We start from the raw sequence: 107,733 nt of genomic DNA on the forward strand, positions 1-107,733 counted from the left end.
CACGGTGGTGGTGGGCCCGGGGGGGGCCCGGGGGGCCCGCCCCCCCCCCCCCCCCGCGGGGGGGGGGGGGGGCGGGTCCCCCCGCGGGGGGGGGCGGGGCCCGCCCCCCCGCGGCTCGCGGACATCGCGGCCCAGTCCGGGGTCAGCGAGGCCACCGTCAGCCGGGTCCTCAACGGCAAGGCGGGGGTCGCGGGCGCGACCCGGCACAAGGTCCTCGCGGCCCTGGACGTACTCGGCTACGAGCGTCCCGTACGGCTGAAACGGCGCAGCGCGGGCCTGGTCGGACTGGTGATCCCGGAACTGACCAACCCGATCTTCCCCGCCTTCGCGCAGGTCGTGGAGCAGGTCCTCGCCGGGCACGGCTACACCCCGGTGCTCTGCACCCAGATGCCCGGCGGCGCCACCGAGGACGAGCTGGTCGAGCAGCTGGTGGAGCGCGGGGTGGCCGGGATCGTGTTCCTGTCCGGGCTGCACGCGGACGCCTCCGCCGATCCCTCGCGGTACGCCCGGCTGACCGCCCGGGGCGTCCCGTACGTCCTCATCAACGGCTACAACGAACGGATCGACGCCAACTTCGTCTCCCCCGACGACCGGGCGGCGGCCAGGATGGCCGTGCGGCACCTGGTCGAGCTGGGCCACGAGCGCATCGGGCTCGCCGTCGGACCCACCCGGTACGTGCCCTCGCGGCGCAAGGCCGAGGGCTTCACCGCCGAGCTGTACGAGTCGCTCGGCGTCGAGCGGGCGGAGGCCGAACGGTTCATCAGGCCCACCCTGTTCGGGGTGGAGGGCGGGCACGCCGCCGCCGAGATCCTGCTCGCCGAGGGCTGCACCGGCATCGTCTGCGGCTCCGACCTGATGGCGCTCGGGGTGGTCCGGGCGGTCCGGGCCCGTGGCCTCGACGTGCCCCGGGACGTCTCCGTGGTCGGCTTCGACGACTCGCCGCTGATCGCCTTCACCAGCCCGCCGCTGTCCACCGTGCGCCAGCCCGTGCAGGCCATGGCGACGGCGGCGGTGGGCGCGCTCCTGGAGGAGATCGAGGGGAACCCGGTGCAGCGCACGGAGTTCGTCTTCCAGCCGGAGCTGGTGGTCCGGGGATCGACCGCGCAGCCTCCCGTGCCCGCTTCCGCCGGGGCGCCGCAAGTCCTCCCGTAACAAGTCGCGTTCGGGCGTCCGGAGTATTGACCGGGCGCCGGGGCGCTCGTACGGTCACGGCTGAAAACAGTTGCTGATTCTTTCGGCAACTTCTTGCGACACCGACGTCGTACAGGAGGAACCATGGCCAGAAGAACCGTGGCAGCCGCACTCGCCCTCGTGGCGGGAGCCGCCGCCGTGACCGTCACGGGAAACGTTCCCGCGCAGGCCGTCCCGCCCGGCGAGAAGGACGTCACCGCGGTGATGTTCGAATGGAAGTTCGCCTCGGTCGCCCGTGAGTGCACCGAACGCCTCGGCCCCGCCGGATACGGATACGTCCAGGTCTCCCCGCCGCAGGAACACCTCCAGGGCCCCCAGTGGTGGACCTCGTACCAGCCGGTCAGCTACAAGATCGCCGGACGCCTCGGCGACCGCGCCGCCTTCAAGAACATGATCGACACCTGCCACGCGGCGGGCGTCAAGGTCGTCGCCGACGCCGTCGTCAACCACATGGCGAACGGCTCCGGCACGGGAACGGGCGGGACCCCGTTCTCCAAGTACGACTACCCGGGCCTCTACTCCGGCGCCGACATGGACGACTGCCGCGCCTCCATCACCAACTACCAGGACCGGGGCAACGTCCAGAACTGCGAACTGGTCCAGCTCCCCGACCTCGACACCGGCGAGCCCTACGTCCGCGCGAAGATAGCCGGCTACCTCGACGACCTGCTCTCCCTCGGCGTGGACGGCCTGCGCATCGACGCGGCCAAGCACATGCCCGCCGCCGACCTCGCCGACATCAAGGCACGGCTGGGCAACCCGAACGCCTACTGGAAGCAGGAGGCGATATTCGGCGCCGGAGAGGCCGTCTCCCCGAGCGAGTACCTCGGCACCGGCGACGTCCAGGAGTTCCGCTACGCCCGCGACCTCAAGCGCGTGTTCCAGAACGAGAAGCTCGCCCACCTCAAGAACTTCGGCGAGGCCTGGGGCTACATGTCCTCCGGCCGCTCCGGCGTCTTCGTCGACAACCACGACACCGAGCGCGGCGGCGACACCCTCTCCTACAAGGACGGCGCGAACTACACCCTCGCCTCCGTCTTCATGCTCGCCTGGCCCTACGGCTCCCCGGACGTCCACTCCGGCTACGAGTGGACCGACAAGGACGCGGGCCCGCCCAACGGCGGCCAGGTCAACGCCTGTTACACCGACGGCTGGAAGTGCCAGCACGCCTGGCGCGAGATCTCCTCCATGGTCGCCCTCCGCAACACCGCGCGCGGCCAGGCCGTCACCGGCTGGTGGGACAACGGCAACAACGCCATCGCGTTCGGCCGCGGCTCCAAGGCGTACGTGGCGATCAACCACGAGTCCTCGGCGCTCACCCGCTCCTTCCAGACCTCGCTGCCCGCGGGCACCTACTGCGACGTGCAGTCGAACAGGCCCGTGACGGTCGACGGCTCCGGCCAGTTCACCGCCACCCTCGGCGCGAACACCGCCCTCGCCCTGCACGTCGGCGCGGCCGGCTGCGGCGGCACCACACCCACGACCCCGCCGTCCGCCCCGGGCGCCTCCTTCAGCGCCACCGCCACCACCGTGCCCGGCCAGGACATCTACGTCACCGGCGACCGCGCCGAACTCGGCAACTGGTCCCCGGCCGCCGCCCTGAAGCTCGACCCCGCGACGTACCCCGTCTGGAAGCTGACCGTCGGCCTCCCCGCCGGCACCGCCTTCGCGTACAAGTACCTCCGCAAGGACGCCGCCGGGAACGTCACCTGGGAGTCCGGCGCCAACCGCACCGCGACCGTCCCCGCCACCGGCCGCGTCGACCTGAACGACACCTTCCGCGGCTGAACCCCCGCGCCCCCAGGGGCCGCCCCGGCCGGGGCGGCCCTCACTTTCCCGTACCTCCAGGGAGCACCCCCGTGACACGCAAGAGAACGGCGGTCGTACTCGCCGCCGCCCTGTGCGCCGCCCTCGTGCCCGCGATGCCCGCGACCGCCGCGCCCCGGCCCCCCGCCCCGCCCTCCGACCGGACCCTGGCCGCCGAACCGGCCCGCCAGGAACTCACCCGCGAACAGTTCTACTTCGTGCTGCCCGACCGCTTCGCCAACGGCGACCCCTCCAACGACCGGGGCGGACTCACCGGCAGCCGGACGCGGACCGGCTTCGACCCCGCCGACAAGGGCTTCTACCAGGGCGGCGACCTCAAGGGCCTGACCCGGCGCCTCGACTACATCAAGGGCCTCGGCACCACCGCCATCTGGATGGCGCCGATCTTCAAGAACCGGCCCGTGCAGGGCGAGGGCAAGGACGCCTCCGCCGGGTACCACGGCTACTGGATCACCGACTTCACCCAGGTCGACCCGCACTTCGGCACCAACGACGACCTGAAGAAGCTGATAGCCGCCGCCCACGCCAAGGGCATGAAGGTCTTCTTCGACGTCATCACCAACCACACCGCCGACACCGTCGACTACGCCGAGAAGGAGTACGGCTACCGCCCCAAGGGCGCCTACCCCTACCTCGACAAGGACGGCCGCCCCTTCGACGACCGCGCCACCGCCGGAAAGGTCGACGCGGACTCCTTCCCGTACACCCCCGTCGAGAAGGCGAACACCAAGGTCCCCGCCTGGCTCAACGACCCCACCATGTACCACAACCGGGGCGACTCCACCTGGGCCGGGGAGTCCACCGAGTACGGCGACTTCGTCGGCCTCGACGACCTGTGGACCGAACGCCCCGAGGTCGTCGAGGGCATGAAGCGGATCTACGAGAAGTGGGTCCGCGACTTCGAGATCGACGGCTTCCGCGTCGACACCGTCAAACACGTCGACCTGGACTTCTGGACCCAGTGGGCCACCGCCCTCGACGCCTACGCGAAGAAGCGGGGCCGCGAGGACTTCTTCATGTTCGGCGAGGTCTACTCCGCCGACACCGCCGTCACCGCGCCCTACGTCACCCGGGGCCGCCTCGACGCCACCCTCGACTTCCCCTTCCAGGACGCCGCCCGCGCCTTCGCCTCCCAGGGCGCCGGAGCCGACCGCCTCGCCAAGGTCTTCGCCGAGGACTACCGGTACACCACCGACAAGGCCAACGCCTACGAACAGGTCACCTTCCTCGGCAACCACGACATGGGCCGCTTCGGGAGCTTCCTCAAGCAGGACAACCCAGACGCCTCCGACGCCGAACTCCTCGACCGCGACCGCCTCGCCAACGAGCTGATGTTCCTCTCCCGGGGCAACCCGGTGATCTACTCCGGCGACGAACAGGGCTACACCGGCGCGGGCGGCGACAAGGACGCCCGCCAGCCCCTCTTCGCCTCCCGGGCCGCCGACTACCTCGACGACGACCAGATCGGCACCGACCGCACCCACGCCACCGACGCCTACGACACCGGCCACCCGCTCTACCGCTCGATCGCCGCCCTGTCGAAGCTCACCCGCGAACACCCCGCCCTCCGCGACGGCATCCAGCGCGAACGGTACGCCGAGGGCTCCGTCTACGCCTTCTCCCGTACGGACGCCGGGGACAGGACCGAATACCTCGTCGCCGCCAACGGCGGCACCACCCCCAGGACCGTCACCGTCCCCGTCGACTCCACCGCCTTCCGCACCCTCTACGGCGGCCGGGGCACGGTCACCGCGACCGGCGGCGAAGTCACCCTCACCGTCCCCGCCCTCTCCTCCGTCGTCCTGAAGGCCGACAAGCCCCTGCCCGCCCCCGCGACCGCGCCCACCGTCACCCTCAGGGCGCCCGCCGCCGGAGCCACCGGCACCGTCGAACTCACCGCCGACGTCACCGGCGGACAGCTCAACCGGGTCGTCTTCGCCGCCCAGACCGGCAACGGCCGCTGGCAGACCCTCGGCACCGCCGACCACGCCCCCTACAAGGTCACCCAGCACCTCACCGCCCCCGCCGGCACCGCCCTGCGCTACAAGGCCGTCGTCGTCGACACCAAGGGCCGCACGGCGAGCGCCACCGCCACCGGCACCGCGGGCGCGCCCCCGGCCCCCGAGAAGCCGGTCGCCGTCCAGCGCCCCTACGCCGTCGTCCACTACCAGCGCGAGGACGGGAACTACGACGGCTGGAAGCTGAAGGCGGCGGGCCAGGAGACCGCCTTCACCGGCCGCGACTCCTACGGCGCCTTCGCCTGGGTCAAGGTCCCCGAGGGCGCCTCCACCGTCCCGTACACCGTCGAGAAGGACGGCGCCGCCGACGGCCCCCGCCGCACCGTCCTCCTCGGCCGCACCGGCGAGGTCTGGATCGCCCGGGGCAAGGACGGCCAGTCCGACACCCACCCCGCCCCGACCGCACCGGACCGCACCAAGGCCGTCCTGCACTACCAGCGCGCCGACGGCGACCACGAAGGCTGGGGCCTCCACACCTGGACCGGCGCCGCCCAGCCCACCGACTGGTCCAAGCCCCTCATGCCCGTGCGCTTCGACGCCTACGGCGCCGTCTACGAGGTCCCCCTCGCCGAAGGCGCCCGCTCCCTGTCGTACATCCTCCACAAGGGCGACCAGAAGGACCTGCCCACCGACCAGTCCCTCGACCTCGCCACCCACGGCAACGAGGTCTGGCTGCTCTCCGGACAGCCCGCCTACCTGCTGCCCACCTCCGGCGCCGCCCCCGAACTCGACCTCGGCAAGGCCGAGGCCCAGTGGATCGACCGGAACACCGTCGTCTGGAAGGTCAGGGCCACCGACGCCACCAGCCAGCAACTGGTGTACGCCCCGGACGGCGGGATCACCGTCACCGACGGCGCCCTGAACACCGAGGGCCAGTGGCTCCGGCTCAACCGGAGCACCCTCACCGACGCCCAGAAGGCCGCGTTCCCGCACCTCGGGGAGTACCCCGCCTTCACCGTCGACCCGCGCGACACCGACCGCGTCCGCGACTCCCTGCGCGGCCAGCTCATCGCCACCCAGCGCGCCGCCAACGGGGCCCTGCTCGCCGCCACCGGCGTCCAGACCGCCGGAGTCCTCGACGACCTCTACGCGAAGAAGGCCACCGGCGCCGCCCTCGGCCCCGTCTTCCACAAGGGCGGAGTCACCCTCTCCGTCTGGGCCCCCACCGCCCGGACCGTCGCCCTCGAACTCGACGGCCGGACCGTGCCCATGCGCCGCGACGACACCTCCGGCGTCTGGTCCGCCACCGGCCCGAGGTCCTGGACCGGCAAGCCCTACCGCTACGCCGTCGAGGTCTGGGCCCCCACCGTCCAGAAGACCGTCACCAACAAGGTCACCGACCCCTACTCCACCGCCCTCACCACCGACTCCGCCCGCAGCCTCGCCGTCGACCTCACCGACCCGAAGCTCGCCCCCCGGGGCTGGAACACCCTGCGCAAGCCCGCCGCCGTACCGCTGCGGGACGCCCAGATCCAGGAACTCCACATCCGTGACTTCTCCGTCGCGGACACCACCGCCCGCGCCGACCACCGGGGCACCTACCTCGCCTTCACCGACAAGGACAGCGAGGGCTCGAAGCACCTGCGCGCCCTCGCCGCCTCCGGCACCTCCTACGTCCACCTCCTGCCCGCCTTCGACCTCGGGACCGTCCCCGAGAAGAAGTCCGCGCAGACCACCCCCGCCTGCGACCTGAAGGCGTACGCCCCCGACTCCGGGGAACAGCAGGCCTGCGTCGCCGCCGCCGCGGCCACCGACGCCTACAACTGGGGCTACGACCCCCTGCACTACACCGTCCCCGAGGGCTCCTACGCCACCGACCCCGAAGGCACCCGCCGCACGGTCGAGTTCCGGCGGATGGTCCAGTCCCTCAACGGCGACGGACTGCGCACCGTCATGGACGTCGTCTACAACCACACCGTCGCCGCCGGACAGTCCGACAAGTCGGTCCTCGACCGCATCGTGCCCGGCTACTACCAGCGGCTCCAGGCCGACGGCACCGTCGCCACCTCCACCTGCTGCGCCAACACCGCGCCGGAGAACGCGATGATGGGCAAGCTCGTCGTCGACTCCGTCGTCACCTGGGCCAGGGAGTACAAGGTCGACGGCTTCCGCTTCGACCTCATGGGCCACCACCCGAAGGCGAACATCCTCGCCGTCCGCAAGGCCCTCGACGCCCTCACCGTCGCCGAGGACGGCGTCGACGGCAAGGCGATCGTCCTCTACGGCGAGGGCTGGAACTTCGGCGAGATCGCCGACGACGCCCGGTTCGTCCAGGCCACCCAGAAGAACATGGCCGGAACCGGCATCGCCACCTTCTCCGACCGGGCCCGCGACGCCGTCCGGGGCGGCGGCCCCTTCGACGAGGACCCCGGCGTCCAGGGCTTCGCCTCCGGCCTCTACACCGACCCCAACGCCTCCGCCGCCAACGGCACCCCCGAACAGCAGAAGGCCCGCCTCCTCCACTACCAGGACCTCATCAAGGTCGGCCTGACCGGCAACCTCGCCTCCTACACCTTCACCGACACCTCGGGCCGTACGGTCAAGGGCTCCGAGGTCGACTACAACGGCGCCCCCGCCGGATACGCCGCCGCCCCCGGCGACGCCCTCGCCTACGCCGACGCCCACGACAACGAGACCCTGTACGACGCGCTCGCCTTCAAGCTCCCGGCGGACACCACCCCCGCCGACCGGGCCCGCGCACAGGTCCTCGCCATGGCCACCGCCACCCTCTCCCAGGGCCCGGCGCTCTCCCAGGCGGGCTCCGACCTGCTCCGCTCCAAGTCCCTCGACCGCAACTCCTACGACAGCGGCGACTGGTTCAACGCCATCCACTGGGACTGCCGCGACGGCAACGGCTTCGGCCGGGGCCTGCCGCCCGCCGCCGACAACAAGGACAAGTGGTCCCACGGCAGGCCGCTCCTGGTGAACCCGGCCCTCACCGTCGGCTGCGCCCAGATCGACGGCGCCTCCGCCGCCTACCGGGACCTCCAGAAGATCCGCACCACCGAGCCGGTGTTCTCCCTCGCCACCACCGAGCGGGTCCAGAACACCCTGTCCTTCCCGCTCTCCGGCCGCGACGAGACCCCCGGCGTCCTCACCATGCGCCTCGGTGACCTGGTCGTCGTCCTCAACGCCACCCCGGGCGCCACCACCCAGAAGGTCGCCGCCCTGACGGGCCGGGGATACGCCCTCCACCCCGTCCAGGCGAAGGGCGCGGACACCGTCGTGAAGTCCGCCTCCTACGCGGCCGGTTCGGGCACCTTCACGGTCCCGGCCCGCACGGTCGCCGTCTTCAAGGCCACCGGCTGACCCACCCGCACCCCACACGGGGGCGCCCCGGCACCGGACTTCCGGTGCCGGGGCGCCCGTCGTTCCCGGTGCCCACGCCGCTACGGCACGGACGGCTCCACGGTCCCCGCCGACGGCACCAGCGCCACGAGCCGCGCCACCAGTTCCCCGAAGGGCCCGTCGGCGGGCTCGTCCGCGAGCAGGCCCACCAGGATGCCCGCCATCTCGCCGTCGTACGCGGCGCTCACCGCCGCGAGGGCCGCGAAGTCGTGCACCAGCTGCAGCTCCAGCTCCGCGCGCGGCACCCGCCGCCCGTCCAGCCAGATCAGCGCCGTCGACTCCGCGAGCGACACCCAGGAACGGACGACCAGTTCGAGCCGCGCCGAGGGCTTCTCGACCCCCAGATGCGCCAGGATCTGCACGTACGCGGCCTGCCGCACCTCGTCGATCATCGCGTTCGTCGTGGAGGAACCCACGGCGGGACCGCCCCGCATCAGCGCCGCGAACCCCGGCCCGTGATCGTCCACGAAGTCGAAGAAGCGGCCCATCACCCGCAGCAGCCGCGCCCCGAGGGGGCCCTGCGGAGGCTCCACGAACCGGGCCGCCAGCTCGTCGGCGGCCCGCCGCAGCGCCGCCTCGTAGAGGCTCTGCTTGCCGGGGAAGTAGTGGTAGACCAGCGGGCGGGAGATGCCCGCGGCGGCGGCGATCTCGTCGATGGAGACCTCGTCGGGAGAGCGGTGGCTGAAGAGTTCGAGGGCGACCCCGATCAGCTGCTGCTTGCGCTCCTCGACGCCCATCCTGCGGCGTACCCCGGTCGTCATACGAACAGCCTAACGGGGTCCGTTACGCTCCTGCCCCATGAGCGCTTCCGACCAGGACACCCAGGCCGCCGAGCCCCCGGAGGCCGATGAGGCCCCCGCGAGCGACGGGACCGGCGAGAAGACCGCCCCGGGAACCCCCCGGAAGTCTCCGGAGCCCACCGGCGCCCCCCGCTCCGAACGGGCCGAAGGGGCGGCGGAGTCGGAGAAGCCGCAGCAGTCGCGGCAGTCGGAGGGGTCGCAGAAGCCCGAGCGGCCCGAGCGGCCCGAGAAGCGCGAAGAGGCCGCCGGAGTGCACGAGCCCGCGCGGGAACACATGGACGATCTCCGGGCGGGGGCCGCGGAGTCCGACGCGGAGGAGGAGCCCGAGGAGGCGCCCGAGGAGGCGCCGGTCCCGGCGGCCGGGCTCACCCCGAAGCAGGCGCGGCGGCTGCGCGTCGCCGTCGCCTCCGTGCTCCTGGTGGCGACGGCCGTGGTCCTGGTGATCCGCCTGGCGAGCCGTACGTCCGTGCTGGTCGTCGGCGTGTACGGACTCGCCATGATCCTCTGCGGCGTCGTGATCGAACTGTCCCGCAACGGCCGCACCCGGCTCGGCACCTGGCTCCTGGTCGGCGGCCTCCTCGGCGCCCTCGCCCTGGACTGGCTGGTCCTGCCGTAGCGGGCGGGCCGGGTGCCGGGCGCGGGTCGGGGCGGGCACCGGCCAGGGACCGGGCACGGCTCGGGCGCCGGGCGCCGGTCCAGGGGCGGGCCCCGGTGAGTCAGAGGTCCAGGACCAGTCGTCCCCCCGCGCAGCGCGAGACGCAGATCAGTATCTGGTCGGTCCGTTCGGCGTCGGTGAGCAGGTCGTCCCGGTGGTCGACCTCCCCCTCCAGGACCCGCTGCCGGCAGGTGCCGCAGAACCCCTGCCGACAGGAGTACAGGAGCCCCGGCAGTTCCGCGTGGACCGCCGAGAGCAGCGACTGGTCGGCCGCGACCTCCAGGACGCGCCCGGAGCGCCGCAGTTCGACCTCGAAGGGCGCGCCACCGGCCGGTGCCGCCGCCGAGAAGCGTTCCAGGCGCGGCGCCCTGCCCTCCGGCAGCGCGGCCGTCACGGCGTCCATGAGGCCCTCGGGACCGCAGCAGTACACCGGTGTCCCGGCGGGCACCTCCGCGAGGAAGCCCAGGTCGGGGCGGCCCGACTCGTCCTCGGCGACCACGGTCGACCGGTCGGCCCCGCCCAGTCGTCCGAGCTCCGCGAGATACGGCATGGAGGCCCGGTCGCGCCCGCAGTAGACGAGCCGCCAGTCCGCACCGGCCGCCTCGGCGGCGCGGACCATCGGCAGGACGGGGGTGATGCCGATGCCGCCCGCGACGAAGACGTACGACGGGGCCGCCACCAGCGGGAAGCGGTTGCGGGGCCCCCGGATCTCGATCTCGACGCCCTCGTGGAGCCGTTCGTGGACCTCGCGGGAGCCGCCGCGCCCGCCCCGCTCCTCCTCGATCAGCCGGGTCGCCACGGTGTACGCGGCGGTGTCGGCCGGGTCGCCGCAGAGCGAGTAGGGGCGGACGAGCCCCGAGGGCAGGACGAGGTCGATGTGGGCGCCCGGCCGCCAGGCGGGCAACCCGGCCCCCTCCAGGCGCAGTTCGACGACGCCCTCGGCGGGTTCGGTACGACGGGCGACACGGACCCTGCGGGTGACGGTGCGGCCCCGGCCGCGTCCGGAGACGGGCTCGTCGAGCGCGGGCATCGGCCAGAGCGGGGCGGTGGACATCCGGCCGCGGACCGCGCGGCGGACCAGCAGCGCGGCCCCCGCGACCACGGCGACGGTGACGAACCGGGCCATCAGCGGCCTCCGTCGGCGCCGGGGGAGGCGGCCAGATAGGCCACGGCCTGTGCGGTGTCGCCCTCCTGGGAGGGGTGGTAGGCGCGGCTGAGGTAGCGGGGGACGGAGCGGAGGATGTCGGGGGTGGCGGGCAGCACGCCCTGACGGCCCTTGCGCATGAACTGGCCGAGGGACGCCTTCCCGTCGACGAGGGTGGGGTCGTTCTCCATGAAGAAGCGGATGCCGCGCTGCCAGAGGAAGACGAGCGTGGAGAAGGCGAGGGCCCAGGTGCGGGCGCGCCGCCGGTAGCCGCCGTCGAGGTGCATGAACAGTTCGAAGGCGACCGCACGGTGCTCGACCTCCTCGGCGCCGTGCCAGCGCAGCAGGTCGAGCATGGTGGGGTCGGCTCCGGCGCGGTCGAGCGCGTCCGCGTTGAGGACCCAGTCGCCGAGGAAGGCGGTGTAGTGCTCGATGGCGGCGATCATCGCGACCCGCTCCATCAGCCACCAGCGGCGCGCGCGGCCCGGCGGCAGCGTCCGGTCGCCGAGCAGCTTCTCGAAGAACCAGTCGACCTGCGCGGTGTACGGGGTGGGGTCGAGGCCCTGCGCGCGCAGATGGGGCAGGACGTCGTCATGGGCCTGGGAGTGGACGGCCTCCTGCCCGATGAAGCCGATGACGTCCTCGCGCAGCCGGTCGTCGGTGACGAACGGCAGGGCCTGCCGGTAGACGTGCACGAACCAGCGTTCGCCGGCCGGGAGCAGCAGGTGCAGCACATTGATGGTGTGCGTGGTGAAGGGGTCGCCGGGCACCCAGTGGAGCGGGGTCGCCTCCCAGTCGAAGGAGACCTTGCGGGCCTTGAGTTCGACGTGCTCCGACGCCACCGGCGCGGGCTGCTTATTAGACATACCGTCAATGTACTGAGGGGTATGACGGCGCGACAGGCTTGTGCGGCGTCTTTCTGCCGTACGGGAGGAGGCCCCGCCCGCCGGGGCCCGCCCCCGGTGGGTCACCGGAGCGCGCCCACCCGCCTCCCGTCCTCCAACGTACCGCGCAGTTCCGCCCGCGCCCCGGCCGAGGCCCGTACCGCGAGGACCGGACCGTCCGCACGGCCCGTCACCCCGCCCGAGCTCTCCAGGGACGCGAAGCCCCCGCCGCCCGCCGCCAGGACGTACCAGTCGCCGCCGGGTGCCTGCCACAGCACGCCCGCGAGCACCCGGGGGTCCCGCACCCCGCAGGCGGGCGAGCCCTCCGCCCGTGCCGCGAGCGCCGCGGGCACCCGGGGCGACGGCACCAGGAACTGGGCGAGGACCCTGCTCCCCGTGCCCCGCCAGGTCTCCGCGCGCGTACAGATCCAGGTGCCGCGCCCGGCGCCCTCCGGCAGCGCCTGCCGGGCGAACCGCCAGGCGTTCACCGACCGGACCCCGTGCGCCCGTACCGCCGCCAGCTGGCAGGCGGTCCGCGCCCACGCGGTCCGGGCCTCCGGGCCCGTCGCGTCCACCGGCGCGGCGGGCGGGCCCCACAGCAGCCGGACGGGGGCCAGTTCGCCCAGGTCGGTGAGGAGCCGGGACCCCGAACCGTCCCGCAGCTGGAGGGCGTTCCAGCGGACGCAGTCCCGCGCGAGGGCGGGGCTCGTCATCGGATCGGTCACCCCGTCGGCGTCCCGCGCCAGCGGGCGCGCCTCGGTCAGGGGCCTCAGGAGGTCCCGGGCGCCGGTCTCCTTCACCCAGGGGGCCGTCAGATAGCGGACGTTGCCCGCCGCGCGGGACACCACGAGCGCGGCGGCACCGGGTGTGTCGGCGCCGTCGGTCCTGGCGAAGTCGAGTGCCGTGCCCGCCGCGCCCTCGGCCGGTTCGGCGTACCGCACCGCCCGCAGCCCGTCGTGGAGGAGGACCACCCGGGCCCCGTCGACCAGCCCCGCGAAGAGGAGCTGCGGCGGTCCCATCGGCGGGCCCACCGGGGTGCCGGGCGTCGCGGACGACCGTACGGACGGCCCGGGGCGGGCCCAGACGGCGAGCGCCCGCCGCAGCAGCGCGCGGTCCCGCACGAGCCCGCCGCGCGCGGGCCACACGGAGAAGTCCTGCCGGGTCGAACCGGGCCAGACGGCCGGGTCCACCCGCTTGAGCGCCCCCGGGTCGAGGGCCGCCTCGGCGGCGGGGTTACGGGCGTACGAGGGAGCGGCGGCACCGTTCCTGCCCCAGCCGTCCCCGGGCAGCCCCAGCAGCGCGCCGCACACCAGCAGCGCGACGAGGGCGACGAGCGAGGCCCGCAGGTGCTGGCGCCGCCGCAGGAGGTCCGTGGGCCGCGCCTGGAGCGCGCAGGGGTCGAACTCGTCGGACTCCAGCAGGGCGCCGCCGCTGCGGCGCGGCCCGGGAACGAAGCCGCGGGGGCCGCCGCCGTCGGCGGGCACGGACCTGGGCACGGACCCCGGCGCGCCGGGGTGGTGGGCGGTGCGGTCGGCACCGACCGGCCCTCCGGGCTGCCCGTTCCCCGGGGCCGTACCCGGGCCGCCCGGACCGTCCGCGCCCGCCCGGCCCGGACCGTCCGCGCCCGCCCGGCCCGGACCGCCCTGCCCGCCGATCCGTTCCGCGCGACCGGGGGAGCGGGAGCCCGGCGGATCGGGGAACCCCGGCCCTGTCGCCCCCACCAGCCCCACGGGTTCCACAGGCCCCACCAGTTCAGGCCCCACCGGCCCTGAGCGTCCCACCGGCCCTGAGCGTCCCACCGGCCCCGGCTCCGACAGCCCCGAGCGTCCCGGCTGCCCCAAGTCGCTGGCAGGGGAGGCCCGTCGCCCCTCCAGCCCCTGCTCGGCCGCGTCCACCGCGTCCACCGCGTCCACCGCGTCCACCGCGTCCGCCTCCACCAGTGCCGCCGCCGGGTCCGGCACTCCGGCCGCCGCCAGGACCCGCAGGACCTCCGGGTCTCCCTGGCGTTCGAGGCCGCGCAGCACATAGGCCGCGCGGCCGGGCCCGGAGAGGCGGGACAGGCGCTGGTCCAGGGCGAGTTCGTCCGCGCCGCCCACCCGGGGGAAGAGCCGCAGCCCCCACACGTGCGGGAGCAGCGGCGGGAACTGCGCCCGGCGCGGCAGCGCGAACCGCCGCAGCGGGAGCCCGGCGACCAGCGCCTGCCGCAGCACCTCGCCCCGTACGTACGCGTATCCGGGATCGACCGCGTCCTCGGCGGGCCGGGGCGCGGGCACGGTGGGCCCGGGGACCCGGCGGCGGGGCAGCGAACGCTGCACGAGCGCGTGCGCGGTCAGCACCCGGCGGTTGCGGCCGAGCGACGGCGGCAGTACGAGGTAGGCGATGCGGACCAGACGCGGATAGCGCTCGACGAGCGCGGCCTCGGCCTGCTCGACGTCGACCGGGCCCACGGGCGAGGGAACGAGATCCTGGGTGCTCACGTTCAGCAGAACGAGCGATTCTTCCGATGGTCACCCCGGCCGGGCCCCGCCCGGACCGCGCCGGACCGTCAAGTCCCTCTCGTACGAGCGCAGTTCAGGCGCCCGGGGCGGTCAGGCGCTCACGGATGCGTGCCGTCGTCCCGTCGGGGACGCCGAGCCCCTCCCGTACGTACGCCTCCATCGACCCGTGCCGGACCGCCACCTCGTCCAGCGCCGCCTCCAGGTACTCCGGGAGGACACCGATCAGGTCCAGGGCCAGCTGCGGGTCACCGCCCTGCGCGGTGAACCCCTCGATCATCGGCGCGAACGCCTGTCGCACCGCCGGGTTGACGGCGAGGTACTCCGTCCGCACGGTCCGCTCGTCCGCGCCGAGCAGCGACAGCACGACCGTCGCGCCCCAGCCCGTCCGGTCCTTGCCCGCCGTGCAGTGGAAGAGCACGGGCCCCGCGTCCGGCCCGCCCAGCGCGGTGAGCAGCGTGCGGTACGCGGTGCGCGCGGCCTCGCCGGAGACGAAGGTCCGGTAGGTGCGGGCGAACGCCTCCCTGACCCGGCCCCCGCCGAGGTGCTCCTCGGCGAGCGCCGGGTTCGAGAGCAGCGTTCTCAGCTGGGCGGCGGGCGGCAGCCCGCTGATCGACAGCTGGTCGGCGAGCACGTCCGCGAGGACCGCCCGCGCCCCGGCGGGCAGCCGGTCGGGCCGTGCGGTGCGCTCGCTCTCGGTGCGCAGGTCCACGACGGTGCGGACGCCGAGGCGGGCCACCCCCGGTTCGGCCGGGTCGAGCCGGTCGAGCTGCGCGGACCGCAGGGCGAGCCCCGGACGGACGGTCCGGCCCCCGGCCAGCGGGAGACCGCCGAGGTCGCGCAGGTTGGCGACGGAGGTGGCGGGAATGGCGGGCATGGCGTCGGCTCCTCCGGCTCGTACGGGTCCGCGCCCGTGCGTACGTTCTCCTGCCGACCGTAAGGGATCACCCCGGTCCGGGCAGTCCCAGCGGACACCTGCCGTTTCGACCCGTACCGGCTCCTCAGGCCCCGGCGAGCGCGGCCAGCACCTCCGCCTCCCGCTGCGGGGTGAGGCCGGGCGCCGGGCGGTCCGGTCGCTGCGGCGCGATCCCACCGAGCGATTCCAGCCAGGCCCAGGTGTCGGCGACGGTCTCGGCGACGGGACGGCAGCGCAGCCCGGCGGCCAGCGCCTTGCCGACGTCGGCGGTGTGGATCATGTCGTACGTCTCGCCCGGCGGCAGCCACACCGGCAGCTCCGTCCAGGGCGCGGCACCGGCGGCGAGCAGCTCCTCGGGGCCGGTCCAGCGCAGCGAGGCACCGGAGCCGGTGACCCGTACACAGGCGTCGAGCAGCTCGCCCATGGTCGTCCGGCCGGGCGGGCAGACCAGGTCGTACGGGCCGTGCAGCCCGGCGGACACCGCGTCGAGGGTCCATCCGGCGAGGTCGCGGGCGTCGATGTACTGGACCGGCAGCGTCCGGGGGCCGGGGGCGAGGACCGGGCCGCCGCGCGCGATCCGGCCGAGCCACCAGGGCAGACGGCCCACGTTCTCGTACGGGCCGAGGACGAGCCCCGCCCGGACGGACAGCGTCCGGTCCGCGCCGAACGCCCCCTCGGCCGCCAGTTCGCCGCCCCGCTTGGCCTCCGCGTACGGCACGTCCCCGGCGTCCGGGGAGCCGTCCACGACCGGGTCCTCCTCGGCCCGCCCGGCGGGCTCCGGTCCCGCGTACACGGACCGGCTCGACACATACGCGTACCGGCCCGCCCGCCCGGCGAGCAGCCGGGCCGCGTCCCGCACCGCCGAGGGCGCGGCCGACCAGGTGTCCACGACGGCGTCCCAGGTCCCGTCGGCCAGCGCGGCCAGCCCCTCCGGCCCGGTCGTGCGGTCGCCGAGCAGGGCGGTCACCCCGGCGGGGGGCTCGTGCCGCCCGCGGTGGAAGACGGTCACGTCCCAGCCCCGGGCGAGCGCGGTCTCCACGACCGCGCGGCCCACGAACTCCGTGCCTCCGAGCATCAGCAGTCTCATGGGCCGAGCCTGCCGCGCCGCCCGGCCGGAGGCCAGGGGGTTCCGCTCGGGGAGGATTCCGCCACGGGAGGAACGGGCGAAGCGGAACGAACGAGGCGCCCGGGGAGAGGTGCCGGACGCCGGGCGGACGTCACAACCACATGAACGCCGTCACCAGAAGCGGAGGGGGACTCGTGCCACACCCGTTCGGGTGACAACATGTCCGGCGATGACGGATGCCCGGTCGCCCCTGCGCGCCTTGAGAGCCGCCTTGTTCGCGGTGGTCTGCGTGGCCTTGGCCGCCGCGGGGCATTCGTCCATGTCTGCGCATCGGCTCCCGGCCGTGACCCTGCTCGCCGCGTTCGCCGCGACGGCGGCCCTCGCCTGGGCCGCGGCGGGCCGCCGCCGGAGCGCGCCGACGGTCGCCGCCGCCATGGGCGTGCTCCAGGGCGCGCTCCACCTGACGTTCTCGACGGCGGGCGCCCACACGGGGCACACCGGCCGCCCGGCGACGGCGACCCCCGGCCCCACCGCGCCCGGCGCCCACGACATGACCGGCATGACCGGCCACCCCCTCGCGTCCCCCGCCGATCCCATGGACCTGGGCGTCGGCGCGGACACGGCCATGGGCGCCGCCACCGACCTGGTCTCCACCGGCGGTCTCGGCATGGCCGCCGTCCACCTCCTCGCCGCGCTCCTCTGCGGGCTCTGGCTCGCCCACGGCGAGGCCGCGTTCCTCACGCTGGCCGGCGCCGCCCTCGCGTACGCCTTCACCCCGGTCCGGCTGGCCCTCGCCCGGGTACGGGTCCCCGGACCTCCGTGCCGCACCCCCCGGCGGGCCCGCCGCGACGCCCGGCCGCCGGTCGCCGTCGTCCTCGCCCACAGCCTCTCCCGGCGCGGCCCGCCCCGGCCGCCCGCACCCCGCGCCACGACCCTCGGAGCACACGTCTGACCCGGGGGTCCCTTCCCCCTGTCCGTACCGTCCCCGAGGACACCCATGAGCATCGACGATCCCGCACGCCCGGAAACGCCCGAGGCGCCACCGTCGAAGACCCGCCGACCCACCACGACCGACCCCACGACCAACCCCACGACCGCATCCACCACGGCGACCGCCACCGACCCCACGGCCGCACCCGAGCCCGCCCCCACCGGACCGCCCGCCCGGCCCGGCACCTGGAGCGCGCTGCGCCCCCTCGTCCTCCGCGTCCACTTCTACGCGGGCGTCCTCGTCGCCCCGTTCCTCCTCGTCGCCGCCCTCAGCGGTCTGCTGTACGCGCTCTCCTTCCAGGCGGAGAAGATCGTGTACGCGCACGAACTGGAGGTCCCGGTCGGCGACACCGTCCTGCCGCTCTCCCAGCAGGTCGGCATCGCCCGCAAGGTCAACCCGAACGGCACCGTCACCGCCGTCTGGCCCGGCGCCGAACCCGGGGCGACCACCCGTGTCCTGATGGCCGACCCCGACGTCCCCGAAGGCACCTCGCTCGCCGTCTTCGTCGACCCGTACACCGGTGACGTACGCGGTCAGCTGCCCAGCTACGGCAGCTCCGGCGCCCTCCCGCTGCGCACCTGGACCGACGAGCTCCACCGCGACCTGCACCTCGGCGAGTTCGGCCGCAACTACAGCGAACTCGCCGCGAGCTGGCTGTGGGTCGTCGCGCTCGGCGGGCTGCTCCTCTGGCTCGGCAGGCGCCGCCGCACCCGCCGTGCCCTGTTCCTCCCCGAGGGCGGCCCCGCCTCCCGCCGCCGCACCCTGTCCTGGCACGGCTCGGTCGGCCTGTGGGCGGTGACCGGACTCGTCCTGCTGTCCGCGACCGGACTGACCTGGTCCCGGTACGCGGGCGAGAACATCGGCGTCGTCCAGGACGGTCTCGGCGGCGCGACCCCCACCCTCACCGCGACCCTCGGCGGCGCGCCCGGCGGCTCCTCGGAGCACGAGGGCCACGGCGGCGGCCACACCGGCACCGCCCCCACCGCCCAGGGCCCGGACATCGGCATCGACCGGGCCCTCGAAGCGGCCCGCGCGGCGGGCATCGACAGCCCCCGCCTGTCGGTGGCGCCGCCCGCCGACGGCAAGGGATACGTGATCAAGGAGACCGACACCCAGTTCCCGCTCCAGCTGGACTCGGTGGCGGTGGACCCGGCGGACGGCACGGTCCTCGACCGGCTGGCCTTCGCCGACTACCCGCTGCTCGCCAAGCTCACCCGGATCGGCATCGACGCGCACAGCGGCGTGTTCCTCGGCCTGTTCAACCAACTGGCCCTGGCCGCCCTGGCCCTCGCCCTGGTCCTGCTGATCCTCTGGGGCTACCGCATGTGGTGGCTGCGCCGTCCGGGCCGCCCGGCGGCGCGCGGGGCGTGGCGCAGGATCCCGGCGCAGCTGCTGCTCCCGCTGCTCGCGGGTACGGTCCTGGTGGCGTGGTTCGTCCCGCTGCTCGGCCTGAGCCTGCTGCTGTTCCTGGCGGTGGACCTCGCCCTGGCGCTGGTCGCCAGGATCAGGGCGAGGTCCACCCGGACCGGCTGATCAGGGGGTGTACTTGTAGCCGACCCGCCGCACGGTCTGGATCGTGTGGCGGTGCTCGGCGCCCAGCTTGCGGCGCAGCCGGGCCACGTGCACGTCGACCGTGCGTCCGTCGCCGACGTGCCCGTAGCCCCACACCGTGGTGACCAACTGGTCGCGGGTGTGGACCCGGTGGGGGTGCGCCACCAGATGGGCGAGGAGTTCGAACTCCAAGTACGTCAGGTCCAGGGCCTGTCCGTCGACGACGGCGAGCCGCTGGACCCCGTCGATCGTCACCGGACCCTGCTCCTCCGCCGGTGCGGACACCGGCGCGGGGGCCGGTGCGGGTGCGGCGACGGGCGGCCGCTGCTGGTCGGCCGGTACGAGGACGAGGTACCCGACCATCGGCGGGCGGCCCGGCAGCGTCGGCAGGGTGTGCGGCGGGGCGGGCAGCAGGGTCGCGCCGGGCGGCAGGAAGTCCGCGACCTGGGCGAGGTCCACGACCTCGTTGGGGTCGACGGCGCGGAGCCGGTGCCGTCCGGGACGGACGGCGGTGAGGGGGATACTCGGGGAGTGGGCCTGGGGATGCGCCATGGAAGTCAGCTCTTTCGCGCGGAGAAACGGACGGACAGGAGTCGTACGTCGTGCGCGTGGGCCGAAGGCCGGGGACCGGACCGTGCCGATCGGGGCTTTAGAGGGCCGACGCGTTCCTCGCGCGGCAACACACCCGGTCGAAGTCGTGGTGCTGCCGGGAAGGCCAGAACGGCTCCAGGTCGTGACGACCCTTCGCGGTGTCGTTCTCTGTGATGGCCATATCCCTATTGAAGCAGAAGGGAATGGCCCCGACGAGCCCCGGACCGGCCAAACCCCGTGTAGTCCTTCCCACATGCCGGGAGGGACCCCGCCGCGCGGGGCACACGGGACCGGCCCCCGTCACACCGGGAGGCGCCCACCGCGAACGGTGGACGCCTCCCGTGGGAAACCTTCGAAGCGGCCCAGAAGCGGCTCAGAAGCGGCTCCGTAGCGGCGCGGATCAGACCTGGCCGGCCTTCTCCAGGGCCTCGCAGCAGGTGTCCACGATGAGCCGGGTCACCACGTACGGGTCGACGTTCGCGTTCGGACGCCGGTCCTCGATGTAGCCCTTCCGGTCCTGCTCGACCTGCCACGGGATGCGGACCGAGGCGCCGCGGTCCGAGACGCCGTAGGAGTACTCGTCCCACGGGGCCGTCTCGTGCAGACCCGTCAGGCGCTCGTCGATGCCCGCGCCGTAGTTCTTGACGTGGTCCAGCGGCTTCGAGCCCTCGCCGAGGGACTCGCAGGCGGTGATGATCGCGTCGTAGCCCTCGCGCATCGCCCGGGTGGAGAAGTTGGTGTGCGCGCCCGCGCCGTTCCAGTCGCCCTTCACCGGCTTCGGTTCCAGCGTCGCCGTGACGTCGAAGTCCTCGGCCGTGCGGTACAGCAGCCAGCGGGCGATCCACAGCTGGTCCGAGACCTCCAGCGGGGCCAGCGGGCCGACCTGGAACTCCCACTGGCCGGGCATGACCTCGGCGTTGATGCCGGAGATGCCGAGACCGGCCGTGAGGCAGTTGTCCAGGTGCGCCTCGACGATCGGGCGGCCGTGGATCTCGTCCGCGCCGACACCGCAGTAGTAGCCGCCCTGCGGGGCGGGGAAGCCGTTGGCCGGGAAGCCCAGCGGACGGGTGCCCTCGAAGAAGGTGTACTCCTGCTCGATGCCGAAGATCGACTCCTGGGAGGCGTACCGGCCGGAGACCTCCGCCAACGCGGCGCGGGTGTTCGACTCGTGCGGCGTCATGTCCGTGTTGAGGACCTCGCACAGCACCAGGATGTCGTTGTCGCCGCCGCGGATCGGGTCCGGGCAGGAGAACACCGGGCGCAGCACGCGGTCCGAGGCGTGCCCCTTGGCCTGGTTCGTGCTGGAACCGTCGAAGCCCCAGAGCGGCAGTTCGTCGAGGGGGAGGACGTCACCCGCGATGATCTTCGTCTTGGAACGGAGCTTCGCGGTCGGCGCGGTGCCGTCGATCCAGATGTACTCAGCCTTGAAGGTCACGGGTCTCATCCTTTGGGCGTGCTGCTGCGGGTTCACGGCGGCTCGCGGCGCTGCGTGCTGCTGCGGTGTTCGGTTTCGCTGTCGCAGCTTCGCAACACGGGATTTCCCGTCCGTGACCCTCGTGTGAACCCCGTGTTACGCGCCCGGCCCTGGGCGGAGGGGCCGTGCACGGGGCGGTGAGCGGCCCCGTAAGGAGAGGTGAGTGGCGTCACACCGGGCGGCGGGGCTCGTCCGCGCGGTCCTCCGACAGCTCCTTCAGCCGCCGCCCGACCGTCCCGGCGTCCAGGAACGGCCCCAGCCCCGCCGCCCGCACCCGTCGCACCAGCTCCGCGTACGAGGTCCCCAGCGCCTCGGCCGTCCGCTCCAGGTGCCAGTCGCAGTCCGCGAGCCGCCGGAGCAGATACCCCTTGCGGATCTGCTTCTCCGACAATCGGAAGGTCTTCAGATAGGCCGTCCGTCCCTTCCGGTCGGTGATCACCTCACCGATGTGCTGCTCGCGCCCGCCCCGTTCGAACGGGGGCAGGAACCGGTACAGACGGAACGGCCCGGCCCGGTGCACGCGCTCGAAGGCGTACGGGGTCTCCAGGAGGTCCCGCGCCATCAGACCGTCGTGCGCCACCGCCCACGCCCGCTCCTGCTCCAGGGCCGCCGCCCGCAGATCGGCCAGGGTACGGATGCCCCCGGCCCCGTCCCTGATCCGCGCGGTGAACTCGGGCACCGCGCCGCCGTAGTACGCGTACTGGTGCACCAGCTCCCCGTACAGGTCCTCCACCAGCGTCGGGTGCAGCAGCCGGTAGTCGTCCGGGTGCGGCACCACGAAGGCCGCGGCCAGCGAGTCGGCCACGTACAGCAGCAGTCCGCACTGGCCCGGATGCACCTCGAAGACCCGCAGCGCCTCCGCCAGCCCCGGCACCGCCCACCCCGCGTACGCCGCCTCCGCGCGCGGCGACAGACCGTGCCGCAGGGCCTCACGCGACCACTCGTCCCAGACGATCGACGGCCCGCCGAAGTGCAGCGCGAGATACCCCTCCAGGGCCAGGTGCAGAGGCAGGAAGCGGAGCCGCCGCTCCACCCGCCCGTCCCTGTCGCGCCGCCGCTTCGCCATCCGGTGGATGCGGCGCACCGGCAGACAGGACGACGGCCCGGCGCCGCCTTCCCCCGCCCGTTCCCGTTCCCTGTCCCGTTCCCGGTCCCGGTCTTCCGCCTCCCCGCCGAGGAGCGTGCCGTACGCGGCTGCCTCGGCGCCCCGCCCGGTACCTGACCAGTCGGCGACGAAACCGTGCGGGACGTACGAGGTGTAGGTGGTCCGGTCGGGCAGCTCCACCGAGCCGAGGCCCCCGTACAGCTCCCGGCGCAGCCGCAGCCCGGCGACGGGCTCGGCCCGCACCAACGGCACCAGCCGCACCCCGCCCCACACCTGCGCGGGCCGCACGTCGAGCCCCGTCAGATCGATCCTGGTCACGTCCGCTCCTCCACCCCGCCGACGGCGCGGCCTCCCGGCCGGTCCGCCGCCCGGTTCCCCGTCCCGCCTTCCGGGGCGAGGTCCTGCCGGTCGTCGGGGGCGCTGCCCGACCGGTCGTCGGGCCCGTTCCCCGGGGCGCTGCCAGGCCGGACACCCGGTGCGCCGTCCCGGTTCCCCGGCCCGATCCCCGGGGCGCTCCCCGACCGGTGCCCCGATCCGTCCCCCGCCCCCGCCGCCGTGAGGAACAGCTCCACCCGGCGGTCCAGATACGCCCGCAGTTCCCCGAAGCCCGTCCGGCCCTCCGCGAACTGCGCGATCTCCACCAGGGCCGCCAGGTCCTCCGCGTCCCGGATGCCCGCCACCGGCACGCCCGGGGCCAGGGCGCGCACGTCGAAACCCTCCGCGTCGTACACGGGGTTCAGATGCACCACACTGGTCCGCCGCTCCGGATCGAGCCGCGTCCGCCACACCCGCAGCACCTCGCCCGCGAGCCCCGGCGGGGCGTTGTCCCAGCCGTCCGACACGATCACCAGCCGGTCGGGACCGGTCTCCAGCGCGTCCAGGACGCGCGAGCCCAGCGGAGTCGGCCCGTACGGCCGGACGAGCAGCGCGTCGTCGCCGCCCGACGTCCACAGCGGGACGTAGCCCCCCGGACCCGCGAGGGCCTCCAGGAGGAAGTGGCAGCCCAGCGCGACGGCCAGCGGACGGCGCCGCTTCACCGCCGAACCCGACGAGGAGAAACTGTCGTCGAGGACACCGGTGACCCGGCCCCAGCTCCCGGCGTACGGCCCCGCGGCCCGCCGCGCCGCCGCCCGCAGCGCCCCCGTCAGCTCGGCCCGCCGCGCCACCCGCTCGCCGAACGGCAACGCGAGCACGTACACGGCGAGCCGGGTCAGCGGCATGACGGACAGATCGGCCGCCCGCGCCGTCCGCAGCCGCTCAAGGCGTGTCATCCGGGGCGCGATCCGCTCCATGAACACCGCGCGGGGCACCCCGTGCGCGGCGGCGAAGCCCTCCGCGACCGTGAACGGCAGCTCGTACAGGGCTCCCTGCTCGTACCTGGCCCGGCGGAACGCGTCGAGCGTCGGGTTCTCGTACCGGACCCGGCGGCGCGGCGCGAACAGGAAGTCCCCGGTCTCGGCGTCGGGCAGCCGCCCGTGGACATGGCGCAGGGCCGCCTTGAGACCGGACCGGTACTTCACCGCGTCGTGCGCGGGATCGCGCCGGGCCGCGAGCCAGCCGCGGACGATCGCGCGCGTACGCCGGTTGTTGACCCCGGCCGCACGCAGCGCGCGGAACAGCCGGTAGACCCGCTGCGGCGGCAGCAGCGCGAGCCGCGCCGCGATCAACCGCCCCTCGGCCCGCTTCTCCTCGGGACCACCGGCCTCGTCGGCGGTGCGAAGGAGCCCCTCGACGACGAGGGCGGCGTTGTGGTGGTTGATGTCGAGCGCCAGGGAAGCGGCGTACACGGGGCGGTAGTTGACCCGCACGTACTCGTGGACGAACGCCAGCGAGAAACGCTGGGCGGCGGCCGAGGAGCGGAACTCGCGCTGCCCGGTGGCGGTCACGGCGGCATTGACGAAGAGGAGCACGTCCTCGGCGGCGACGAGCTCGGACAAGGCTCCCCCTCGGTTCTTCCCCCGGCCCGGACGCCGGCCGGGGAATGAGGGCACGAACAGCGAAGACGTTGCTTCAGAGGCAGGTTCCGGAAGTCGCACCGGAGTCCCGCGGCCGGCGGGGGAACGCTAACACCCGGAGGGGGGAGGGGCGCGAGTGGATTTCCTGGCTCGACGGAGAGGGAGACGGAGACGGAGGTGCGCCGGACGGGGAGGCAGAGGTGCGCCGGACGGGGAGGCGGAGGTGCGCCGGACGGGGAGGCGGAGGTGCGCCGGACGGTCAGGGCGGGTCCGGGCCGGGACCGGAGGGCCGGGGCCACCGGGTCCCGGAGCGCCCGTGGAACGGCCGGGATCCCGGTTGTCGGTGGCGACCGGCAGACTGGTCCCATGGTGAAGCACCTGGGCGGGAAGCCCCGTATCGGACTCCTCGGCACCGGCCCCTGGGCCGGACACACGCACGCGCCCGCGCTGGCCGGGCATCCGGGGATCGAGTTCAGCGGAGTGTGGGGCAGACGCCCCGAGGCGGCGGTCGACCTCGCCACCGCCTCGGGCACGCGCGCGTACGACGACGTGGACGCCCTGTTCGCCGCCAGCGACGCGGTGGCGCTCGCGCTCCCGCCGGACGTCCAGGCGCCCCTGGCCGTGCGGGCGGCCGAGGCGGGCTGTCACGTCCTGCTCGACAAGCCGGTCGCCACGACGGTGGCGGGGGCGCGCGCGGTGGCGGAGGCGGTGGAGAGGGCCGGGGTCGCGTCCGTGGTGTTCTGCACCCTGCGCTTCGCGGAGCCGACGGCCCGCTGGATCGCGGAACGGGCGGCGGAGGACGGCTGGTTCCTGGCCGAGGGGCACTGGCTCGGCTCGCTCTACGGCCCCGGTTCGGACAGCGCGTACGCGTCCTCGCCGTGGCGCCGGGAGAAGGGCGGCCTGTGGGACGTCGGCCCGCACGTGCTCTCCGTCCTGCTGCCGGTGCTCGGTGACGTCACGGGGATCACCGCGGTCCGGGGCGCGGCGGACGGCCACCACCTGGTGCTGCGGCACGCCTCAGGCGCGAGCAGCACGGCGACCCTCACCCTGAGCGCCCCGCCGGAGGCGTCGGAGGCGGCCCTCACGCTGTACGGCACCGGCGGCCGGGCCGGACTCCCGCGCTGGGACGGGGCGGTGGACGCGTTCGGCGCGGCGGTGGACGCCCTGACCGAAGCGGCCCGCACGGGCGACCCCCACCCGTGCGACGCCCGCTTCGGCCTGCGTCTCACGGAGATCCTGGCGGAGGCGGAGGAACTGGCGGGCTGAGCCCCGCCCGGCGGGAGCGAGAGGACGGGCATCGACGTTCCGGGAGGCCCGGGTGCAGGCCGTCGAACTCCTCGACCCGGCGGACGAGGACGAGCGGGACCGTGGCTCGGGCGCTGGACGGACGCGGGCCGCGCTCCTGGAAACGATCTTGCCTCTGCGGTGCCGCCCCGGTGATGCTGGACGGATGCCAGGACAGCGGAAGAGGAAGAGCGGACAGCGGGCCGTGGGGCACACCACCCCCCGAACGGGCCGCTGGGAGGTGCTCTTCGAGACGCGGGACGAGTCGGAGTGGAACGACCACCTCAGGCGCCTGCGCGCCGGGCCGGAGCGGATCGACTGGACGTCGACCCGGGTCGACGTCCTCTGCGGACGACTGGAGCGGGCGACCACCTACCGGCTGAGCCGGTTCGTGCCCGACTTCGCGCCCGACTTCGCGCCCGGCGGGGGACCCGGTTCCGCGCACGGCCGCTCCACCGAGCCGGAACACGGTTGAGCGCCACCGCGATCGCCCCGGACGGCCCCGCGCCAAGGCCACCCGCCACGGGGCCGGATCCCACCGCGCCCTCCCCTGCGGGAGGCTAGCGGGCCCGGTCCTCTTCCAGGGCCTCCCGCAGGGCCGCGCACAGGGCGTCCAGGGCGGGGCCGTACGACCGTTCCGGCGGGGTGGCGTATCCGACGACGAGGCCGTCGGGGAGACCTTCGGGCAGGGGTTCCGCGTCGGGATGCCGGTAGGGGGCGAGGCCCTCGACGGCGACCCCGTGCCGGGCGGCGGCGGCGAGCACCGCCCGTTCCGTGCCGGGCGGCAGTTCCACCACGGCGTGCAGCCCGGCGGCGATCCCCGTCACCCGCACCTCCGGAACCCGCTCGGCGAGCACCGCCACGAGCCGGTCGCGGCGGGCCCGGTGCCGCTGCCGCATCCGCCGGACGTGCCGGTCGTACCCGCCGGAGACGAGGAACTCCGCGAGGGTCAGCTGGTCCACGGCGGAGGTGTGCGGCTCGCGCAGCCCCTTCGCGGCGACGACCGGTTCCACCAGGGAACCCGGCAGGCACATCCAGCCGATCCGCAGCGCGGGGGAGAGGCTCTTGCTGACGGACCCGAGGAGGACGGCCCGGTCGGGATCGAGCGCCTGTACCGCGCCCACCGGCCGCCGGTCGTAGCGGAACTCCCCGTCGTAGTCGTCCTCGACGACCAGCCCGCCGGAGGCCCGTGCCCACTCCAGGGCGCCGGTCCGGCGCCCGGGGTGCAGAGGTCCGCCGGTGGGGAACTGGTGGGCCGGGGTGAGGAGCACCGCGCGGGCGTGACGGGGGAGGTCGGCGGTCCGCGCCCCCTCGGCGTCGACGGCGACGGGCACGGTGGCGACCCCGGCCCCGGCGAGGAGCCCCCGGTGGAAGGGGAGCCCGTAGGCCTCGACGGCCCACGGGCCCGCGCCCAGGACCCGCGCGAGCAGCCGCAGGGCGTGCGCGGCGCCCGAGCAGATCACGATCCGCTCCGGGGAGGTCCGGACGCCCCGGACGCGCGCGAGGTACTCGGCGAGCGCCCGCCGCAACTCGATCCGGCCGTACGGGTCACCGATCCCGAAGGCCTCGTCGGGCGCGTCGGTCAGCGCCCGCCGGGCGGCCGCGAGCCAGGCGGCGCGCGGGAAGGCGGCGGGATCGGGCTTGCCCTGCACGAGGTCGTACGGGAGGGGCGGCGGCACGGCGGGCCGTACGGGCCCGGGGGAGGGCGCGGCGACCCGCTCGGCGACCCGGGTGCCGGAGCCCTGACGGGAGGTGAGCCAGCCCTCGGCGACCAGTTCGGCGTAGGCGTCGGCGACGGTGTTGCGGGCGACGCCGAGATCGGCGGCGAGCGTCCGGTAGGGCGGCAGCGGGGTGCCGGGGGCGAGCCGCCCGTGGCGCACGGCCTCGCGCAGCGCCCCGATGAGCGCGGCCCGACGGCTCCCGGCCCCGCTCAGATCGAGATGCAGATCGCCCCCGAGCCCACCGGGCGGGTCCGCCGGGGCGGGAGAGGTCACGGGAGCCGACGGGAGAGGGCGTCCCTGACGGCCTCCTCGGACCGGCCGACGACGGCGGTGCCGTCCTCGGCGGTGATGATGGGCCGCTGGATCAGCCGGGGATGGGCGGACAGGGCGTCGATCCACCGGTCGCGGTGGGCGGCGTCGCGCCCCCACTCCTCCAGCCCGAGCTCCCCGGCGACGGACTCCTGGGTCCGGGCGATGTCCCACGGTTCGAGCCCGAGCCGGTCCAGCACGCCCCGGATCTCCTCGGAGGTGGGGACGTCCTCCAGATAGCGCCGGACGGTGTAGTCGACGCCCTCGGCGTCGAGCAGCGCGAGGGCTCCACGGCACTTGGAACAGGCGGGATTGATCCAGATCTCCATGACCCGTACGGTACCCCCCAAGACCTGCTCCACCACCCCCCAAACCCTGCCTGGCCAGGGGCGATTGTCAGTGGGGGGCACTAAAATGGGGGGTGAAGGTGAGGGTCCCGGGGAGGGCCCGCACCCCGCCGTTCGCCAGGAGGTAGCCCATGGCTCTCGCCGTGATCCGGACACCGTCCCTCGAACCCTGGAAGCCCCTGCGCAGACAGCCGCTCCCGGCGGGCCGCCCCCGCGAGTGGTACGTGTCGCACAACAGGCGCCTGAAGGCCATGCGCCTGGCCATCGCCCTCCTCGACGCGGGCGTCTACATCCCGTCGAAGGCGACGAACACGAAGATACGCACCACGGCCACCACCCTGGGCATCCACCCGCCCTCCGACACCACCTGCCGCATGGTCCGCACCCTGATCCGCTACGGCCGCTGAACCCGGGGCCGGTGAACGGCGAAGGCCGCCGCCCCCGGTGAGGGGCGGCGGCCTTCGTGGAGCGTGTGCGGCCTACAGGTCGTAGTACAGCTCGAACTCGTGCGGGTGCGGGCGGAGCTGGATCGGGGCGATCTCGTTGACGCGCTTGTAGTCGATCCAGGTCTCGATCAGGTCCGAGGTGAAGACGCCGCCGGCCTGGAGGTACTCGTTGTCCTCCTCCAGGGCGGTGAGGACGGCCTCCAGGTTGGTGGGGACCTGGGGGACGTTGGCGTGCTCCTCGGGAGCCAGCTCGTAGAGGTCCTTGTCGATCGGCTCCATCGGCTCGATCTTGTTCTTGACGCCGTCGAGGCCCGCGAGGAGCAGCGCCGAGAAGGCGAGGTACGGGTTCGAGGACGGGTCCGGCGCGCGGAACTCGACGCGCTTGGCCTTCGGGTTCGAGCCCGTGATCGGGATGCGCATGGCGGCGGAGCGGTTGCGCTGCGAGTACACCATGTTGACCGGGGCCTCGAAGCCCGGCACCAGGCGGTGGTACGAGTTCACCGTCGGGTTGGTGAAGGCGAGCAGCGACGGGGCGTGCTTGAGGATGCCGCCGATGTAGTAGCGGGCGGTGTCCGAGAGGCCCGCGTAGCCCGTCTCGTCGTAGAACAGCGGGTCGCCGTTGGCCCACAGCGACTGGTGGACGTGCATCCCCGAGCCGTTGTCGCCGAAGATCGGCTTCGGCATGAAGGTCGCGGTCTTGCCGTTGCGCCAGGCGACGTTCTTGATGATGTACTTGAACAGCATCAGGTCGTCGGCCGCGGCCAGCAGCGTGTTGAACTTGTAGTTGATCTCGGCCTGACCGGCGGTGCCGACCTCGTGGTGCTGGCGCTCGACCTGGAGGCCGACCCGCTCCAGCTCCAGGGACATCTCCGCGCGCAGGTCCGCGAAGTGGTCGACCGGCGGGGCCGGGAAGTAGCCGCCCTTGTAACGGACCTTGTAGCCGCGGTTGTTCTCCTCCGAACCGGTGTTCCAGGCTCCGGCCTCGGAGTCGATGTGGTAGAAGCCCTGGTTCGCCGAGGTCTCGAAGCGGACCGAGTCGAAGACGTAGAACTCGGCCTCGGGGCCGAAGTACGCGGTGTCGGCGATGCCGGTGGAGGCGAGGTACGCCTCGGCCTTCTTCGCGATGTTGCGCGGGTCGCGGCTGTACTGCTCGCCCGTGATCGGGTCGTGGATGAAGAAGTTGATGTTGAGCGTCTTGTCGCGGCGGAAGGGGTCCACACGGGCCGTCGACAGGTCGGCGCGGAGCGACATGTCGGACTCGTGGATGGCCTGGAAGCCGCGGATCGACGAACCGTCGAACGCGAGCTCCTCCGACGGGTCGAAGGCCGTGGCCGGGATCGAGAAGTGCTGCATCACGCCCGGGAGGTCACAGAACCGGACGTCGACCATCTTGACGTCGTTGTCCTTGATGAACTTGTTGACCTCGTCGGCGTTCTGGAACCCGTGCTTCTCGGACATCCAACTCCTCCTACTCCCGGCCCGGGGAGGGGCGGGGTTGCAGCTCGGTCGTGCGGCCGGTGCGGTGGCCCACGCTGGACCCGACCATAGGCAGACGGGATTTCTCAAGCATGACCCAATTGTTTCGTCGAAGTTAACCGGGGTGGGTGTCTCCCGGGGCCGTACCGTGCTCCGGCCCGCCCGCCGTCCCCGTACCGCCCGCTCGATCCGGGCTTCGCCCACCCGGGCCCAAGTGATCGAAAACGGGCACAGTACCGTGGTCGGGTGGACAACAGGCAAGCACTCGGATCTTGGCTCTCCGGCCCCCGCGCGGCGGCCGAGGACGCAGGCGTCGACTTCGGCTACCGCGGTCAGCAGCTGGGGCTGCCCGAGGAGGGCCCCGGTTCGATCGCCCGTCCCGGGCGGCGTCTCGGCGCCCTCGCCGTCGACTGGGCCCTCTGCACGCTGATCGCATACGGCCTGATCACCAACGGCTACAACCAGGCCACCGGCAACTGGGCCCTCGTCATCCTGCTCGTCCTGAGCGTCCTGACGGTCGGCACCGTGGGCTCGACGCCCGGCAAGCGCCTCTTCGGCCTGCGGGTCGTCTCGGCGCGCGGCGGGCGCCTCGGCCTCCCGCGCGTCGCGCTGCGCTCGCTGCTCGTCTGCCTGGCGATCCCGGCGCTCATCTGGGACCGCGACGGGCGGGGCCTCCACGACCGGCTCTCCGGCGCCGTCCAGGTCCGCATCTGATCCGTCGGCCCCCCGGTACGCACGCGGGCCCGTACGCAAGGCCACGCGTGCCGTACACGGATTCGTACGTACACCTGTCGACTCGTACGTACGCGGGCTCGTGCCCATGACGAAGGGCCCCGGACCGTCTCCACGGTCCGGGGCCCCTCGTGTGTCATGCCGGGAGCGCGTCAGCCCATCTTTCCGCCCCGAGGCATTCGCATGCCCTTCGGCATAGGCCCCTTCGGCAGGGGCATGTTGCTCATCAGGTCGCCCATCGCCCGCAGTCGGTCGTTGGCCGCCGTCACCTGCGGGCCGGTGAGTACCCGGGGCAGCTTGAGCATGGTGGTGCGGAGCTTCTTCAGCGGCACCTGACCCTCGTCGTTGCCGACGATGAGGTCGTGCACCGGTACGTCGAGCACGACGCGGTTCATCCGCTTCTTCTCGGCCGCCAGGAGCGTCTTGACCCGGTTCGGGTTGCCCTCGGCCACCAGCACGATGCCCGCCCGGCCGACGGCCCGGTGGACGACGTCCTGGCTGCGGTTCATCGCGACCGCGGGGGTCGTCGTCCAGCCGCGTCCGACGTTCTGCAGCACCGCCGCCGCAGCGCCCGGCTGGCCCTCCATCTGCCCGAAGGCCGCGCGCTCGGCACGTCGTCCGAAGACGATGGCCGCCGCCAGGAGCGCCAGGACGAAGCCCAGGATGCCCAGGTAGACCGGATGCCCGATGAGGAAGCCGATTCCGAGGAGGACACCGAGTACGACGATGCCCACGCCGGCGACGACAAGTCCGACCTTCGGGTCGGCCTTCCGGGTCATCTTGTACGTGAGGGCGATCTGCTTGAGCCGCCCCTGGTTCGCAGCGTCAGCGCTGCCCGTGTTTGCCTTCCTCGCCATGCTCTGAAGTTTACGTGGCCCGGGAGGTCCGGCCCGACGCGGCCTCCATCACGTGCTGGGCCTCGACCCGGTCCTTGGCGCGGCGGCGGTCCTCCAGGACCGAGTTCCAGGCGTTCCGCCGGGCGGTGCGCTGTCCGGCGCCGAGGAACAGCGCCTCCACGGCCTTCAGGGCGTCGGTGACGGACGGGATCGCGGTGACGCGCACGTGCGTCGATGCGGCCGGCATGTCGGGGTCCTTCCTCGATGACGGGTGAGGCGAGGCGGGGGACGTGAGCGGGTGGTCGCGGTGGGGTGGAACCAGGCTCACAGATCGGTGTTACCAGCACGTGACCCGGTGGTCAAACACTGATGAAACGTTGATGGGGCGGGTCGGGGGAACGGGCGCACAACGACGCGGCCCGTACGCCCCCGCTGAGCTGCGGGGTCGTACGGGCCGCGTCCGATCCGGGCCCTACTGGCCGGTAACCGCTTGTGCTCGGATTCACACGCCCTGCGTGGACGCCCGCTTCTCCATGGCCTGCAGGTACAGCCGCCCGGCCCGGTACGAGGAACGGACGAGCGGGCCCGACATCACGCCCGAGAAGCCGATCTCGTCGGCCTCCTCCTTCAGCTCCACGAACTCCTGCGGCTTCACCCAGCGCTCCACGGGGTGGTGCCGGACCGAGGGGCGCAGGTACTGCGTGATGGTGATCAGCTCGCAGCCCGCGTCGTGCAGCTGCTGGAGCGCCTCGCTGACCTCCTCGCGGGTCTCGCCCATGCCGAGGATCAGGTTCGACTTGGTGATCAGGCCGTAGTCGCGCGCGCGCGTGATGACGTCGAGCGAACGCTCGTAGCGGAAGCCGGGGCGGATCCGCTTGAAGATCCGCGGCACCGTCTCGACGTTGTGCGCGAAGACCTCGGGGCGCGAGTCGAAGACCTGCTCCAGCAGCTCCGGCACCGCGTTGAAGTCGGGGGCCAGCAGCTCGACCTTGGTGCGCCCGTCGGCCCGCTCGGCGGTCTGCTGGTGGATCTGGCGCACGGTCTCCGCGTACAGCCAGGCGCCGCCGTCCTCCAGGTCGTCGCGGGCGACGCCGGTGATGGTGGCGTAGTTCAGGTCCATCGTGACGACCGACTCGCCCACCCGGCGCGGTTCGTCCCGGTCCAGCGCCTCGGGCTTGCCCGTGTCGATCTGGCAGAAGTCGCAGCGCCGGGTGCACTGGTCACCGCCGATGAGGAAGGTGGCCTCGCGGTCCTCCCAGCACTCGAAGATGTTGGGACAGCCCGCCTCCTGGCAGACCGTGTGCAGGCCCTCGCTCTTCACGAGGCCCTGCATCTTCGTGTACTCGGGCCCCATCTTCGCCCGGGTCTTGATCCACTCGGGCTTGCGCTCGATGGGGGTCTGGGCGTTCCGGACCTCCAGGCGCAGCATCTTGCGTCCGTCGGGTGCGACTGCGGACACATCGGCTCCTGTAGCTTCGATTCTTCGGCGCACACCAGGGTACGCCGTTGCTTCCCATGTCTTATTACGTCTGGCCAACCTCTGGCCAGGGCCACGCATTCCTCAGGCCGGGACCGGGGCCGGGACCGGGGCCGGAGCGGAGGCCGGGGCCGGCTCCGGAGCGGGGTCCTCGGCGGGAGCCGGGGCCGCCGCCGCGACCGTCCCCGCCGGGCGCTCGATCGCGCGCGGCTTCGGCTCCGCGCCCCCCAGGACCTCCCGCAGGTGCTTCTCCACCACCGGCAGGACCTCCGCGATCGGCACGTCCCGGCCCAGCTCGTTCGCCAGCGAGGCCACGCCCGCGTCCCGGATGCCGCACGGGATGATCCGGTCGAACCAGGTGTTGTCCGGATTCACGTTGAGCGCGAAGCCGTGCATCGTGACGCCCTTGGCGACCCGGATGCCGATCGCGGCCAGCTTGCGGTCCTCGCGCCGCTGGCCCGCGTTGGACGGGGCGTACTCCGGGCCGTTCAGCCGGGGGTCGAACTCCTCGTCGGTCAGACGCGGGTCGAAGTCCAGCGACAGGCCGCCCGGCGACGGGCGCAGCTCGACCGGGTCGCCGAGCACCCAGACCCCGCTGCGCCCCTCGATCCGGCTCGTCTCCAGGCCGAACTCGGCGGCGGTGCGGATCAGCGCCTCCTCCAGACGGCGCACGTGCGCGACCACGTCCACCGGCCGGGGCAGCTTCATGATCGGGTAGCCGACCAGCTGGCCGGGGCCGTGCCAGGTGATCTTGCCACCTCGGTCCACGTCCACCACGGGCGTCCCGTCGAGGGGCCGCTCGCTCTGCGTGGTGCGCCGCCCGGCGGTGTAGACCGGGAGGTGTTCGAGGAGCAGACAGGTGTCGTCGATCTCGTCGGCGAACCGTGCGGCGTGCACCTCGCGCTGCTTGTCCCAGGCCTCCTGGTATTCGACGGCTTCCCCGCCGAATCCCAGGCGGACGAATCGCAGCTCACTCACGGCCATGCCTCCTCCTGGGGCGCCGCGGACCGGGGGCCGGGGATCGTCCCGGACCGGTGCGACACCCTGCGTCGTTCGCGCCCCTGCCACTGTACGGCGGCGGTGGGAACACCCCTCCGGCAGGTGGACGGGGGCATCGCGTCAGCGATGCCCCCAATCCTCACACGATCGGATGAATGTGGGGCGAAGCTGGCAGTACGGGCCGTGAGGACCGCTAAATTCGCGCCGTTCCATGAGGGTCCGACGGGTCTGCCGCCAGGACCCGGAAGGCAGGAGACCGCACAGCTGATGACGGAACGACCCCCGCAGCGCATCCCGAACCGCCAGCTCGCCGCGCTCATCGCCGAAGCCGGGTTCTCCCACGCCGGGCTCGCGAGACGGGTGGACCAGCTCGGGCTGGAGCACGGCCTCGATCTGCGGTACGACAAGACGTCCGTGACCCGCTGGCTGCGCGGCCAGCAGCCGCGCGGCACCACACCCGCGCTCATCGCGGAGGTCTTCACCCGCCGCCTCGGCCGCCGCCTCTCCGCCCAGGACCTCGGCCTCGACGCCTGCGCACCGGTGTACGCGGGCCTGGAGTTCGCCGCCACCCCCGAGGAGGCCGTCGACATCGTCAGCGGGCTCTGGCGCAAGGACTCCGGCAGCCACGCCGAGCTGCGCAAGATCGCCTTCACCCCTGCGGGCCTGGTCGTGCCCAGCCGCGACTGGCTCATCGGCCGCGCCGACGACCGGGTCGCCCGTGGCGAGCCGCAGCCCGCCGCGGTCCGCACGGGCGCCGCCGCGGCCCGCGCCGGACACGACACCCGTCTCCCGTACGACCCCCGGTTCCCGTCGGACCCCCGCACCCCGGGCGCCGGACACGACCTCAGGACCGCCGACGGCCGCGCCCCGCAGGACGGACGGCAGCCCTACGAGGGCCGGGCGGCGCACGACGGGCGGACACCGTACGACCCCGGCCGCGCGGGCCACGAGGGGCGCGCCCCGCAGGACCCCCGGGTGCCCCAGCAGGGCCGTTTCTCGGTGCCCCGGCAGCGCGGCACCGACCGGGGCCCCGGCCAGCGGGTCTCCGGCGGGGACATCGCCGCCCTCCGCTCGGTCGGCGAACTCTTCCGCACCCTCGACCACGCCTACGGCGGCGGCCACGCCCGGCAGGCCCTCGTCCGCTATCTGGAGCACGAGGCCGAGCCGATGCTGCGCGGCACGTACGGGGAGTCCACCGGCCGCAGGCTCTTCGGCGCCGTCGCGGACCTCACCCGGCTCGCCGGGTGGACCTCGTACGACATCGCAGCCCACGGTCTCGCCCAGCGCTACTTCGTACAGGCGCTGCGCCTGGCGCAGGCCGCAGGGGACCGGGCCTACGGCTCGTACGTGCTCCTCACCATGAGCTGCCAGGCCGTCTACCTGGGCCACGGGCGCGAGGCCGTGCAGCTGGCCCGGGTCGCCCAGCAGGGCGTCGGGCCCGCCGCGCCTCCCGTCGTCCAGGCGATGCTGCACGCCGTCGAGGCGCGCGGCCACGCGGTCCTCGGTGAGGCCCGCGCGTGCAGCGCCTCCCTGGTGCGGGCCGAGCGGGCCCTCGAAGCGGCGCGGCCGGGCGACGAGGTGCCGCACTGGGCCCGGACGTTCGACGAGGCCCAGCTCGCCGACGAGCTGGGGCACTGCCACCGGGACCTCCAGCAGTACCGGACCGCCGCCCAGCACGCCGAGCGGTCGCTCCAGCTCCGCGCCCCCGGCTTCGCCCGCAGCCGGCTCTTCTGCCGGGTGGTCCTGGCCACCTCCCGGCTGGCCCTCGGGGAACTCGACCAGGCGTGCGCGCTCGGCGCGGAGGCCGCCCAGCAGGCCTCCGAGATGCGCTCGGCCCGCGCGGTCGAGTACGTCCGCGACTTCGAGCGCCGCCTGGAGCCCTACCGGGACGCGGCGGCGGCCCGCACGTACCGCGACCGGGTCGCGGCGATCGGCTGACGGGGGCGCCGCGCGGCGCCGACGGAGAGGGACCTCGCCCGCACCGGGCCCGGCCCGGCCGTCCGGGCCCGGGGCCGGATGCTCCGGGCCTGTGCGCGGGCCCGCTCCGGTTCTCGGTAGAGGACGGCCGGGCCCTCTCCCCGTGTGCACGGGCCGGGACGTGCCCCCGACCCGTGAGGCCCCGACCCGGTCGCTTCACAGGGCCTGGGGCCGGGTCTTCGCCCTCCGCCGCGCGCGGCCAGCCCCGGCCCGGTCGGGGTCGTCTCCGGTCCCGGGACCGGCTTCTCCGCCGCGCGTGGCGGAACCCCGGGTCTCGGCTCCGTGAGGCCGTGGGCCGGGTGCTCCGGGTGCTTCGGGCCCTTCGGTGCCGAGCGTGAGGAGGCGGGGATCCCGGCTCCGTACGGACCGGGCTCGGCCGACTCCCTCCCCGGGACCGGAGCGCCCGGCCCGGTCGCTCACCGTGGGTCGCGCGCTCCGGCCCTTCCGTAACCCCGGGGGCCCGGCTCCGTACCGACCCGAGCGCGGTCGATTCCCCCGTGGCCGGATGCCCCGCCCCCTCGGCTCCGTGTGCGGGCGCTCCCGGGGCTCCGCCCCGTACGCCCCGCCCGGTCGTTCCGGGCCCTTGTCCACAAGGGCCCGGAACCCCGGACCGTACGGGTCCCCCCGTACGGTCCGGGCAGCCGCCCCCGCTGTCTCAGGCGGCCGTCTCCTCCCGCAGGGGTTCTCCCGGAGGGAGGCCCAGGTCCGCCAGGAGGGCTTCGGCGGCGCGGTGGCCCGAGGCCAGGGCGCCCCGGGGGGTGCTCGTGGCCCGGTGGTCGCCGCAGGCGTACAGGCCCGCGAGGAGCCTGACCGGGCGGCGGGGGTCGTGCGGCGGCGCCATCGCGGGGACCGCGTCAGGCGTGTGGCGCAGCGCCAGCAGCTCCCACTCGTCGGTCGAGGTGCCGTACAGCGTCGACAGGTGCTTGCGGACCCGCCGTTCCATGTCGTCCGGCGCCGTCCCGAGGACCGTCGAGGTGATCAGGGCCCGGCCCTCCGGCGCCCGGCTCGGGTCCACCGCGCTCATCACGGCGGTGTGGGACACCGGCCCGCCCGGGTCGGACTCCAGGAAGAGCGTCGGGTCACCCGTGGGCGCCGCCGGAGCCGTGTGATGGAGCACCGTCACCCCGTGGAAGGCCGGGGTCCGCAGTCCCGGCAGCAGCCTGGCGGCCGTCCGCGCCCCGGTGGCGATCACCACCGCCCGGCACCGGAACACCCCGTGCTCCGCCGTCCTGACCCGCGAGACCGACGCCTCCGTGACCCGGACACCGGTCCGTACCGTGTCCGCCGGGAGCGCCGCCGCCAGCCGTTCGGGCAGCGCCGCCGAACCGCCCTCGGGGACGGCCAGCCTGCCCCGGGCGAAGGCCCGCAGCGCCAGGTCCGCGCGGCGGCTCGACACCCCGAGGTCCGGGTCGCCGAGGAGCGCGGCGAGCAGCGGACGCAGCACTCCCTGCACGGTCCTGGCGGGCAGCCGGGCGGTCAGCGCCTCGCGCGCGGTCCGCTCGGGGCGGGCGAGGATCCGGGCGGTCGGGGTCGCCGCGAGCCGGACGAGCGAGGCGCCGAGGCGCGCCTGGTCGAGCGAGGCCGCCGGATGCCGGGGGGCGCTCGCCAGGGCGCGTGCCATGCTGAACGCTCCCCCCACGCTCCGGTGGCCCGTGCCCCGGGGCCCGGCCGCCGACCGGCGCGGGTGCGGGGCGCCCCACCGTGCGTACCGGCCGTCGCTGTGCACGAGCACCCCCGGGGTGAAGGGGCGCAGCGCGAGGCCGTCGAGCCCGGGGACGGCCCGGAGTTCCTCGTACGACTGGGTCAGCAGGGGGCCGACCCGGTCGAGCCGGAAGCCGTCGACGGTCTCGGTCGCCATCCGGCCCCCGATCCGGGGTTCCGCCTCCAGGACGGCGACGGAGAGCCCGGCGCGGGTGAGCCGGTGCGCGGCGGCGAGCCCCGCTACTCCGGCCCCCACGATGACGACGTCGACGTCCGTTCGCTGTGCGGTCCTTGCGCTGTGCGCGCTGTCTGCGCTGTTGAGCACGTGCCCCTCCCCAGGTCGGCCCGGCCAGTGGGGGGCCTATGCCCCCAACGGGCCGTCGGAATGCCCGAGTACGCCGTTCTCGTCGAGCGTAGGCAGCGCTCCCACGGGTGCCATCCGCGCGCGGCGGGGTACATGCGGCACGGGGGAGCGCAGGGGCGTCGGAGGAGGGGGAGGGAGGGGCGCGGTCAGCGCGCCGCGGCCCGGATCGCGTCGTCGATCGTGGGGAACGCGAACGTGAACCCGGTCTCCAGGAGGCGCCCCGGCAGTACCCGCTGACTGCCCAGCACGTCCTGCGCGAAGTCGCCGAGCACCAGCCTGAGGGCGGGCGCGGGGACGGTGAACAGGGTGGGGCGGTGCAGCACCCGGCCCATCGCGGCGGTGACCTCGCGGTTGGTGACGGGGTCGGGGGCGGTCAGGTTCACCGGGCCGGAGAGCCCGGGGGTGTCCATGAGGTGGCGCAGGGCGGCCACCTCGTCGTGCAGGGAGATGAACGACCAGTACTGGCGGCCGTCGCCCATCCGGCCGCCGAGCCCGGCGCGGAAGAGGGGGAAGAGGCGCCCCCAGGCGCCGCCCTCACGGGCGACGACCAGCCCGGTGCGGGCGTAGGTGACGCGGATGCCGGCCTCCTCGGCGGGGGCGGCGGCGCCCTCCCACTCGACGCAGACGGAGGGCAGGAAGCCGGTCCCGGCGGGGGCGCTCTCGTCGACGGGCCGGTCGCCGGTGTCGCCGTACCAGCCGAGCGCGGTGCCGCACACCAGGGACTCCGGCGGTTCGGCGAGGGAGGCGAGGGCCTGGGCGATCGCGGTGGTGCCGAGGACCCGGCTGTCCCGGATCTCCCGCTTGTACGCCTCGTTCCAGCGGCGTTCGCCGACGCCCGCGCCCGCGAGGTGCACGACGGAGTCGACGCCGACGAGCCCGGCGGCGTCGACGTACAGCCGTCTCGGGTCCCATTCGACCTCGTCGGCGGTACGGGCCGGGCGGCGCACGAGGCGGAGGACGTCGTGGCCGTCGGCGCGCAGGGAGCGGACCAGGGCCGAGCCGATGAGACCGGAGGCGCCGGTGACGGCGACGCGCTTGCGGGAGGCGGAACGCTGCATGGGGCCATCCTGCCTCCCCGGGCGGAGGGGCGTCCCGTCCGCCGGGGTCCAGCGAGCCGTCGTCAGTCACCTTCTTCGGCGGCCGGGGCGCCTCCCGGCCCGCCCTTCTCGGGGGCCGCGTGGCACAGTGGCCCTCATGATCGTGCCGGAGACGCTGATACGGGCGGCCGCCCCCGAGGACGACGACGCTCTCGCCGGGCTCGACCGGGTCACCTGGTCGCCGCTGCACGCGGTGCTGCCCGCGCCCGTTCCGCCGTACGGGCCGTTCTTCGACGAGCGGCACCGGCCGGAGGACTATCTGGTCGCGGAGCGCGCGGGTGTCGTGGTCGGGTACGTCCGGGCGGCGCCGCCGACCCCGCTCGCGGCGACGGCGCACGTGCGCCAGATCCAGGGGCTCGTCGTCGCCGGGTCCGCCCGGGGGCAGGGGGTCGCGCGGGCGCTGCTGCGGGCGGCGATGGACAGGGCGCGGGCCGACGGCGCCGTCCGGATGACGCTCCGGGTGCTCGGGCACAACGCCCCGGCGCGCGCGCTCTACGCCTCCGAGGGCTTCGCGGTCGAGGGGGTCCTGCCGGGTGAGCTGTTCGTCGGCGGGGCGTACGTGGACGACGTCCTGATGGGGCGGTCGCTCACCGGTTCCTGAGTTCCCCGCCCGGGGCCGACAGCGGCAGCCCGCCCATGAGTTCGCGCAGACAGCGGACGGCGAGCGAGGCGGGGGAGCCCTCGCCGTGGAGGGGGGCGTCGCCCTCGGCCCAGGTCTCCAGGGCGATCCGGATGGCGCCGGTGGCCGCCGCCGCCGCGAGCCGTACCTCCAGCGGGTCGGCGTCCGGGCCCGCGAGCCCGGCGACGACCTCGCGCAGCCGTTCCTCCGACTCCTGGTTGACCCGGTACCAGACGGCCCGCAGGGCGGGGTCCTCGGCCGCGGCGCGCAGCAGTCCACGGGTCCACCGGAGCCCCTCCGCCGCCTCGTCGTCGTCGGCGGCGAGCGAGGCGACGGCGGCGCTCTCCAGGGCGCCGGGGAGGTCCGCGCCGGGATCGGCGGCGGCGAGGAGCGCGCGCCAGCGGTCGGCGCCGCCCGCGAGGAGCGGGGCGACGGCGTCCTGCTTGGAGCGGAAGTAGCGGTAGAAGGTGCGCAGGGCGACGCCCGCCCGCAGGGCGATGTCCTCGGCGGTGGTGCCGTCGGGTCCGCGCTCGGTGAAGAGTTCGGCGGCGGCGCGCGCGATGTCCAGCTGGGTGGCGGCCTTGCGGCGTTCCGTCAGCGTCCTGGTGGGGGGCGTGGCGCCCGCGGGCTTGGTGCTCACCGTACGAAGCGTACGCCCACGACCGCTGAGCGTGCACGCCGTGCATCTCTGGCAAAACGTGCCACTTGGGCGTACGGTGGCCACATTCCCCGGAAAGTCGTTCCCCGGAATCTTGATATCGAGAGGTTGCGTAATGAACCAGCTGACCCGTTACGAAGGGCGCCGCGCCCTCATCACCGGCGGCGGCTCCGGCATCGGCCAGGCCACCGTCCTGCGGGTGCTCGCCGAGGGCGGCCGGGTCGTGGCCGCCGACATCAGCGAGGACGGCCTCAAGGACACCGCCGCCAAGGCGGGCGACACCGCGGACCGCCTCACCACCGTCGTCGTGGACGTCGCCGACGAGGACTCCGTACGCGCGGGCGTCGCCACCGCCGTGGAGGCCCTCGGCGGGCTGGACGTCCTGGTCAACGCCGCCGGGGTGCTGCGCTCCTCGCACACCCACGAGACCAGCCTCGACGCCTTCGAGCAGGTGCTCCGGATCAACCTCACCGGCACCTTCCTCATGATCCGCGAGGCGATCCCCGCCCTCCTCGCGGGCAACGGCTCCGCCGTCGTGAACTTCTCCTCCACCTCCGCGATGTTCGCCCACCCCTACATGGCGGCCTACGCGGCCAGCAAGGGCGGCATCCAGTCCATGACCCACGCCCTCGCCGCCGAGTACGCCAAGCAGGGCATCCGCTTCACCGCCGTCCAGCCCGGCTCCATCTCCTCCGGCATGACCGACGGCTCCGGCGCCAGCCGCCGGTCCTCCGGACCCGGCCTGCCCGCCGACGCCGACATGTCGCTCTTCACGAAGCTCGCCCCCGCCCTCGGCCAGGGCTTCGCGGGCCCCGAGACCGTCGCCGGAGTCGTCGCCATGCTCGCCTCCGACGACGGCCGCTTCATCACCGGCACCGAGGTCCGCGTCGACGGCGGGACCCACTTCTGATGAGCGCCTCCGAGGTCTTCCACGGCCGTACGGCCGTCATCACCGGCGCCTCCTCCGGGATCGGCGCGGGACTCGCCCGGCACGCCGCCGGGCTCGGGATGCGCCTGGTCCTCGCCGACATCGCCGCCGACCGGCTCACCGCCCTCGCCGAGGAACTGCGGGCCACCGGCGCCGAGGTGGAGCCGGTGGTGACCGACGTCGCCGACCCCGCCTCCGTGACGGCCCTCGCGGACCGCGCGCACGAGCGCTTCGGCGTCGTCGACCTGCTGGTCAACAACGCCGGGATCATGTCCATGGGCTGGTCCTGGGAGATCCCCGCCGAACGCTGGGACGCCATGCTCCGGATCAACATCGGCGGCTACGTCAACGGCATCCGCGCCTTCGTGCCGCGGATGCTGGAACGCGGCGAGAAGGCCTGGGTGGTGAACGTGTCCTCCGTCGGCGGGATGCTCCCCAGCCCGCTCATGGCCCCGTACAGCGTCACCAAGTTCGGCACCCTCGCGCTGACCGAGTCGCTCCACCACGAGATGCTGATGAAGGGCGCCCCCATCCAGGTCTCCGTGGTCACCCCCGGCTCCGTCAAGAGCGAGATCTTCCGGGCCGCCCGCCCCGGCGAGAGCCTCCCGCCCGAGGTCACCGCCTTCAACGGGCACCTCCAGGCCCTCGCCGACGAGCACGGCCTCACCCCGGAGGAGCACGCCGAGCGCGTCTTCGAGATGGTCGCCGAGGGGAAGTACTGGGCGATCCCGCAGCCCGAGCAGCTCTTCCCGGCGCTCCAGCCCCGCACGGACATGATCCTGCGCCAGGAGAACCCCCGGCCGCCGCGGGGCTGACCCCCCGAACGGTACGGGCCCGGCGCGGGACGGCGCCCGGGTCCGTACCTCCCCGGTCCCGTACCGGACCTCCTCCTACACTCCCTGCGCCGTCCCGAAACGCTCCCACAGACGCGGGAACCGGGCCGCGAGCACCTCGTCGTCCGCCAGGTCGAACGGGGTCCCCGAGGGCTCCGCGCCCGGCATCGGCAGCCCCAGGTCCGGGGTCTCCGCCCCGGTCAGCCGCTCGTACGCCTCGTCCGCCGCGAAACCGATCTCCTCACCGTCCCCGTCGATCTCCGCGTCGAAGTCGCCGAGCAGCTCCGCCAGCGCGTCCGGATCGTGCACCGCGCCCTCGTACACCTCCCGGCCCTGGCCGATGAGCCAGCAGCGGAACGAGTCGAACACCTCGTCGCCCGCCCCGTCGAACAGGACCGCCGCCGCGCCCCACAGGTCCCAGAGGAACGCGCGGTTGAACCGGGCCTCGAAATGGCGCGCGTAGTCGAGCACGGAGTCCGGATCCAGCCCGGTCAGCCGCTCCACGAGCAGGTCCGCCTGCTCCTCGGGGTCTCCCTCGGCGGCCTCGCGCCCGGCGTCGATGATCTCCCAGAACTCGGTCTCGTCCATCACGGGACCAGCATCACGGCTCGCCGCGCGCGACGCACCCGGAAAGCCCGAGGAATCCGGACAGAAGGTGTCGTGCATTCCTGCCACGCTGACCCCATGGAAACGAAGACGACGGAAACCAAGCCGCTGCGCGGACGGATCTGCCTGGTCGCCGGGGCCACCCGGGGCGCGGGCCGGGCCATCGCCGTCCAGCTCGGCGCCGCCGGAGCCACCGTGTACGTCACCGGCCGCACCACCCGGGAGAGGGTCAGCGAGGTCGGCCGGACCACCGAGACCATCGAGGAGACCGCCGAACTGGTGACGGCCGCGGGCGGCGAGGGGATCGCCGTCCCCACCGACCACCTCGACCCCGCACAGGTCCGGGCGCTGGTCGAACGGATCGACCGGGAACGGGGCCGCCTCGACGTCCTCGTCAACGACATCTGGGGCGGCGAGCACCTCATCGGCGAGACCTTCGACAGCAGGACCTGGGAGATCGACCTCACCGACGGCCTGCGGATGCTGGAACTCGGCGTCCGCTCCCACGTCATCACCTCCCACCTCGCGGTCCCCCTGCTGATCCGCCACCCCGGCGGACTCGTCGTCGAGGTCACCGACGGCACCGCCGACTACAACGGCACCCGCTTCCGCGGGAACCTCTTCTACGACCTCGCCAAGAGCGCCCCGGTCCGGATGGCCTTCGGCCTCGGCGGGGAACTGGCGGACCACGGCGGCACCGCCGTCTGCGTCACCCCCGGCTGGCTCCGCTCCGAGCAGATGCTCGCGGGCTTCGGGGTCACCGAGGAGAACTGGCGGGACGCCGTCGAGAAGGTCCCCGGCTTCGCGGTCTCCGAGTCCCCCGTCTACGTGGGCCGGGCCCTCGCCGCCCTCGCCGCCGACCCCGACCGGGCCCGCTGGAACGGCCGCTCCACCTCCAGCGGCGCCCTGGCGAAGGAGTACGGCTTCACCGACGCGGACGGCTCACGGCCCGACGCCTGGGCCTTCATCGTGGCGGGCGAGACCGGCGAACCGGACGTGAACGACTACCGGTAGGGAACCCGCACCCGGCGCGGCCGACGGACGGGCACGCGGCGCCGCCCACCGGGGCCGCGCCCCCGCCGTCGGCCGGAGCCGTGCGGGAAGCACCCCGGGCCGTGCCCGAGCCACCGGTCACGTCCGGCACCCGCACCGCACCGGAGGCGCGCCCCGCTACCCGTACAGCTCGGCCGTCCTCCGCGCCGCCTCGGCGCACCGCTCGCGCAGGGAGCCGGGCGCCACCACCTCCACCTCGGGGCCGAGCCCGAAGAGCTGGGCGAAGGCCACCTCCTCGCTCTCCACCCGCAGCGTCACCGTCACCCGGCCGTCCCCGGCGGTCCCCGCCGCCAGCGCCTCCTCGGCCGCCGCCCGGTCCGTCACGTGCGGCAGCCGCCGCGCGCCCTCCTCCGTGAGCCGCAGCACCACCTCGGCCCGCAGGATCGACCGCGCGAACCCGGCCGACCGCTCCGCCCAGAAGGCGGACAGATCGAAGTCCTCCTCCCGGACGAACCGCTCCCCGCCGACCTCCACCGACACGAACCGGTCCACCCGGTACGTGCGGAACGAGGAACCGGCCCTGGCGCACACGTACCAGACGCCCGCCTTCAGGACGAGCCCGTACGGATCGAGGGCCCGCTCCACCTCGGTCTCCCCGCGCCGGTACCGGGCCCGCACCGACCGGTCGTCCCAGACGGCCTCCGCGAGCGGCGCCAGCCACTCCGGCGTCTCCGGCTCCCGGTACCAGCCCGGGGCGTCCAGATGGAACCGCCGGGCCGCCGCGGCGGGCGCGTCCCGCAGCGAGGGCAGCAGGGCCGCGCTCACCTTCAGCCGCGCCGAGGAGGCCGCGTCCGCGAGCCCCATGTCCCGCAGCGCGCCCGGCAGACCGGACAGGAACAGCGCCTCCGCCTCACCCCGCTCCAGCCCCGTCAGCCGGGTGCGGTACCCGCCGACGAGCCGGTACCCGCCGGTCCTGCCCCGGTCCGCGTACACCGGAACCCCGGCCTCCGAGAGGGCGAGCGCGTCACGGGTCACGGTCCGCTCCGACACCTCCAGCTCGGCGGCCAGTTCGGCCGCCGTCATCGCGGGACGGGACTGCAGCAGAAGGACCATCTTGATCAGCCGGGCGGCACGCATGACCCCACCCTGCCATCCCTGCCGGCCCACCGGGGTCCCGGGCGCGGAGCCCGGCGGGAGCACGGGGGAGGACCGCGCCGAAGCCGTCCGCCCGAACGACGAGGGGCCGCGCCCGTACCGGAGGTACGGACACGGCCCCTCGGACCTGTCGGGCCGACGGCCTACAGGCCGTAGCGCTCGCGCGCCTCCTTGACCGCGGTGGCCGGGACCTCGCCCCGGCGGGCCAGCTGCGCGAGGGCCGCGACGACGATCGACTGCGGGTCGACGCCGAAGTGACGACGGGCCGCGTCCCGGGTGTCCGACAGACCGAAGCCGTCCGCGCCCAGCGAGGACCAGTCCTGCTCGACCCACTGCGCGATCTGGTCCGGGACCTGGCGCATGTAGTCCGAGACGGCGAGCACCGGGGAGTCGACGCCTTCGAGAGCCCTGCGGAGGTACGGCACCCGCTCCTCGCCGCGCAGCAGCGCCGCGTCCGCCTCCAGGGCGTCGCGCCGCAGCTCCGTCCAGGAGGTCGCGGACCACACGTCGGCGCCCACGCCCCACTCGGCGGCGAGCAGCCGCTGCGCCTCCAGGGCCCAGTGGATCGCCGTGCCGGAGGAGAGCAGCTGGATGCGCGAGGCGTTCGCGGGCAGGTCGAGACCGGCCGACTCCGCCGTGTTGAAGCGGTAGAGGCCCTTGACGATGCCCTCGTCGATCCCGGCCGGCTTGGCGGGCTGCGGCATCGGCTCGTTGTAGACCGTGAGGTAGTAGAAGACGTCCTGGTCCTCGCCCTCGGCGGCCTCGCCGTACATCCGGCGCAGACCCTCCTTGACGATGGCCGCGACCTCGTAGGCGAACGCCGGGTCGTACGACAGGGCGGCCGGGTTGGTCGCCGCGATCACCGGCGAGTGCCCGTCGGCGTGCTGGAGGCCCTCGCCCGTCAGCGTCGTACGGCCCGCGGTCGCGCCGACGAGGAAGCCGCGGCCGAGCTGGTCGCCGAGCTGCCACATCTGGTCGGCGGTCCGCTGCCAGCCGAACATCGAGTAGAAGATGTAGAACGGGATCATCGCCTCACCGTGCGTGGAGTACGCGGTGGACGCGGCGATGAAATCGGCCATCGAACCGGCCTCGGTGATCCCCTCGTTGAGGATCTGGCCGTCCTTGGCCTCCTTGTAGTACATCAGCTGGTCGCGGTCGACCGGCTCGTACGTCTGCCCCTTCGGCGAGTAGATGCCGAGCGACGGGAACAGCGACTCCATGCCGAAGGTGCGGGCCTCGTCCGGGACGATCGGGACCCAGCGCCTGCCGGTCTCCTTGTCGCGGATGAGGTCCTTGACCAGCCGGACGAACGCCATCGTCGTGGCCATCGACTGCGTGCCGGAGCCCTTGTCGAAGGCGGCGAAGGACTTCTCGGCGGGGGCGGGCAGCGGGGCGAGCGCGTGGGTGCGGCGGGCCGGGGCCGGACCACCGAGGGCCGCGCGGCGCTCCTGGAGGTAGCGGACCTCGGGGGAGTCGGCGCCGGGGTGCCCGTACGGCACCTGGCCGTCGGTGAACCGGTCGTCCGAGATGGGGAGTTCGAGCAGGTCCCGCATGTTCTTGAACTCGTCCGTGGACAGCTTCTTCATCTGGTGGTTCGCGTTCTTCGACGCGAAGCCCTCACCCAGGGTGTGGCCCTTGACGGTCTGCGCGAGGATGACCGTCGGCGCGCCCTTGAACTCCACGGCCGCCTTGTACGCGGCGTACACCTTGCGGGGCTCGTGGCCACCGCGCGACAGGTGGAAGCACTCCAGGATCTTGTCGTCGGAGAGCAGCTTCGCCATCTCGGCGAGCGCCGGGTCCTTGCCGAAGAAGTCCTGGCGGATGTAGGCGGCGTCACGCGTCTGGTACGTCTGGACCTGGGCGTCCGGCACCTCGCGCAGACGGCGGACCAGGGCGCCGGTGGTGTCGAGCGCGAACAGCTCGTCCCAGGCGTTGCCCCACAGCGACTTGACGACGTTCCAGCCGGCACCGCGGAACTGGGCCTCCAGCTCCTGCACGATCTTGAAGTTGGCGCGGACCGGGCCGTCGAGGCGCTGGAGGTTGCAGTTGATGACGAAGGTCAGGTTGTCCAGACCCTCGCGGGCGGCGAGCGCCAGGGCGGCGGTCGACTCGGGCTCGTCCATCTCGCCGTCACCGAGGAACGCCCACACGTGCGAGGCGGAGACGTCCTTGATGGCGCGGTTGGTCAGATAGCGGTTGAAGCGCGCCTGGTAGATCGCGGAGAGCGGGCCCAGACCCATGGAGACGGTGGGGAACTCCCACAGCCAGGGCAGTCGGCGCGGGTGCGGGTAGGAGGGCAGGCCGTTGCCGCCGGACTCCTGCCGGAAGTTGTCGAGGTGGGCCTCGTTCAGGCGCCCGTCCAGGAACGCGCGGGCGTAGATGCCGGGGGAGGCGTGGCCCTGGATGTAGAGCTGGTCGCCGGAACCGTCGGCTTCCTTGCCCTTGAAGAAGTGGTTGAAGCCGGTCTCGTACAGCCAGGCGGCCGACGCGAAGGTGGCGATGTGACCGCCGACGCCGTACTTCGAGCCGCGGGTGACCATCGCGGCCGCGTTCCAGCGGTTCCAGGCGGTGATCCTGCGCTCCATGGCCTCGTCGCCGTCGAAGTCGGCGCCCGTCGGCTCGGCGGAGGTCGGGATGGTGTTGACGTAGTCCGTCTCCAGGAGCTTCGGCAGGGCGAGGCCCGCGCCTTCGGCGTGCTGGAGCGTGCGGCGCATCAGGTAGGCGGCCCGATGGGGGCCGGCGGCCTTGGTGACGGCGTCCAGGGAGGCCGCCCATTCGGCGGTCTCCTCGGTGTCACGGTCCGGGAGCTGGTCGAGCTCGCTCGGAATCTTGCCTACGGGATCGGTCATGATCGCCGCCTTCCGGACAGGTGGGGTGGAGATGGGGGCCGTGTCTGGCAGGACAGGGCGAAAGGCCGGGTGGGCCCGCCGAAGACTCTAAACCGACGATCGATGATCGATCAAAGGATGAAGGGGAAAATCTCTTCGAATCGAGAAAGTCGGCACAGGGTGCCGCGAAACAGGGCACCGGGTGCCTGGTTTTCGCAGGTGGGAGGGGTTCTATGAGAGCGCCCTCGCGCAGATGAGCGAAGTCCCGTCAGTGCGGGGCCAGCAGGGAAGTTCCCGAGGTTCAGGCGCGCGGGGCGCATCCCAGGACGTGCGCCTTCACCAGTGCGCCGATCTGCGGATCACCCCTGCGGAAGGCCTCCACCAGCTCCTGGTGCTCCTCCGCGTACGACTTCTGGACCGTGCCCAGCCAGCGGATCGACAGCGCCGTGAAGACCTCGATGCCGAGCGTCTCCCAGGTGTGCAGCAGCACGCTGTTCCCCGCCGCCTTGACCAGCTCCCGGTGGAAGGCCACCGTGTGCCGCACCTGCGCCGTGCCGTCGGAGGTGGCGTCCGCCTCGTAGAGGGCCGTCACGTGGGGCTCCAGGGCCGAGCAGTCCGCCGACAGGCGCCCCGCCGCCAGCTCGGCCGCGATCTGTTCGAGACCGGCCCGGACGGGATAGCTCTCCTCCAGGTCGGCGGCGGTCAGGTTGCGGACCCGGACGCCCTTGTTCGGCGCCGACTCGATCAGCCGGAGCGACTCCAGCTCGCGCAGCGCCTCCCGGACGGGGGTCTGGGAGACCTCCAGCTCGGTCGCGATCCTGCGCTCCACGATGCGCTCGCCCGGCTTCCAGCGGCCGCTGACGATCCCCTCCACGATGTGCTCGCGGATCTGCTCGCGCAGCGAGTGGACGACGGGGACGGTCATGACGCGGCTCCTCGGGGAGTGTTGACTCTCAAGACAATACGGCGGCGCCCCCGTCCGGAAACACTTCCGGACGGGGGCGCCGCAGGTGAGGCTCGTTACGTTGCCTTCCGGCCCACGTGGTTACAGCCCGAGGTCGACCTCGAACTCACCGGCCTCCAGGATCGCCTTGACCGAGGTCAGGTAGCGGGCGGCGTCGGCGCCGTCCACCAGACGGTGGTCGTAGGACAGCGCGACGTACGTCATGTCGCGGATCGCGATCGTCTCACCCAGGTCCGGGTGGTTGATGACGACCGGACGGCGCACGGTGGCGCCGATGCCCAGGATGGCGACCTGGTTCGGCGGCACGATGATCGTGTCGAAGAGCGCGCCGCGCGAGCCGGTGTTGGAGATGGTGAAGGTCGCACCGGCCAGGTCGTCCGGGGTGATCTTGCTGGCGCGCACCGCACCGGCGAGCTCCGCGGTCTTCTTGGAGATACCGGCGATGTTCAGGTCGCCCGCACCCTTGATGACCGGGGTCATCAGACCCTTCTCGGAGTCCACCGCGATACCGATGTTCTCGGTGTCGAAGTAGGTGATCGTGCCTTCGCCCTCGTTGATCCGGGCGTTGATGACCGGGTGGGCCTTCAGCGCCTGGGCCGCCGCCTTCACGAAGAACGGCATCGGGGAGAGCTTGACGCCCTCACGGGCGGCGAAGGCGTCCTTGGCGCGGGTGCGCAGCTTCATCAGCTTGGTGATGTCGACCTCGACGACCGAGGTCAGCTGGGCCTGGCCGTGCAGCGCCTTCATCATGTTGTCGCCGATGACCTTGCGCATCCGGGTCATCTTGACCGTCTGGCCACGCAGCGGGGAGACCTCCAGGGCGGGGGCCTTCGGCGCGGCGGCGGCCGGAGCGGCGGCGGGGGCCTGGGCGGCCTTCTTGGCCTCGGCGGCCGTGAGCACGTCCTGCTTGCGGATGCGACCGCCGACGCCCGAACCCTTGACGGCCGCCAGGTCGACACCGTTCTCGGTGGCGAGCTTGCGGACCAGCGGGGTCACGTAGGCGCCGTCCTCGGCCGGAGCGGCCGGGACCGGGGTGACCAGCGCCGGGGCGATGGACGGGGCCGGGGCGGCCGGAGCGGCCGGGGCCGGAGCGGCCACGGGAGCCGGAGCGGCCACCGGGGCCGGAGCCGGGGCGGCCGGAGCGGCCACCGGAGCCGGGGCCGGGGCAGCGACCGGAGCCGGAGCCGGAGCGGCGGCGGGGGCCGGAGCGGCCGGAGCCGAGGCGGCGGCCGGGGCCGCACCCGCGGCACCGATGACGGCGAGCTTGGCGCCGACCTCGGCGGTCTCGTCCTCGGCGACGACGATCTCCAGGAGCACGCCGGAGGCGGGCGCCGGGATCTCGGTGTCGACCTTGTCCGTGGAGACCTCCAGGAGCGGCTCGTCGGCCTCGACGGTCTCGCCGACCGACTTCAGCCAGCGGGTCACGGTGCCCTCGGTCACGGACTCGCCCAGCGCGGGCAGCACGACGTCGGTGCCGGTGGCACCGCCCGCCGGGGCGGCCGGAGCCTCGGCCACCGGGGCCGGGGCAGGGGCGGCGGGGGCCTCGGCGACCGGAGCCTCGGCGACCGGAGCCTCGGCGGCCGGGGCCGCCACGGGCTCGGCGGCCGGAGCCGGAGCGGCGGCCGGGGCACCCGTACCGTCGTCGATGATCGCCAGCTCGGCGCCGACCTCGACGGTCTCGTCCTCGGCGACCTTGATGGAGGCCAGGATGCCCGAGGCGGGGGCGGGGATCTCGGTGTCGACCTTGTCGGTCGAGACCTCGAGCAACGGCTCGTCGGCCTCGACGCGCTCGCCCTCGGCCTTGAGCCAGCGGGTGACGGTGCCCTCGGTGACGCTCTCGCCGAGCGCCGGCAGGGTTACGGAAACCGACATGGTTTCAGTTGCTCCTAACGAATTGCGGGAAGTGGTCGTCGCGCCCTGTGATGACGTGAGCGTCAGTCGTGGGAGTGCAGAGGCTTGCCGGCCAGGGCCAGGTGGGCCTCGCCGAGCGCCTCGTTCTGCGTCGGGTGGGCGTGGATGAGCTGCGCGACCTCGGCCGGCAGCGCCTCCCAGTTGTAGATCAGCTGCGCTTCGCCGACCTGCTCGCCCATGCGGTCACCGACCATGTGGACGCCGACCACGGCGCCGTCCTTGACCTGGACGAGCTTGATCTCGCCCGCGGTCTTGAGGATCTTGCTCTTGCCGTTGCCCGCGAGGTTGTACTTCAGGGCCACGACCTTGTCCGCGCCGTAGATCTCCTTGGCCTTGGCCTCGGTGATGCCGACGGAGGCGACCTCGGGGTGGCAGTACGTCACCCGGGGCACACCGTCGTAGTCGATCGGGACGGTCTTCAGACCGGCCAGCCGCTCCGCGACGAGGATGCCCTCGGCGAAGCCGACGTGCGCGAGCTGGAGCGTCGGGACGAGGTCGCCCACGGCCGAGATCGTCGGCACGTTGGTGCGCATGTACTCGTCGGCCAGGACATAGCCGCGGTCCATGGCGACGCCCTGCTCCTCGTAACCGAGACCGGCGGAGACCGGGCCGCGGCCGATGGCGACCAGAAGCACCTCGGCCTCGAAGGTCTTGCCGTCGGCCAGGGTGACCTTGACGCCGCTGTCGGTGTACTCGGCGGACTGGAAGAAGGTGCCGAGGTTGAACTTGATGCCGCGCTTGCGGAACGCGCGCTCAAGAAGCTTCGAGCTGTTCTCGTCCTCGACCGGGACGAGGTGCTTCATGCCCTCGATCACCGTCACGTCGGTGCCGAAGGACTTCCACGCGGAGGCGAACTCGACGCCGATGACACCGCCGCCGAGGATGATCGCGGACTCCGGCACCCGGTCCAGCGTCAGCGCGTGGTCCGAGGTGATGATCCGGTTGCCGTCGATCTCCAGACCGGGCAGCGACTTCGGCACGGAACCGGTGGCGAGCAGGACGTGACGGCCCTCGACGCGACGCCCGTCGACGTCCACGGAGGTCGGCGAGGACAGGTGACCCGTGCCCTCGATGTAGGTCACCTTGCGGGAGGCCACGAGACCCTGCAGACCCTTGTACAGGCCCGAGATCACGTCGTCCTTGTACTTGTGCACGGCCTTGATGTCGATGCCCTCGAAGGAGGCCCTGACACCGAACTGCTCCGCCTCGCGGGTCTGGTCGGCGACCTCACCGGCGTGGAGCAGGGCCTTCGTGGGGATGCAGCCGTTGTGCAGGCAGGTGCCGCCGAGCTTGTTCTTCTCGATCAGTGCGACGTCCAGGCCCAGCTGAGCTCCGCGCAGCGCCGCGGCGTAACCGCCGCTACCGCCGCCGAGGATCACTAGGTCGAAAACGGTGCTGGCGTCGTTCGCCACGTCACGTCCTCCATGCATGTGCGCTCGTCGCCGGTCCTCGATGACCAGGCGGCGGCTGGTGTGCGGCCGCTTATTTTCGGCCCTGTGGTGGGGGCCCTGTCCTGCCGAGAACCCATCTTCGCACTTGTTGACGGCGGACGGGACGCGGGGCCGGTGTGTGAGACCGGCCTCTCGTCCGTACGCAGGGGTTGTCAGGTGGTACGAATGTGCGGATTTCGTCGTGGGCGAACGGTACGGCCCCGGGGACGCCGTCCCCGGGGCCGTACCGTCAGCGGTTCACGCGGTCGCTCAGACCTCGCCGGCCGCCGTGCGCTCGGCCAGCTTCACCAGGGTGCGCACCGAGGAGCCGGTACCGCCCTTCGGGGTGTAGCCGTACGGCGCGCCCTCGTGGTAGGCCGGGCCCGCGATGTCCAGGTGCGCCCAGGTGATGCCCTCGCCCACGAACTCCTGGAGGAAGAGACCGGCGACCAGGCCGCCGCCCATCCGCTCGCCGATGTTGGCCATGTCGGCGGTGGGGGAGTCCATGCCCTTGCGCAGGTCCGCGGGGAGCGGCATCGGCCAGGACGCCTCGCCGACCTCGTCCGCGGTCTCGTGGATCGCGGTGCGGTAGTCGTCGTCGTTGGACATGATGCCGAAGGTGCGGTTGCCGAGCGCCAGGACCATGGCGCCGGTCAGGGTCGCCACGTCGACGATCGCGTCCGGGTTCTCCTCGGACGCCTTGGTCAGCGCATCGGCGAGGACGAGCCGGCCCTCGGCGTCGGTGTTCAGGACCTCGACGGTCTTGCCGCTGTACATGCGCAGCACGTCACCCGGGCGGGTGGCGGAGCCGGACGGCATGTTCTCGGCGAGGGCGAGCCAGCCGGTGACGTTGACCTCCAGGCCGAGGCGGGCGGCCGCGACGACGGAGGAGAACACGGCGGCGGCGCCGCTCATGTCGCACTTCATCGTCTCGTTGTGCCCGGCGGGCTTCAGGGAGATGCCGCCCGAGTCGTAGGTGATGCCCTTGCCGACCAGGGCCAGGGTCTTCTCCGCCTTCGGGTGGGTGTAGGCGACGCGGACCAGGCGCGGCGGGTTCTCGGAGCCCTTGCCGACGCCCAGGATGCCGCCGTAGCCGCCCTTGGCGAGGGCCTTCTCGTCGAGGACCTGGACCTTCAGGCCGTGCTCCTTGCCCGCGGCCTGGGCGGCGGCGGCGAACGCGGCCGGGGTCAGGTCGTTCGGGGGCATGTTGATCAGGTCGCGGGCGCGGTTGATCTCCTCGGCCACGGCCTGGGCGCGCTCGGCGGCGGCCTTGTGGGCCTTGTCGCGCGGCTTGGCGCCGAGCAGGGCCACCTCGCCCAGCGGCTTCTTGGAGGTCTCCTGGTACGCGGTGTAGGCGTACGCGCCGAGCAGGGCGCCCTCGGCGACGGCGCCGGCGTCCTCGGCGGCGGCGATCGGCAGCGCGAACGCGGCCTTCTTCGTGCCGGTCAGGGTGCGGGCGGCGGTGCCCGCCGCACGGCGGAGGACCTCGGTGCCGTAGGACTCGCCGTCCTCGGGGGCGGAGCCCAGACCGACGGCGAGGACGACGGGAGCCTTGAGGCCGGCGGGGGCGGGCAGCTTCGTCGCCTCTCCCTCGGCACCCGAGGCGCCCAGGGTCTCCAGGACGTCGGCGAGCCGGCCTTCGAAGGCCTTGTCGACGGCCTCGGCGCCCGGGGCGACGACCAGCGCCTTCCCGGCCTTGGCGACGCCGACGACGAGGACGTCGGCGCGCAGCGTCGCCGCACCGGCAGTGCTGAGAGTGAGAGCAGTCACGGTGGTGAAATCTCGCTTCCATTGAGTTCTGTGGCGGTCGAGGGATGGGCCGACCGTGCCCGCCGCATCGTATTTCGGCCCGGAGAGCGCCGAGAACGAGCCTACGCTCGCGCGCCCGGTTCGCTCACGGCGGCGTTGGTCCACTCATCCGCGGTGTCTCTTTCATGTGTGCCGTTCGGGCCCGGAGCGCTCCTCCGCGCTCACATCGATCGCGCGGGGACGGCACTCGTGTCTTCGCACCATCTGCGATGTCTCCAGGGGCCCTTCGCTCCCGTACCGGACGCGGAAGGTCCCGCCGGGGAGGGGCCTCCCCCGATGCACTCCGGCCGAATCCGTGCGCCCGGGAGCAGGCTCCGCGACCGCCGGGGCTCCCGCGTCGCACCCCGTACGGCCCGGACCGGCCGCGCTCGCCACCGCGCTCGTCACCACCGTGCCGTCCGGGCGTACGAAAGGACCTTCGGGATTCCGTAGGTCGACGCCCGGACCCGGGCGCACCCCGGCGTCGGGCTCGACCACACCGGCGAGGGCGGCCGGGCCGGTCTCCCCGGCGGGCACACCCCCGCCGCGCGCCCCGAACGCGTCGCCGCCTTCGCCCGCGGTCCGTACCGGCGACAGTTCCGGGCCCTCGCCCCGGACATCGTCGAACGGCCCGCCCGGGGCGTCCACTTGGGCCGGAGCCGTGACGGTCTCTCCGTCCGGGTCGACGACGTCCTCGGATCGCGGCGAAACGGTACGAAGGATCGCGGCCAAACGGTACGAAGGATCGCGGCGGAACGTACGAACCGGGGCGTGGTCCCGGACCGGCCGGGCCCGCCCGGAGCGCGGCCCCGGAAACCCGCCCGCTCGGCGTCAGCCCAGGGTCAGCGCCACCAGGGCCACCGTCGCCGCCGTCTCCTCAAGGGCGCCGAACACGTCCCCGGTGACCCCGCCGAAGCGGCGCACGCACCGGCGGAGCAGCAGCGCCGCCGCACCCATCGCGGCCCCCGCCGCCAGGACCTGGTGGACGGCGTCGTACGAGGAGAACAGCAGGCCCGTCGCCGCGCAGAGGACCAGGACCAGCGCGGTCGTGAGGGTCGCGGAGCGGACCGGGACCGTGGCGGCGACGATCGCGCCGAGGCCCTCCGGGCGGGCCGCAGGGACGCCGTGCCGGGAGGCGTGGGTGAGGGCGAGCCGGGCGACGACCGCGGCGAGGACCGTCCCGGCGGCGCCCTGTGCCCAGCCCTCCCCGTACAGCTCGAAGAGCGCGGCGACCTGGGCGAGGAGCACGAGGGCCAGGGTGATGACCCCGAACGGGCCGATGTCCGACTGCTTCATGATGCGCAGCGCGTCCTCGGCGGGCTTGGCGCTGCCGAGGCCGTCGGCGGTGTCGGCGAGCCCGTCGAGGTGGAGGCCGCGGGTGAGGGCGGCGGGTACGGCGGTGGTGACGACGGCGGCGAGCAGCGGGCCGGAGCCCAGCAGCAGGAAGGCGCTGCCGAGCGTGGCGGCGCAGACCCCGACGGCGAGCCCGGCGACCGGGGCGCAGAGCATCCCGGCGCGTGCCGCGTCCCGGTCCCAGCGGGTGATGCGGGCGGGGAACACCGTGAGGGTGCCGAAGGCGAAACGCAGGCCGTCCATCCGGGCAGGGTAATCGTCGGACCCGGACGGTAGATTGCGCATACGGCTCATTTCGGATCGGGGTGGCATGGGTCACTGGTTCGCCCGCAACATCGTCGAGCCCGGGAAACTCCCGACGCTCCTGGCGCTGACCTCGTTCGTTGTGACCTTCCTGGTCACCCGGGCGGTCACCCGGCTCATCCGGGCGGGCAGAGGACCTTTCCGAAACGTTTCTTCTGGAGGGCTCCACATCCATCACGTCGTGCCCGGCGTGGTGCTCACCGTCCTCGGCGGATTCGGCGCCGTGGGCAGTGGCCGGCACGGGGTCGGCGCCGCCGTCTTCGCCGTGCTCTTCGGGATCGGCGCGGGTCTCGTCCTGGACGAGTTCGCGCTGATCCTGCACCTCGACGACGTCTACTGGAGCGACGAGGGCCGCCAGAGCGTCGAGGTCGTGGTGCTCACCGCCGCCCTGGTGCTGCTGGCCCTCAGCGGCTTCTCGCCGCTCGGCGTCGACGACATGACCGACGCGGAGCGCACCGACCGGACCACCTTCGTCCTGACCCTGACGATCAACTTCCTCTTCGTCCTGGTCACCCTGGTGAAGGGGAAGTTCCGGATGGCCCTGATCGGGACCCTGGTCCCGTTCGTCGCGGTCGTCGGGGCCGTCCGGCTCGCCCGCCCCGGCTCCTGGTGGGCCCGCCGCCTCTACCCCCGCCGCCACCGGGCGCGGGCCCGCTCCCTCATCCGCGCGTACCGCCACGACAGACGCTGGACCAAGGTCCGGCGCCGCTTTCAGGACGTGATCGGCGGCTTCCAGGAACGGGTCCCCGGGCGGGGCTCCCCGTCCTCCTGACCCGGCCCGCGCCGACGGCGGTCCCAGCCGCGCCGGACGGCGATCAGGACCAGGACGGCGGCGATGGCCGCCAGGTGCTCCTTGCCCGCCAGGTTCGGCTTGACGATCACTTCCACGACCATCGCGAGCACCACCAGCGCGCCCGTCCAGCGGGCCCGCAGCCGCCAGCAGACGTACACCGCGAGACCCACCACCGCGGCCGAGGGACCGGTGTCCACGACCCGCGCGTCCGAGGCGGGTAGCCCGAGCGGCCCGTCGGGGCCCAGGGCGATGCCCAGCCGCGCGTACAGCGTCCCTGCGAGGGTCGCCAGATAGGCGACGGCCAGGGTCCGCCACCGGCCGAGACAGATCTCGGCGATCCCGAAGACCAGCAGGATCTGGGCGAGGGCGCCCCACACGGGCAGGTCGAGCGCCGGGACGAAGAGCGAGAACGGGGTCCGCAGCAGCGAGAGCCACAGCGGGTCCTCGGCCCGTACGGAACCGATGGCCTGGACCGGCCGGTAGCCCCAGTCCTGGTTCTGGACGAGCTGGAAGAGGGCGGTCAGACAGACGGCGGTCAGGGTCATCGGCACCGCCCGCCACCCACGGGTGACCAGGGCCGCGCGCACCGTGCCGAACAGCGGGCCCCACTCCCGGCGGGCGAAGCCCCGGACGCCGGAGCGGCTCAACGGCCGCTCTCCAGATGTCTGCGGTGCAGCCACTTCGGAAGCCCCGGGGCCTCCAGGAATCCTTCCGCGCGACCGGCCGCGAGGCCGATGCGCAGCAGGTCCGCACTCTTCTCGAAGAGCATGAATCGGGGCTCCCAGATCGGTCGGTACTTGGCGTTGGCGCGGTACAGCGACTCGATCTGCCACCAACGGGAGAAGAAACTGAGCAGGGAACGCCACATGCGCAGCACGGGTCCCGCTCCGAGCTTCGAGCCGCGTTCGAAGACGGAACGGAACATCGCGAAGTTCAGTGAGACCTGAGTGATCCCGATCTCCTTCGCGCGCTGGAGCAGCTCGATGACCATGAACTCCATCAGGCCGTTCTCGGAGTCGCGGTCGCGGCGCATGAGGTCGAGGGAGAGCCCCTTCGGGCCCCACGGCACGAAGGACAGCACGGCCCGCAGCTCGCCGGTCCCCTCCCCGGCGTCGCCCTCCCCGGCGTCCCGGCACTCCAGCATCACGCAGCGGCCGTCGTGGGGGTCGCCGAGGCGGCCGAGGGCCATCGAGAAGCCGCGCTCGGTGGCGCCGTCCCGCCAGTCGTCGGCCTTCCGGAGCAGCTCGGCCATCTCGTCGGCGGGGATGTCCTCGTGGCGCCGGACCCGGACCTCGTACCCGGCCCGCTTCACCCGGTTGTACGCCTGCCGCACGGTCCGCATGGCCCGCCCGTCCAGGGTGAACTCGTCGGTCTCCACGATCGCCTCGTCGCCCAGCTCCAGGGCGTCGAGGCCGTGCCGGGCGTAGATCGTGCCCGCCTCCTCGCTCGCCCCCATCACCGCCGGGATCCAGCCGTGCTCCCGGGCCTCGGCGAGCCAGGGCTCGATGGCCCCGGGCCAGGCCTCGGGATCGCCGATCGGATCGCCGGAGGCCAGCGACACCCCGCCGACCACCCGGTAGGTGACGGCGGCCTTCTCGCTCGGCGACCACACCACGCTCTTCTCGCGGCGCAGCGCGAAGTAGCCGAGGGAGTCCCGGTCCCCGTACCTGTCGAGCAGGGCCCGCAGCCGCTCCTCGTCCGCCTCGGTCAGCGGGTCGACGGCCCGGCGGGAGCGGAAGGCGGCGAACAGCACCGCGAAGAGCAGCAGCGTCGACAGCACGTTGATGGTGACGTCCACCCAGCCGGGGGTGTGGATGTCGGGGAAGCGGGAGTCGCCGGAGGAGGCCAGGGTGACGAGCCGCATCACGCCGTACCGCCAGCGCTCCAGGAAGCCGGGATGGGAGGCGGAGGTGTTGGTGACCGTGACGAGGAAGACGGCGGCCAGCGAGGTGACGAGCAGCCCGCCGACCGCGACGGCCGCCGCGAGGAGCGGGTTGGAACGGTCGCCCTTCGCGTAGAACTCCCTGCGGCCGAGGAGCAGCGCGAGCACGAAGGCGGCGGTCAGGGCCAGCGAGATCCAGTTCTGGGTGTGCTCCCGGATCTCCGGGAGGAACATCACCAGCGCGAACAGCAGCAGGAACAGACCGCTCAGCACGAGGTTGAGGATCCACGCGGCCCGCTTGCGCCGCCGCATGGTGATCGCCAGGAAGAGCGTGAAGACCCCCGAGGCGAAACCCGCCGTGAGCATGTACGGAGTGAAGAAGTCGGCCTCGTTGTGACGGCGCAGGTCCTGTCCGAACGACACCCAGACGGCGCTCAGGAAATTGATGAACGTGACGGCGCGCAGGTACCAGACGGCGAACGCGGCAGCGCGCCGCGACCGGGCGGTGGTGCCCCTGGGCGCTCCTTCGGCGGACAAACGGACCTCTCCCATAAAAAGCGATCATATGGGGCGCCGCTGGTCGTGCGGCGACGCCGGAGACGGCCGCGCGCGCGTCGCGCGGAGCCGTCCCCGGTGCCACCGGTCCGCCGCTCCCCGTCAGCCGCCGGAGTCGTCCCCGGCACCGTCCGCGTCGTCCGGAACGGTCGGGTCCGGACGCTCGGGCAGCTCCGCGGCGAGTGCCGCCGCGGCCCTGACGAGGGGAAGCGCGAGCAGAGCCCCGGTTCCCTCACCCACATGGACGCCGTGGTCCAGCAGGGGGTTGAGCGCCATCCGGTCCAGCGCCTTCGCCTGCGCGGGCTCCCCGCTCACCTGGCCCGCCAGCCACCAGTCCGGCGCCCGGAACGCCGCCCGCTGCGCCACCAGCGCACAGGCCGCCCCGACCACACCGTCCAGGATCACCGGCATCCGCCGCACCGAGGCCTGGAGCAGGAAACCGGTCATCGCCGCCAGGTCCGCCCCGCCGACCGCCGCGAGCAGCTCCAGCTGGTCGCCCAGGACCGGCCGGGCCCGGCGCAGCGAGTCCCGGACCGCCGCGCACTTGCGCATCCACGCCAGGTCGTCGATGTCCGCGCCGCCCCGGCCCGTCACCACGGACGCGTCCGTCCCGCACAGGGCCGCGATCAGCGTGGCCGCCGGAGTCGTCCCGCCGACGCTCAGATCACCGAGCACCACCAGATCGGTGCCCGAGTCCGCCTCCTCGTCGGCGACCGCGACACCGAGCCGGACGGCCGCCTCGGTCTCCTCGGCCGTCAGCGCGTCCTCCACGTCGATCCGGCCGCTGCCCCGCCGCACCCGGTGCCGGGTGACCTCGGCGGGCAGCAGCGCCGGATCGCAGTCCAGACCGGCGTCCACCACCCGCACCGGCACGCCCGAGACACGGGCCAGCACCGCGACCGGGCTCTCCCCGTCCAGGACGGCCCGCACCAGCTCATGGGCGGTGCCCGCCGCCCGGCCCGACACATCGAGCGAGGCGATCCCGTGGTCGCCCGCGAAGAGCACCACCTTCGGCTGCTCGACCGCCCGCACCTTGACCGAGGACTGCGCGGCCGACAGCCACTCCCCGAGCTCGTCGAGCCGCCCGAGGGCCCCCGGCGGCACGGTCAGCCGCTGGCGGCGCTCCTCGGCGTCACGCCGGACGCCGCCGTCGGCGCGCTCGATCAGATCGGAGAAGTCGTCCAGATTCACGGGTTCCGCCTTGTGACTGTCAGCCGGGGCCATCGGTGCTCGCACCCTACCCGCGCAGCACGAACGGCTGACCGGCGACCACGAGCAGCACCTCCTCGCACTCGTCGGCGAAGGCCGAGTTCAGCCGCCCCAGCTCGTCCCGGAACCGGCGCCCGGCCGCCGTCGGGGGCACCACCCCCGAGCCGACCTCGTTCGTCACCGTGACGACCGTCCTGCGGGTCGCCCGCACCGCCGCCACCAGCTCCGCCGTCCGCTCCCGCAGAGCCTCGCGCCCGCCGGACTCCCACGCCGTGTCGTCCCAGGCGTCCACCCGGTCCATGGCGTCCGTCAGCCACAGCGACAGACAGTCCACGAGCAGCGCCGGACCCTCCCCTTCGAGCAGCGGCACCAGGTCGCAGGTCTCGGCGGTCCGCCAGGACGCGGGCCGCCGCTCCCGGTGCAGACCCACCCGCTCCGCCCACTCCTGGTCGCCCTCCCGGCCGCCGCCCGTCGCCACGTACAGCACCTCGGGGAAGGTCTCCAGACGCCGCTCGGCCTCCACGGACTTCCCCGACCGGGCCCCGCCCGTCACCAGGGTCCTGCGCGGCACGTCCGGCACCTCGTGGTACTCGCCCACGTACAGCGTCGTCCCGTCCGGCACCGCCCGCGCGCCCGCCGCGGCGAGCCGCCGGTCCAGCTCGGGACCGGTCGGCCCGTCGTGGTCCAGGTGCACCGCGATCACCTCGGTCGCCGGGCCCACCGCGCCGGTCGCCCGCAGCCGGGCCAGCGCGTCCGGACGGCCCGTCACATCGGCGACGACCATGTCGTACGGCGTCCGGTGCCCGTCCGGGAGACCGGCCGGGGCGCCGCCGGGCGGCAGGTACAGCAGCCGTTCGCCGTCCGCCGACACCACCTCGTACCCGGTGCCGGGGGAGTCCATCGCGACCGCCCGCACCCGGTGGCCGGAGATCAGGGTCAGCTCCCGCCCGTCCGGCACCCGTCCCGCGACGGGCAGCCCGGCGGGCACCTCCACGGCGGGCCCGTCGTGCGGATGCGTCAACAGCACCTGCCGCACCCCCACGAGCGAGTGACCCGCGCGGGCCGCCGCGAGCGCGGCCCCCGGGGTCAGGTCCAGCAGCAGGGCCCCGTCCACGAGCAGCGACGTCGCCGCGCGGACCAGGGGGCCCCGGGAGAGCGCGCACACGGCGCAGGGACAGCCGGGACGGGGGAGTCCGAGCGGGGCGCCGGTGCCGAGCAGAGTCAGTTCCACCCTCAGATCCTCCCGCGCCACCGCGAGCGGTGCGCGCCCGGCTACGCTGCGGGCAGGAAACCGATCATCCGGTGAGCGCCAGGAGGCGTACATGGCATGGACGTGGCGGTTCGAGAAGACCGACGGCACCGAGGTCGAGCCGGTGGTGACCCCCGAGGAGTTCCCGACCCAGGGCGACGCGGAGAGCTGGATCGGGGAGAACTGGCGTGACCTGCTGGGCGGCGGCGCCGACCAGGTGACCCTGTCGGAGGACGGCACCAAGATCTACGGCCCGATGCCGCTGGACGCCGAGGGCTAGAACGGGCCGGGCGAGATCCGGAGCCCCCGCCCCGGGCGGCTCCGGCGAGCCCCGTGGAACGCGGTCCGCCCCCGGGGCTCCCGGGGGCGGCCGAAAGAGGGACGGACCCGAGCCCGGAGGCCCCCGAGGGGCACGGAATCACGGGCCCGAGCCCGTACGGCCTTCAGAGGAGGTACGGGGATACGGGCGCGGAGCCGGTGATCCCGGGGATACGGGTCCGAGCGCGGCGGTCCCCGGGGCCGCACGCGCCCGGTGCCCTCCACGTACTGCGGACGCGGCCTCCACGCGCTACGGACGCGCCCGCCCCGCTACATCTCCCCGAGCGTCACCTCGGTCTTGAGCGTCTGCGTCCCCCGGACGTACGTCGTGGACACCTTGTCGCCCGGCTTCATCGAGGCCAGGGCCTCCGACAGGGAGGTGATCGTGGTGATGTCGGTGTCCCCGAGCCGGGTGATCACATCGCCGGGCTTCAGTCCCGCCTTGCCCGCCGCGCCGTCGGCCGGAGCCTCGACCACGGCGACCCCCGCGGGTTCGTAGTCGTCGTTCACCACCGTGCGGCCGGTGATGTTCAGGGCCGCCCGGCCGGAGTCCGTCACCCGGCCGTCCTTGATGATCTGGTCCGCGACCGTCCGCACCATCGACGCGGGGATCGCGAAGCCGATGCCGGGCGCCGAACCGCCGCCCAGCTCCGGGTCGGTCGCCGCGAGCGTCGGGATGCCGATGACCTCGCTGTCCAGGTTCACCAGGGCGCCCCCGCTGTTGCCGGGGTTGATCGCCGCCGACGTCTGCACCATGTTCGGGATGGTCGCGCCCGTGCCGCCGCCGGCCCGCCCCTCGCTGACCGTGCGGCCGGTCGCCGAGACGATGCCCTGGGTCACGCTGCCGGACAGCCCGAGCGGGGAGCCCATCGCCAGGACGATCTGCCCCATGTCGACGGCGGCCGAGTTGCCGAACTTCGCCGCCTTCAGGCCCTGCGGCAGCGTGTCCAGCTTGATCACCGCGAGGTCCTGCTCGGGGTAGGAGGAGACCAGCCGGGCACTGATCGCCTGCCCGCCGGTGGCGGCGGTGACCTTGAAGGTCTTCTCCTGGCCGATCACGTGCGCGTTGGTGACGATGTGCCCCTTGTCGTCGTAGACGACACCCGAACCGAGGCTGTCTGAGGCGTCGATCTGCACCACCGACGGCAGGACGTTCTTGATGACCGCCTCGTAGTCGGACTGGAGGTCGTTGGCGACGAGCGGGGCCGCCGCCTGCGTGGCGCGCTCGGGCGCGCTCGCCCGCTCGCCGGAGGAGCAGCCGCCGACGAGCGCGGCGGCGCAGGCGGCGGCGGTCAGGGGGAGGAGACGACGAGGAGTACGGGCGTGGGCACGGGATACGTCCATGTCCGGAGTATCCGTTCCACCCCGCCCCCCGGCCCGGCGAGCGCATCCGATCAGGGGGAAAGGGCCCAGCACGTTCGCCCGGGGGACCCGGGGAAGGGCTTCGGACCGGGCAGCGGCCGACGGAGGGACCGGTACGGGCGTGCCGACCGGTGCCGGGCCCGACGCGCCGGGCTCGGGGCAAGGTCCGGGCCGTCGGGTCGGAAGGAGGGACCCGGCCGCCGGATCGGGGAGGCGGACCGGGGTCGTGCGGGGTTCAGCCCCGGACCCCGCACAGGTGCAGCAGGGACGCCATCCGCCGGTACGGGTCCGTGCGGCCCGCCCGGTCCTCGGCGGCGAGCAGCCGGTCCAGCTCCTCGGCGGCGGGCAGGCCCTCTTCGGCCGGGACGCCGTCCGTGAAGACCCGCACCCCGTACCAGGCGTGCAGCGGCGCGGCGATCCCCGCCAGCGTCGCCATCAGCGCGTCGAGCCGGTCGGCCCGCACCTTCACGCCGTTGTCGTCCGTGTAGACGTCCGAGTCGAAGCCCGCGAGCGCCCCGGACCAGTCACCGGCCAGCCCCGGCCGCATGGCCAGGGCCTCCGCGTTCCGCACGACCAGGGAGAGGAGGCCCCCGGGGGCCAGCATCCGGGCCAGGCCCGCGAGCAGCGCGTCGGGCTCGTCCGCGTACATCAGCACGCCGTGACAGAGGACCACGTCGAAGCTGCCGGGGAGGAAGTGCACCCCGGTCTCGCGTCCGTCGCCCTCGATCAGCCGGACCCGCTCACGGATTCCGGCGGGCTCGGTCGCCAGCGAGTCGCGGGCCGCCTTCAGCAGACCGGGATCGGCTTCGAGACCGGTGACGGTGTGGCCCGCGCGGGCCAGCCGCAGCGCCTGCGTGCCCTGGCCCATGCCCGCGTCGAGGACGCGCAGCCGCTGCCCCACCGGGTAGCGGCCGGATATCTGCTCGTCCACCTGACGGGCGACGATCTCCTGCCGGATGGTGTCGCGCAGCCCGCCGGTCCCGACGGGCCAGTGCGTGACCACGGGCAGGACGGGCCCGCCGGTCTCCGACGTGGCCGCACCGAAAGCGGGCACGCCGGGCTCCGTGCTGTCGGCGCTCAGGGCCGCTCTCCGCGCTTGACCTGCGGCTTCGGCAGCCGCAGTCGGCGCATCTGGAGCGTACGCATCAGGCCGTAGGCCACCGCGCCGCGCTTCGGCTGGTCCGGGAAGCGCTCGGCCAGCTGCTTGCGCAGCCGGATCCAGATGCCGACCGAGTCGATGACGATCAGGATGATCACACCGAGCCAGAGCAGCAGCGAGATGTTCTGCAGCGCCCGGTTGGCGTTGCCGAACAGCGACAGCACGAGGATCACCACGGCCATCGGCAGGAAGTACTCGGCGATCGCGAACCGCGAGTCGACGAAGTCGCGCACGAAGCGGCGGACCGGCCCCTTGTCGCGGGCGGGCAGGTAACGCTCGTCGCCGCTCGCCAGCGCTTCGCGCTGACGGGCCAGGTCCGAGCGGCGGGCCTCGCGCTGGCGCTTGTTGGCCTCCTTGCGGTCGGTCGGCACCGTCGCGGCACGTCGGCGCTGGCTCTGCGCCTCACTCCGCTTGGGCGTCGGGCGGCCCTTGGGGGCCTCGGGGTCGCGGGGCTGGCTGGTGGAGAGGTCCGCCGTCACCTTGTCGGTGGGGGCCTTCTCGTCCTTCGAACGGCTACGGAACACAAAACCCAAGGGTACGGGGTGGTGGGCATGAACCCCATGCCGGGCGGGAACGATCCGCTAACGGAGTGCGTCTTCGACGGTACGCGCGGAGGCCGGACCTGGTCTTCCCCTAGATCCGTCTACTCCTTGCGCGGGAGGCGTCCGGGGACGCAGTCGTCCTTGGGGAGGAGCGCATCCGCCTCCGAACAGTGCGGTAATGGAGCCAGGGACCGTACTGTGGAACCTGTCGAAGAGCTGGACCCGTAGTCCGTCAGAAGGGGGCGCGCGAAGCCCATGAGCGGTGTGATGAAGCGTATGGGGATGATCTTCCGCGCGAAGGCGAACAAGGCCCTGGACCGGGCCGAGGACCCGCGCGAGACACTCGACTACTCGTACCAGAAGCAGCTGGAGCTGCTCCAGAAGGTACGGCGCGGCGTCGCCGACGTCGCCACCTCCCGCAAGCGGCTCGAACTGCAGCTGAACCAGCTGCAGGGCCAGTCCGCCAAGCTGGAGGACCAGGGCCGCAAGGCGCTCGCCCTCGGCCGCGAGGACCTGGCGCGCGAGGCGCTGTCCCGCCGCGCCGCGCTCCAGCAGCAGGTCAGCGACCTGGAGGTGCAGCACAGGACGCTGCAGGGCGAGGAGGAGAAGCTCACCCTCGCCGCCCAGCGGCTCCAGGCCAAGGTGGACGCCTTCCGCACCAAGAAGGAGACCATCAAGGCGACCTACACGGCGGCCCAGGCGCAGACCCGGATCGCCGAGTCCTTCTCCGGCATCTCGGAGGAGATGAGCGACGTCGGCCTCGCGATCCAGCGGGCCGAGGACAAGACCGCCCAGCTCCAGGCCCGCGCGGGCGCGATCGACGAGCTGCTCGCCTCCGGCGCGCTCGACGACCAGTCCGGGCTCGGCAAGGACGACATCCAGGCGGAACTGGACCGGCTCTCCGGCGGTACGGACGTCGAGCTGGAGCTCCAGCGGATGAAGGCGGAGCTGGCGGGCGGCCCGTCGGCCCAGCAGCAGGCGATCGAAGGCGGCGGCACGGCCGCGCCGCAGGACAGCCCGCAGCAGTCCCGCCCGCGCTTCGAGAAGTAGCCGACCGCTCTACGGCAGAACAGGACGCGTCATGATCGTACGGATCATGGGGGAGGGCCAGTGGAAGCTGGCCGACAGCCACCTCGCCGAGCTGAACGCGCTCGACGACGAGCTGCTCGCGGAGATGGAGTCGGGGGACGAGACCGGGTTCCGGCGCACGCTGGGCGGTCTCCTGGACGCGGTGCGCCGCCTCGGGGAGCCACTCGCCGACGACGCCCTCGAACCCTCGGAGCTGATCCTCCCGTCCCCCGACGCGTCCCTGGACGAGGTCAGGCAGATGCTCTCGGACGACGGCCTCATCCCGGGCTGACGAGATCCGGGGCTGACGGACCCCGGGTCGGCGCATCCGGGACCGCCGAAATCAGGGACCGGCGAATCAGGGACCGGCGCATCCGGGCCGCCGAGCCGCGCCGACCGGAACCGAGACCCACCGGGGCCCGCCACCTTCCGAGGTGCCGGGCCCCGTCCCGTACCGCCCTCCCCGCGTCCTCCCGTCCTCCCGGACTCCCGGCCATCCTCCTCGGCCCACGGACGCCCCCGGCCGCGTCCCGGCGTGACGTCGTCGCGTCGGACCCCGGCCCCACCGGGCTGAGGGCCACCCCCGGCCGTTCCCGCTCCCGCTCTCCACCCCGCCGAGCTCAGTGTCCGTACGTCCGCCGCCCGGACCTGCCGGGCCCCCTCCCGCACCCGCCCCGCAGTACCGGTCCGCGCTCATGCGCGCCCACCGTCCGGCCCGCCCGGGGCGTCCCGACCCGTACCGTTTCCCCGTGACCCCCACCGGCACCCTTCTCGCCCGGCTCCGCGGCTGGTTCCGCGGACATCCGCTCGCCTTCGACGCCTCGCTCGCCTTCGGCGTGCTCGTCTGCATGATCGCCGGGTCGCTGACCGGGCCGCACGGTGAGCCGGGCGGCCCGACGTTCGGGCGGCAGGTGCCCGGCGCGACCAGCGTGCTGATCATGGTCGCCGGGGCCGTCGCGCTCGTGCTGCGCCGCCGCTTCCCGCTCCGGGTCCTCGCCTTCACCGTCGCCGTCACCCTCGTGGAACTGATAGGTGACAGCCGCCCCGCCCCCGTCACGATGAGCGCCGTCGTCGCCCTCTTCACGGTCGCCGCCCGCACCGACCGGCCCACCACCTGGCGGGTCGGGCTCCTCACCATGGCGGTGCTGACCGTCGGAGCCATGGCCTTCGGCCCCACCCACTGGTACGTGCAGGAGAACCTCGGTGTCTTCGCCTGGACGGGCATGGCCGCGGCGGCCGGGGACGCCGTCCGCAGCCGCCGGGCCTTCGTCGACGCCATCAGGGAACGCGCCGAACGGGCCGAGAGGACCCGCGAGGAGGAGGCGGGCCGCCGGGTCGCCGAGGAACGGCTGCGGATCGCCCGCGACCTCCACGACGTCGTCGCCCACCACATCGCCCTGGTCAACGTCCAGGCGGGCGTCGCCGCCCACGTCATGGACCGGCGCCCCGACCAGGCGAAGGAAGCCCTCGCACACGTCCGCGAGGCCAGCCGCTCCGCCCTCGACGAACTGCGCGCCACCGTCGGCCTGCTGCGCCAGTCCGGCGACCCCGAGGCCCCCACCGAACCGGCCCCCGGCCTCGCCGTCCTCGACGGGCTCCTCGACAGCTTCCGCAAGGCCGGGCTCCCCGTCGCCCTGGCCCGCGCCGACGGCGACGCCCCGCTGCCCGCGACCGTCGACCTCGCCGCGTACCGGATCGTGCAGGAAGCCCTGACCAACGTCCGCAAGCACGCGGGACCGGCCGCCGAGGCCGAGGTCAGCGTCGTACGGGTGGGCCGTACCGTCGAGATCACCGTCCTCGACAACGGCACGCCGCCCACCGCCCAGGAGCCCGCCCCCGGCGGCGGCCACGGTCTGCTCGGGATGCGCGAACGGGTCGGCGCGCTCGGCGGCACCCTCATCGCGGCCCCCCGGTACGGCGGCGGATTCCGGGTGCAGGCGATACTTCCCGTGACGTCCCGCACGGGGGAGGACACATGACGATCCGGGTAGTGCTCGCCGACGACCAGGCCCTGCTCCGCAGCGCCTTCAAGGTCCTGGTGGACTCCGAACCCGACATGCAGGTCGTCGGCGAGGCGGCGGACGGCGCCCAGGCGGTCGCCCTCGCCCGCTCCGAGCGCGCCGACATCGTCCTGATGGACATCCGGATGCCCGGCACCGACGGCCTCGCCGCCACCCGCGCGATCACCGCGGACCCCGCCCTCTCCCACGTACGGATCGTCATGCTGACGACCTTCGAGGTCGACGAGTACGTCGTGCAGTCGCTGCGCGCCGGGGCCTCCGGCTTCCTGGGCAAGGGCGCCGAGCCCGAGGAACTCCTCGGCGCGATCCGGATCGCGCACGCGGGCGAGGCACTGCTCTCCCCGGTGGCCACCAAGGGCCTCATCGCCTCGTTCCTCGCGCAGGGCACCGGCACCGGCCCCGCCGACCAGGCCGGCGGCGCCCGCGCCGGACGCCTCGGCGCCCTCACCGCCCGGGAGCGCGAGGTCCTCGTCCTGGTCGCGGGCGGTCTCTCCAACGACGAGATCGCGGACCGGCTCGACGTCAGCCCGCTCACCGTGAAGACCCACGTCAACCGCGCCATGGCCAAGCTCGGCGCCCGCGACCGGGCCCAGCTGGTGGTCACGGCGTACGAATCGGGACTGGTACGTCCGAGGGTGGAGTGACCGCGGGCCCCGGCGTACTGCGGACGCGGTATGCCCGGCATAAAGAAGTGGACCCGGGGGGCGAGGACTTCCGGCGTCCGATGGCAGATCGTATGGAAGGGGGGCACCTCCGGCGGATCCAGCGGGTCCGGGCCGGGGCCTTGGCCGCTCCCGCCCGCCGACGAGTACGCCACAGAAGAGAGACCCCATGTCCTGGCTGTCCAGATTCAGCCTCGCGCAACGGGCCCTGATCGGGCTGATCTCCATCGTCGCCCTGGTGTTCGGGGCGATCGCGATACCGCAGCTCAAGCAGCAGCTGTTCCCCTCGATCGAGCTGCCGATGGTCTCGGTCCTCGCTCCCTACCCGGGCGCCTCTCCCGATGTGGTCGAGAAGCAGGTCGTGGAGCCCCTGGAGAGCAATCTGAAGGCCGTCGACGGCCTGAAGTCGTTCACCTCCACCGCCTCCGAGGGCATGGCCGTCGTCATGGCCTCCTTCGACTACGGCGACGAGTCCACCAAGCAGCTCGTCGCGGACGTCCAGCAGGCCGTCAACCGGGCCCGCGCCCAACTGCCCGACACGGTCGACCCGCAGGTCGTGGCCGGTTCGACCGACGACATCCCGACCGTCGTCCTCGCCGCCTCCTCCGGCAAGGACCAGCAGGCCCTCGCCGCCCTCCTGGAGCGGACCGTCGTGCCCGCCCTCGAAGGCATCGACGGCGTCGCCCAGGTCGCCGTCAGCGGCGTCCAGGACCTCCAGGTCTCCGTCACCCCCGACGAGGCGAAGCTCGCCGGGGCCGGGCTCAGCTCGATGAAGCTCGCCGAGGCACTGCGCTCCGGCGGCGCGACCCTCCCGGCGGGTGCCTTCTCCGAGGCGGGCAAGAACCGTACGGTCCAGGTCGGCGGCGGCTACGCCTCGCTGCGCCAGATCGAGGACCTCCGCATCCCCGCCGCCGTGCCCGGCACGGGCAAGGCGGTCCGCCTCGGCGACGTGGCCACCGTCCGCCAGGAGGAGTCGCCGCGCGTCTCCCTCACCCGTACCAACGGCAGGCCCAGCCTCGCCGTCATGGCCACCATGGACAAGGACGGCAGCGCCGTCGCCATCTCCGACGCCGTCGAGAAGGCACTGCCCGACCTGCGCCGCGACCTCGGCGCGGGCGCCGAGCTGACCGTGGTCTCCGACCAGGGCCCGGCCGTCGCCAAGGCCGTCTCCGGTCTCACCACCGAGGGCGCCCTCGGCCTCGTCATGGCCGTCCTGGTGATCCTGGTCTTCCTGGCGTCGATCCGCTCCACCCTGGTCACCGCGGTCTCCATCCCGCTCTCCGTGGTCCTCGCCCTGATCGTGCTGTGGACCCGTGACCTCTCGCTCAACATGCTGACGCTCGGCGCGCTCACCATCGCCATCGGCCGGGTCGTCGACGACTCGATCGTGGTCCTGGAGAACATCAAGCGGCACCTGGGCTACGGCGAGGAACGGCAGAGCGCGATCCTCACGGCGGTCCGCGAGGTCGCGGGCGCGGTCACCTCCTCGACCCTCACCACCGTCGCCGTCTTCCTGCCGATCGGTCTGGCCGGCGGCATGATCGGCGAGCTGTTCGGCTCGTTCTCGCTGACGGTCACGGCGGCCCTGCTGGCCTCGCTGCTGGTCTCCCTGACCGTGGTCCCCGTCCTCTCGTACTGGTTCCTGCGCGCCCCCGGGGGCACCCCGGAGGACCTCGCTGAGGCCCGCAGGCTCGCCGAGGAGAAGGAGGAGAAGAGCCGTCTCCAGCGCCTCTACGTGCCGGTCCTGCGGTTCGCCACCCGGCGCCGGACGATGAGCCTGGCCATCGCGCTGGTCGTCCTCGTGGTCACCTTCGGCATGGCCCCGCTCCTGAAGACCAACTTCTTCGACCAGGGCGAGCAGGACGTCCTCACCATCCAGCAGGAGCTGGCGCCCGGCACCGCTCTCGACGCCTCCGACGCCGCCGCGAAGAAGGTGGAGAAGCTCCTCGCGGACACCGAGGGCGTCAAGGACTACCAGGTCAACATCGGCTCCTCCGGCTTCATGGCGGCCTTCGGCGGCGGCACCGGCACCAACCAGGCCACCTTCAAGGTCAGCCTGGCGGACTCCGGCGCGTACGAGAAGACCAAGGACGCCCTGGAGAAGGGCCTCGCCGCCCTCGACGGCATCGGCGACACCCGGCTGTCGGCCGGTGAGAGCTTCGGCAGCCAGGGTCTGAGCGTGGTCGTCAAGGCCTCCGACGCCGAGGTCCTGAAGAAGGCGTCCGAGCAGGTCCGCGCGGCGGTCGCCGGGCTCAAGGACGTCACCGACGTGCAGAGCGACCTCTCGCAGTCCGTGCCGCGGATCTCCGTCCGGCCGAACGCCAGGGCGGCCGACGCGGGCTTCGACTCCACCTCGCTCGGCATGATCGTGGCCCAGGCCGTCCGGGGCACCCCGGCCGCCAAGGCGGTCCTCGACGACACCGAGCGGGACGTCCTCATCACCACCGCCCGGCCGGTCGGCACCCTCGACGGGCTCAGGGACCTGCCGCTCGGCCCGGTGAAGCTGGGCGACGTCGCCACCGTCGAACTGGTCCCCGGCCCGGTGTCCATGACCCGGATCGACGGCGCCCGCGCCGCGACCGTCACGGCCAAGCCGCTCGGCGACAACACCGGCGCGGTCAGCAGCGCCCTCCAGTCGAAGATCAGCACCCTGGACCTGCCCGAGGGCGCCACCGCCAGCATCGGCGGTGTCTCCGAGGACCAGTCCGAGGCCTTCCTCAACCTGTTCCTGGCGATGCTCGCGGCCGTCGCGATCGTCTTCATGCTGCTCGTGGCGACCTTCCGGTCGCTGATCCAGCCGCTGATCCTGCTGGTCTCGATCCCGTTCGCGGCGACCGGCGCGATCGGTCTCCTGGTGGTCACCGACACCGCCATGGGCGTCCCGGCGATGATCGGCATGTTGATGCTCATCGGCATCGTCGTCACCAACGCCATCGTCCTGATCGACCTGATCAACCAGTACCGGGCCCAGGGCCTCGGGGTCGTCGAAGCGGTGATCGAGGGCGGCAGGCACCGGCTCCGCCCGATCCTGATGACCGCCCTGGCGACGGTCTTCGCCCTGCTGCCGATGGCGCTCGGCATCACCGGTGAGGGCGGCTTCATCGCCCAGCCGCTGGCCGTGGTGGTGATCGGCGGTCTGATCACCTCGACGCTGCTGACCCTGCTCCTCGTGCCGACGCTCTACGCGATGGTCGAGCTCCGCAAGGAGCGCCGCGCGAAGAAGAAGGCGGAGCGGAAGGCGAAGGGCGGCGCCGGTGTTCCCGCGCAGGGCACGGACACGCCCGCCGACGCACTGCTGATGGACACGGTCGATCTCTGACCGCGACATGAGGAAGGGGCGCCCCGCGTGATCGCGGGGCGCCCCTTCCGCCGTGTCCGGGGAATCGTTACGGCAGGGCGAGCATCCGCTCCAGGGCGAGCTTCGCGAAGCCCTCCGTCTCCTTGTCGACCCGGATCTGGTTGACGAGGGTGCCCTCGGCCAGCGACTCCAGGGTCCACACCAGGTGCGGCAGGTCGATGCGGTTCATCGTCGAGCAGAAGCAGACCGTCTTGTCGAGGAAGACGATCTCCTTGCCCTGGTCGGCGTAACGGTTCGCCAGCCGCCGGACGAGGTTCAGCTCGGTGCCGATGGCCCAGGTGGAACCGGCCGGGGCCGCCTCCAGGGTGTTGATGATGTACTCGGTCGAGCCGACGTGGTCGGCGGCGGCCACGACCTCGTTCCTGCACTCCGGGTGGACCAGCACGTTCACGCCGGGGATGCGCGCGCGGACGTCGTTCACCGACTCCAGCGAGAAACGCCCGTGCACCGAGCAGTGACCCCGCCACAGGATCATCTTCGCGGCGCGCAGCTCCTCGGCGGTCAGCCCGCCGCCCGGCTTGTGCGGGTTGTAGACCACGCAGTCGTCCAGGGACATGCCCATGTCGCGGACGGCCGTGTTGCGCCCCAGGTGCTGGTCCGGCAGGAAGAGGACCTGCTCACCCTGCTCGAAGGCCCACTTCAGGGCCCGCTCGGCGTTGGACGAGGTGCAGATCGTGCCCCCGTGCCTGCCGGTGAAGGCCTTGATGTCGGCCGAGGAGTTCATGTACGAGACGGGCACGACCCGGTCGGCTATGCCCGCGTCGGTCAGCACGTCCCAGCACTCGGCGACCTGCTCGGCGGTGGCCATGTCGGCCATCGAGCAGCCCGCCGCGAGGTCCGGCAGGACGACCTTCTGGTCGTCGCCGGTGAGGATGTCGGCCGACTCGGCCATGAAGTGCACACCGCAGAAGACGATGTACTCGGCGGCGGGCCGGGCGGCCGCGTCGCGCGCGAGCTTGAACGAGTCGCCGGTGACGTCGGCGAACTGGATGACCTCGTCGCGCTGGTAGTGGTGGCCGAGCACGAAGACCTTGTCCCCGAGCTTCTCCTTGGCCGCGCGGGCGCGCTCCACCAGGTCCGGGTCGGAGGGCGACGGCAGATCGCCGGGGCACTCCACGCCCCGCTCGCTCTTCGGGTCGGCCTCGCGGCCGAGGAGGAGCAGGGCGAGCGGCGAGGGCTGCACGTCGAGCTCAGTACGGGTCTGGGCCGTGGTCACGTCACGCACCCTTTCTTCGGGGAACCTTTTCGTCGAAATGACGCTATCTATCATAACCCCTTCACGTCACGCTGACGATGTCCATAGTGTCGATGTGACGAATTCGCCGTCCGGTTCCCCTCGCCCCCCGGCCGTCCTCCCCCCGGCCGCACCGTCTCCGCCGCTGGACAGGGTGTGCGAGCATGAAAGGAGCGAGGACCCCACTCGACCCGGAATGAATCCGGGGCACCGACGGTTGCAACGTCGGCAAGCAGTCTCCGTACACCATCGGGAGAGAAGCAGATGTCCGTATCGGACGAGAAGACCACTGTCAGCGACGGCATCCTCCTGTCCGACGCCGCCGCGGCCAAGGTCAAGGCCCTCCTCGACCAGGAAGGCCGCGAGGACCTGGCCCTGCGCGTCGCCGTTCAGCCCGGCGGCTGCTCCGGCCTGCGTTACCAGCTGTTCTTCGACGAGCGTTCGCTCGACGGCGACGTCCTGAAGGACTTCGACGGCGTCAAGGTCGTCACCGACCGGATGAGCGCCCCCTACCTGGGTGGCGCCTCGATCGACTTCGTCGACACCATCGAGAAGCAGGGCTTCACCATCGACAACCCGAACGCCACGGGCTCCTGCGCCTGCGGCGACTCGTTCAGCTAAGCCGTACCGAGCGGTACGCGCCTGAGGGCGGCGGCCCGGGAGACCTTCCCGGCCCGCCGCCCTCAGGCGTACCCGGGCGCCTCGCGCGCGCTTGGAAGCGCCGGGCCCGTGCCCGCGGCGCCGCCGCGCGCGTACCCGCGGAGCGTCTGCGGCGGGGGTCTGCGTCGGCGGCTCGGGCCTCGTGTCGCGCGCGTACCCGCGGAGCGTCCCGGCCCTGCCCGCCGGGTCCTTCACGCGTGTCCCGCCGGGCCTTTCCCGCCCGCGCCCGCCGGGCAGCGCGCCGGTAGCCGCCGGGCACCTCGGCGCCCGCACCCGCCGGGCACTTCGCGCCGGGTGTCCGGCAGGCACTCCGCACCAGGTGGCCGACGGGGTTCTTCGCCCGCGTCCCGCCCGGTCCTCGTCCCTCGCTCCTGTCCCGCCGGGGCTCAGCGCCGGGGCACCGCCTCACCGCTCGCGGCGTCCACCACCGGCCGGGAGCCCAGCGGGGCGTCCAGCGTCACCGTCCGCGTGAACTCCCGGGCGAGCGCGACGCACACCCGGCCCGGCTCGCTCGCCTTCTCGACGATCCGCACCGCCACCCGCTCCGGGCGCTCCTCGGCCGTCACCGTGTACGTACTGCACACCCCGCCCCAGAACGAGACCGTCAGCTTCCGGCCACCGTCCTCCGCGCGGTACGACTGGACCTGCCGGGCCGGAGCCGCACCGTCCGCGGGCGGCGGGGCGGTCGGCGGGGCCGAGGGCTTCGCCGACCGGGCGAGCAGCTCGGGGGCGACCGCCTCCCGCACCACCGTGTAGGGCGGGCCGTCCACCGGGTCCGCCGTGAACAGCCACGACGGTACGAGCAGCCGCTCACCGGCCACGTCCCGCGCGGCCAGCGCGAACACCGCGCCCGTCACCGGCACCCGCTGCGGCGGTGTCGTGCCCGCGACCTTCCGGCACGGGGGCTCCGGCGCGATCCCGCCGCCCCCGCCGGTCGTGCCGCCGACGCCGGGCTTCCCGTTGCCGTCCACCAGGTCACCGCCCCCCGGCTCCCCGGCACCGTCCGCCCCGCCGGACCCGCCCGGCTTCCCCGCGCCGTCCGCTCCCTGCGGGGCGCCCGCAGGGCAGGGGTCGGCGCCGACCGGGCCCGAGGTCCTGGTGTCCTCGTTCAGCGAGGCCAGCGCCTTCGCCGCCCCGATCACCGGGTACACGCCGTCCTTCGCCGGTTCCTTGAGCATCCCGCTCCCGGAGACCGGCCTGCCGTCCCGTCCGATGTGCAGCCCCGTCGACCAGCCGTGGGTGGGCAGCCCGTCCACCACCGGGTCGGCGTTCACCAGCCGCGACGAGCCGTCCACCACCCGGTTCGCGGTGATCTTCGCGTCGTCCTGTCCGAGGGCCTTCAGGACGGGCGCCGCCGCCGCCCGCGCCGCCGCCTCGCTCGGCGGGGCGCCACCCGTGGAGGGCTTGCCCTCGCCCGGCGGGGGGCAGGCGGGCCCCTTCAGGCAGGCGTCACCGATCGGCCCGCCGTCGAACCAGGAGTACGACCAGTTCCCCGGTGCCTTCCGGGCCACGTCGAGCCGTGGACCCGAACCGTCCTTCTCGGGGCGGATCGTCCAGACGTCCCCGACCAGGGCCGGGCTCCCGGCGAGGCCGAGCGCCGCGGCCAGCCTGGTCACCTCGGCCGAGGTGACCAGGCCCTCGGGCCGGTGGACCGCGGCCGAGGAGGGCCCCTGGGGGAGTGGGCCCTTGGCTGTGTAGACGGTCCCGCCGGGACCGCCGCCGGGATCGGGCTCACCGGGTGCGATCCCGGGACCGCTCCGGGCGTCACCGGAACCGCTGCCGCCCTCCGCCGGGCGGGCCACCGGGCCCGCCGCGACGTCCGGGGCCGCGACTCCGGGGGCCGTGGCGGCGAAGGCCAGATAGCCGCCCCCGGCGAGCAGCACCCCCGCCACCACCGAGACGGCCACCACGTTCCGCCGCCGCCGACCGTTCTCCGTACCGCTCACCGCAACGCTCCCTCGTCTCGACAACGGACGCCGGTGGGACGGAGCGGACGGGCGGACGGTTCCGTCCGTCAGCCGCCGTACTCGGCGGTGGCCGCGATCAGCCGGGCCGAGGCCGGGGAGACGACCACTCCGTGGATCGCGGCGGGGGAGACGGGCGCGGGCGCCGGAGAGACCGGAGTGACCCAGTGCGGGGCCATCCGCGCGCCCGCGCCCCGCAGCTCGGCGAGGCTGAACTCGGACTCGTGTCGCTCACGAGGAGCGGGGTACGTGGTCATGGGCGCACCGTACGCACCACACGCCCCTGGGGAAAAGACCTACTCTGGGGTAGTTTCCACTGTTCGGCAGCGAGCGCCCCAGCGGGTAGCGTGAACTGTCCTTTCCCACGTCCCGCAGGAGCACCCAGCCGTGCGTATCGCAGTCACCGGCTCCATCGCCACCGACCACCTCATGACCTTCCCCGGCCGGTTCGCCGACCAATTGGTGGCCGACCAGCTCCACACGGTGTCCCTCTCCTTCCTCGTCGACAACCTCGACGTCCGCCGCGGCGGCGTCGGCCCCAACATCTGTTTCGGCATGGGCCAGCTCGGCGGCGCCCCGATCCTGGTGGGCGCGGCCGGTTACGACTTCGACGAGTACCGCGCCTGGCTCGACCGGCACGGCGTCGACACCGGCTCGGTACGGATCTCCGAAGTCCTGCACACCGCCCGCTTCGTCTGCACCACGGACAAGGACCACAACCAGATCGGCTCCTTCTACACCGGCGCCATGAGCGAGGCCCGGCTGATCGAGCTGAAGGCCGTCGCCGACCGTGTCGGCGGGCTCGACCTGGTCCTGATCGGCGCGGACGACCCCGAGGCGATGCTCCGGCACACCGAGGAGTGCAAGACGCGGGGGATCCCCTTCGCCGCCGACTTCTCGCAGCAGATCGCGCGCATGGACGGCGAGGAGATCCGCACCCTTCTGGAAGGTGCCACCTACCTCTTCTCCAACGAGTACGAGAAGGGCCTCATCGAGTCGAAGACCGGCTGGACCGAGGAGGAGATCCTCGCCCGCGTCGGCCACCGGGTCACCACCCTCGGCTCGCGCGGAGTGCGCATCGAGCGCGTCGGCGACACCCCGATCGAGGTCGGCTGCGCCGAGGAGACCGCCAAGGTCGACCCGACCGGCGTCGGCGACGCCTTCCGCGCGGGCTTCCTCACCGGTCTGTCCTGGGGCGTCGGCCTGGAGCGCGCCGCCCAGGTCGGCTGCATGTTGGCCACCCTGGTCATCGAGACCCTCGGCACCCAGGAGTACACCCTGGCCCGCGCCAACTTCATGGAGCGCTTCACCAAGGCGTACGGCGAGGACGCCGCCGCCGAGGTCCGCACCCACCTGGTCTGACCGGCCGCCCCGGCCCCGCGGGCCCGGGGTGCTCCGGGCCGCGGAACCTCCGGGCCCGGGGCCCCTCCGGCACGGGCCCGGGGCCCGTGCCGCACCCCGGCCGACCTCGGTCCGGCCCGCCCCGGGCCCGCACGGGCCCGGGGCGCTGTCGCTCCCGCACCGGCCAGGGGACCGTGGCGCCGCCCCCGGCCGACCCGCCCAGGCCCGAGGTGCACCCGGCATCAGGGCCTGGGCGGGACCGAACCGCCCCCGTCCCCGGCCGCCCCGCAACCCGAGGGCCCCGGTCCCGGGCCTCCCGGTCCCAGTGCTTCCCCTTCCCGGGTCTCCCGGCCCCGGCCCCGTCTCAGGCCACCCGGCGCACCACGTACGCGACCCCGCCCCGCGCCGAGGGCTCCTCGCCCACGTACTCCTGGCCGCGCATCTCGCACCAGGCGGGGATGTCGAGACGGGCCGCCGCGTCGTCCGCCAGGACGGTCACCGTGGCGCCCGGCGGGACGTCACCGATCACCTTCGCCAGCTCGATCACCGGGATCGGGCAGCGCTTGCCGAGCGCGTCCACCACCAGCGCCTCCCCGTCCGCCACCAGCGGCCCCGCACCCGCCGCCGGAGCCGCCGCCCGGCCGACCGGGGCGCCCAGCCGCTCCCGTGTCCCCGCCACCACCCGGGGCAGCACGTCGAGGAACCGGTCCACGTCCTCGGCCGCCGTACCGGCCGGCAGGGACACCCGGACGTTCCCCTCGCTCAGCACGCCCATCGCGCGCAGCACATGGCTGGGCGTCAGCGTCGAGCTCGTACACGACGAACCGGACGAAACGGAGAAACCCTCCCGATCCAGCTCGTGCAGCAGTGTCTCCCCGTCGACATAGAGACAGGAGAACGTCACCAGATGGGGGAGCCGCCGCACCGGGTCGCCCACCACCTCCACCTCCGGCACCAGCTCCGCCACCCCGGCCCTGATCCGGTCCACCAGGGCCCGCAGCCGCGCCCCCTCGGCCGCCGCCTCCGCCCGTACCGCCCGCAGCGAGGCCGCCGCCGCCACGATCGCGGGCAGGTTCTCGAAGCCCGGCGCCCGGCCCGACTCGCGCTCGTCCGACGGGCCTTGCGGAGCGAACCTGACCCCCTTCCGTACGGCCAGCAGCCCCACCCCGGCGGGACCGCCCCACTTGTGCGCGCTCGCCGTGAGCAGCGACCAGCCCCCCTCCACCGGGCCCCAGCCCAGCGACTGGGCCGCGTCCACGAGCAGCGGCACGCCCGCCGCCCGGCACGCCTCGGCGACCTCCGCCACCGGCTGCTCGGTCCCTACCTCGTGGTTGGCCGACTGGAGGCACGCCAGGGCCGTCCCCGCGCCCAGCGCCGACGCGAACCCGTCCGCGTCCACCGCGCCGGACCGGCCCACCGGCACCTCGGCCACGGTCCCGCCCGCCGCCGCGTGCGCCTCCGCCGCGTGCAGCACGGAGGAGTGCTCGACGGCCGAGACCACGAGCCGGTCGCCGACCCGCCGACGCCCCGCCAGCGACCCGGAGACCCCGGCGTGAACCGCGCGCGTCCCCGAAGGAGTGAACACGAGCTCGTCCGGGCGACAGCCCACGGCCTCCGCCGCCGCCTCCCGCGCCGCGTCGAGCAGCAGCCTGGCCCGCCGCCCCTCCCGGTACAGCCGGGCGGGATCGGCCCAGCCCTCGTCCAGGGAGGCCAGCAGCGCCTGGCGGGCGACGGGGTGCAGCGGGGCGGCGGACGCGGCGTCGAAGTACGGCATCCGCCCACGGTAGGGCCTGCGGGGAACCCTCGTACGGCCGGGCGTCCCGGACCCGCCGGGCGGGGGTGAGCCCTCGTCAGAAGGGGGGTGCGGCGCGCCGTGAGACACCCGAACGGACGCGTCGGGACCCCCTGCGGAACCCCGGAGTCCACCCCTTCGGGGACTCGGACGGCGCGTTGGGCACCCTCCCCGCGCGACCCCAAATAGCGTCCAGTAGGGTTTGGTCCGCATAAACATCCAAACCCCTGCCCGCGGCACGGGGCGGCGACCGACCAGCGAGACGGACGACCGTGGCCGACCAACGCGGGCCGAGACTCTCGGGAAGGCGCTACGTGAGTCCCAACGGCTCCGACCTCCCCCGCAGCCAAGGCGCGGGTGGTACCCCCACGTCGCGGCGCCCGATGCGGCGGAAGCTGCCGCAGGTGCTGACTGCGGGCCTGATCCTGGCGACAGCCACCGGCTGCTCGTACAACTGGGAAGACTTCCCCCGCCTCGGAATGCCCACCCCCGTCACGGAAGAGGCGCCTCGGATCCTCTCCCTGTGGCAGGGCTCGTGGGCCGCCGCCCTCATTACCGGCGTCCTGGTGTGGGGCCTGATCCTCTGGTCCGTCATCTTCCACCGGCGTAGCCGGACCAAGATCGAGGTACCTCCGCAGACCCGTTACAACATGCCGATCGAGGCGCTGTACACGGTCACTCCGCTGATCATCGTCTCGGTGCTCTTCTACTTCACCGCGCGCGACGAGTCCAAGCTCCTCGAGCTCTCCGACAAGCCCGCCCACACGGTCAACGTGGTCGGCTACCAGTGGAGCTGGGGCTTCAACTACGTCGAGAACGTGCCCGGTGTGAAGGGTGACGCCAAGACGGACAAGAACCTCGCCTCGATCCCCAACAAGTTCCTCGAGGACTTCCCGGAGAACGCGGGCGGTGTCTACGACGCCGGTATCCCGGGTGACCGCAACCCCCAGACCGGCAACCCGGGCCCGACCCTGTGGCTGCCCAAGGGCGAGAAGGTCCGGTTCGTCCTGACCTCCCGTGATGTCATCCACTCCTTCTGGGTCGTCCCCTTCCTGATGAAGCAGGACGTCATCCCGGGTCACACCAACTCCTTCGAGGTGACCCCGACGCGTGAGGGCACCTTCCTCGGCAAGTGCGCCGAGCTGTGCGGTGTCGACCACTCCCGGATGCTCTTCAACGTCAAGGTGGTCTCCCCGGAGCGCTACCAGCAGCACCTGAAGGAGCTGGCCGAGAAGGGGCAGACCGGCTACATCCCGTCTGGCATCGAGCTGACGGACCCGGCCAGGAATGCGGAGAAGAACCAACTGTGAGCATCCCCAACGAAACCCAGGGTGCCGCCGCAGCTGAGGACTCGTACGAGAACGAGTTGCCCGTACGGCGCAAGCAGCCCGGCAATGTCGTGATCAAGTGGCTGACCACCACGGACCACAAGACGATCGGCACGCTCTACCTGGTCACGTCGTTCGTCTTCTTCTGCATCGGCGGACTCATGGCGCTCTTCATGCGCGCCGAGCTGGCCCGTCCGGGTACGCAGATCATGTCGAACGAGCAGTTCAACCAGGCGTTCACGATGCACGGCACGATCATGCTGCTGATGTTCGCGACGCCGCTGTTCGCCGGATTCGCGAACTGGATCATGCCGCTGCAGATCGGCGCGCCCGACGTGGCGTTCCCGCGGCTGAACATGTTCGCCTACTGGCTCTACCTGTTCGGCTCGATCATCGCGGTGGCCGGCTTCCTCACCCCGCAGGGTGCGGCCGACTTCGGCTGGTTCGCCTACTCCCCGCTGTCGGACGCGGTCCGCTCGCCGGGTGTCGGCGCCGACATGTGGATCATGGGCCTGGCCTTCTCCGGCTTCGGCACGATCCTCGGTTCGGTCAACTTCATCACCACGATCATCTGTATGCGCGCCCCCGGCATGACGATGTTCCGTATGCCGATCTTCACCTGGAACGTGCTGCTGACCGGTGTCCTGGTCCTGCTCGCCTTCCCGGTGCTGGCGGCGGCGCTGTTCGCCCTGGAGGCGGACCGCAAGTTCGGTGCGCACATCTTCGACGCGGCCAACGGCGGCGCGTTGCTGTGGCAACACCTCTTCTGGTTCTTCGGCCATCCAGAGGTGTACATCATCGCGCTGCCGTTCTTCGGCATCGTCTCGGAAGTCATCCCGGTCTTCAGCCGCAAGCCGATGTTCGGCTACATCGGTCTGGTGGCCGCGACCATCGCCATCGCCGGTCTGTCCGTGACCGTGTGGGCCCACCACATGTACGTCACCGGCGGCGTGCTCCTACCGTTCTTCTCCTTCATGACGTTCCTCATCGCCGTACCGACCGGCGTGAAGTTCTTCAACTGGATCGGAACGATGTGGAAGGGCTCACTGTCCTTCGAGACACCGATGCTCTGGACGATCGGCTTCCTGATCACCTTCACCTTCGGTGGTCTGACCGGCGTCATCCTGGCCTCGCCGCCGATGGACTTCCACGTCTCCGACTCGTACTTCGTCGTCGCGCACTTCCACTACGTCGTCTTCGGCACCGTGGTCTTCGCGATGTTCGCCGGCTTCCACTTCTGGTGGCCGAAGTTCACGGGCAAGATGCTGGACGAGCGGCTCGGCAAGATGACGTTCTGGACGCTGTTCATCGGCTTCCACGGCACCTTCCTGGTGCAGCACTGGCTCGGTGCCGAGGGTATGCCGCGTCGCTACGCGGACTACCTGGACGCCGACGGCTTCACCGCGCTGAACACGATCTCGACGATCTCCTCCTTCCTGCTCGGTCTGTCGATCCTGCCGTTCTTCTACAACGTCTGGAAGACCGCCAAGTACGGCAAGAAGGTCGAGGTCGACGACCCGTGGGGCTACGGCCGTTCGCTCGAATGGGCGACGTCCTGCCCGCCGCCGCGGCACAACTTCCTCACGCTGCCGCGCATCCGGTCGGAATCGCCCGCGTTCGACCTGCACCACCCTGAGATCGCCGCTCTCGACCAGCTCGAGAACAAGCCGCACGAGGCCGAGGCCCTGACGGGCAGCAAGGAGGCCGGCAAGTGAAGATCCAGGGCAAGATGTTCATCTGGCTGAGCGTCTTCATCCTTGCCATGGCGGTCCTGTACGGCGTCTGGTCCAAGGAGCCGGTCGGTACGACGGCGCTCTTCCTGGCCTTCGGCCTGTCCATCATGATCGGCTACTACCTGGCCTTCACGGCCAAGCGGGTCGACGCGATGGCGCAGGACGACAAGGAGGCCGACGTCGCGGACGAGGCCGGTGAGGTGGGCTTCTTCGCCCCCCACAGCTGGCAGCCGCTGGCGCTGTCCGTGGGTGGCGCGCTCGCCTTCCTCGCCGTCGCCATGGGCTGGTGGATCCTCTACTTCTCCGCCCCGCTGCTCCTGATCGGCCTCTTCGGCTGGGTCTTCGAGTTCTACCGCGGCGAGAACCAGAACCAGTAGCGGTACCCCGCTCCGCGCCGGAGCACCCCGAGGGGCCCGGACACTTCGTCACGAAGTGTCCGGGCCCCTCTTTTGCAGCACTCGGCGCGCTGTCCCACGTGATTGTTCTTACGGTGAGTGCATGAACGACACGCCGCGTATCCGGACTGTTGTGAGCTGCACCCTGCTGGCCGTCACCGTCACCGCCACCGCCACGGCGTGCGGGGGTTCTGACGGCCACCCGCTGTCGGCGAGGGCCTACGACGCGGCCGGACAGCTCGTGGTCAGCGCTCCCGCCAAGGGCGCCAAGGCGGATCCTGAGAAGCCCCTTGAGGTCACCGCCAAGGGCGAGGAGGGGCGGATCACCGACGTCAGCGCCGTCGACTCCGCGGGCCACCACCTGGCGGGCGAACTCACCGCGGACGGGCGCCGGTGGCGCTCCACGGCCTCCCTGGCGGCCGGAGCCCGCTACACGGTCCGGGTGGCCACGGAGGACGAGGACGGCGCTCCAGGGGCCCGTAGGTTCACATTCGAGACGGCTCCGGCCAAGCGGGCCCTCACGGTGACCTTCGGCCCGGAGGCGGGCACGTACGGCGTCGGGCAGCCCATCACGGCCGAGCTCAGCCTCCCGGTCAAGGACCGCAAGGCCCGCGGGATCGTCGAGCGGGCCCTCAGGGTCCGCTCGACCCCCTCGGTCGAGGGCTCCTGGTACTGGGTGGACGAGAAGACGATGCACTTCCGTCCGAAGGAGTACTGGCCCGCCGGGGCGCTCGTCACGGCCACCGGCAACCTGGACGGCCTCAAGATCGGCGACAAGCTCTACGGCGGCGCCTCCGCCCCGCTCAAGCTCACCATCGGCGACCGGATCGAGGCGATCACGGACGCCGGGGCGCACTACATGACCGTGCTGCGCAACGGAGAAGTGATCAACAGTATGCCGGTGACCACCGGCAAGGCGGGCTACTCCACCCGGAACGGCATCAAGGTGGTGCTGGGCAAGGAGTACTTCGTCCGGATGCGCGGCACCAGCATCGGCATCTCCACGGGCAGTTCCGACTCGTACGATCTGCCCGTCTACTACGCGACCCGGGTCACCTGGAGCGGCGAGTACGTGCACGCCGCCCCGTGGTCCGTCGGCTCCCAGGGCGTCGAGAACGTGAGCCACGGCTGTGTCGGCATGTCGACGGGGAACGCGGCCTGGTTCTACGAGACCGTCCGCCCCGGCGACATCGTCAAGACCGTCAACAGCTGGGGCGAGGAGATGGACACCTTCGGCAACGGCTTCGGCGACTGGAACATGCCCTGGGCCGACTGGCGCAAGGGCAGCGCGCTGGTCGAGCCGAGCGGCGACCCGACCCCCGCCACCGAGAAGGCCCGCCTCCGGCCCTCGATCTGATCAGTCCGACCGGCTCACGCGTCGATCGACAGGCGTGAGCGCAGCAGGGCCGCCAGGGACGCCGCGAACTCGACCGGTTCCACCGGAAGGGTGACCGCGGCGTCCGCGCGGCTCCAGGTGGCCAGCCAGGCGTCCTGAGGGCGCCCGATGAGCAGCAGCACCGGCGGGCACCGGAACACCTCGTCCTTGATCTGACGGCAGACGCCCATGCCTCCGGCGGGCACCGCCTCGCCGTCCAGGACGCACACGTCGACGCCGCCCTCGTCCAGGCGCTTCAGCACCGCCGGCAGCGTCGCGCACTCCACGAACTCCACCGGGGGGACGTCCGACGCGGGCCTGCGCCCCGCCGCCAGCCGTACCTGCTCGCGGGTGTTCGCGTCGTCGCTGTAGACCAGGACCGTGGCACTCGACTGCATCGTTCCTCCGGCTGGGAAGGCGGACGGTCGTCGTCGACCGATGCGCGGGATGCTACTCCGGTCCACACCCCGTCAACACCCGTTCAACATCTGTTCGAAGGGTGCCGGGAGGCCCTCGCACTGGGCCGTTCGGGCTGGACACACCCCTCGGACACTCCGAACGGCACCCCCCGGAGTGAGGGCGGGATAAGCGACCGACATAATGTCGGTCGTGGCGACAGTAACGACAGTAGAAACAGGGCACGCGCACCCGTCGGTCAATCGACCGAACCTCACCAGCGTCGGAACCATCATCTGGTTGAGCTCCGAGCTGATGTTCTTCGCGGCCCTCTTCGCGATGTACTTCACCCTGCGATCGGTGACGGGTGCCGACTTCTGGGCAGAAAAGGCTTCGGCCTTGAACTTCCCGTTCTCGGCGACCAACACCACGATCCTGGTGCTCTCCTCCCTCACCTGCCAGCTCGGCGTCTTCGCCGCCGAGCGGGGTGACGTGAAGAAGCTCAGGACGTGGTTCATCATCACGTTCGTGATGGGTTCGATCTTCGTCGGCGGACAGGTCTTCGAGTACACCGAGCTCGTCAAGGAGTACGGCCTCTCGCTGTCCTCCGACCCGTACGGCTCGGTGTTCTACCTGACCACCGGCTTCCACGGACTGCACGTGACAGGCGGACTCATCGCCTTCCTGCTGGTCCTGGGCCGGACGTACGCCGCCAAGAGGTTCACTCACGAACAGGCAACCGCCGCCATCGTCGTGTCCTACTACTGGCACTTCGTCGATGTCGTCTGGATCGGCCTCTTCGCCACGATCTACATGATCAAGTAATCGGGGCCCGCCGACCCGGCGGACCGAGACATCCAGCAAGCATCGACGCAGAAGATCCTGACACCGGGGTAATCCGTGAAAAAGCTCTCCGCACGACGACGCCATCCGCTGGCGGCGGTCGTCGTCCTACTTCTCGCGCTGGCGGCCACTGGGGGGCTGTACGCCGCGTTCGCGCCCGCGGGCACCGCGAAGGCCGATGAAACCTCCCAGTCCCTCGCCATCGAGGAGGGGAAGAAGCTCTACTCCGTCGGCTGCGCCAGCTGCCACGGAACCGGGGGCCAGGGCACCACCGACGGCCCGTCCCTCGTCGGCGTCGGCTCCGCCGCCGTCGACTTCCAGGTCGGCACGGGCCGGATGCCGGCCCAGCAGCCGGGCGCCCAGGTCCCGAAGAAGAAGGTCATCTACTCGCAGGCTGAGATCGATCAGCTCGCGGCGTACGTCGCCTCTCTCGGTGCCGGCCCGATCACGCCGGCCGAGAGCCAGTACAACCCCGCCGGTGCCGACGCGGCGAAGGGTGGCGAGCTGTTCCGCACGAACTGTGCCCAGTGCCACAACTTCACCGGTGCCGGTGGCGCGCTGACCCATGGCAAGTACGCCCCGAGCCTCGAAGGCGTGAGCCCGAAGCACCTCTACGAGGCCATGCAGACCGGCCCGCAGAACATGCCCTCCTTCCCGGACTCGGTCATGCCGGAGAAGCAGAAGAAGGACATCATCGCGTACGTCGAGGCCGTCAGCGGCGAGAAGTCGGACAATCCGGGCGGTCTCAGGCTCGGTAGTCTCGGCCCCGTCGCCGAGGGTCTGTTCGCCTGGGTCTTCGGCCTGGGTGCGCTGATCGCAGTTGCCATCTGGGTCGCGGCCCACACCGCTAAGGCCAAGAAGTCATGAGTAGCCAAGAGATTCCAGAAGAGACCCTGCCGGCAGTGCAGGACACCGCGCACGGCGCGGTGAAGGTCGCCGACAACCCGTTCGCCGACCCGGGCCTCCCGCCCCACAAGCCCCGCATCCAGGACATCGACGAGCGGGCCGCCCGCCGGTCCGAGCGCGCGGTCGCCTTCATGTTCACGCTGTCGATGCTGGCCACCGTCGGCTTCATCGCCTCGTACGTGATCTTCCCGGTCGACAAGATCGTGTACATCTGGCCCTTCGGCCGGGTGTCCGCGCTCAACTTCGCGCTCGGCTGGACCCTCGGCCTCGCCCTCTTCTTCATCGGAGCGGGCGCGGTCCACTGGGCCCGCACCCTGATGTCCGATGTGGAGATCGCGGACGAGCGGCACCCGATCCAGGCCGACGCCGAGACCAAGGCGAAGGTCATGGCGGACTTCGCGGCCGGTGCCGCCGAGTCCGGCATGGGCCGCCGCAAGCTCATCCGCAACACGATGTTCGGCGCGCTGTCGCTCGTACCGCTCTCCGGCATCGTGCTGCTGCGTGACATGGGCCCGCTGCCCGAGAAGAAGCTCCGGACCACCCGTTGGGCCAAGGGGCTTCAGCTCATCAACATGAACACCCACGAGCCGTTGCGTCCCGAGGACGTCACGGTCGGCTCGCTGACCTTCGTGATGCCGGAAGGCCTGTCGGAGCACGACGAGGACTTCCTCACCGAGATCACCAAGGCCGCCCTGATGATCGTGCGGATCGAACCGCAGGACATCAAGGACAAGCGCGAGCTCGAGTGGTCGCACGAGGGCATCGTCGCCTTCTCGAAGATCTGCACCCACGTGGGCTGCCCGATCTCCCTGTACGAGCAGCAGACGCACCACGTCCTCTGCCCGTGCCACCAGTCCACCTTCGACCTCTCCGACGGCGCCCGCGTCATCTTCGGCCCGGCCGGACACGCCCTTCCGCAGCTGCGGATCGGTGTGAACGACAAGGGCTTCCTCGAGGCGCTCGGCGACTTCGACGAGCCCGTCGGTCCTGCCTTCTGGGAGCGCGGATGAGCACCGTGACCGATACGACGAAGAAGGCGCCCGCCGGTGAGCGGGTCGCCGACTGGGCCGACGGCCGCCTGGGGATCTACACGCTGGCCAAGGCCAACATGCGGAAGATCTTCCCGGACCACTGGTCCTTCATGCTGGGCGAGATCTGCCTCTACAGCTTCCTCATCATCATCCTGACGGGCGTCTATCTGACGATGTTCTTCCACCCGTCGATGAACGAGGTGGAGTACGTCGGACCGTACGTCCCGCTCCAGGGACAGCTGATGTCCGAGGCGTTCAACTCGACCATGCACATCTCGTTCGAGGTGCGCGGTGGTCTGCTGATCCGGCAGATCCACCACTGGGCGGCGCTGATCTTCCTCGCCGGCATGTTCGTGCACATGATGCGCGTCTTCTTCACGGGCTCGTTCCGCAAGCCGCGTGAGATCAACTGGCTGTTCGGCTTCCTGCTGTTCTTCCTGGGCATGTTCACCGGCTTCACCGGTTACTCGCTCCCGGACGACCTGCTCTCCGGCACCGGTGTCCGCTTCATGCAGGGCGCGATCCTGTCCGTGCCGATCGTCGGCACGTACCTGTCGATGTTCCTGTTCGGCGGCGAGTTCCCCGGCGGCGACTTCGTGGCCCGGTTCTACTCGGCCCACGTCCTGCTGCTGCCCGGCATCATGCTCGGCCTGATGGTGGCCCACCTCATCCTGGTGTTCTTCCACAAGCACACGCAGTTCGCCGGTCCCGGCCGTACGAACAACAACGTCGTGGGTATGCCGCTGCTGCCGGTCTACATGGCCAAGGCCGGAGGCTTCTTCTTCCTGGTCTTCGGTGTCATCTCGGTCATCGCGGCCGTCGCCTCGATCAACCCGATCTGGGCCATCGGCCCGTACCGTCCCGACCAGGTCGGCACCGGAGCGCAGCCCGACTGGTACATGGGCTTCGCCGAGGGTCTGATCCGTGTCATGCCGGGCTGGGAGATCAACCTGTGGGGCCACACGCTGGTCCTCGGTGTGATGATCCCGCTGGCGATCTTCCCGGCGGTCCTCGCGGCCATCGCGGTCTACCCGTTCATCGAGTCCTGGATCACGGGCGACAAGCGCGAGCACCACATCGCGCAGCGCCCGCGCAACGCTCCGACGCGCACCGCCTTCGGCGTCGCCTGGATCACCGCGTACATGATCATGCTCGTGGGTGGTGGAAACGACATCTGGGCGACCCACTTCCACCTGTCGATCAACGCCATCACCTGGTTCGTGCGGATCTTCTTCTTCGCCGGTCCGGTCATCGCGTTCATCGTCACCAAGCGGATCTGCCTCGGCCTCCAGCGCCGGGACAAGGACAAGGTGCTGCACGGCCGCGAGTCCGGCATCATCAAGCGCCTGCCGCACGGTGAGTTCGTCGAGGTCCACGAGCCGCTCAGCCAGGGCGAGCTGTACCGCCTCACGGCGCACGAGCAGTACGAGGCCGCCGAGCTGCCGCCGGCCGTCGACGAGAACGGTGTCGCACGCAAGGTCAGCGGTCTGGAGAAGCTCCGGGTCAAGCTCAGCAAGGGCTACTACGGCGACGACAGCCAGATCGCCAAGCCCACGGCCGAGGAGTACAAGGAGATCCAGAGCGGCCACGGCCACCACTGATCACCTGAACACCTGACCATGTGAAGGTCGCCACGGTGAGAGCCCCGTCCATTCGATGGACGGGGCTCTTCGCCGTCCCCCGGGCTCGATAGGGTGACTCCGTACCCCGCACCCGTATCCGTGACGTACTGACCAGGAGCTGCCATGAGCGCTGCGACCCCCGCTGGAGGACCTACGTCGGCGGGCCGCTCCTGGCCGGCCGTGCTGAACACCCTGCTCGACGGCGGCGACCTCAGCACCGAGGACTCCGCCTGGGCCATGGACCGCATCATGAGCGGCGAGGCCACCGACGTGCAGATCGCGGGCTTCGCGGTCGCGCTGCGCGCCAAGGGCGAGACCGTCGAGGAGATCACCGGCCTCGTCCGCACGATGTACGCGCACGCCAACACCATCGAGGTGCCCGGCCGCACCGTGGACATCGTCGGCACCGGCGGCGACGGCGCGAAGACCGTCAACATCTCCACCATGTCGGCGATCGTGGTCGCGGGCACCGGAGCCAAGGTCGTCAAGCACGGCAACCGGGCGGCCTCCTCCGCCTCCGGCGCCTCCGACGTCCTGGAGAAGCTCGGCGTCAACCTGGAGCTGACCCCGCGCCGGGTGAGCGAGGTCGCCGAGGAGGCGGGCATCACCTTCTGCTTCGCGGTGAAGTTCCACCCGTCGCTGCGGCACGTCGCCACTGCCCGGGGCCAGCTCGGCGTGCGGACCGTCTTCAACTTCCTCGGCCCGCTCACCAACCCGGCCCGCGTCGGGGCCCAGGCGACCGGCGTGGCCGACGCCCGGATGGCCCCGATCATCGCCGGGGTGCTCGCCGGGCGCGGCTCCTCCGCGCTGGTCTTCCGGGGCGACGACGGACTCGACGAACTGACCACCACCGCCACCTCACGGGTCTGGGTGGTCCGGGACGGCACGGTCCGCGAGGAGTCCTTCGACCCCCGGGACGTCGGCATCGACCTGGTCCCCGTGGAGGCACTGCGCGGCGCCGACGCCTCGTACAACGCGGACGTGGCCCGCAGGCTGCTCGCGGGGGAGACCGGACCGGTGCGGGACGCCGTACTGCTCAACTCGGCGGCGGCGCTGACCGCCCTGGAGCCGGGCGGCGGCACCCTGGCGGAGCAGCTCGCGGCGGGGATGGCGAGGGCCGCCGAGGCCATCGACTCCGGCGCCGCCCGCCGGGCCCTGGAGCGCTGGGTCACCGTCAGCAACGCCTAGGCGAAACCCGCCCCAGGGCGGGCCCGGGGGTGGCCTCCCGCCCCTTCGGCCCCTCCCGGCCTCTTCCGTCGCACGGCCCCGGTCCACCATGCGGACCGGGGTCTTGCGCTTCGTCGATCATGTGGCAGGATGCTTCTCAGGTCACGAGTGACAGCGTTTTGGCCCCGGCTTGCTGTCCGGCAACCCTCCGTCCGTGGCGGGGTGCCCCGGGTGATGACCAGGCCGTAGGCAGCGAGGTCTACGGCAAGCGCGGACCCCTCGAACACCAGGGGTCCTGGTCTCTCGAGGAGCGTTTTCCGTGAGCAAGCGAATGCGATAGGGCGAGTCCGCCCCCACTTCACCCCCGGACCGGGTCACTTCCGCGTACCCACGCGCACCCCTGCCGTCCGAGGCGCACACCCGTACCCCGCCGCCGTCCGCGGCCGCTTACGGGACCACCGAAGCCATTCAGCACCGCCCGCCGGGAGATACCGCCATGTCCGCACGCCCTGACGCCGTCGCCACCGTCGAGACCGTCGCCGCCGAGACCGCCGTCGCCACCACGGCCGACGGGTCCGCCGACCCCTGCTGCGCCGCCCCGCTGCCGGTCCTCGGCCGGGACGTCACCGTCCCGCTCGTCACCGGCGGCGAGGTGACCTACGCGGCCCTCGACTACGCGGCCAGCGCCCCCGCCCTCCAGCGGGTCTGGGACGACGTAGCCGCCTACGCCCCCTACTACGGCAGCGTCCACCGGGGCGCGGGCTACCTCTCCCAGCTCTCCACCGACCTCTTCGAGAACAGCCGCGTCACCGTCGCCGAGTTCCTCGGCTGCCGCACCGACGACCAGGTCGTCTTCACCCGCTCCACCACCGACTCGCTGAACCTGCTCGCCGCCGTGCTCCCCGAGGACTGCCAGGTCTTCGTCTTCGAGACCGAGCACCACGCCTCGCTGCTGCCCTGGAGCGACGGGCACGTCACCTATCTGAGCGCCCCCCGCACCCCCGCCCAGGCCGTCGAGACCCTGGAGCGCGCGCTCGCCGACCGCGACCCCCACGGCCCCGCCCTGGTCTGCGTCACCGGCGCCTCCAACGTCACCGGCGAGCTGTGGCCGGTGCGGGAACTGGCCGCCGCCGCCCACGCGCACGGTGCCCGGATCGTCCTCGACGCCGCCCAGCTCGCACCCCACCACCCGGTCTCCGTCCGCGAACTCGACGTGGACTGGATCGCCTTCTCCGGACACAAGCTGTACGCGCCCTTCGGCTCCGGCGTCCTCGCCGGACGCGCCGACTGGCTCCAGGCCGCCGAGCCCTACCTCGCGGGCGGCGGCGCCTCCCGCAAGGTGGCCCGCCGCGCCGACGGCGGCGTGGACGTCGAGTGGCACACCACCGCCGCCCGGCACGAGGCCGGCTCCCCGAACGTCATCGGCGTCTACTCCATCGCCTCCGCCTGCAAGGCGCTCACCGAGGCGGGCTTCGACTCCCTCGTCGCCCGCGAGCGGCACCTGATCGACACCGTCCGCACCGGTCTCGCCGAGGTCCCCGAGGTGCGGGTGCTCTCGCTCTTCGGCGACGACGCGCCCCGGGTCGGTGTCATCTCCTTCGTCGTCGAGGGCTGGAACAGCTCCCACTTCGCCGCCGCGCTCTCCGCCGAGTACGGCATCGGCGTCCGCGACGGCCTGTTCTGCGCCCACCCGCTGGTCCGCACGCTGCTCGGCAGCGACCCGCAGGACCCGGGCGAGTGCGGCGCCCCCGAGGCCGCGCCCGGCGAGCGCTCCCTCAACGCCATCCGGGTGAGCTTCGGCGCCGGTACGCCGGACGAGCACGTCGAGCGGTTCGTCGGCGCGGTGAAGCAGCTCGTCCGCGACGGCGCCCAGTGGAAGTACCGCACCGAGGACGGCCGCTGCGTCCCGGACCGCGGCTGACTCCTGCCGCCCCCCCGGCGCCCACCGGCCCATCCCATCCCATCCCGTCGCGGCTGAGCCGAGCCCCGGCCGGCCTGGTCCCGGTCCCGGTCCACCGGGGTCCCGGCTGATCAGGCCCGGCCGCGCCGGAGCCCGGCCGGGGCCTCAGGCCGCCAGCCGGGTTCCCACCAGGACCATCCGCAGCGCCCGCTCGGCCGCGTCCGCGAGGAACTCGGCGCCCCGGTCCAGTGCTTCCGGCAGGGCCATCGGGGCGGGCAGGATCGAGCCGTACGCGTCGACGCCGATCGCCCGCACCTCGTGGGCGCCCCGGCCGAGCGTCCCCGCCAGCACGAGCACCGGCACCCCGTGGGCCTTCGCCCGGCGCGCCACCTCCGCCGGGATCTTGCCCCGGACGGTCTGCCCGTCCAGGGCGCCCTCCGCGGTGATCACCAGATCGGCGCGGGCCAGCCGGGCGTCCAGGTCCACATGGTCGAGCAGGACGTCGAAGCGGGGGAGCAGCCGGGCCCCCAGCGCGGCGAGTCCCGCGCCGAGCCCGCCCGAGGCCCCCGACCCCGGGGCCGTACCGATGGCGGCGGGCGCGCCCAGGTCCCGGACCAGGAGCGCGGCCCAGCGGTCGAGCGCCGTCGACAGCTCCTCGACCCGCTCGGGCCCGGCGCCCTTCTGCGGGCCGAACACCCGGGCCACGCCCCGCTCGCCGCACAGCACGTTGTACGGGTTGCAGGCCACCAGCAGTTCGGTGCGGGCGAGCCGGGGGTCGAGGCCCGTCGGGTCGATCCGGTGCAGCCGTGTCAGGGCGGCGCCCCCGAGCGGGAGTTCGGCCCCGTTGACGTCCAGGAGCCGGGCGCCGAGGGCCTGGAGGGCCCCCGCTCCGCCGTCCGAGGTGCCGGAGTCGCCGCAGCCGACCAGGACGCGGCCCACTCCGGCGTCGAGGGCGGAGCGGATCAGTTCGCCCACCCCGTACGTGGTGGTGGCGCCCGGGTCGCGCCGGTCGGCGGGGACCAGGGAGAGCCCTGCGACGGCGGCCATCTCGACGACCGCGGAGGAGCGGCCGAGCAGGGCGAAGTGGGTCGGGACGGGGCGGCCGAGGGGGCCGGTGGCGATCCGGGACAGCAGGCTGCCGCCGGTCGCGGCGGCCAGCGCCCTGGCGGTTCCCTCCCCGCCGTCGACCAGGGGTATCCGGTCGATCACGGCGTCCGGCCGGACCCGGCGCAGTCCCTCGGCGATGGCTCGCGCGGCTTCCGGCGCGGAGAGGGACTCCTTGAAACCGCTGGGGGCGACGGTGATGTGCAGACTCACGGCTGGGACTCCAGGAGGACGGGCACGCCGAGCAGCGGCCAGACGGCAAGGGCGAAGAGCAGCACCAGGGCGGCGCTGAGCGGGGCGAGCACGGCGGAGAGCCGCAGCAGGTCACGCGGGGTGAAGGTGGGGACGCCGTCCGGGAGGTCGGCGAAGAGGGCCACCGGTTTCGCGGAGGCGGGCAGGGTCTGGCAGAAACCGGCCGCGGCGGTGGAGGCGAGCGCCGCCGCCACCGGGTTGACCCCGGCGCCGACGGAGGCGGCCACCACCAGCGGCACCAGGACCGAGGAGCGGGCCGAGCGGGACTGGAGCACCAGATGGGCGGCGGTGCTCACCACGACGACGACGGTGAGGAACACCCACGGCGGTACGCCGTCGGGCAGCCCGCCGACCAGCCAGCCGGCCGCGCCGGACTCGACCAGGGCCACCCCCATCGCGGTGGTCGCCGCCATGAAGAGCAGCATCGGCCAGGGCACCGACCGCAGTCCCTCCTTCATCCGTACGGTGCCGAGGGCGGGGGAGGAGGCGACCAGGGCGCCGATCAGGGCGACCACGGCGGGCGGGACCCCGTGCAGCGGTTCGGAGCACCACAGCGCCACCACCGTGCCGAGGAGGAGCAGACAGCGCAGTTCGGGCGGGGAGAGCGGACCGGAGACCGGTGTCCCGGAGTGTTCCTGGATCTCGGCGACGGTGATCTCCACCGGTCCCCGGCGGTCCTTCTCGCGGGTGGTGGTGAGGAGCACCGCCTCCGCCGCCAGATGGGAGGAGACCACCGCGAGGGGCAGTCCGAGGATCAGCCAGCGGGTGAAGCCGATGCCCTCGCCGGTCTGTTCCAGGAGGACGCCGACCGTGATGAGGTGGGCGCCCGCGCCGATCAGGGTGGCGACCGCCGAGAGCAGGACGACGGTGGGGAAGAGCAGTGCCAGCATCACGACGAGGCGGCGCCGTCCGGCGAGGGCGTGGGCGAGGGCGAGGAAGACGGGCAGGGCGAGCGCGGCGCGTCCGGAGGTGGCGGGCACCGCGAAGGCGGTGACGACCAGGGCGGCGGTGGTGAGGTGGACCAGTTGGCGTACGGTCCGGGCGCCGGAGACCAGGAAGGCGGCGGCGCGGCCCGCGAGTCCGGTCCGCGTCACCGCGGCGGCGAGGACGAAGGCGCAGATCAGCAGCCAGATGGTGGGATCGCCGAGGGTGGCGAAGAGGGTGTCGGAGCTGATCACCCCGGTGGTGGTGAGGGCGAGCCCCGCGACGAGGGCGACATGGGTGTCGTCGACCGGCGCGGCGATCCAGGCGCAGGTGGCGAGGGCGAAGACGGCCAGGGTCAGCCGGGCCTCGCCGCCCAGGCCGGGGGTGATGCCGGGGACGGCGAGGACCGCGCACGCGCCGAGGGCGACGCAGGCCCAGACCGTCTGCCGTGGGGAGAGGTTCACGGGGACCACCCTTCCGGCGGCCCGTGAGCCGTCGATGAGCCCGTCATGAAGGAAGCTTCACGTGGTGGCGGCTCCCGGCCCGGGGCGGGCGTACGCGGTGACACCCCTCCTGGCCCGGGGCGTCGGGGCGCGCTCACGCGGTGACGGCTCCCGGTCCGAGGCGCCGTCACCGCGGTGACGCCTCCCGGCAGGGGGTGTTCACATGGTGGCGGTGCCCGGCTCAGAGCGCCTTCGCGCGGTGACCGCGCCGGGCTCGGGGCGCTTTGCCGCGGTGCCGGTTCCCGGCTGCGGGCGGGTGCGCGCGTGGCGACGACCCCCGGACCTGGGTGTGTACGCGGCAACGGCCCCGGGACCCGGGCGCGCTCGCGGCGACAGCCCCCGGGTCCGGGCGCCTCCACATGGCGGCGGCCCCGCCTCAGGGCATCCGGTAGCCCATGCCCCGGACCGTCTCCAGGCGTTCCGCGCCCAGTTTCTTGCGCAGGGCCCGTACGTACACGTCCACGATGTTGGAGCCGGGATCGAAGTCGTACCCCCATACGTGGGAGAGGATCTGCTCGCGGGAGAGGACCTGGCCGGGGTGGCGCAGGAACAGTTCCAGGAGGACGAACTCACGGGCCGTCAGATCCACCGTCCGGTCTCCGGAGCGGGCCCGCCGGGTGCGCAGGTCGAGGCTGAGGTCTCCGCTGCGCAGCACGGTGACCTCGGGGGCGCGGGCGGCGGTGCGCAGCCGCAGCCGGATGCGGGCGAGCAGTTCCTCGAAGCGGAACGGCTTGGTCATCCAGTCGTCGGCGCCGCCCTCCAGGCCCGCCACGGTGTCCCGGACCGAGTCGCGGGCCGTCAGGACGAGGACGGGCAGGGTCGCGCGGGCCTCGCGCAGTTCCCGCAGGACGGTGAAGCCGTCCCGGCCGGGCAGTCCGATGTCCAGGACGAGCAGGTCGAAGCCGCCGGTGAGGGCGAGGGCGAGGGCGGTGTCGCCGTCGGCGGCCACGGAGGTGGTGAAGCCGTTGGCGCGCAGGCCCTTCTCGACGAAGGAGGCGATGCGCTCCTCGTCCTCGGCGATCAGGACACGGTTCATGGGGTGTTCCTTCGCTGACAGAGGATTCATTCTTCGAACACGAGGACGAAAGTGGCGCCGCCGCCCTCGGTGGGCCGCAGTTCGACCCGGCCGCCGCGGTGTCCCTCCGCGATGGCCCGCACGATGGCGAGGCCGAGACCGGCGCCGCTGGTCCGGGCGCCGCGCCGGGCGGTGCCCCGGCGGAAGCGCTCGAAGATCACCTCGGCGTCGGCCTCCTGGACGCCGGGCCCCCGGTCGGCGACGTACAGCTCGATCCGTCCGGCGGTGGTGCGCGAGCCGATCGAGATCCGGGCTCCCGGCACGGTGTGCTGGACCGCGTTCTGCGCGAGCTGCACCATCGCCTGGGTGATCCGCTGGGCGTCGAGCGCCGCCTCGCGGTCGGCGACCCCGTCGAGGACCCAGTCGCGCTCGCCCAGCGCGCGTGCCTTCACGAAGACGTCGGCGGTGAGTTCGCCGAGCTGCACCGGTTCGGTCCGGACGAAGTCGGGCCGCTCGGCCTTGGCGAGCAGCAGCAGGTCCTCCACGATCCGGCTCATCCGGTCGAGTTCGTCGGTGACGAGCCGGACGGTCTCGGCGCGTTCGGCCGGGTCGTCGCCCATCAGTTCGAGATGGCCGCGGACGATGGTGATGGGGGTGCGCAGTTCGTGTCCGGCGTCGTCGACGAACTGGCGTTGTCCCGCGAAGGCCCGTTCGAGCCGGTCGAGCATCGCGTTGAAGGTCTCGGCGAGGGCGGCGATGTCGTCCTTGCCCTGGACCGGGATGCGCTGGGTGAGGTCCCGTTCGGTGAGTTCGGCGGCGGTGGTCCGCACCACCCGGACGGGGGCGAGGATGCGGCCCGCGACCACCCAGCCGATGCCGGTGGTGAGCAGCAGCGCCACCCCGGAGATGGCGAGCAGGATGCGGAACGCCTCGTCGGCGAGGGCCTGCTGCCGGTCGGCGTGGAAGGCGACGACGAAGGCGGATCCGGCGCCGCCGGTGTCGATGGGCACCTTGGCCCAGCGGATCTCGCCGCGCTTCCGGTCGACGCGCCCGGAGGGGTCGGGGGAGGCGGCGATGGCGTCGAGGGTGGCCCGGTCCCGGTGCAGCGGGAGGGGGCTCGGTATCTCCCGGGACTGCCGGACGACCCGGAGGCCGGGTCCTGCGCCGCCGACCAGGCCGAGGAGTTCCTCGTCGGGGTCGGAGTACTGGCGCTGGAGGAAGACCCTCAGCAGCGCCTCGGGGTCGGTGAAGGCGCGGCCGGTCTCCGGGTCGACGCCCTGGGCGACGAAGTTGGCGAACTCTCCGGTCTCCTGGGTGAGCAGCTGGTTGATCCGGTGGTCGGCGTCGTGCAGCAGCTGGGTGCGGGTGACCAGGGAGACCGAGGCCAGTGCGACAGCCATCACCAGGAGCAGCCACAGCAGGATGCGGACCCGGGCGGAGAGACGGTGTTCGGTGCGCTTCACTCGTGATCGTCATCGTCGTCGTCACCCGTGGCCGAGGGGCCGGGGACGACGGAGTCGGAGGGCGGCGGGGTCGAGGCGGTCCCGGTGCCCGAGGGCGTGCCGGAGTGCGTACCGGACGGGGTCGCGGACTCCGTCGCGGGCTTGGTGGCGGGCCCCGAGGAGGGGGGCGGTCCTGACGGTGTCGGGGTGGTGGAGAGATGGACGGCGGGCGGGACCCGGGGGGCCTCCGGCGTGTCCGTGAGGGCGTAACTGGTGGCCGCTATCCCGAGGGGGACGGCGACGACGGCGGCGAGACCGGCCATGCGCTGGGTGAAGGGCATGGGGTCAGGCTGAGGGGTGCGGGGGAGCCCCGGCATGAAGCCGGGATGAGGATTTCTTCATCCGGGCGGCGGGACGGTCCGGATGTCCTCCGGGGGAGCGGCCCCCGGGACGTACCCACCGGCCCCGCGGAGCCGCCACCGCGGTCCCGGGGAGGAGGTCCCGCCTCAGGACTCCAGACCGATGGCGAAGGCGGCCTCCAGGTCGTGCTGGGAGTACGTGCGGAAGGCGACGTGGGTGTCCGTGGCCTCGACGCCCGGGATCTTGCTGATGCTGCCGGGGATCACGTCCGCCAGGTCGTCGTGCCGGGACACCCGGACCATGGCGATGAGGTCGTAGGTGCCGGTGACCGAGAAGACCTCGCTGACGCTGTCGAGCGCGGCGATGGACTCGGCGATCTCGGGAATCCGGTCCACGCTGGTCTTGATGAGCACGATCGCGGTGATCACGGCTGGCTTTCTCCCTCGGTCGCCGTGGTGGGAGCTTTCACTCTATCCCCACCCCGGTAGCGCCCCCAGGCGCAGAGGAAGCCCGCGGAGAAGCCCACCACATGGGCCAGATAGGCGATGCCGGGACCGGAGTCCGCCTGGCGCGCGGCCAGCCACTGGAGCGTGAACCAGAAGATCAGCACGATCCAGGCGGGGAAGCGCAGCGGCAGGAAGAAGAGGAAGGGGAAGAGGCTGGTGACCCGCGAGCGCGGGAAGAGGAAGAGGAAGGCCCCGAGCACCCCGGAGATCGCCCCCGACGCTCCCACCAGGGTCTGCTCGCTGTCGGCGTGCGCCACCGCGTAGCCGAGCAGGGCGAGGTAGCCGGTGACCAGATAGAGGAGGGCGAAGCCGATCGGGCCCATGCGCTCCTCGGCCATCGCCCCGAAGACGTACAGGAAGAGCATGTTCCCCAGCAGGTGGAGCCAGCTGCCGTGCACGAAGAGCCCGGTGAGCGGGGTGAGCAGCGCCCGGTGGTCGCCGCCCATGAGCTCGGCGGGGACGACGCCCCAGCGGCGGAAGTACGCGCCCTGCGCCGCGAGGAGCTGGTCCCCGGTGCCGTGCCCCGGGTTCAGTCCGGACGCCGGGCTGGCGGCGAACAGCAGACAGCAGGCGGCGATCAGCGCGTACGTCATGGTGGGCCCGCTGCGGGTGCCGCGCCAGGCACCCAGGACCGCGCCTCGCCACTCGACCATGGACAGATCATGGCGTACCGGGGCCGAACTGGACAGAGTGCCTCGCCGTGCCTCCGGGGACCGGTGAGGCCGTAGGGTTGCGGGCAGTACCACCGCAGTTCGACGGCGCACCGCGGCTCCCGGACCTGGCACAGGCAACAGGAAGAAGGACGGCACGATGACGACGGTTCCCCTGCCGACCGACGAGACCCGCTGGCGCTGCACGCTCTGCGGCAATCTGACCCGCTTCGACGTGACGCGCTCCTCCAAGGTCGTCGAGTACGTCCATCTGGACCTCGCGGGCGATCCCACGGTCGAGGAACGGCAGGTGGTCAGTGAGACCATCGAGTCGGTCCGCTGCCGCTGGTGCAACGCGGTGGACCAGATCGAACTGGTGGACAGGCCGGGCGCCGCTTCCTGAGGGACGGCGCGGACGACAGTAGGGGTGACGGATCGTGGAGCAGCCCGCGCACGGTGAAGAGCCGGCCGGCGCGGCAGGTGACGCTGCCGAGACGCTCGACCACCCACTGCCGGAAGGCGTACGGCGGCGGGTCGTCGCACTGGTCGCCGACGCCTTCGGCGGGCTGACCGTCGCGGAACTGCCCGCGCCCCTGAGGCAGTACGCGCGCTTCACCGCGAGCCGCCGCGCCAAGTTCGCGGGCAACGCGATGGCGGCGGCGCTGGAAGGCGACCCGCTGTTCCGGCAGCGGATCGGCGAACGGTTCCGGCAGGGCGAGCCCGAACTGGCCGCCGCCGTGGAGACCGGCACCCCGCCCGCCGCCGCCGACCCCGTGGACGTGGCCGCGGCGGCCTATGTGCTGCGCCCGCCGGGCTGGGTCAAGCTGGTGGCCGCCGCGGGCGAGGAGGCGCAGCGCGCCGACGCCGAGCGGGCCGACGAGGCCGGACGGCGCGAGCTGGACCGGCTGCGCGAGGAACTGGCCGCCGCGCGCGAACGCACCCGGGACGAGAGCGAGCAGCTGCGGCACGACCTCGAAGCGGCCCGCAGGGAGACCGAGGCGCTGCACCGCAAGCTGCGCAGCGCCCAGAACGACGTGAAGCGCGGCGAGGCCGCGCTGCGCAAGGTCCAGGGCGAGATCGAGGCCGTCCGGGCGGAGTCGGCGGCCCAGGTGTCGGCCGCCGAGAGCGAGGGGCGGCGGCTCAGGGCCCGGCTCGGCGAGGCCGAGGCGGCCCTGGAGGCGAGCCGCCGCTCGGCGCGCGAGGGCCGCTCGGTGGAGGACATGCGGCTGCGGCTGCTGCTCGACACGGTCCTGGACGCGGCGCAGGGCCTGCGGCGGGAACTGGCGCTGCCGCCGGTCTCCATCCATCCGGCCGACATGGTGGACGCGGTGGAGCCGGGCCGGATGTCCCCGAAGGACATCGCGGCGCGGGCGCTCTCGGAGACCGATCCGGCGCTGCTCGACCAGTTGCTGGCGCTGCCGCAGGCTCATCTGGTCGTGGACGGCTACAACGTCACCAAGACCGGCTATCCGACGATGCCGCTGGAGAAGCAGCGGCTGCGGCTGCTGGGCAGTCTGTCGGGGCTCGCGGCCCGTTCGGGGGCCGAGGTCACCTGTGTCTTCGACGGGGCGGAACTGGCGGCCCCGGTGCTGCTGGCGCCGCCGCGCGGGGTCCGGGTGCTGTTCTCCAAGCCCGGCGTGACGGCCGACGAGCTGATCCGTCAGCTGGTACGGGCGGAGCCGCCGGGCCGCCCGGTCGTGGTGGTCTCCACCGACCGCGAGGTGGCCGACGGGGTGGCGAAGGCGGGGGCGCGCCCGGTGACGTCCGCCTTGTTGCTGAAGCGGCTTTCGCGGCTCTCGTGAGGCATCGCAACTCCTGGGCGTTATGACCGAATTCTGGATGGCACACCGTCAAGTTCCCCTCACTGCCCGTGTGATGCTGGTGAACAATGTGATGCGCGGGCGATATTTTTCCCGGCGGGATTTGAACTGATCACAACTTGGTCACTAGGGTCGGCCTTCGAACCTTCGCGCGGTTGATCACCCATCCGGGGTGGCGGGCGGAGGAACCGCCTGCCCCTGACCGGTTGGGCGGCTCTGAGGAAGAAGGAGATCGCCTTCGTGGCGTCCCACCGTCGACCCAAGCAGCCGAGCCGCACCCGTGTGACCGTGCTCACCGCGACCGCGGCAGCCGCCGTCGCACTCTCCGCCCAGTCGGCCCAGGCGGCCCCCAAGCCCAAGATCGACGAGGTCAAGTCCAAGGTCGACGACCTGCACCACGAGGCCGAAGAGGCCACCGAGCAGTACAACGCCGCCGAGGAGCGCCGCGGAACCCTCCAGAAGGAGATCAGCGCCCTCCAGGACAAGGTGGCCCGCGGCCAGCAGGAGCTCAACACCCTGCGCGACCAGATCGGTTCGGTCGCCAGCGCCCAGTACCGCTCCGGCGGCATCGACCCGGCGATGCAGCTCTTCCTCTCCGCCGACCCGGACACCTACCTCGACAAGGCGTCCGCGATCGACCAGCTGAGCGCCCAGCAGGCCGACGTCCTCACCTCGATCCAGGCCAAGCAGCGCGCCCTCGCGCAGCAGCGGGCCGAGGCCACCACGAAGCTGGCCGATCTTGAGGACGTCCGCAAGACCCTCGGCGCCAAGAAGAAGAAGTTCCAGGGCAAGCTGGCCGAGGCCCGCGCCCTCCTCCACACCCTGACGGCCGCCGAGCGCGCCAAGATCGAGCAGGAGGAGGAGCAGCGCGCCAGCCGCGCCGCCACCGAGCGCGTCGACCTCGGCAACGAAGCCCCCGCGAACGGCTTCGGCGCCGCCGCGCTGGCCCAGGCCGACACCCGGGTCGGGATGCCGTACCAGTCCGGCCACGAGGGCCCCAGCTCGTTCGACTGCTCCGGTCTGACCCAGTGGGCCTACGGCAAGGCGGGCGTGAACCTCTCCCGCGTCACGTACACCCAGCAGAACGACGGCGTGAAGATCGGCCGCAGCCAGCTCAAGCCCGGCGACCTGGTCTTCTTCAACAACCTGACGCACGTCGGCCTGTACGCGGGCAACAACACCATCCTGCACGCCCCCAAGCCGGGCGCCAACGTCCGCTACGAGTCCATGAACTACATGGGCACCTTCCAGTTCGGCGTGCGCATCGCGGGCTGACCCCCCGCCGCGCGACCCGCGCCGCGACACCGCCCGAACGGGTGGTTCGCCGCGACCCGTGCTGACCCGACGCCCCGCCGGTGACCTGTGCTCTCCGGCGGGGCGTCACTGTGCGTGCCCATCGGCTTCGTTGGACGCGGAGTGATCACCGGCTACTGTCTGCCGCGCCAGTCTGCGTCGAGCCGAACGGAGCGCGATCCGTGGCGTCCCACCGCCGACCCGCCCGGGTCACCGTCCTCACCGCCGCCGCCGCGGCCACCGCCGCGGCGTCCCTCGGAGCCGTCCCCGCGAGCGCCGACCCCGGGACCGGAACCGCCGCCACCCGCGCCACCGTGGACCGCCTCTTCGAGGAGGCCGAGCAGGCCACCGAGGGCTACAACCGGGCCGACGAGAAGGCGGACGCGCTGCGGCGCACGGTCTCCCGGGCACAGGACGCCCTCGCCCGGGGCCAGGAGCGCATCAACCGCATGAGGGGCGCGCTCGGCGCGGTCGCCGGAGCCCAGTACCGCTCCGGCGGCATCGATCCCGCCCTCGCCCTGCTGCTCTCCTCCGACCCGGACAGCTACCTGGACCGGGCCACCGCCCTGGACCGGATCACCGTCCGGCAGGGCGCCGCCCTCGGAGAGCTCCAGCGGGAACAGCGTCGCCTCGACCAGCAGCGCACCGAGGGCCGGGCCGCCCTGACCGAACTGGAACGCAGCCGCACCGAGGTCGCCCGCCACAAACACACCGTCGAACGCAAACTCGCCGAAGCCCGCCGCGTCCTCGCCGGCCTCACCGTCCAGGAACGCGCCGACTTCGACCGGGCCTCCCGCTCCGGCGGACGCGTCGGGGAACCGCCGCCCCCGGCCGACCTCGGACCCGTCTCCTCGCGTGCCTCCGCCGCGGTCCTCGCCGCCCGCAGCGCGATCGGCAAGCCGTACGTGTGGGGGGCCACCGGCCCGTCCGCCTTCGACTGCTCCGGCCTGATGGTCTGGTCGTACCGACAGGCCGGGATCAGCCTGCCGCGCACCTCCTCGGCCCAGCGGTACGCGGGCCGCCGGGTGCCGCTCTCCCAGGCGCAGCCCGGCGACCTCGTCACCTACCGGGGCGACGCCAGCCACGTCGCCATCTACGCGGGCGGCGGACAGGTCATCCACGCCCCCTACCCGGGCGCCCGGGTCCGCTACGACCCGGTCGGCATGATGTCGCACGCGACCGTCACCCGGGTCTGATCCGGCCGCGTCCGCCGGGCGCCCGCACCGGGCCGACCGCCCCGGGAGCGGGCCCCCGCCCTCCGACCGTACGATCGGAGGCGTGGCAGGTCAGGGGTGTGGAGCGCGACGGTCGGCGACGGCCTGCCTGCTCGCCCTGCTGCTCGCCCTCACCGGACTCGTCGGCTGCTCCGCCCCGCCCACCGCCGAACCGGCCGTGGGGGAGGTGCGGGCCCTCCTCGACCGCCACGCCCGCGCGCTCCTCACCCGCGACGAACCCGGCTACCGCGCCGCCCTCGACCCCGGGTACGCCCCCGCCGCGCTCACCCTCTACCGGCGGCTCGCCGAGGTGCCCCTCGACGGCTGGACCTACCAGGTCACCGGGACCGAACGCACCGCGCCCGACCGGCTCGCCGTCCGTGCCGAGCTCGGCTACCGGCTCCGCGGCCACGACCGGCGGCCCGTCACCGGCGCCCGCCTCCTCGACCTCGTCGAACGGGACGGCCGCTGGTACCTCACCGGCGACCGCCCCGACCGGGGAGCGCCCCGGCAGCTCTGGGAACAGGGCGACGTCACGGTCCTCCGGGGCGCCCGTTCGCTCGTCCTCGGCACCGGTCAGAGCGCCGAACGGCTCCGGGAGATCGCCGACGGGGCCGACCGCGCGGTGCCCGCCGTCACCGCCGCCTGGCCCTACCCCTGGGCCCGGCAGGTCGTCGTCCTCGTCCCCGGTTCCCTCGACGGCATGGGAGAACTCCTGGGCGCGCCCGGCTCCGGCTACCGGGGCATCGCCGCCGTCACCACCGGGGAGACCCGGGGCGGCACGGACGCCCCGGCGGACCGGGTGATCGTCAACCCGGAGGCGTACGGGGTGCTCGGCGGCTTCGGCAGACAGCTCGTCCTCACCCATGAGACCGTCCACGTCGCCACCCGCGCCGCGACCACCCCCTCGACCCCGGTCTGGCTCTCCGAGGGCTTCGCCGACCGGATCGCCTACCTGGACACCGGACGCACCCCCGCCCAGGCGGCCCCCGAACTGCGCCGCGCGGTCCTCGCGGGCGAACCGCCCGCCCGGCTCCCGCAGGACGGGGACTTCGCCTTCGGCGGCGACGCGGAGGCCCTGGCACGGGCGTACGAGGGTGGCTGGCTGGCCTGTGAACTGATCGCGGACCGCTGGGGCGGGCCGAAGCTGAACGCCTTCTACCGCGCGGTGGGCGCGCACCCGTCCCGGGACGGCGCGGTGGAACAGGCCCTGCGGACGGTCCTGGACACCACGCCGGAACGGTTCACCGCCGACTGGCGGACGTATCTGACGGAACGGCTGACATGACCTGCTGACCCGGCTGACCCGGTCGGCACCTTACGGGGCGGTCGGCTCCCCGGCTCTTCTCAGCAGGGATATCCCGTCCCGGGTCTCGACGGTCCGGTAGCCGGGGACTTCGGGGGTGTCCGATTCCAGGAGGCTTCCGGTGGCGCAGTCCGGGTCGGTGTTGTCGGTGGTGTCGTAGATCATCCACTCCGGTGGTTCCGCCGGGGGGAAGGAGCGGGGGAACAGACAGACCTCGCTGACCACGGCCCGGTCCGCGAGCTGGGCCGCCAGCCGGTTCGACGCGGCCACCGTGGCGCCGTCGGGGATCCTGTCGAGCAGTTCGTCCGCCGTTCTGACCCGGGCGGACTCGTTCCACGTCCGTGGCAGCGCCAGCTCGTGCAGGGGATGGGTGAAGAGGGTGACGCCCGTGACCACCGCTCCGACGACACAGGCGGGCATGATCCGCCGTGCCTTGAAGCCGGTGGAGACCGCGTGCACGGCGGCGGCGAACGCGATGGGCATGAGGACCGCGCTGTAGTGGAAGTCCGTCCCCCAGTAGTACGGGTTCGACGACGTGAAGCGCCAGGCGAGGGTCGGCAGCGCGACCAGCAGCAGCGGGGACCTGAGGGCGAGGAAACCGGTGGGCGCGACGATCATCAGCAGGGTCAGCCACTTGACCGGGGGCCACAGCGCTCCGGCGGCCTGCATCAGCAGCCCCGCCTCCTCGGCCGCCTCCGGCGGCCAGTAGGCGAACTGCCCGAGGGGGTTGAAGTACGGGAGGACCACCAGCATCTCCAGGGCCGTCGCGGCCACTCCGAAGACGGCCACCGCGATCCCCGTGACGCGTGGTCCCCTCCAGGCCACATAGGCGCCGATCGCGGCCACGGTGAGGCCCAGGTCCTCCTTCACGAGCACCAGCGGGAGCGCCCACAGGGCGGCCGACCGCCACTTCCCCCGGCCCGCGGCGCACAGCGAGAGGGACAGCAGCGGAACGGCGAAGGCGACCTCGTGGAAGTCGAAGCCGACCAGCTTGGCGAGACCCCAGGACGCCCCGTAGGAGACACCGACCCAGTAGCCGAACCCGCGTCCCCGTACCTCGTGCGCCCACTTCATCAGCGGGACCACGGAGAAGGCGACGAGGGCCGCCTGGCACACCAGGAGGGTGTAGCTGGACGGGAACACCCGGTAGACCGGCCCCAGCAGTGCGAGGACCGGGTGGAAATGGTCCCCGAGCGTGTTGTAGTCCGGGCCCTTCAACGCCGAGTGGGGCGCGGAGAGTTCGGAGTAGGACCGCACGATCTGGGTGAAGATCCCCAGGTCGTATCCGGTGGACAGGTTCGTCGCGTGGCGCCGTGCCGAGAGGAGCAGGTAGACCAGGAAGAAACCGCCGGAGACCAGCAGGACGGCGCCGGAGAACCCCTTCGGGACGGCCTCGGGTGCTTGCCGCGCGGTTCCCTCACCACCCCCTGCCCCGGTGATCCGCTGAGGTGTGTCGACCGCGAGATTCGAGGTGTTCATGTCGGCAGAAGAACCTAACAGGGGGGTAAAGGTGTCCTAGATTAGCAGCGGTGTGCGAAGTCCCTGGGGCCGGACCGGTCCGTACCACTCAGACCGACCCCGCCAGTACCTTCTCCCGGTCCGGCCGGTCCGCCGGGACGGCGAGACGCGTCGGATCGGTCTCCATCACCGTGTGCCGCCACAGGACGCGGCAGGCGGAGAAGGCGGCGGCCACGAGCAGCCCGTTGCGCAGGAACAGCACGGCGATGCCCAGCGGACCGCTCCCCGTCACGTGCGAGAACCAGACCGGATACTCGAACTGCGTGACCGCCGTCGCCCACAGCACCAGATGGGCCGGGAACCGCATCCTGCTCGACCGGTAGGCGAGACAGACCGCGGCGAGGGCGAACAGCCAGACCATGTACTGCGGCGAGATCACCCGGCTCGTCAGGGTGAAGAGCAGCACCGCCACGAAAGCCGCGTCCGCCGTCGTCGAGGTCACGAACCGCCGGGCTCTGAAGCGCCACCAGGCCAGCCAGCAGAACGCCGCCACCGTCAGCCCCATCGAGACGGCCGACACCCACGGGACGTACGGGCCGAGGAACTCCATCGAGCCGTAGTTCATCCGCGCCTCGCCCTCCCAGCCGAAGTGCCGGGCCACGTGGAAGACCATCGCGCCCAGCGACTCGACCTCCGTCCCCCGCTCGCTCTGGTACGAGAGGAAGGCCAGCGAACCGGGCATCCACACCGCGCACAGCGCCAGCACCCCCAGCGCCGCACCCGCAGCGACGGGCCAGGAACGCCAGGTCGCCCGCCCCTTCGGCGTCCCCGCGAGCAGCAGCGCGGGCCACACCTTCAGGACCGCGCCGAAGCCGGTCAGCGCCCCGAGCACCAGCGGGCTGCGGATCGCCGCGAGCAGCGCCGCCACCGCGACCGCGGCCACCATGATGTCGTAGCGCGCGTACGCGGTCGGGCCCAGCAGCGGCACCGCCGCCAGCCAGAGCCAGGCCCCCCGCATCGACCGGCCGGGCCGACGGCCCGTGTGCGCCAGCAGACCGAAGACGAAGGCGTCGCACACCAGCGCCAGGACGAAGAACGCGGCCGTGTAGTCCAGGAACGGCAGCAGCGCGGGCGAGAGGATCGCGAAGGCGGCGGCCGGCGGGTACTGCCAGGTCGCGTCGGACCGGGGGTACACCCCCGTCTCCAGGACCTCGTACCAGCCCCGGTAGATCTCGGTCACCTCGGCGGTCGTGTCCGGACCGGGGACGACGACCACCTTGAACACACAGAGCAGGAGGACGATCCGGGTCAGGCCCCAGAGCCCGAGCGGGAGTGCGAAGGTCGTGCGAGAACTGTTCCCGGTTGCGCCCGTCATGCCCGTCCTGGTGCCTGTCCTGTCGGCCCGCTCGCGCGGGGGGAGTGGTGGTGCCGGGCGGTGCGTGCGCGCGCGGTACTGTCGGCCACGATGCACAAGACCCTGATCGTAACGAACGACTTCCCGCCCCGTCCCGGCGGAATCCAGGCCTTCCTGCACAACATGGCGCTCCGTCTGGACCCCGAGCGGATCGTTGTCTACGCGTCCACGTGGAAGCACGGCCGGGAAGGGACCGAGGCGACGGCCGCGTTCGACGCCGAACAGCCTTTCACGGTGGTCCGTGATCGCACCACCATGTTGCTGCCCACTCCTCGGGTCACCGCCCGCGCCACCGCCCTGCTCCGCGAGCACGACTGCGGGTCGGTCTGGTTCGGCGCCGCCGCGCCGCTCGGCCTGATGGGCCCCGCGCTGCGGAAGGCGGGCGCCCGCCGTCTGGTCGCCACCACGCACGGCCACGAGGCGGGCTGGGCGCAACTGCCGGGCTCCCGGCTGCTGCTGCGGCGGATCGGCGAGGGCACGGACACCCTGACCTACCTCGGCGAGTACACCCGCTCCCGGATCGCCGGGGCCCTCACGCCCGCCGCCGCCGCCCGCATGACCCAGCTGCCGCCCGGCGTCGACGAGAAGACCTTCCACCCCGGCTCCGGGGGCGCCGAGGTCCGCGCCCGGCTCGGGCTCACCGACCGCCCGGTCGTCGTCTGCGTCTCCCGGCTCGTCCCGCGCAAGGGCCAGGACACCCTGATCCGGGCGATGCCGCTGATCCTGCGCCGGGTCCCCGACGCGGTCCTCCTGATCGTCGGCGGCGGCCCCTACGAGCAGGACCTGCACCGGCTCGCCGCCGAGACCGGCGTGGCCGGATCCGTACGCTTCACCGGCGCCGTCCCCTGGTCGGAGCTGCCCGCCCACTACGGGGCCGGTGACGTCTTCGCCATGCCGTGCCGCACCCGCCGCGGGGGCCTGGACGTGGAGGGCCTCGGCATCGTCTACCTGGAGGCCTCCGCGACCGGTCTCCCGGTCGTCGCGGGCGACTCCGGCGGCGCGCCCGACGCCGTCCTCGACGGCGAGACCGGCTGGGTCGTCCGGGGCGGCTCCCCCGGGGACTCCGCCGACCGGATCACCACCCTCCTCCTGGACCCGGAGCTACGGGCCCGCATGGGGGAGCGTGGCCGCGCCTGGGTCGAGGAGAAGTGGCGCTGGGACCTGCTGGCGGAACGGCTCAGGGAACTGCTGTAGCCCGGACGCGGAACGCCCCGGCGCGACGGCGTGGAGCGGAGCGGCGAACGGCCGGGCGCCGGGCCGTACGCACACGGCCCGGGTGCCGACCGCGCGGAGCACGGCCGCCCCGCCGAGCCGCATGGAGAACGGCCGGGGGGGCGGGGCGGGGGGGGGGGCCGGGCCCCCCCCCGGGCCCGGGGGGGGGGGCCGCCCCCCCGGCCCGGGGGTTGGCCCGCGCGCGTCCCCGCCCGGCAGGGGCCCCCCGCAACCCCGGAAGGTGCTGGG

Annotated in this window: 88 protein-coding genes, 1 pseudogene and 1 riboswitch; of the genes and pseudogenes, 40 read left to right on the forward strand and 49 right to left on the reverse strand. The window is 73.0% G+C overall.

The window, feature by feature from the left end:
• Positions 1-123 precede the first annotated feature (123 nt).
• The 3 genes from ACIO92_RS07225 to pulA all read left to right on the forward strand — a co-directional run bounded on the left by ACIO92_RS07225 (position 124) and on the right by pulA (position 8,345).
• On the forward strand, positions 124-1,152 hold the full coding sequence (locus ACIO92_RS07225; RefSeq protein ID WP_402563544.1) for a LacI family DNA-binding transcriptional regulator: 1,029 nt from the start codon (positions 124-126) through the stop codon (positions 1,150-1,152).
• A gap of 123 nt (positions 1,153-1,275) precedes the next feature.
• Positions 1,276-2,979 (forward strand): carbohydrate-binding module family 20 domain-containing protein, encoded by a 1,704-nt coding sequence (locus ACIO92_RS07230; protein ID WP_366441499.1) that lies wholly within the window; start codon positions 1,276-1,278, stop codon positions 2,977-2,979.
• A gap of 134 nt (positions 2,980-3,113) precedes the next feature.
• Entirely contained in the window at positions 3,114-8,345 is a 5,232-nt protein-coding gene (gene pulA / locus ACIO92_RS07235) for a pullulanase-type alpha-1,6-glucosidase (protein WP_402279821.1), read from the forward strand.
• Between the two features lie 80 nt (positions 8,346-8,425).
• On the opposite strand, the gene ACIO92_RS07240 is transcribed toward pulA, so the two are convergent.
• Positions 8,426-9,145 carry a TetR/AcrR family transcriptional regulator gene (locus tag ACIO92_RS07240; protein WP_366441500.1) on the reverse strand — a complete coding sequence of 240 codons (720 nt, stop codon included), beginning with the start codon at positions 9,143-9,145 and terminating at the stop codon, positions 8,426-8,428.
• 37 nt (positions 9,146-9,182) lie between these two features.
• Between ACIO92_RS07240 and ACIO92_RS07245 the strand changes: the two genes are divergently transcribed.
• Positions 9,183-9,800, forward strand: coding sequence for a hypothetical protein (locus ACIO92_RS07245; protein WP_402279533.1), 618 nt, complete (start codon positions 9,183-9,185; stop codon positions 9,798-9,800).
• A gap of 100 nt (positions 9,801-9,900) precedes the next feature.
• Here ACIO92_RS07245 and ACIO92_RS07250 read toward each other — a convergent pair whose 3' ends face one another.
• From ACIO92_RS07250 to ACIO92_RS07270, 5 genes are all read right to left on the reverse strand, one after another.
• Complete coding sequence (locus tag ACIO92_RS07250; RefSeq protein ID WP_402279530.1) at positions 9,901-10,965, reverse strand: PDR/VanB family oxidoreductase; 1,065 nt, start codon at positions 10,963-10,965, stop codon at positions 9,901-9,903.
• On the reverse strand, positions 10,965-11,849 hold the full coding sequence (locus ACIO92_RS07255) for a metal-dependent hydrolase (RefSeq protein WP_401235861.1): 885 nt from the start codon (positions 11,847-11,849) through the stop codon (positions 10,965-10,967). The genes ACIO92_RS07250 and ACIO92_RS07255 overlap by 1 nt, the downstream gene beginning before the upstream one ends.
• Before the next feature lie 101 nt (positions 11,850-11,950).
• Positions 11,951-14,344, reverse strand: a complete 2,394-nt coding sequence (locus ACIO92_RS07260) for a hypothetical protein (RefSeq protein ID WP_402279527.1) — start codon at positions 14,342-14,344, stop codon at positions 11,951-11,953.
• 94 nt (positions 14,345-14,438) lie between these two features.
• Positions 14,439-15,239, reverse strand: coding sequence for a tyrosine-protein phosphatase (locus ACIO92_RS07265; protein WP_366441504.1), 801 nt, complete (start codon positions 15,237-15,239; stop codon positions 14,439-14,441).
• Positions 15,240-15,363: 124 nt separating this feature from the next.
• Complete coding sequence (locus ACIO92_RS07270) at positions 15,364-16,365, reverse strand: NAD-dependent epimerase/dehydratase family protein (protein WP_401235857.1); 1,002 nt, start codon at positions 16,363-16,365, stop codon at positions 15,364-15,366.
• A 298-nt stretch (positions 16,366-16,663) separates the two neighbouring features.
• Between ACIO92_RS07270 and ACIO92_RS07275 the strand changes: the two genes are divergently transcribed.
• Both ACIO92_RS07275 and ACIO92_RS07280 read left to right on the forward strand, forming a co-directional pair.
• Positions 16,664-17,296 carry a hypothetical protein gene (locus ACIO92_RS07275; RefSeq protein WP_402279523.1) on the forward strand — a complete coding sequence of 211 codons (633 nt, stop codon included), beginning with the start codon at positions 16,664-16,666 and terminating at the stop codon, positions 17,294-17,296.
• A gap of 45 nt (positions 17,297-17,341) precedes the next feature.
• On the forward strand, positions 17,342-18,868 hold the full coding sequence (locus ACIO92_RS07280; protein ID WP_402279520.1) for a PepSY-associated TM helix domain-containing protein: 1,527 nt from the start codon (positions 17,342-17,344) through the stop codon (positions 18,866-18,868).
• On the opposite strand, the gene ACIO92_RS07285 is transcribed toward ACIO92_RS07280, so the two are convergent.
• From ACIO92_RS07285 to ACIO92_RS07300, 4 genes and pseudogenes are all read right to left on the reverse strand, one after another.
• The gene (locus ACIO92_RS07285; protein WP_402279517.1) at positions 18,869-19,438 is read right to left on the reverse strand and encodes a winged helix-turn-helix domain-containing protein; all 570 of its coding nucleotides are present in this window, start codon (positions 19,436-19,438) and stop codon (positions 18,869-18,871) included.
• 439 nt (positions 19,439-19,877) lie between these two features.
• Positions 19,878-20,921, reverse strand: a complete 1,044-nt coding sequence (glnII, locus tag ACIO92_RS07290; protein ID WP_402055606.1) for a glutamine synthetase — start codon at positions 20,919-20,921, stop codon at positions 19,878-19,880.
• Between the two features lie 199 nt (positions 20,922-21,120).
• Positions 21,121-22,374 (reverse strand): ARPP-2 domain-containing protein, encoded by a 1,254-nt coding sequence (locus ACIO92_RS07295; RefSeq protein WP_402279513.1) that lies wholly within the window; start codon positions 22,372-22,374, stop codon positions 21,121-21,123.
• Positions 22,375-22,598: 224 nt separating this feature from the next.
• Positions 22,599-23,993, reverse strand: a pseudogene (locus tag ACIO92_RS07300) (hypothetical protein); the annotation flags it as partial.
• 384 nt (positions 23,994-24,377) lie between these two features.
• Here ACIO92_RS07300 and ACIO92_RS07305 point away from each other — a divergent pair.
• A complete protein-coding gene (locus ACIO92_RS07305) occupies positions 24,378-25,277 on the forward strand; it encodes a Gfo/Idh/MocA family oxidoreductase (RefSeq protein WP_366441511.1) in 900 nt (299 codons plus the stop codon).
• A gap of 184 nt (positions 25,278-25,461) precedes the next feature.
• Positions 25,462-25,770, forward strand: coding sequence for a hypothetical protein (locus ACIO92_RS07310; RefSeq protein ID WP_402279510.1), 309 nt, complete (start codon positions 25,462-25,464; stop codon positions 25,768-25,770).
• Positions 25,771-25,855: 85 nt separating this feature from the next.
• Here ACIO92_RS07310 and ACIO92_RS07315 read toward each other — a convergent pair whose 3' ends face one another.
• Both ACIO92_RS07315 and ACIO92_RS07320 read right to left on the reverse strand, forming a co-directional pair.
• Positions 25,856-27,289: a PLP-dependent aminotransferase family protein gene (locus ACIO92_RS07315; protein ID WP_402279507.1), complete on the reverse strand. Its 1,434-nt coding sequence runs from the start codon at positions 27,287-27,289 to the stop codon at positions 25,856-25,858.
• Positions 27,286-27,654 carry an arsenate reductase family protein gene (locus ACIO92_RS07320; protein WP_402279504.1) on the reverse strand — a complete coding sequence of 123 codons (369 nt, stop codon included), beginning with the start codon at positions 27,652-27,654 and terminating at the stop codon, positions 27,286-27,288. The genes ACIO92_RS07315 and ACIO92_RS07320 overlap by 4 nt, the downstream gene beginning before the upstream one ends.
• A 149-nt stretch (positions 27,655-27,803) precedes the next feature.
• Between ACIO92_RS07320 and ACIO92_RS07325 the strand changes: the two genes are divergently transcribed.
• Positions 27,804-28,079 carry a hypothetical protein gene (locus ACIO92_RS07325; protein ID WP_366441515.1) on the forward strand — a complete coding sequence of 92 codons (276 nt, stop codon included), beginning with the start codon at positions 27,804-27,806 and terminating at the stop codon, positions 28,077-28,079.
• A gap of 72 nt (positions 28,080-28,151) precedes the next feature.
• Here the strand turns inward: ACIO92_RS07325 and glnA are convergent, their stop codons facing one another.
• Entirely contained in the window at positions 28,152-29,576 is a 1,425-nt protein-coding gene (glnA, locus tag ACIO92_RS07330; protein ID WP_366441516.1) for a type I glutamate--ammonia ligase, read from the reverse strand.
• Positions 29,577-29,840: 264 nt separating this feature from the next.
• Between glnA and ACIO92_RS07335 the strand changes: the two genes are divergently transcribed.
• On the forward strand, positions 29,841-30,308 hold the full coding sequence (locus tag ACIO92_RS07335) for an RDD family protein (protein ID WP_366441517.1): 468 nt from the start codon (positions 29,841-29,843) through the stop codon (positions 30,306-30,308).
• Positions 30,309-30,478: 170 nt separating this feature from the next.
• Here ACIO92_RS07335 and ACIO92_RS07340 read toward each other — a convergent pair whose 3' ends face one another.
• The 4 genes from ACIO92_RS07340 to lipB form a co-directional block, all read right to left on the reverse strand.
• Positions 30,479-31,183 carry a DUF4191 domain-containing protein gene (locus tag ACIO92_RS07340; RefSeq protein ID WP_351779616.1) on the reverse strand — a complete coding sequence of 235 codons (705 nt, stop codon included), beginning with the start codon at positions 31,181-31,183 and terminating at the stop codon, positions 30,479-30,481.
• Between the two features lie 10 nt (positions 31,184-31,193).
• Positions 31,194-31,409: a hypothetical protein gene (locus ACIO92_RS07345; protein WP_366441518.1), complete on the reverse strand. Its 216-nt coding sequence runs from the start codon at positions 31,407-31,409 to the stop codon at positions 31,194-31,196.
• A gap of 255 nt (positions 31,410-31,664) precedes the next feature.
• Positions 31,665-32,621, reverse strand: coding sequence for a lipoyl synthase (lipA, locus tag ACIO92_RS07350; RefSeq protein ID WP_366441519.1), 957 nt, complete (start codon positions 32,619-32,621; stop codon positions 31,665-31,667).
• 102 nt (positions 32,622-32,723) lie between these two features.
• Positions 32,724-33,617, reverse strand: a complete 894-nt coding sequence (gene lipB, locus ACIO92_RS07355; protein WP_366441520.1) for a lipoyl(octanoyl) transferase LipB — start codon at positions 33,615-33,617, stop codon at positions 32,724-32,726.
• Between the two features lie 288 nt (positions 33,618-33,905).
• Here lipB and ACIO92_RS07360 point away from each other — a divergent pair, with 288 nt between their 5' ends.
• On the forward strand, positions 33,906-35,576 hold the full coding sequence (locus tag ACIO92_RS07360) for a regulator (protein WP_366441521.1): 1,671 nt from the start codon (positions 33,906-33,908) through the stop codon (positions 35,574-35,576).
• A 694-nt stretch (positions 35,577-36,270) separates the two neighbouring features.
• Here the strand turns inward: ACIO92_RS07360 and ACIO92_RS07365 are convergent.
• Together ACIO92_RS07365 and ACIO92_RS07370 are read right to left on the reverse strand one after the other, a co-directional pair.
• Positions 36,271-37,641 (reverse strand): NAD(P)/FAD-dependent oxidoreductase, encoded by a 1,371-nt coding sequence (locus ACIO92_RS07365; protein ID WP_402279496.1) that lies wholly within the window; start codon positions 37,639-37,641, stop codon positions 36,271-36,273.
• A gap of 185 nt (positions 37,642-37,826) precedes the next feature.
• Positions 37,827-38,738 (reverse strand): TIGR01777 family oxidoreductase, encoded by a 912-nt coding sequence (locus ACIO92_RS07370; protein WP_401235839.1) that lies wholly within the window; start codon positions 38,736-38,738, stop codon positions 37,827-37,829.
• Between the two features lie 136 nt (positions 38,739-38,874).
• Between ACIO92_RS07370 and ACIO92_RS07375 the strand changes: the two genes are divergently transcribed.
• Positions 38,875-39,378 (forward strand): GNAT family N-acetyltransferase, encoded by a 504-nt coding sequence (locus ACIO92_RS07375; RefSeq protein WP_366441524.1) that lies wholly within the window; start codon positions 38,875-38,877, stop codon positions 39,376-39,378.
• Here ACIO92_RS07375 and ACIO92_RS07380 read toward each other — a convergent pair.
• Positions 39,365-40,036 carry a TetR/AcrR family transcriptional regulator gene (locus ACIO92_RS07380; RefSeq protein ID WP_401235837.1) on the reverse strand — a complete coding sequence of 224 codons (672 nt, stop codon included), beginning with the start codon at positions 40,034-40,036 and terminating at the stop codon, positions 39,365-39,367. The genes ACIO92_RS07375 and ACIO92_RS07380 overlap by 14 nt on opposite strands.
• Positions 40,037-40,169: 133 nt before the next feature.
• On the opposite strand from ACIO92_RS07380, the gene ACIO92_RS07385 reads away from it, so the two are divergent.
• Both ACIO92_RS07385 and ACIO92_RS07390 read left to right on the forward strand, forming a co-directional pair.
• Entirely contained in the window at positions 40,170-40,964 is a 795-nt protein-coding gene (locus tag ACIO92_RS07385) for an SDR family oxidoreductase (protein WP_366441526.1), read from the forward strand.
• The gene (locus ACIO92_RS07390; RefSeq protein WP_366441527.1) at positions 40,964-41,797 is read left to right on the forward strand and encodes an SDR family NAD(P)-dependent oxidoreductase; all 834 of its coding nucleotides are present in this window, start codon (positions 40,964-40,966) and stop codon (positions 41,795-41,797) included. Before ACIO92_RS07385 ends, ACIO92_RS07390 begins: the two co-directional genes overlap by 1 nt.
• Before the next feature lie 75 nt (positions 41,798-41,872).
• On the opposite strand, the gene ACIO92_RS07395 is transcribed toward ACIO92_RS07390, so the two are convergent.
• On the reverse strand, positions 41,873-42,403 hold the full coding sequence (locus ACIO92_RS07395; protein WP_366441673.1) for a DUF4240 domain-containing protein: 531 nt from the start codon (positions 42,401-42,403) through the stop codon (positions 41,873-41,875).
• Positions 42,404-42,499: 96 nt separating this feature from the next.
• On the opposite strand from ACIO92_RS07395, the gene ACIO92_RS07400 reads away from it, so the two are divergent.
• Positions 42,500-43,435, forward strand: coding sequence for an SDR family oxidoreductase (locus ACIO92_RS07400; RefSeq protein ID WP_401235835.1), 936 nt, complete (start codon positions 42,500-42,502; stop codon positions 43,433-43,435).
• Between the two features lie 156 nt (positions 43,436-43,591).
• Here the strand turns inward: ACIO92_RS07400 and ACIO92_RS07405 are convergent, their stop codons facing one another.
• The 7 genes from ACIO92_RS07405 to ACIO92_RS07435 form a co-directional block, all read right to left on the reverse strand.
• Positions 43,592-44,551, reverse strand: a complete 960-nt coding sequence (locus ACIO92_RS07405) for a helix-turn-helix transcriptional regulator (RefSeq protein ID WP_401235833.1) — start codon at positions 44,549-44,551, stop codon at positions 43,592-43,594.
• A 161-nt stretch (positions 44,552-44,712) separates the two neighbouring features.
• Positions 44,713-47,418 carry a pyruvate dehydrogenase (acetyl-transferring), homodimeric type gene (gene aceE, locus ACIO92_RS07410; protein WP_401235831.1) on the reverse strand — a complete coding sequence of 902 codons (2,706 nt, stop codon included), beginning with the start codon at positions 47,416-47,418 and terminating at the stop codon, positions 44,713-44,715.
• Positions 47,419-47,698: 280 nt separating this feature from the next.
• Entirely contained in the window at positions 47,699-48,322 is a 624-nt protein-coding gene (locus ACIO92_RS07415) for a GntR family transcriptional regulator (RefSeq protein ID WP_366441531.1), read from the reverse strand.
• A 120-nt stretch (positions 48,323-48,442) separates the two neighbouring features.
• On the reverse strand, positions 48,443-50,233 hold the full coding sequence (gene sucB, locus ACIO92_RS07420; RefSeq protein WP_402279488.1) for a 2-oxoglutarate dehydrogenase, E2 component, dihydrolipoamide succinyltransferase: 1,791 nt from the start codon (positions 50,231-50,233) through the stop codon (positions 48,443-48,445).
• Positions 50,234-50,295: 62 nt separating this feature from the next.
• Positions 50,296-51,684: a dihydrolipoyl dehydrogenase gene (gene lpdA, locus ACIO92_RS07425; RefSeq protein ID WP_366441533.1), complete on the reverse strand. Its 1,389-nt coding sequence runs from the start codon at positions 51,682-51,684 to the stop codon at positions 50,296-50,298.
• 288 nt (positions 51,685-51,972) lie between these two features.
• Entirely contained in the window at positions 51,973-53,472 is a 1,500-nt protein-coding gene (locus ACIO92_RS07430; RefSeq protein WP_366441534.1) for a leucyl aminopeptidase, read from the reverse strand.
• A gap of 849 nt (positions 53,473-54,321) precedes the next feature.
• Positions 54,322-55,128 carry an adenosylcobinamide-GDP ribazoletransferase gene (locus ACIO92_RS07435; RefSeq protein ID WP_401235828.1) on the reverse strand — a complete coding sequence of 269 codons (807 nt, stop codon included), beginning with the start codon at positions 55,126-55,128 and terminating at the stop codon, positions 54,322-54,324.
• A gap of 25 nt (positions 55,129-55,153) precedes the next feature.
• Between ACIO92_RS07435 and ACIO92_RS07440 the strand changes: the two genes are divergently transcribed.
• Positions 55,154-55,918, forward strand: a complete 765-nt coding sequence (locus tag ACIO92_RS07440; protein ID WP_366441536.1) for a hypothetical protein — start codon at positions 55,154-55,156, stop codon at positions 55,916-55,918.
• Here ACIO92_RS07440 and ACIO92_RS07445 read toward each other — a convergent pair.
• The 4 genes from ACIO92_RS07445 to ACIO92_RS07460 all read right to left on the reverse strand — a co-directional run bounded on the left by ACIO92_RS07445 (position 55,858) and on the right by ACIO92_RS07460 (position 60,816).
• Entirely contained in the window at positions 55,858-56,586 is a 729-nt protein-coding gene (locus ACIO92_RS07445; RefSeq protein ID WP_366441537.1) for a hypothetical protein, read from the reverse strand. The two genes, ACIO92_RS07440 and ACIO92_RS07445, sit on opposite strands and share 61 nt — an antisense overlap.
• Entirely contained in the window at positions 56,583-58,373 is a 1,791-nt protein-coding gene (locus ACIO92_RS07450) for a phosphatidylglycerol lysyltransferase domain-containing protein (protein ID WP_366441538.1), read from the reverse strand. Before ACIO92_RS07450 ends, ACIO92_RS07445 begins: the two co-directional genes overlap by 4 nt.
• Before the next feature lie 105 nt (positions 58,374-58,478).
• Entirely contained in the window at positions 58,479-59,567 is a 1,089-nt protein-coding gene (cobT, locus tag ACIO92_RS07455) for a nicotinate-nucleotide--dimethylbenzimidazole phosphoribosyltransferase (protein ID WP_401235822.1), read from the reverse strand.
• Between the two features lie 46 nt (positions 59,568-59,613).
• Positions 59,614-60,816: a bifunctional adenosylcobinamide kinase/adenosylcobinamide-phosphate guanylyltransferase gene (locus ACIO92_RS07460; RefSeq protein ID WP_366441540.1), complete on the reverse strand. Its 1,203-nt coding sequence runs from the start codon at positions 60,814-60,816 to the stop codon at positions 59,614-59,616.
• A 91-nt stretch (positions 60,817-60,907) separates the two neighbouring features.
• Here ACIO92_RS07460 and ACIO92_RS07465 point away from each other — a divergent pair, with 91 nt between their 5' ends.
• A complete protein-coding gene (locus ACIO92_RS07465) occupies positions 60,908-61,114 on the forward strand; it encodes a hypothetical protein (RefSeq protein ID WP_366441541.1) in 207 nt (68 codons plus the stop codon).
• Between the two features lie 308 nt (positions 61,115-61,422).
• Here the strand turns inward: ACIO92_RS07465 and ACIO92_RS07470 are convergent, their stop codons facing one another.
• The 3 genes from ACIO92_RS07470 to ACIO92_RS07480 all read right to left on the reverse strand — a co-directional run bounded on the left by ACIO92_RS07470 (position 61,423) and on the right by ACIO92_RS07480 (position 64,197).
• Complete coding sequence (locus ACIO92_RS07470) at positions 61,423-62,496, reverse strand: trypsin-like peptidase domain-containing protein (RefSeq protein WP_366441542.1); 1,074 nt, start codon at positions 62,494-62,496, stop codon at positions 61,423-61,425.
• A gap of 253 nt (positions 62,497-62,749) precedes the next feature.
• Positions 62,750-63,484 (reverse strand): class I SAM-dependent methyltransferase, encoded by a 735-nt coding sequence (locus ACIO92_RS07475; RefSeq protein WP_401235948.1) that lies wholly within the window; start codon positions 63,482-63,484, stop codon positions 62,750-62,752.
• 107 nt (positions 63,485-63,591) lie between these two features.
• Positions 63,592-64,197, reverse strand: a complete 606-nt coding sequence (locus ACIO92_RS07480) for a DUF3043 domain-containing protein (protein WP_366441543.1) — start codon at positions 64,195-64,197, stop codon at positions 63,592-63,594.
• Between the two features lie 273 nt (positions 64,198-64,470).
• Here ACIO92_RS07480 and ACIO92_RS07485 point away from each other — a divergent pair, with 273 nt between their 5' ends.
• From ACIO92_RS07485 to ACIO92_RS07505, 5 genes are all read left to right on the forward strand, one after another.
• Positions 64,471-65,265 carry a PspA/IM30 family protein gene (locus ACIO92_RS07485; protein ID WP_366441544.1) on the forward strand — a complete coding sequence of 265 codons (795 nt, stop codon included), beginning with the start codon at positions 64,471-64,473 and terminating at the stop codon, positions 65,263-65,265.
• 31 nt (positions 65,266-65,296) lie between these two features.
• Entirely contained in the window at positions 65,297-65,575 is a 279-nt protein-coding gene (locus ACIO92_RS07490) for a hypothetical protein (protein WP_366441545.1), read from the forward strand.
• Between the two features lie 457 nt (positions 65,576-66,032).
• Positions 66,033-67,262: a sensor histidine kinase gene (locus tag ACIO92_RS07495; RefSeq protein ID WP_366441546.1), complete on the forward strand. Its 1,230-nt coding sequence runs from the start codon at positions 66,033-66,035 to the stop codon at positions 67,260-67,262.
• Positions 67,259-67,948 (forward strand): response regulator transcription factor, encoded by a 690-nt coding sequence (locus tag ACIO92_RS07500; RefSeq protein WP_366441547.1) that lies wholly within the window; start codon positions 67,259-67,261, stop codon positions 67,946-67,948. Before ACIO92_RS07495 ends, ACIO92_RS07500 begins: the two co-directional genes overlap by 4 nt.
• 187 nt (positions 67,949-68,135) lie before the next feature.
• Positions 68,136-71,285: an efflux RND transporter permease subunit gene (locus ACIO92_RS07505; protein WP_402279473.1), complete on the forward strand. Its 3,150-nt coding sequence runs from the start codon at positions 68,136-68,138 to the stop codon at positions 71,283-71,285.
• Between the two features lie 67 nt (positions 71,286-71,352).
• Here ACIO92_RS07505 and nadA read toward each other — a convergent pair whose 3' ends face one another.
• Positions 71,353-72,549 carry a quinolinate synthase NadA gene (gene nadA / locus ACIO92_RS07510; protein ID WP_366441549.1) on the reverse strand — a complete coding sequence of 399 codons (1,197 nt, stop codon included), beginning with the start codon at positions 72,547-72,549 and terminating at the stop codon, positions 71,353-71,355.
• Positions 72,550-72,822: 273 nt separating this feature from the next.
• Between nadA and ACIO92_RS07515 the strand changes: the two genes are divergently transcribed.
• The gene (locus tag ACIO92_RS07515; protein WP_351752758.1) at positions 72,823-73,179 is read left to right on the forward strand and encodes an iron-sulfur cluster assembly accessory protein; all 357 of its coding nucleotides are present in this window, start codon (positions 72,823-72,825) and stop codon (positions 73,177-73,179) included.
• A gap of 425 nt (positions 73,180-73,604) precedes the next feature.
• On the opposite strand, the gene ACIO92_RS07520 is transcribed toward ACIO92_RS07515, so the two are convergent.
• Both ACIO92_RS07520 and ACIO92_RS07525 read right to left on the reverse strand, forming a co-directional pair.
• On the reverse strand, positions 73,605-75,164 hold the full coding sequence (locus ACIO92_RS07520; RefSeq protein WP_366441550.1) for a hypothetical protein: 1,560 nt from the start codon (positions 75,162-75,164) through the stop codon (positions 73,605-73,607).
• 68 nt (positions 75,165-75,232) lie between these two features.
• Positions 75,233-75,439 carry a hypothetical protein gene (locus tag ACIO92_RS07525; RefSeq protein ID WP_351779523.1) on the reverse strand — a complete coding sequence of 69 codons (207 nt, stop codon included), beginning with the start codon at positions 75,437-75,439 and terminating at the stop codon, positions 75,233-75,235.
• Between the two features lie 130 nt (positions 75,440-75,569).
• Here ACIO92_RS07525 and ACIO92_RS07530 point away from each other — a divergent pair, with 130 nt between their 5' ends.
• On the forward strand, positions 75,570-76,544 hold the full coding sequence (locus ACIO92_RS07530) for a carbohydrate kinase family protein (protein WP_351779520.1): 975 nt from the start codon (positions 75,570-75,572) through the stop codon (positions 76,542-76,544).
• A gap of 343 nt (positions 76,545-76,887) precedes the next feature.
• Here the strand turns inward: ACIO92_RS07530 and ACIO92_RS07535 are convergent, their stop codons facing one another.
• Complete coding sequence (locus ACIO92_RS07535) at positions 76,888-78,297, reverse strand: aminotransferase class V-fold PLP-dependent enzyme (protein WP_366441551.1); 1,410 nt, start codon at positions 78,295-78,297, stop codon at positions 76,888-76,890.
• Between the two features lie 332 nt (positions 78,298-78,629).
• Between ACIO92_RS07535 and coxB the strand changes: the two genes are divergently transcribed.
• From coxB to ACIO92_RS07555, 4 genes are all read left to right on the forward strand, one after another.
• Entirely contained in the window at positions 78,630-79,625 is a 996-nt protein-coding gene (gene coxB, locus ACIO92_RS07540) for a cytochrome c oxidase subunit II (protein ID WP_401235814.1), read from the forward strand.
• Positions 79,622-81,358: a cytochrome c oxidase subunit I gene (gene ctaD, locus ACIO92_RS07545; protein ID WP_366441552.1), complete on the forward strand. Its 1,737-nt coding sequence runs from the start codon at positions 79,622-79,624 to the stop codon at positions 81,356-81,358. The genes coxB and ctaD overlap by 4 nt, the downstream gene beginning before the upstream one ends.
• Positions 81,355-81,753 carry a cytochrome c oxidase subunit 4 gene (locus tag ACIO92_RS07550; protein WP_351779510.1) on the forward strand — a complete coding sequence of 133 codons (399 nt, stop codon included), beginning with the start codon at positions 81,355-81,357 and terminating at the stop codon, positions 81,751-81,753. The genes ctaD and ACIO92_RS07550 overlap by 4 nt, the downstream gene beginning before the upstream one ends.
• 121 nt (positions 81,754-81,874) lie before the next feature.
• Positions 81,875-83,128 (forward strand): Ig-like domain-containing protein, encoded by a 1,254-nt coding sequence (locus tag ACIO92_RS07555; protein ID WP_366441553.1) that lies wholly within the window; start codon positions 81,875-81,877, stop codon positions 83,126-83,128.
• 14 nt (positions 83,129-83,142) lie between these two features.
• Here ACIO92_RS07555 and ACIO92_RS07560 read toward each other — a convergent pair whose 3' ends face one another.
• On the reverse strand, positions 83,143-83,544 hold the full coding sequence (locus ACIO92_RS07560; RefSeq protein WP_366441554.1) for a hypothetical protein: 402 nt from the start codon (positions 83,542-83,544) through the stop codon (positions 83,143-83,145).
• 202 nt (positions 83,545-83,746) lie between these two features.
• Between ACIO92_RS07560 and ACIO92_RS07565 the strand changes: the two genes are divergently transcribed.
• The 6 genes from ACIO92_RS07565 (at position 83,747) to ACIO92_RS07590 (ending at position 91,032) form a co-directional block, all read left to right on the forward strand.
• Entirely contained in the window at positions 83,747-84,367 is a 621-nt protein-coding gene (locus tag ACIO92_RS07565; protein WP_366441555.1) for a heme-copper oxidase subunit III, read from the forward strand.
• A gap of 75 nt (positions 84,368-84,442) precedes the next feature.
• Positions 84,443-85,252 (forward strand): c-type cytochrome, encoded by an 810-nt coding sequence (locus ACIO92_RS07570; protein ID WP_366441556.1) that lies wholly within the window; start codon positions 84,443-84,445, stop codon positions 85,250-85,252.
• Positions 85,249-86,301: a Rieske 2Fe-2S domain-containing protein gene (locus ACIO92_RS07575; RefSeq protein WP_366441557.1), complete on the forward strand. Its 1,053-nt coding sequence runs from the start codon at positions 85,249-85,251 to the stop codon at positions 86,299-86,301. Before ACIO92_RS07570 ends, ACIO92_RS07575 begins: the two co-directional genes overlap by 4 nt.
• Positions 86,298-87,923 carry a cytochrome bc complex cytochrome b subunit gene (locus ACIO92_RS07580; RefSeq protein WP_366441558.1) on the forward strand — a complete coding sequence of 542 codons (1,626 nt, stop codon included), beginning with the start codon at positions 86,298-86,300 and terminating at the stop codon, positions 87,921-87,923. The genes ACIO92_RS07575 and ACIO92_RS07580 overlap by 4 nt, the downstream gene beginning before the upstream one ends.
• A 144-nt stretch (positions 87,924-88,067) precedes the next feature.
• A complete protein-coding gene (gene trpD / locus ACIO92_RS07585) occupies positions 88,068-89,132 on the forward strand; it encodes an anthranilate phosphoribosyltransferase (protein WP_402279462.1) in 1,065 nt (354 codons plus the stop codon).
• Between the two features lie 139 nt (positions 89,133-89,271).
• Positions 89,272-89,388: riboswitch (SAM riboswitch) on the forward strand.
• Positions 89,389-89,607: 219 nt separating this feature from the next.
• Entirely contained in the window at positions 89,608-91,032 is a 1,425-nt protein-coding gene (locus ACIO92_RS07590; RefSeq protein ID WP_366441560.1) for an aminotransferase class V-fold PLP-dependent enzyme, read from the forward strand.
• Between the two features lie 144 nt (positions 91,033-91,176).
• Here the strand turns inward: ACIO92_RS07590 and ACIO92_RS07595 are convergent, their stop codons facing one another.
• The 7 genes from ACIO92_RS07595 to ACIO92_RS07625 form a co-directional block, all read right to left on the reverse strand.
• On the reverse strand, positions 91,177-92,328 hold the full coding sequence (locus ACIO92_RS07595; RefSeq protein WP_366441561.1) for a glycerate kinase: 1,152 nt from the start codon (positions 92,326-92,328) through the stop codon (positions 91,177-91,179).
• Positions 92,325-93,755 (reverse strand): SLC13 family permease, encoded by a 1,431-nt coding sequence (locus ACIO92_RS07600; protein ID WP_366441562.1) that lies wholly within the window; start codon positions 93,753-93,755, stop codon positions 92,325-92,327. Before ACIO92_RS07600 ends, ACIO92_RS07595 begins: the two co-directional genes overlap by 4 nt.
• 415 nt (positions 93,756-94,170) lie before the next feature.
• Complete coding sequence (locus ACIO92_RS07605) at positions 94,171-94,830, reverse strand: response regulator transcription factor (RefSeq protein WP_366441563.1); 660 nt, start codon at positions 94,828-94,830, stop codon at positions 94,171-94,173.
• 26 nt (positions 94,831-94,856) lie between these two features.
• Positions 94,857-96,209 (reverse strand): ATP-binding protein, encoded by a 1,353-nt coding sequence (locus ACIO92_RS07610; RefSeq protein WP_366441675.1) that lies wholly within the window; start codon positions 96,207-96,209, stop codon positions 94,857-94,859.
• A gap of 59 nt (positions 96,210-96,268) precedes the next feature.
• Positions 96,269-96,592 (reverse strand): small hydrophilic protein, encoded by a 324-nt coding sequence (locus tag ACIO92_RS07615; protein WP_401235805.1) that lies wholly within the window; start codon positions 96,590-96,592, stop codon positions 96,269-96,271.
• 165 nt (positions 96,593-96,757) lie between these two features.
• Positions 96,758-97,039, reverse strand: a complete 282-nt coding sequence (locus ACIO92_RS07620) for an Lrp/AsnC family transcriptional regulator (protein ID WP_024755605.1) — start codon at positions 97,037-97,039, stop codon at positions 96,758-96,760.
• Positions 97,036-97,770 (reverse strand): rhomboid family intramembrane serine protease, encoded by a 735-nt coding sequence (locus ACIO92_RS07625; protein WP_366441565.1) that lies wholly within the window; start codon positions 97,768-97,770, stop codon positions 97,036-97,038. The genes ACIO92_RS07620 and ACIO92_RS07625 overlap by 4 nt, the downstream gene beginning before the upstream one ends.
• A gap of 157 nt (positions 97,771-97,927) precedes the next feature.
• Here ACIO92_RS07625 and ACIO92_RS07630 point away from each other — a divergent pair, with 157 nt between their 5' ends.
• From ACIO92_RS07630 to ACIO92_RS07650, 5 genes are all read left to right on the forward strand, one after another.
• Positions 97,928-98,170 (forward strand): hypothetical protein, encoded by a 243-nt coding sequence (locus ACIO92_RS07630; RefSeq protein ID WP_055644001.1) that lies wholly within the window; start codon positions 97,928-97,930, stop codon positions 98,168-98,170.
• A 34-nt stretch (positions 98,171-98,204) separates the two neighbouring features.
• Positions 98,205-99,569 carry an NYN domain-containing protein gene (locus ACIO92_RS07635; RefSeq protein WP_366441566.1) on the forward strand — a complete coding sequence of 455 codons (1,365 nt, stop codon included), beginning with the start codon at positions 98,205-98,207 and terminating at the stop codon, positions 99,567-99,569.
• Positions 99,570-99,827: 258 nt separating this feature from the next.
• Positions 99,828-100,862, forward strand: a complete 1,035-nt coding sequence (locus ACIO92_RS07640; protein WP_366441567.1) for an NlpC/P60 family protein — start codon at positions 99,828-99,830, stop codon at positions 100,860-100,862.
• 200 nt (positions 100,863-101,062) lie between these two features.
• Positions 101,063-102,076 carry an NlpC/P60 family protein gene (locus tag ACIO92_RS07645; protein WP_402055665.1) on the forward strand — a complete coding sequence of 338 codons (1,014 nt, stop codon included), beginning with the start codon at positions 101,063-101,065 and terminating at the stop codon, positions 102,074-102,076.
• A gap of 82 nt (positions 102,077-102,158) precedes the next feature.
• On the forward strand, positions 102,159-103,382 hold the full coding sequence (locus ACIO92_RS07650) for a hypothetical protein (RefSeq protein WP_366441569.1): 1,224 nt from the start codon (positions 102,159-102,161) through the stop codon (positions 103,380-103,382).
• A gap of 30 nt (positions 103,383-103,412) precedes the next feature.
• On the opposite strand, the gene ACIO92_RS07655 is transcribed toward ACIO92_RS07650, so the two are convergent.
• On the reverse strand, positions 103,413-104,879 hold the full coding sequence (locus ACIO92_RS07655; protein WP_402279452.1) for a DUF2079 domain-containing protein: 1,467 nt from the start codon (positions 104,877-104,879) through the stop codon (positions 103,413-103,415).
• Between the two features lie 88 nt (positions 104,880-104,967).
• Positions 104,968-106,233: a glycosyltransferase 87 family protein gene (locus tag ACIO92_RS07660; protein ID WP_402279449.1), complete on the reverse strand. Its 1,266-nt coding sequence runs from the start codon at positions 106,231-106,233 to the stop codon at positions 104,968-104,970.
• Between the two features lie 90 nt (positions 106,234-106,323).
• Between ACIO92_RS07660 and ACIO92_RS07665 the strand changes: the two genes are divergently transcribed.
• The gene (locus ACIO92_RS07665; protein WP_366441572.1) at positions 106,324-107,466 is read left to right on the forward strand and encodes a glycosyltransferase family 4 protein; all 1,143 of its coding nucleotides are present in this window, start codon (positions 106,324-106,326) and stop codon (positions 107,464-107,466) included.
• Positions 107,467-107,733 lie beyond the last annotated feature (267 nt).

This window comes from Streptomyces sp. NPDC087215, assembly GCF_044744885.1.
GTDB lineage: Bacteria > Actinomycetota > Actinomycetes > Streptomycetales > Streptomycetaceae > Streptomyces.

Coding starts and splice junctions, on each gene's coding strand:
- ACIO92_RS07230 (WP_366441499.1), top strand. CDS start 1,276: ATGGCCAGAAGAACCGTGGCAGCCGCACTCGCCCTCGTGGCGGGAGCC.
- pulA (WP_402279821.1), top strand. CDS start 3,114: ATGCCCGCGACCGCCGCGCCCCGGCCCCCCGCCCCGCCCTCCGACCGG.
- ACIO92_RS07240 (WP_366441500.1), bottom strand. CDS start 9,145: ATGACGACCGGGGTACGCCGCAGGATGGGCGTCGAGGAGCGCAAGCAG.
- ACIO92_RS07245 (WP_402279533.1), top strand. CDS start 9,183: ATGAGCGCTTCCGACCAGGACACCCAGGCCGCCGAGCCCCCGGAGGCC.
- ACIO92_RS07250 (WP_402279530.1), bottom strand. CDS start 10,965: ATGGCCCGGTTCGTCACCGTCGCCGTGGTCGCGGGGGCCGCGCTGCTG.
- ACIO92_RS07255 (WP_401235861.1), bottom strand. CDS start 11,849: ATGTCTAATAAGCAGCCCGCGCCGGTGGCGTCGGAGCACGTCGAACTC.
- ACIO92_RS07265 (WP_366441504.1), bottom strand. CDS start 15,239: ATGCCCGCCATTCCCGCCACCTCCGTCGCCAACCTGCGCGACCTCGGC.
- ACIO92_RS07270 (WP_401235857.1), bottom strand. CDS start 16,365: ATGAGACTGCTGATGCTCGGAGGCACGGAGTTCGTGGGCCGCGCGGTC.
- ACIO92_RS07275 (WP_402279523.1), top strand. CDS start 16,664: ATGTCTGCGCATCGGCTCCCGGCCGTGACCCTGCTCGCCGCGTTCGCC.
- ACIO92_RS07280 (WP_402279520.1), top strand. CDS start 17,342: ATGAGCATCGACGATCCCGCACGCCCGGAAACGCCCGAGGCGCCACCG.
- ACIO92_RS07285 (WP_402279517.1), bottom strand. CDS start 19,438: ATGGCGCATCCCCAGGCCCACTCCCCGAGTATCCCCCTCACCGCCGTC.
- glnII (WP_402055606.1), bottom strand. CDS start 20,921: ATGAGACCCGTGACCTTCAAGGCTGAGTACATCTGGATCGACGGCACC.
- ACIO92_RS07305 (WP_366441511.1), top strand. CDS start 24,378: ATGGTGAAGCACCTGGGCGGGAAGCCCCGTATCGGACTCCTCGGCACC.
- ACIO92_RS07310 (WP_402279510.1), top strand. CDS start 25,462: ATGCCAGGACAGCGGAAGAGGAAGAGCGGACAGCGGGCCGTGGGGCAC.
- ACIO92_RS07320 (WP_402279504.1), bottom strand. CDS start 27,654: ATGGAGATCTGGATCAATCCCGCCTGTTCCAAGTGCCGTGGAGCCCTC.
- ACIO92_RS07325 (WP_366441515.1), top strand. CDS start 27,804: ATGGCTCTCGCCGTGATCCGGACACCGTCCCTCGAACCCTGGAAGCCC.
- glnA (WP_366441516.1), bottom strand. CDS start 29,576: ATGTCCGAGAAGCACGGGTTCCAGAACGCCGACGAGGTCAACAAGTTC.
- ACIO92_RS07340 (WP_351779616.1), bottom strand. CDS start 31,183: ATGGCGAGGAAGGCAAACACGGGCAGCGCTGACGCTGCGAACCAGGGG.
- ACIO92_RS07345 (WP_366441518.1), bottom strand. CDS start 31,409: ATGCCGGCCGCATCGACGCACGTGCGCGTCACCGCGATCCCGTCCGTC.
- ACIO92_RS07360 (WP_366441521.1), top strand. CDS start 33,906: ATGACGGAACGACCCCCGCAGCGCATCCCGAACCGCCAGCTCGCCGCG.
- ACIO92_RS07370 (WP_401235839.1), bottom strand. CDS start 38,738: ATGCAGCGTTCCGCCTCCCGCAAGCGCGTCGCCGTCACCGGCGCCTCC.
- ACIO92_RS07375 (WP_366441524.1), top strand. CDS start 38,875: ATGATCGTGCCGGAGACGCTGATACGGGCGGCCGCCCCCGAGGACGAC.
- ACIO92_RS07385 (WP_366441526.1), top strand. CDS start 40,170: ATGAACCAGCTGACCCGTTACGAAGGGCGCCGCGCCCTCATCACCGGC.
- ACIO92_RS07390 (WP_366441527.1), top strand. CDS start 40,964: ATGAGCGCCTCCGAGGTCTTCCACGGCCGTACGGCCGTCATCACCGGC.
- ACIO92_RS07395 (WP_366441673.1), bottom strand. CDS start 42,403: ATGGACGAGACCGAGTTCTGGGAGATCATCGACGCCGGGCGCGAGGCC.
- ACIO92_RS07400 (WP_401235835.1), top strand. CDS start 42,500: ATGGAAACGAAGACGACGGAAACCAAGCCGCTGCGCGGACGGATCTGC.
- ACIO92_RS07405 (WP_401235833.1), bottom strand. CDS start 44,551: ATGCGTGCCGCCCGGCTGATCAAGATGGTCCTTCTGCTGCAGTCCCGT.
- aceE (WP_401235831.1), bottom strand. CDS start 47,418: ATGACCGATCCCGTAGGCAAGATTCCGAGCGAGCTCGACCAGCTCCCG.
- ACIO92_RS07415 (WP_366441531.1), bottom strand. CDS start 48,322: ATGACCGTCCCCGTCGTCCACTCGCTGCGCGAGCAGATCCGCGAGCAC.
- sucB (WP_402279488.1), bottom strand. CDS start 50,233: ATGTCGGTTTCCGTAACCCTGCCGGCGCTCGGCGAGAGCGTCACCGAG.
- ACIO92_RS07435 (WP_401235828.1), bottom strand. CDS start 55,128: ATGCGCAATCTACCGTCCGGGTCCGACGATTACCCTGCCCGGATGGAC.
- ACIO92_RS07440 (WP_366441536.1), top strand. CDS start 55,154: ATGGGTCACTGGTTCGCCCGCAACATCGTCGAGCCCGGGAAACTCCCG.
- ACIO92_RS07450 (WP_366441538.1), bottom strand. CDS start 58,373: ATGGGAGAGGTCCGTTTGTCCGCCGAAGGAGCGCCCAGGGGCACCACC.
- ACIO92_RS07465 (WP_366441541.1), top strand. CDS start 60,908: ATGGCATGGACGTGGCGGTTCGAGAAGACCGACGGCACCGAGGTCGAG.
- ACIO92_RS07470 (WP_366441542.1), bottom strand. CDS start 62,496: ATGGACGTATCCCGTGCCCACGCCCGTACTCCTCGTCGTCTCCTCCCC.
- ACIO92_RS07485 (WP_366441544.1), top strand. CDS start 64,471: ATGAGCGGTGTGATGAAGCGTATGGGGATGATCTTCCGCGCGAAGGCG.
- ACIO92_RS07490 (WP_366441545.1), top strand. CDS start 65,297: ATGATCGTACGGATCATGGGGGAGGGCCAGTGGAAGCTGGCCGACAGC.
- ACIO92_RS07500 (WP_366441547.1), top strand. CDS start 67,259: ATGACGATCCGGGTAGTGCTCGCCGACGACCAGGCCCTGCTCCGCAGC.
- ACIO92_RS07505 (WP_402279473.1), top strand. CDS start 68,136: ATGTCCTGGCTGTCCAGATTCAGCCTCGCGCAACGGGCCCTGATCGGG.
- ACIO92_RS07515 (WP_351752758.1), top strand. CDS start 72,823: ATGTCCGTATCGGACGAGAAGACCACTGTCAGCGACGGCATCCTCCTG.
- ACIO92_RS07525 (WP_351779523.1), bottom strand. CDS start 75,439: ATGACCACGTACCCCGCTCCTCGTGAGCGACACGAGTCCGAGTTCAGC.
- ACIO92_RS07535 (WP_366441551.1), bottom strand. CDS start 78,297: ATGCCGTACTTCGACGCCGCGTCCGCCGCCCCGCTGCACCCCGTCGCC.
- ACIO92_RS07555 (WP_366441553.1), top strand. CDS start 81,875: ATGAACGACACGCCGCGTATCCGGACTGTTGTGAGCTGCACCCTGCTG.
- ACIO92_RS07560 (WP_366441554.1), bottom strand. CDS start 83,544: ATGCAGTCGAGTGCCACGGTCCTGGTCTACAGCGACGACGCGAACACC.
- ACIO92_RS07565 (WP_366441555.1), top strand. CDS start 83,747: ATGTCGGTCGTGGCGACAGTAACGACAGTAGAAACAGGGCACGCGCAC.
- ACIO92_RS07575 (WP_366441557.1), top strand. CDS start 85,249: ATGAGTAGCCAAGAGATTCCAGAAGAGACCCTGCCGGCAGTGCAGGAC.
- ACIO92_RS07580 (WP_366441558.1), top strand. CDS start 86,298: ATGAGCACCGTGACCGATACGACGAAGAAGGCGCCCGCCGGTGAGCGG.
- trpD (WP_402279462.1), top strand. CDS start 88,068: ATGAGCGCTGCGACCCCCGCTGGAGGACCTACGTCGGCGGGCCGCTCC.
- ACIO92_RS07590 (WP_366441560.1), top strand. CDS start 89,608: ATGTCCGCACGCCCTGACGCCGTCGCCACCGTCGAGACCGTCGCCGCC.
- ACIO92_RS07605 (WP_366441563.1), bottom strand. CDS start 94,830: ATGAACCGTGTCCTGATCGCCGAGGACGAGGAGCGCATCGCCTCCTTC.
- ACIO92_RS07610 (WP_366441675.1), bottom strand. CDS start 96,209: ATGGCTGTCGCACTGGCCTCGGTCTCCCTGGTCACCCGCACCCAGCTG.
- ACIO92_RS07615 (WP_401235805.1), bottom strand. CDS start 96,592: ATGCCCTTCACCCAGCGCATGGCCGGTCTCGCCGCCGTCGTCGCCGTC.
- ACIO92_RS07625 (WP_366441565.1), bottom strand. CDS start 97,770: ATGGTCGAGTGGCGAGGCGCGGTCCTGGGTGCCTGGCGCGGCACCCGC.
- ACIO92_RS07630 (WP_055644001.1), top strand. CDS start 97,928: ATGACGACGGTTCCCCTGCCGACCGACGAGACCCGCTGGCGCTGCACG.
- ACIO92_RS07655 (WP_402279452.1), bottom strand. CDS start 104,879: ATGAACACCTCGAATCTCGCGGTCGACACACCTCAGCGGATCACCGGG.
- ACIO92_RS07660 (WP_402279449.1), bottom strand. CDS start 106,233: ATGACGGGCGCAACCGGGAACAGTTCTCGCACGACCTTCGCACTCCCG.
- ACIO92_RS07665 (WP_366441572.1), top strand. CDS start 106,324: ATGCACAAGACCCTGATCGTAACGAACGACTTCCCGCCCCGTCCCGGC.